Source organism: Rothia sp. SD9660Na, from assembly GCF_030064065.1.
Taxonomy (GTDB): Bacteria; Actinomycetota; Actinomycetes; order Actinomycetales; family Micrococcaceae; genus Rothia.
In genome coordinates this window covers 1777321-1892663 of sequence record NZ_CP125946.1, presented here as the reverse complement: position 1 = coordinate 1892663, position 115343 = coordinate 1777321, and the positions used below count along the sequence as shown (strand labels likewise).

General features: G+C 57.5%; 104 protein-coding genes, 2 tRNA genes and 1 riboswitch (2 of these 107 only partly in view). Of the genes, 68 read left to right on the top strand and 38 right to left on the bottom strand.

Features of this window, described 5'->3' with window-relative positions:
• The 11 genes in view from QM007_RS08885 to QM007_RS08835 are tightly spaced (at most 29 nt apart) and all read left to right on the top strand, a layout consistent with a single transcriptional unit that may run on beyond the window.
• Nucleotides 1-542: the 3' portion of an NAD-dependent epimerase/dehydratase family protein gene (locus QM007_RS08885; RefSeq protein WP_283489628.1), read on the top strand. The gene continues 472 nt to the left of window position 1, outside the view; the window shows 542 of its 1014 coding nt (coding positions 473-1014); its start codon lies off the left edge, out of view; the stop codon is at nt 540-542.
• Nucleotides 543-1547: a CgeB family protein gene (locus QM007_RS08880; RefSeq protein ID WP_283489627.1), complete on the top strand. Its 1005-nt coding sequence runs from the start codon at nt 543-545 to the stop codon at nt 1545-1547. It begins immediately after the preceding gene.
• Nucleotides 1538-2611, top strand: a complete 1074-nt coding sequence (locus QM007_RS08875; RefSeq protein WP_283489626.1) for an RNA-binding protein — start codon at nt 1538-1540, stop codon at nt 2609-2611. The genes QM007_RS08880 and QM007_RS08875 overlap by 10 nt, the downstream gene beginning before the upstream one ends.
• Nucleotides 2612-3331 (top strand): acylneuraminate cytidylyltransferase family protein, encoded by a 720-nt coding sequence (locus tag QM007_RS08870; RefSeq protein ID WP_283489625.1) that lies wholly within the window; start codon nt 2612-2614, stop codon nt 3329-3331.
• 9 nt (nt 3332-3340) lie between these two features.
• A complete protein-coding gene (locus QM007_RS08865; RefSeq protein ID WP_283489624.1) occupies nt 3341-5584 on the top strand; it encodes an N-acetylneuraminate synthase family protein in 2244 nt (747 codons plus the stop codon).
• A gap of 29 nt (nt 5585-5613) precedes the next feature.
• The gene (locus tag QM007_RS08860; protein ID WP_283489623.1) at nt 5614-6720 is read left to right on the top strand and encodes a glycosyltransferase; all 1107 of its coding nucleotides are present in this window, start codon (nt 5614-5616) and stop codon (nt 6718-6720) included.
• Nucleotides 6713-7918: an O-antigen ligase family protein gene (locus QM007_RS08855; protein WP_283489622.1), complete on the top strand. Its 1206-nt coding sequence runs from the start codon at nt 6713-6715 to the stop codon at nt 7916-7918. The genes QM007_RS08860 and QM007_RS08855 overlap by 8 nt, the downstream gene beginning before the upstream one ends.
• Before the next feature lie 21 nt (nt 7919-7939).
• Nucleotides 7940-8983, top strand: coding sequence for a glycosyltransferase family 4 protein (locus QM007_RS08850; protein WP_283489621.1), 1044 nt, complete (start codon nt 7940-7942; stop codon nt 8981-8983).
• 2 nt (nt 8984-8985) lie between these two features.
• Complete coding sequence (locus QM007_RS08845) at nt 8986-10074, top strand: acyltransferase family protein (protein WP_283489620.1); 1089 nt, start codon at nt 8986-8988, stop codon at nt 10072-10074.
• A 17-nt stretch (nt 10075-10091) separates the two neighbouring features.
• Nucleotides 10092-11042, top strand: a complete 951-nt coding sequence (locus tag QM007_RS08840) for a glycosyltransferase family 2 protein (RefSeq protein WP_283489619.1) — start codon at nt 10092-10094, stop codon at nt 11040-11042.
• 14 nt (nt 11043-11056) lie between these two features.
• On the top strand, nt 11057-12196 hold the full coding sequence (locus QM007_RS08835; RefSeq protein WP_283489618.1) for a glycosyltransferase: 1140 nt from the start codon (nt 11057-11059) through the stop codon (nt 12194-12196).
• A gap of 49 nt (nt 12197-12245) precedes the next feature.
• Here QM007_RS08835 and QM007_RS08830 read toward each other — a convergent pair whose 3' ends face one another.
• From QM007_RS08830 to rfbA, 4 genes are all read right to left on the bottom strand, one after another.
• Entirely contained in the window at nt 12246-12491 is a 246-nt protein-coding gene (locus tag QM007_RS08830) for a PqqD family protein (RefSeq protein ID WP_283489617.1), read from the bottom strand.
• A gap of 45 nt (nt 12492-12536) precedes the next feature.
• On the bottom strand, nt 12537-13427 hold the full coding sequence (locus QM007_RS08825; protein ID WP_283489616.1) for a nucleotidyltransferase family protein: 891 nt from the start codon (nt 13425-13427) through the stop codon (nt 12537-12539).
• A 106-nt stretch (nt 13428-13533) separates the two neighbouring features.
• A complete protein-coding gene (locus QM007_RS08820) occupies nt 13534-14949 on the bottom strand; it encodes a tyrosine-protein kinase domain-containing protein (RefSeq protein WP_283489615.1) in 1416 nt (471 codons plus the stop codon).
• Nucleotides 14950-15054: 105 nt separating this feature from the next.
• Nucleotides 15055-15915: a glucose-1-phosphate thymidylyltransferase RfbA gene (gene rfbA, locus QM007_RS08815; RefSeq protein ID WP_283489614.1), complete on the bottom strand. Its 861-nt coding sequence runs from the start codon at nt 15913-15915 to the stop codon at nt 15055-15057.
• A gap of 82 nt (nt 15916-15997) precedes the next feature.
• Here rfbA and rfbB point away from each other — a divergent pair, with 82 nt between their 5' ends.
• The 7 genes from rfbB to QM007_RS08780 all read left to right on the top strand — a co-directional run bounded on the left by rfbB (nt 15998) and on the right by QM007_RS08780 (nt 22612).
• Nucleotides 15998-16996, top strand: coding sequence for a dTDP-glucose 4,6-dehydratase (rfbB, locus tag QM007_RS08810; RefSeq protein WP_283489613.1), 999 nt, complete (start codon nt 15998-16000; stop codon nt 16994-16996).
• Nucleotides 16996-18408 carry a dTDP-4-dehydrorhamnose reductase gene (rfbD, locus tag QM007_RS08805; RefSeq protein WP_283489612.1) on the top strand — a complete coding sequence of 471 codons (1413 nt, stop codon included), beginning with the start codon at nt 16996-16998 and terminating at the stop codon, nt 18406-18408. The genes rfbB and rfbD overlap by 1 nt, the downstream gene beginning before the upstream one ends.
• A 253-nt stretch (nt 18409-18661) precedes the next feature.
• Nucleotides 18662-19285 (top strand): 50S ribosomal protein L25/general stress protein Ctc, encoded by a 624-nt coding sequence (locus QM007_RS08800; RefSeq protein WP_283489611.1) that lies wholly within the window; start codon nt 18662-18664, stop codon nt 19283-19285.
• A gap of 123 nt (nt 19286-19408) precedes the next feature.
• Nucleotides 19409-19993, top strand: coding sequence for an aminoacyl-tRNA hydrolase (gene pth / locus QM007_RS08795; protein WP_283489610.1), 585 nt, complete (start codon nt 19409-19411; stop codon nt 19991-19993).
• 126 nt (nt 19994-20119) lie between these two features.
• The gene (locus QM007_RS08790; protein ID WP_283489609.1) at nt 20120-21427 is read left to right on the top strand and encodes a SufS family cysteine desulfurase; all 1308 of its coding nucleotides are present in this window, start codon (nt 20120-20122) and stop codon (nt 21425-21427) included.
• 45 nt (nt 21428-21472) lie between these two features.
• Nucleotides 21473-21931, top strand: coding sequence for a Fe-S cluster assembly sulfur transfer protein SufU (gene sufU, locus QM007_RS08785; protein WP_283489608.1), 459 nt, complete (start codon nt 21473-21475; stop codon nt 21929-21931).
• A gap of 246 nt (nt 21932-22177) precedes the next feature.
• Nucleotides 22178-22612, top strand: coding sequence for an FAD synthase family protein (locus QM007_RS08780; RefSeq protein WP_283489607.1), 435 nt, complete (start codon nt 22178-22180; stop codon nt 22610-22612).
• A gap of 106 nt (nt 22613-22718) precedes the next feature.
• Here QM007_RS08780 and QM007_RS08775 read toward each other — a convergent pair whose 3' ends face one another.
• From QM007_RS08775 to QM007_RS08730, 10 genes are all read right to left on the bottom strand, one after another.
• Entirely contained in the window at nt 22719-23225 is a 507-nt protein-coding gene (locus QM007_RS08775) for a DUF2505 domain-containing protein (protein ID WP_283489606.1), read from the bottom strand.
• An 89-nt stretch (nt 23226-23314) separates the two neighbouring features.
• Nucleotides 23315-23911 carry a glycosyltransferase gene (locus QM007_RS08770; RefSeq protein ID WP_283489605.1) on the bottom strand — a complete coding sequence of 199 codons (597 nt, stop codon included), beginning with the start codon at nt 23909-23911 and terminating at the stop codon, nt 23315-23317.
• A 9-nt stretch (nt 23912-23920) separates the two neighbouring features.
• Nucleotides 23921-24370, bottom strand: coding sequence for a PssD/Cps14F family polysaccharide biosynthesis glycosyltransferase (gene pssD / locus QM007_RS08765; protein WP_283489604.1), 450 nt, complete (start codon nt 24368-24370; stop codon nt 23921-23923).
• A gap of 6 nt (nt 24371-24376) precedes the next feature.
• A complete protein-coding gene (locus QM007_RS08760; RefSeq protein ID WP_283489603.1) occupies nt 24377-25582 on the bottom strand; it encodes a YveK family protein in 1206 nt (401 codons plus the stop codon).
• Between the two features lie 29 nt (nt 25583-25611).
• The gene (locus QM007_RS08755; protein WP_283489602.1) at nt 25612-27138 is read right to left on the bottom strand and encodes a lipopolysaccharide biosynthesis protein; all 1527 of its coding nucleotides are present in this window, start codon (nt 27136-27138) and stop codon (nt 25612-25614) included.
• Entirely contained in the window at nt 27138-28424 is a 1287-nt protein-coding gene (locus tag QM007_RS08750) for an O-antigen ligase family protein (RefSeq protein ID WP_283489601.1), read from the bottom strand. The genes QM007_RS08755 and QM007_RS08750 overlap by 1 nt, the downstream gene beginning before the upstream one ends.
• A gap of 4 nt (nt 28425-28428) precedes the next feature.
• A complete protein-coding gene (locus QM007_RS08745; protein ID WP_283489600.1) occupies nt 28429-29340 on the bottom strand; it encodes a glycosyltransferase family 2 protein in 912 nt (303 codons plus the stop codon).
• Nucleotides 29340-30002, bottom strand: a complete 663-nt coding sequence (locus tag QM007_RS08740) for a CDP-alcohol phosphatidyltransferase family protein (RefSeq protein ID WP_283489599.1) — start codon at nt 30000-30002, stop codon at nt 29340-29342. The genes QM007_RS08745 and QM007_RS08740 overlap by 1 nt, the downstream gene beginning before the upstream one ends.
• 398 nt (nt 30003-30400) lie before the next feature.
• Nucleotides 30401-33517 carry a fibrinogen-like YCDxxxxGGGW domain-containing protein gene (locus QM007_RS08735; RefSeq protein WP_283489598.1) on the bottom strand — a complete coding sequence of 1039 codons (3117 nt, stop codon included), beginning with the start codon at nt 33515-33517 and terminating at the stop codon, nt 30401-30403.
• Between the two features lie 6 nt (nt 33518-33523).
• Nucleotides 33524-34279 (bottom strand): hypothetical protein, encoded by a 756-nt coding sequence (locus QM007_RS08730; RefSeq protein WP_283489597.1) that lies wholly within the window; start codon nt 34277-34279, stop codon nt 33524-33526.
• A gap of 350 nt (nt 34280-34629) precedes the next feature.
• On the opposite strand from QM007_RS08730, the gene mfd reads away from it, so the two are divergent.
• Nucleotides 34630-38274: a transcription-repair coupling factor gene (gene mfd, locus QM007_RS08725; RefSeq protein ID WP_283489596.1), complete on the top strand. Its 3645-nt coding sequence runs from the start codon at nt 34630-34632 to the stop codon at nt 38272-38274.
• Between the two features lie 76 nt (nt 38275-38350).
• Here mfd and QM007_RS08720 read toward each other — a convergent pair whose 3' ends face one another.
• The 4 genes from QM007_RS08720 to QM007_RS08705 all read right to left on the bottom strand — a co-directional run bounded on the left by QM007_RS08720 (nt 38351) and on the right by QM007_RS08705 (nt 42015).
• Entirely contained in the window at nt 38351-38677 is a 327-nt protein-coding gene (locus tag QM007_RS08720) for a hypothetical protein (protein WP_283489595.1), read from the bottom strand.
• An 87-nt stretch (nt 38678-38764) separates the two neighbouring features.
• Nucleotides 38765-39457, bottom strand: a complete 693-nt coding sequence (deoC, locus tag QM007_RS08715; RefSeq protein ID WP_283489594.1) for a deoxyribose-phosphate aldolase — start codon at nt 39455-39457, stop codon at nt 38765-38767.
• A gap of 29 nt (nt 39458-39486) precedes the next feature.
• Entirely contained in the window at nt 39487-41175 is a 1689-nt protein-coding gene (locus tag QM007_RS08710) for a phospho-sugar mutase (RefSeq protein ID WP_283489593.1), read from the bottom strand.
• Nucleotides 41176-41190: 15 nt separating this feature from the next.
• A complete protein-coding gene (locus tag QM007_RS08705; protein WP_423817347.1) occupies nt 41191-42015 on the bottom strand; it encodes a purine-nucleoside phosphorylase in 825 nt (274 codons plus the stop codon).
• Between the two features lie 81 nt (nt 42016-42096).
• On the opposite strand from QM007_RS08705, the gene QM007_RS08700 reads away from it, so the two are divergent.
• A complete protein-coding gene (locus QM007_RS08700) occupies nt 42097-43515 on the top strand; it encodes an NAD(P)H-quinone dehydrogenase (protein ID WP_283489592.1) in 1419 nt (472 codons plus the stop codon).
• 145 nt (nt 43516-43660) lie between these two features.
• Here the strand turns inward: QM007_RS08700 and QM007_RS08695 are convergent, their stop codons facing one another.
• The 3 genes from QM007_RS08695 to QM007_RS08685 form a co-directional block, all read right to left on the bottom strand.
• Nucleotides 43661-45055: an MFS transporter gene (locus tag QM007_RS08695; protein ID WP_283489591.1), complete on the bottom strand. Its 1395-nt coding sequence runs from the start codon at nt 45053-45055 to the stop codon at nt 43661-43663.
• A gap of 165 nt (nt 45056-45220) precedes the next feature.
• Complete coding sequence (locus QM007_RS08690; RefSeq protein ID WP_283489590.1) at nt 45221-47038, bottom strand: acetyl/propionyl/methylcrotonyl-CoA carboxylase subunit alpha; 1818 nt, start codon at nt 47036-47038, stop codon at nt 45221-45223.
• A gap of 101 nt (nt 47039-47139) precedes the next feature.
• On the bottom strand, nt 47140-47850 hold the full coding sequence (locus QM007_RS08685; protein ID WP_283489589.1) for a Maf family protein: 711 nt from the start codon (nt 47848-47850) through the stop codon (nt 47140-47142).
• A 560-nt stretch (nt 47851-48410) separates the two neighbouring features.
• Here QM007_RS08685 and QM007_RS08680 point away from each other — a divergent pair.
• The gene (locus QM007_RS08680) at nt 48411-48728 is read left to right on the top strand and encodes a hypothetical protein (protein ID WP_237198649.1); all 318 of its coding nucleotides are present in this window, start codon (nt 48411-48413) and stop codon (nt 48726-48728) included.
• Nucleotides 48729-48802: 74 nt separating this feature from the next.
• Here the strand turns inward: QM007_RS08680 and exaC are convergent, their stop codons facing one another.
• Nucleotides 48803-50326: an acetaldehyde dehydrogenase ExaC gene (gene exaC, locus QM007_RS08675; RefSeq protein WP_283489588.1), complete on the bottom strand. Its 1524-nt coding sequence runs from the start codon at nt 50324-50326 to the stop codon at nt 48803-48805.
• Between the two features lie 223 nt (nt 50327-50549).
• Between exaC and QM007_RS08670 the strand changes: the two genes are divergently transcribed.
• The gene (locus QM007_RS08670) at nt 50550-51953 is read left to right on the top strand and encodes a dicarboxylate/amino acid:cation symporter (protein ID WP_283489587.1); all 1404 of its coding nucleotides are present in this window, start codon (nt 50550-50552) and stop codon (nt 51951-51953) included.
• 81 nt (nt 51954-52034) lie between these two features.
• Here QM007_RS08670 and QM007_RS08665 read toward each other — a convergent pair whose 3' ends face one another.
• From QM007_RS08665 to QM007_RS08650, 4 genes are all read right to left on the bottom strand, one after another.
• Nucleotides 52035-53738, bottom strand: coding sequence for a DUF885 domain-containing protein (locus tag QM007_RS08665; RefSeq protein WP_283489586.1), 1704 nt, complete (start codon nt 53736-53738; stop codon nt 52035-52037).
• A 53-nt stretch (nt 53739-53791) separates the two neighbouring features.
• Nucleotides 53792-54106, bottom strand: coding sequence for an acyl-CoA carboxylase subunit epsilon (locus tag QM007_RS08660; protein ID WP_283489585.1), 315 nt, complete (start codon nt 54104-54106; stop codon nt 53792-53794).
• Nucleotides 54107-54120: 14 nt separating this feature from the next.
• Nucleotides 54121-55725 (bottom strand): acyl-CoA carboxylase subunit beta, encoded by a 1605-nt coding sequence (locus QM007_RS08655; protein ID WP_283489584.1) that lies wholly within the window; start codon nt 55723-55725, stop codon nt 54121-54123.
• 389 nt (nt 55726-56114) lie between these two features.
• Nucleotides 56115-56399 (bottom strand): YciI family protein, encoded by a 285-nt coding sequence (locus QM007_RS08650; protein WP_283489583.1) that lies wholly within the window; start codon nt 56397-56399, stop codon nt 56115-56117.
• Nucleotides 56400-56515: 116 nt separating this feature from the next.
• On the opposite strand from QM007_RS08650, the gene QM007_RS08645 reads away from it, so the two are divergent.
• The 9 genes from QM007_RS08645 to gatB all read left to right on the top strand — a co-directional run bounded on the left by QM007_RS08645 (nt 56516) and on the right by gatB (nt 67370).
• Nucleotides 56516-57364: a biotin--[acetyl-CoA-carboxylase] ligase gene (locus tag QM007_RS08645; protein ID WP_283489582.1), complete on the top strand. Its 849-nt coding sequence runs from the start codon at nt 56516-56518 to the stop codon at nt 57362-57364.
• A gap of 58 nt (nt 57365-57422) precedes the next feature.
• Nucleotides 57423-57917 carry a PH domain-containing protein gene (locus QM007_RS08640; protein WP_283489581.1) on the top strand — a complete coding sequence of 165 codons (495 nt, stop codon included), beginning with the start codon at nt 57423-57425 and terminating at the stop codon, nt 57915-57917.
• A 221-nt stretch (nt 57918-58138) separates the two neighbouring features.
• Nucleotides 58139-59266, top strand: a complete 1128-nt coding sequence (locus tag QM007_RS08635) for an adenylate/guanylate cyclase domain-containing protein (protein ID WP_283489580.1) — start codon at nt 58139-58141, stop codon at nt 59264-59266.
• Nucleotides 59263-60339: a PP2C family protein-serine/threonine phosphatase gene (locus QM007_RS08630; protein WP_349361471.1), complete on the top strand. Its 1077-nt coding sequence runs from the start codon at nt 59263-59265 to the stop codon at nt 60337-60339. The genes QM007_RS08635 and QM007_RS08630 overlap by 4 nt, the downstream gene beginning before the upstream one ends.
• A 100-nt stretch (nt 60340-60439) precedes the next feature.
• Entirely contained in the window at nt 60440-62596 is a 2157-nt protein-coding gene (ligA, locus tag QM007_RS08625; protein ID WP_283491022.1) for an NAD-dependent DNA ligase LigA, read from the top strand.
• Nucleotides 62597-63136: 540 nt separating this feature from the next.
• Nucleotides 63137-63811: a LysM peptidoglycan-binding domain-containing protein gene (locus QM007_RS08620; RefSeq protein ID WP_283489579.1), complete on the top strand. Its 675-nt coding sequence runs from the start codon at nt 63137-63139 to the stop codon at nt 63809-63811.
• Between the two features lie 157 nt (nt 63812-63968).
• On the top strand, nt 63969-64265 hold the full coding sequence (gene gatC, locus QM007_RS08615) for an Asp-tRNA(Asn)/Glu-tRNA(Gln) amidotransferase subunit GatC (protein ID WP_237197368.1): 297 nt from the start codon (nt 63969-63971) through the stop codon (nt 64263-64265).
• A gap of 9 nt (nt 64266-64274) precedes the next feature.
• The gene (gene gatA / locus QM007_RS08610) at nt 64275-65864 is read left to right on the top strand and encodes an Asp-tRNA(Asn)/Glu-tRNA(Gln) amidotransferase subunit GatA (protein WP_283489578.1); all 1590 of its coding nucleotides are present in this window, start codon (nt 64275-64277) and stop codon (nt 65862-65864) included.
• Nucleotides 65865-67370: an Asp-tRNA(Asn)/Glu-tRNA(Gln) amidotransferase subunit GatB gene (gene gatB, locus QM007_RS08605; RefSeq protein ID WP_283489577.1), complete on the top strand. Its 1506-nt coding sequence runs from the start codon at nt 65865-65867 to the stop codon at nt 67368-67370.
• Nucleotides 67371-67871: 501 nt separating this feature from the next.
• Here the strand turns inward: gatB and QM007_RS08600 are convergent.
• From QM007_RS08600 to QM007_RS08590, 3 genes are read right to left on the bottom strand one after another with little or no spacing between them, the layout of a single operon-like run.
• A complete protein-coding gene (locus QM007_RS08600; RefSeq protein ID WP_283489576.1) occupies nt 67872-68768 on the bottom strand; it encodes a hypothetical protein in 897 nt (298 codons plus the stop codon).
• Between the two features lies 1 nt (nt 68769).
• Nucleotides 68770-69810 (bottom strand): hypothetical protein, encoded by a 1041-nt coding sequence (locus QM007_RS08595; protein ID WP_283489575.1) that lies wholly within the window; start codon nt 69808-69810, stop codon nt 68770-68772.
• A gap of 8 nt (nt 69811-69818) precedes the next feature.
• Nucleotides 69819-72002 (bottom strand): S9 family peptidase, encoded by a 2184-nt coding sequence (locus QM007_RS08590; RefSeq protein ID WP_283489574.1) that lies wholly within the window; start codon nt 72000-72002, stop codon nt 69819-69821.
• Nucleotides 72003-72140: 138 nt separating this feature from the next.
• Nucleotides 72141-72258: riboswitch (SAM riboswitch) on the top strand.
• A gap of 121 nt (nt 72259-72379) precedes the next feature.
• Between QM007_RS08590 and QM007_RS08585 the strand changes: the two genes are divergently transcribed.
• Genes QM007_RS08585 through QM007_RS08575 form a run of 3 tightly spaced genes read left to right on the top strand, consistent with a single transcriptional unit; the run spans nt 72380 to nt 75685 of the window.
• Complete coding sequence (locus tag QM007_RS08585; RefSeq protein ID WP_283489573.1) at nt 72380-73726, top strand: O-acetylhomoserine aminocarboxypropyltransferase/cysteine synthase family protein; 1347 nt, start codon at nt 72380-72382, stop codon at nt 73724-73726.
• Between the two features lie 14 nt (nt 73727-73740).
• Nucleotides 73741-74967 (top strand): homoserine O-acetyltransferase MetX, encoded by a 1227-nt coding sequence (gene metX / locus QM007_RS08580; protein WP_283489572.1) that lies wholly within the window; start codon nt 73741-73743, stop codon nt 74965-74967.
• 31 nt (nt 74968-74998) lie between these two features.
• On the top strand, nt 74999-75685 hold the full coding sequence (locus QM007_RS08575) for an alpha/beta hydrolase (protein ID WP_283489571.1): 687 nt from the start codon (nt 74999-75001) through the stop codon (nt 75683-75685).
• A 23-nt stretch (nt 75686-75708) separates the two neighbouring features.
• Here QM007_RS08575 and QM007_RS08570 read toward each other — a convergent pair whose 3' ends face one another.
• Nucleotides 75709-75927 (bottom strand): RNA-binding S4 domain-containing protein, encoded by a 219-nt coding sequence (locus QM007_RS08570; protein ID WP_283489570.1) that lies wholly within the window; start codon nt 75925-75927, stop codon nt 75709-75711.
• Nucleotides 75928-76068: 141 nt separating this feature from the next.
• Between QM007_RS08570 and QM007_RS08565 the strand changes: the two genes are divergently transcribed.
• On the top strand, nt 76069-77451 hold the full coding sequence (locus QM007_RS08565; protein ID WP_237187289.1) for a glycine--tRNA ligase: 1383 nt from the start codon (nt 76069-76071) through the stop codon (nt 77449-77451).
• Between the two features lie 151 nt (nt 77452-77602).
• Here QM007_RS08565 and QM007_RS08560 read toward each other — a convergent pair whose 3' ends face one another.
• On the bottom strand, nt 77603-78223 hold the full coding sequence (locus QM007_RS08560) for a GNAT family N-acetyltransferase (protein ID WP_283489569.1): 621 nt from the start codon (nt 78221-78223) through the stop codon (nt 77603-77605).
• A gap of 197 nt (nt 78224-78420) precedes the next feature.
• Here QM007_RS08560 and QM007_RS08555 point away from each other — a divergent pair, with 197 nt between their 5' ends.
• Both QM007_RS08555 and QM007_RS08550 read left to right on the top strand, forming a co-directional pair.
• Nucleotides 78421-79395, top strand: coding sequence for a GNAT family N-acetyltransferase (locus QM007_RS08555; RefSeq protein WP_283489568.1), 975 nt, complete (start codon nt 78421-78423; stop codon nt 79393-79395).
• A gap of 6 nt (nt 79396-79401) precedes the next feature.
• Nucleotides 79402-79743, top strand: coding sequence for an MGMT family protein (locus tag QM007_RS08550; protein ID WP_283489567.1), 342 nt, complete (start codon nt 79402-79404; stop codon nt 79741-79743).
• Nucleotides 79744-80103: 360 nt separating this feature from the next.
• Here the strand turns inward: QM007_RS08550 and QM007_RS08545 are convergent, their stop codons facing one another.
• Nucleotides 80104-80643, bottom strand: a complete 540-nt coding sequence (locus QM007_RS08545; protein WP_283489566.1) for a hypothetical protein — start codon at nt 80641-80643, stop codon at nt 80104-80106.
• Nucleotides 80644-81030: 387 nt separating this feature from the next.
• Between QM007_RS08545 and QM007_RS08540 the strand changes: the two genes are divergently transcribed.
• The gene (locus QM007_RS08540) at nt 81031-81798 is read left to right on the top strand and encodes a DUF2382 domain-containing protein (protein ID WP_283489565.1); all 768 of its coding nucleotides are present in this window, start codon (nt 81031-81033) and stop codon (nt 81796-81798) included.
• 129 nt (nt 81799-81927) lie between these two features.
• The gene (gene dusB / locus QM007_RS08535; protein ID WP_283489564.1) at nt 81928-83124 is read left to right on the top strand and encodes a tRNA dihydrouridine synthase DusB; all 1197 of its coding nucleotides are present in this window, start codon (nt 81928-81930) and stop codon (nt 83122-83124) included.
• 22 nt (nt 83125-83146) lie between these two features.
• On the opposite strand, the gene QM007_RS08530 is transcribed toward dusB, so the two are convergent.
• Nucleotides 83147-83566: a hypothetical protein gene (locus QM007_RS08530; protein WP_283489563.1), complete on the bottom strand. Its 420-nt coding sequence runs from the start codon at nt 83564-83566 to the stop codon at nt 83147-83149.
• 255 nt (nt 83567-83821) lie between these two features.
• On the opposite strand from QM007_RS08530, the gene QM007_RS08525 reads away from it, so the two are divergent.
• From QM007_RS08525 to QM007_RS08470, 12 genes are all read left to right on the top strand, one after another.
• Nucleotides 83822-84862, top strand: a complete 1041-nt coding sequence (locus tag QM007_RS08525) for a YeeE/YedE family protein (protein ID WP_283489562.1) — start codon at nt 83822-83824, stop codon at nt 84860-84862.
• Between the two features lie 9 nt (nt 84863-84871).
• Nucleotides 84872-85099 carry a sulfurtransferase TusA family protein gene (locus tag QM007_RS08520; RefSeq protein WP_283489561.1) on the top strand — a complete coding sequence of 76 codons (228 nt, stop codon included), beginning with the start codon at nt 84872-84874 and terminating at the stop codon, nt 85097-85099.
• A 185-nt stretch (nt 85100-85284) separates the two neighbouring features.
• Entirely contained in the window at nt 85285-85527 is a 243-nt protein-coding gene (locus QM007_RS08515) for a DUF6176 family protein (RefSeq protein ID WP_283489560.1), read from the top strand.
• A gap of 192 nt (nt 85528-85719) precedes the next feature.
• Nucleotides 85720-85923, top strand: coding sequence for a GNAT family N-acetyltransferase (locus QM007_RS08510; RefSeq protein WP_283489559.1), 204 nt, complete (start codon nt 85720-85722; stop codon nt 85921-85923).
• A 48-nt stretch (nt 85924-85971) separates the two neighbouring features.
• Nucleotides 85972-87309, top strand: a complete 1338-nt coding sequence (locus QM007_RS08505; protein ID WP_283489558.1) for a deoxyguanosinetriphosphate triphosphohydrolase — start codon at nt 85972-85974, stop codon at nt 87307-87309.
• A gap of 43 nt (nt 87310-87352) precedes the next feature.
• Nucleotides 87353-89257, top strand: coding sequence for a DNA primase (gene dnaG / locus QM007_RS08500; RefSeq protein ID WP_283489557.1), 1905 nt, complete (start codon nt 87353-87355; stop codon nt 89255-89257).
• A gap of 96 nt (nt 89258-89353) precedes the next feature.
• Nucleotides 89354-89426: transfer RNA gene (locus QM007_RS08495), tRNA-Asn, on the top strand.
• A 181-nt stretch (nt 89427-89607) separates the two neighbouring features.
• Nucleotides 89608-90477: a phage holin family protein gene (locus QM007_RS08490; protein ID WP_283489556.1), complete on the top strand. Its 870-nt coding sequence runs from the start codon at nt 89608-89610 to the stop codon at nt 90475-90477.
• A 206-nt stretch (nt 90478-90683) separates the two neighbouring features.
• On the top strand, nt 90684-91892 hold the full coding sequence (locus QM007_RS08485) for a glycosyltransferase (protein ID WP_283489555.1): 1209 nt from the start codon (nt 90684-90686) through the stop codon (nt 91890-91892).
• A gap of 116 nt (nt 91893-92008) precedes the next feature.
• Complete coding sequence (locus QM007_RS08480) at nt 92009-92335, top strand: hypothetical protein (RefSeq protein WP_283489554.1); 327 nt, start codon at nt 92009-92011, stop codon at nt 92333-92335.
• A gap of 181 nt (nt 92336-92516) precedes the next feature.
• A complete protein-coding gene (locus QM007_RS08475) occupies nt 92517-93629 on the top strand; it encodes an LGFP repeat-containing protein (RefSeq protein WP_283489553.1) in 1113 nt (370 codons plus the stop codon).
• A 92-nt stretch (nt 93630-93721) separates the two neighbouring features.
• Nucleotides 93722-93795, top strand: a tRNA-Ile gene (locus QM007_RS08470).
• Here QM007_RS08470 and QM007_RS11180 read toward each other — a convergent pair.
• On the bottom strand, nt 93755-94150 hold the full coding sequence (locus QM007_RS11180; RefSeq protein WP_502949104.1) for a helix-turn-helix domain-containing protein: 396 nt from the start codon (nt 94148-94150) through the stop codon (nt 93755-93757). The genes QM007_RS08470 and QM007_RS11180 overlap by 41 nt on opposite strands.
• 113 nt (nt 94151-94263) lie before the next feature.
• Here QM007_RS11180 and QM007_RS08465 point away from each other — a divergent pair, with 113 nt between their 5' ends.
• Nucleotides 94264-94494 (top strand): helix-turn-helix domain-containing protein, encoded by a 231-nt coding sequence (locus QM007_RS08465; protein WP_283489552.1) that lies wholly within the window; start codon nt 94264-94266, stop codon nt 94492-94494.
• A 664-nt stretch (nt 94495-95158) separates the two neighbouring features.
• Here the strand turns inward: QM007_RS08465 and QM007_RS11175 are convergent.
• On the bottom strand, nt 95159-95365 hold the full coding sequence (locus QM007_RS11175; protein ID WP_502949054.1) for an integrase core domain-containing protein: 207 nt from the start codon (nt 95363-95365) through the stop codon (nt 95159-95161).
• Nucleotides 95362-95916 (bottom strand): IS3 family transposase, encoded by a 555-nt coding sequence (locus tag QM007_RS08460; protein WP_283489551.1) that lies wholly within the window; start codon nt 95914-95916, stop codon nt 95362-95364. Before QM007_RS08460 ends, QM007_RS11175 begins: the two co-directional genes overlap by 4 nt.
• Nucleotides 95917-95999: 83 nt before the next feature.
• Here QM007_RS08460 and QM007_RS08455 point away from each other — a divergent pair, with 83 nt between their 5' ends.
• Nucleotides 96000-97244: an IS256 family transposase gene (locus tag QM007_RS08455; protein WP_283489550.1), complete on the top strand. Its 1245-nt coding sequence runs from the start codon at nt 96000-96002 to the stop codon at nt 97242-97244.
• Nucleotides 97245-97257: 13 nt separating this feature from the next.
• Here QM007_RS08455 and QM007_RS08450 read toward each other — a convergent pair whose 3' ends face one another.
• Nucleotides 97258-97722, bottom strand: coding sequence for a transposase (locus QM007_RS08450; protein ID WP_283489549.1), 465 nt, complete (start codon nt 97720-97722; stop codon nt 97258-97260).
• A gap of 141 nt (nt 97723-97863) precedes the next feature.
• On the opposite strand from QM007_RS08450, the gene QM007_RS08445 reads away from it, so the two are divergent.
• The 3 genes from QM007_RS08445 to QM007_RS08435 all read left to right on the top strand — a co-directional run bounded on the left by QM007_RS08445 (nt 97864) and on the right by QM007_RS08435 (nt 103469).
• On the top strand, nt 97864-98727 hold the full coding sequence (locus tag QM007_RS08445) for an RNA polymerase sigma factor (RefSeq protein ID WP_283489548.1): 864 nt from the start codon (nt 97864-97866) through the stop codon (nt 98725-98727).
• 1518 nt (nt 98728-100245) lie between these two features.
• A complete protein-coding gene (locus tag QM007_RS08440) occupies nt 100246-101256 on the top strand; it encodes a hypothetical protein (RefSeq protein WP_283489547.1) in 1011 nt (336 codons plus the stop codon).
• A gap of 248 nt (nt 101257-101504) precedes the next feature.
• Nucleotides 101505-103469 carry a S8 family serine peptidase gene (locus QM007_RS08435; RefSeq protein ID WP_283489546.1) on the top strand — a complete coding sequence of 655 codons (1965 nt, stop codon included), beginning with the start codon at nt 101505-101507 and terminating at the stop codon, nt 103467-103469.
• On the opposite strand, the gene QM007_RS08430 is transcribed toward QM007_RS08435, so the two are convergent.
• Nucleotides 103466-103906: a M23 family metallopeptidase gene (locus QM007_RS08430; protein WP_283489545.1), complete on the bottom strand. Its 441-nt coding sequence runs from the start codon at nt 103904-103906 to the stop codon at nt 103466-103468. The genes QM007_RS08435 and QM007_RS08430 overlap by 4 nt on opposite strands.
• A 621-nt stretch (nt 103907-104527) precedes the next feature.
• Here QM007_RS08430 and rpsB point away from each other — a divergent pair.
• The 12 genes from rpsB to dxr all read left to right on the top strand — a co-directional run.
• Nucleotides 104528-105337, top strand: coding sequence for a 30S ribosomal protein S2 (gene rpsB / locus QM007_RS08425; protein WP_185173307.1), 810 nt, complete (start codon nt 104528-104530; stop codon nt 105335-105337).
• Between the two features lie 123 nt (nt 105338-105460).
• Entirely contained in the window at nt 105461-106291 is an 831-nt protein-coding gene (gene tsf, locus QM007_RS08420) for a translation elongation factor Ts (RefSeq protein WP_185173306.1), read from the top strand.
• A gap of 140 nt (nt 106292-106431) precedes the next feature.
• Complete coding sequence (gene pyrH, locus QM007_RS08415; protein WP_283489544.1) at nt 106432-107172, top strand: UMP kinase; 741 nt, start codon at nt 106432-106434, stop codon at nt 107170-107172.
• A 176-nt stretch (nt 107173-107348) separates the two neighbouring features.
• Nucleotides 107349-107906: a ribosome recycling factor gene (gene frr / locus QM007_RS08410; protein WP_283489543.1), complete on the top strand. Its 558-nt coding sequence runs from the start codon at nt 107349-107351 to the stop codon at nt 107904-107906.
• A gap of 6 nt (nt 107907-107912) precedes the next feature.
• The gene (locus QM007_RS08405) at nt 107913-108758 is read left to right on the top strand and encodes a phosphatidate cytidylyltransferase (protein WP_283489542.1); all 846 of its coding nucleotides are present in this window, start codon (nt 107913-107915) and stop codon (nt 108756-108758) included.
• Between the two features lie 31 nt (nt 108759-108789).
• Nucleotides 108790-109383: a DivIVA domain-containing protein gene (locus QM007_RS08400; RefSeq protein WP_283489541.1), complete on the top strand. Its 594-nt coding sequence runs from the start codon at nt 108790-108792 to the stop codon at nt 109381-109383.
• Nucleotides 109384-109510: 127 nt separating this feature from the next.
• A complete protein-coding gene (locus QM007_RS08395; protein WP_283489540.1) occupies nt 109511-109882 on the top strand; it encodes a DUF485 domain-containing protein in 372 nt (123 codons plus the stop codon).
• A gap of 12 nt (nt 109883-109894) precedes the next feature.
• Nucleotides 109895-111520, top strand: coding sequence for a monocarboxylic acid transporter (locus tag QM007_RS08390; RefSeq protein ID WP_283489539.1), 1626 nt, complete (start codon nt 109895-109897; stop codon nt 111518-111520).
• A 221-nt stretch (nt 111521-111741) separates the two neighbouring features.
• Nucleotides 111742-112005, top strand: coding sequence for a GlsB/YeaQ/YmgE family stress response membrane protein (locus QM007_RS08385; protein ID WP_185173300.1), 264 nt, complete (start codon nt 111742-111744; stop codon nt 112003-112005).
• Between the two features lie 181 nt (nt 112006-112186).
• The gene (locus QM007_RS08380; protein WP_283489538.1) at nt 112187-114025 is read left to right on the top strand and encodes an ABC transporter ATP-binding protein; all 1839 of its coding nucleotides are present in this window, start codon (nt 112187-112189) and stop codon (nt 114023-114025) included.
• An 87-nt stretch (nt 114026-114112) separates the two neighbouring features.
• Nucleotides 114113-114268, top strand: a complete 156-nt coding sequence (locus QM007_RS08375; protein WP_283489537.1) for a hypothetical protein — start codon at nt 114113-114115, stop codon at nt 114266-114268.
• A gap of 4 nt (nt 114269-114272) precedes the next feature.
• Nucleotides 114273-115343 carry the 5' portion of a 1-deoxy-D-xylulose-5-phosphate reductoisomerase gene (gene dxr, locus QM007_RS08370; protein WP_283489536.1) on the top strand. The gene runs 234 nt beyond the window's last position, so 1071 of the gene's 1305 nt are visible here — the first part of the coding sequence; its start codon is at nt 114273-114275; the stop codon falls past the right edge of the window.

The following is a 115343-nucleotide window of genomic DNA, read 5'->3' as shown; positions in this document are numbered from 1 at the left end:
CCCAGGGTAAAATACCTGCCATCATTATCCGACCTCAGAATGTTATTGGCCCAGGGCAAGCCTTACACAACCCCTATACCGGTGTGCTAGCAGCTTTCTTAGCGCGTCTGCGAGAAGGCAAAAATCTCTCTGTATATGGTGATGGTACTGCAACTCGCGATTTTATTCATGTGGAAGACGTCGCTGACTTCATTATTTGGGCCTTAAATAATCAGCCTGGGCTCGAGGAGTCTCCCCGCACCCTGAACCTCGGTTCTGGTGAACGAATTACTCTTGATCAGCTAGCTCAGTTCTCTATTGATGCAGTCCCTGGTGGCTCTGACGCTGTCATCGAGCACGTTGATATTAGACGTGCCGGGGATATTGATCATGCACTTGCAGATATGACTTATGCATATTCCCTGGGAGCTCCTCAAGCCCGCTGGAATGCTCGCGAGTCTATTGCAGATTTCATTGTTAAATCATGGGAAGTCCCCGGAGCTAAAAGCGAAACCTGGGATACAGCACTAGAAGAACTTACCGAGCGAGGACTGGCTGAATAGATGGCTCAGCCTAAAATTTTTCTCGTTTCTCCCGCTTTCCACGGGTACTGGAGGACTATTGAGCGTTCTCTGACCAAACGCGGCTATCAAGTTATTACCCATGTATACGATGCACCGGGTACTTTGCTTGAACGTCTCCGGAATAAAGCGTTGCACGATTTGCCCGAATACTTGCGCCCTGCTCGTTTCGAAAATTTGGTGACAGAGCAGGCCCTCACCCGCTTTCGGGAAGTGAACCCTGATATCGTCCTAGTAGTAAAGGGCGATCAATTGGGCTCTTCTTGGTGGGACGCTGTTAGCACTTCCGAGGTGCGTTTAGTGACCTGGATGTATGACGAATTCCGCAGGATGCGATATTCAGACAAGAATTTCGATCTTAACTTACTAGGTGAGATTGCTAGCTACAGCCCCGGGGACGTCGCTAATCTGACTGCTCGCGGTTATAAAGCAACAGAAGTTCCTTTAGCGTACGACACAGATATAGATATTATTCCAGTCCAGGGCAGTGAAATCACATTCGTTGGTGCCCGCTATCCTGGACGCGAAGCAATGCTTCTAGCTCTACATCAAGCTGGAGTTCCAGTTAAGGCATTCGGTAAACAGTGGTCACGCCACTGGTGGGATATGGCCCGCACACGTAATTTCAAGAATCCAGGTATTGCTTCAGGGCGGGACCTCGATCGACCTCATGCATACGGTGTTATGGCGGGATCGCCAGCAACGCTTAATATCCATGGAGATCAGGATGGATTTACAATGCGTACCTTTGAAGCTTCAGGCGTGGGTGGGTTGCAAATTGTTGACCGAGTTGAAGTTGAACGTTATTACGATCCAGGTAAAGAAGTGCTTGTCTACGGATCTGAAGAAGAACTAATTGAAGTTTGTCAGCGTATTTTTGCTGACCCTCAGTGGGCACATACAATTCGCGTGGCTGGACAGAAGCGTACTTTGTCTGAGCATACTTTTGATCAACGTGTTAAAATGCTGGAGGATCTGTGGACATAGAGAATAAATCTGGACTCTTATTTCCTGAAGATTTAAATCAGTGGTATGCCTGGCAGCGCTCTGCGAATCGTATAGGCAACGTCAAACATACAGTTAAACAAGTAGCTTCTTGGAGAAAACCTTCTCATATATCTGCTCCTCCGCGTATATTCTTTAGTAGCAGAGGCTCTAGACCCAGTCAATTGGTAGTGGCATTAGATAGTATCGGAGCAACCTCTCTCAAAGCGCTTATCGAACCTCTTGCTTACACTGATGTCGCAGCCACAGTCTTATCGCATAATGATATTACTCATCATCTTCCTGGTGAGAATTGGTGCGTCGAAGAACTTTTGCTTTCCGAAGCCATAAAACAGCTGAATCCTCAGGTCGTACTATCGGCTGGACATTACCTAGATTTAGGTTCGGCTACTTTCGAGCTTGCTCTCCGTATAGATGCTGACTATGTAGTGTCTCAGCACGGTCTTAACACGCCGTTTGCGCCCCCCCTGGCCCCTTCCGCTCATCTACTAGCTTTTAGTCAAGCAGATGCTGAATTCTGGATTTCAGGGCGTACAGATATTACCTATGATGTGGTTGGTTCCCAGCTTTTTTGGGAAGCAGCGCAGCTACCTGCTATGCAGGCTTCAGATGAGACTGCTCAACCTATTTTCTTAGGCCAAATGCACGGAGCTGAACTACCCCGTCATTCTTACGCCCAAGCAGGGTACACATTCTGTAAGGAGACGGGGGCCCGTTACCGACCTCACCCTAACGAAAAGGACAAACTGTCTGTACTTACCCATGCTTTATGGGACAAAATGGGTATAGAGATTGACCGAGGTCGCGAGCCCCTCAACACGCTGACCAACCCTGTAGTATCAATTTTTTCTACAGGAGTACTTGAAGCGGCAATTAGGGGAATCCCTGCTTGGGTTTATCATCCCAAGCCGCCTGCGTGGGTCAGAGAGTTTTGGGATAGGTATGGTCTTAGCCAGTGGGGCGAAGCCCCCACGCCTGCACCGACTGTGCCTTCAACACCTCCAGCAAAGGCAATCGCACAATACCTAGAGGAGAAACTTAAATAGATGCGCGTTCTATGCGTGATACCCGTTCGCGGCGGGTCCAAGGGAATCCCCCGAAAGAACCTCAAACCCATCGCTGGTAAGCCCCTCGTCGCCTGGACCATTGAGCAGGCCCTTGCCGCAAAGGCTGAGCTGGAAGGCGAGCACCTGGTTGACGTGCTGGTCTCAACCGATGACGCTGAGCTAGCTGATATTGCCCGCCAGCACGGGGCAGAGGTACCCTTCATGCGCCCGCCCCACCTGGCAGAAGACACCACCGCTACCGAACCGGTGATTGAGCACGCTATCGAGTTCTACACAGCTGCGGGCAAACGTCCGGACGCCGTCATGCTCCTGCAAGCGACCTCGCCCGTCCGCCTGCCCGGCACCCTGGCCCGCGCTATCCGCCAGTTCGCTGTCTCTGCATCGGATTCTATGGTGGGCGTTATCCCCATCGGCCCCTTTATCTGGGCTGCCACCGAGCCACCGACTGCCCAGTATGAGGTCATGGCTCGCCCTCGGCGTCAGGAACTCACCCGTGAGACTTTCCGCTACCGCGAAAACGGCTCCATGTATATTACCAAGACCGAGCTCTATGAAACTCTGCACAACCGATTGGGCGGCGAGATTGAGCTCTTCATGCTTGATGAGGTCGAAGGCGTAGACATTGACGCCCCCATCGACTTCTCCGTCGCAGAACACCAGCTACTCACCACACTCGCATCAGAAGAAAACGAAGGTTAAATAAATACCATGATTATCGAACGCAATATCACCCCGTACATCGTTTTCTCCGAGGATCCGGTGCTGACTGCCCTACAGAAGATTTCTGCTAACGGGCAGCGTATAATCTTCCTGGTCAACGAGTCAGGTGTGCTTAAGGGCTCCCTGTCAGACGGTGACTTCCGCCGCTGGCTGATTGCCAACCCCGCTGCCCCCCTTGAAACCAGTGCCCTTGAGGTGGCTAACCTGGGCGTCAAGACTGCCCCCATCGGTTCGGAACCGGCAGAGCTACAGGGCGAATTTGCCAAGGGTATCAGCCTTCTTCCCCTGGTGGACGAGCGAGGCCACCTGGTTGCTATCGCCATGGACGAGCAGAACGTGCTGCGTATTGGCCGCACCGAAATCACCGAAGACTCGCCCTCCTTCATCATCGCCGAAATCGGCAACAACCACCAGGGCGATGTTGACCTGGCAAAGCGCCTGGTGGACCTGGCTGTTGACACAGGTGCAGACGCTGTTAAGTTCCAGCTGCGCGACATGGACGCCCTCTACCGCCAGAAGGGCTCAAAGTCAGCCGGCGAAGACCTAGGTGTTCAGTACACCCTCGACCTACTCTCCCGCTTCTCCTTTACCGTGGATCAGATGTACGAGGTCTTTGACCATGTCAAGCAGCACGATATGGACATCATGTGCACCCCCTGGGACGGCCCCTCGGTCCAGGCTCTGGTCGACTACGGTATTCAGGGTCTCAAGGTTGCCTCAGCCGACCTGACTAACCACGAGCTACTGCGCGATATGGCCTCCCGCGGCCTGCCCATGCTGGTCTCTACCGGTATGAGCCGTGAAGAAGAAATCCGCGAGTCGGTTAACCTGCTGCGCTCCTTGGGTGCCTCCTACGCCCTGCTGCAGTGCCAGTCCACCTATCCCGCGCCCTTCAAGGACGTCAACCTGGCTTACATGGACCGCCTGGCTGAAATCGGTCAGAGTCTGGTGGGCTACTCAGGCCACGAACGCGGCTACCACGTGCCCATTGCGGCCGTTGCCCGCGGTGCCAAGATTATTGAAAAGCACTTCACCGTCGATAAGACCCTCGAAGGTAATGACCACACCGTCTCCCTGCTGCCTGACGAGTTCAAGGCTATGGTGCAGCAGATTCGTGAGGTAGAGGAATCTATCGGTACCTCAGCCCCCCGCGAGGTCTCCACCGGTGAGCTCATGAACCGTGTCAACCTTGCTAAGTCACTGGTTGCTACGCGCACCATTGCTAAGGGTGAAGTTGTGACCGAGGCGGACGTCGAGGTTAAGTCACCCGGCCGCGGTCTGCAGCCCAACTACCTGCCCCAGCTTCTGGGCCGCACCATGCAGCGTGAGGTTGAAGCCGGCACCTTCTTCTTCGAAGGGGATCTGAAGGACGACCTAGTGACCCGCCGCGACTTCACATTCGATCGCCCCTGGGGCCTGCCCGTCCGTTACCACGACTACAAGCCCCTGATTGAGGACGCCGAGCCTGACTTCCTGGAGTTCCACTTCTCCTACAAGGATCTTGAAGTCGACATCGATGAGGTCTTCGATCGTAAGCTCGACATGTCCTTCACCACCCACCTGCCCGACCTCTTCGCCGGTGACTTCCTGGTAGATCTGGCTTCTCGCGACCAGGAAACCTGGGAGCGCTCGATTGCAGAGGTCCAGCGCACCATCGACATTACCCGCGATTTGACCCGCTACTTCACCGTGGATGACGACCCGGTCATGGTCGTCACCATGGGTGGCTTCACCAAGGACGGCCACATCGCACCGTCCGCCCGCGCCGACAAGTATGAGCGTATCGGCGAGGCCCTGGCCAAGCTCGATACCTCAGGCGTGCGTATCGCGGCTCAGACCCTGCCTCCCTACCCCTGGCTCATGGGCGGTCAGCAGTACCACAACCTCTTCCTTGACCCCAAGGACACTGCTGACTTCTCAGACACCTACAACACCGCCCTCTGCCTGGACATCTCCCACACCATGCTGGCGGCCAACTTCCTCAAGATTCCTCTCTCCGAGGCCGTTGAGCTGCTGGCCCCCCGTTCCATCCACCTGCACCTGGTAGACGGCATCGGCGTGGACGGTGAAGGCGTACAGGTCGGTGAAGGCGACGTGGACTGGGCAGCCCTCGGCAAGCAGCTACGCGAACTGACCCCTAAGTCCTCTTTCATCCCCGAAATCTGGCAGGGTCACGTCAACAACGGCGAAGGCTTCTTCACCGCACTCGATAGGCTCGAAAAGTGGCTGTAAACTCGACTCCTCCGACTGTTCTACTGTGTATGCCGGTGCCTGACTTTGCAGGTGTGGCCCGGCATCTAGTAGATATTGCCCGTAATGGAATCCCCGGGTATAACCTGGTCTTTTTCTGCCCAGAAGGTGAGCTGTCAGAGCACCTAGTAAACATGGGTGTAGACGTACGAACCGGTGAATTTGGGCCTGACTTTGGTTTTAAGAAGTCATTCGTTGCTCTAGACCGTATTATTGGGGAAATCCAGCCTGCGATAGTTCATACTCATCTTGCGTATGCAGATGTTATTGCTGTTGCCGTAGTGAATGCTCGCAAAGCGCGGCACGTCGTGCAAGGTAAGGTTTGTGCACCCAAGCTTATTAGCACGGAACATGGAATCGCAGTTGACGATCTTGTGTACCACGAAACTGTACGTCAGCAGAAAATAATGGAATTAGTACACCGCGTACGTCTATGGTTTACTGATGGCAAAATTGCTGTTTCGCGTTTCAACTCTGTACAAATGGGTAAGAAGTGGGGCGCCAAAGATGTGACGGTGATTCCTAATGGTGTTGACTTAGATACTGTTGCTCAAAAGGTCGAGGAAAAGCGAGTACCAGGGGAGCCCGGCGTGTTACGGGTAGTGTCAATGGCACGGTTAGCTCCTGAGAAAAAAATTGATGTACTCATCGATGCCTTTGCACTGGTACTTGAAAAGGATTCCACCGCACAGCTTGAAATTGCTGGTAAGGGTGAATGCCTAGAAGATCTTAAAGAACAGGTTAAGCGACTAGGTATTGAATCGAACGTTTTCTTTTCAGGCTTCAATGACCCCTTTGAGGTCATGGGCCGCAATGACGTCCTAGTACAGCTCTCAATTGCCGAGAATAATTCTTATACCTTGTTGGAGGCGAAGGCTGGTGGACTTAAAGTACTTGCGACTGCTATGGGAGGAAACCCCGAGCAGCTAGCTCCTGCTGAGATGGTTCCTGCTTTAACCTCTGAAAACCGCCAGCAGATAGTAGAAGCAGCGGCTGATAAAATTCTTGGTTACCGTGAAAACCTGAGTGTAAGGGATACTTCCTTCTCATGGGATTCTACTTCCCAGATGACAAAAAACATTAGCCAAAAATATGGGGAGGTATTAGCGGATGGTTAGTACAACTCACCAACCAGCTGATTCTCTAGAAGAGAGAATTAACAGATTTCAGAAAAGTCTCTCTCGGGAAACCCAACTAACGGTTCAGGGGACTGGGTCACTTGTAGTTCTAGAATTTATCTTGGGTTCGCTGATGGTGACTGCTGGTGTAGCTGTTCCAGTTATTGTGTTTCCTCTTAATGTGGCTATTGCAGTTCTACTAATCGTTATAAGACTTACTAAAGCATCTGCATACGAAGTTCCTAAACTAGGTGTTTTCATCGCAGCATTCATGCTTGCGCTGAGTTTCGTAGTTTTATCATCTATCACGGTGGGAGTATCAACCTCAGAAGACGCTATGCGCCGAGCAAGTCGAATTTTAATTGTCTTGATGCTAGCGATTCTTATCGCAGATAAGAGAATCCATTTTAAGTCTCTTATACTCGGGCTCAGTTGTGGCATGTTGGTCAATGCAGCAGCATTTTATGCAGGGATAGCTCCGGATAACTACGGTGGAAATCTGACCGGCTGGTTGCACGATAAGAACGTGGCCGGGATGTATCATGGGATAATCCCATTGATATTATTTGGAATTTTCACTAAAAATTGGCAGAGAGTGATAATTTCACTATTTGCTTTGCCTCTACTATTTGAAACGGGTTCACGCACTAGTATGGGAGCCTTTATTATTGGCGTGCTTTGGATTCTATTTGCGCAAAAAGCTAACTTGGTGGTTAAAGTTGTATTAGGTTTTTTCTGCGGTTGGCTTTTCGAATGGATGCAGGCAAATTTTGCAGATAGTGAAGTGTTCGGAGATCGTACTGGTACAGACTGGTATCGAGATCTTATTGATACTATTGCTTGGGAAAAAACATCATCTGCTCCATGGAATGGGCTAGGCTTCGGGCAAGCAACGGTAATTCTGCCAAATGGCGAAGACATGTACTTCCATAATTCATATTGGACGCTATTTGTTGAAGGTGGCTGGCCATGGACTATTGCTATTTTGGGGATTACCTTTTTGGCAGTTTTTGTTTGGAAGCAGAAGGGCGAACAACAAACTTCAGAAAGGAACCTGACAGCAGAAGCTGCTACTGTTTTCCTTGCTGTATGTAGTTGGCGACTGGGAGAAGTAATGCTTACGATTCCCTGGGCATTCGCTGTCGGTTATGCTTTATCGCTTACTGCGATACCTAAAAAGGAAAGACTACCCAAGTAGAGGAGAAAGGAGGCAATGAAGATGAAGAATATTTTTATTGCCACTAATAACGGGGATATAGGCGGAGGAGAGGTAATGCTCCTCAACATTGCGCGTGCTCTTCGTGCTCTGGGTAAGTCTGTCACCATCGTGGGGCCTACATCTCCTAACGAACTTATCGAAGCCGCGAAGGATGAAGGATTCTCGACTGTTATCCTTCCAGCTCATAACCGTAAATCATACGTGGCTCAACTCCGCTTATGGCGCTACCGAAATAGACAAAATTTATTATGGTGCAATGGCCTAGTACCTGCTTTTGCAACAGCGGGGTTAGGCCCTCGTATCGTACACTTACACCAGTTACCGCAGCGGCTTCAAAAGTTCGCAGCAAAAATTTCTTCTCGAGGAGCTCTTGGCACCCTAGTTCCAAGCGAATTTATGTCAGAAAAAATATCTGGGACTATAGTCTTACCTAACTGGGTTTCGGAAGTTTCAACAACTCCGATGTCTCATAATAGAGACCCTCAAAACATTACTGTGGGTTTTCTTGGACGAGTTTCTGAGATCAAAGGTACGGACTTACTCGCGCAAGCGATTTATCATCTCAACCAGAGCCAAAATAATTTTAGATTCAAGCTTGTCATTGGGGGAGAAGCACGATTCGTGAGTGATGGAACCAGAGACAGAGTTACCGATTCTTTAGAGAAACTGGAAGACAATCTTGTAACCCTAGGATGGACTGAGCCCGCTGACTTTTTTGCTCAGGTAGATTGTGTCGCTATGCCTTCTCAATGGGATGAGCCTTTTGGACTAGTCGCTGCTGAAGCTATGAGTGCAAAGGTACCTCTTTTAGTTACTCGCTCAGGTGCGCTACCTTCTATAGTAGGAGAAGAATATCCCTGGATAGTTGAAAGAGGCAATGCCAAAGATATTGAGTGGGGGCTTCTCGACTTGGCACAAAATCTCACTTCTTCTTCTAATCGTCTTCAAAAAATTGTCACTGATAACTATTGGCGCTGGTATGAAAACTTCTCGCCAGAAGCTGGTAAAAATGGAGTTAAGAAAGTTCTAGAACAGCTAGTCTAACTATGTCATCCCACCGTCGAACAGAAACATCGCGAGTCTATTGGCTTGACGCCTTACGGGGGCTAGCTATTATTGCTGTCGTGATGGGCCATATTAATATCGGTCTGATGCAAGCTGGTCTAACTAATAAAGATCCAGAATTCTTTCGGGCTCTTCACACTTTACTTTATCTAGTGCATATGCCTCTTTTTGCTTTTCTTTTTGGGCTCAATATTCCATCTGCATGGGAAAAAAGGCAGAGCTGGGCATATGCAGGACTCCGCATTTGGCTATTTCTTTACCTGTACCTAGTATGGACGCTAATCCAGGGCAGTTTTGAGGTCTTTGGTGCTCGTTTTTCAAATGGGGAAACTAGCTGGTTTGATGTTTTAAACATTGTATATCCGTTAGCTCATCTTTGGTACCTTCCTTGGATGATAGTGATTTATACAACACTTATATTACTTAAACCTTGGCGCTCAGTTGCAAGGGCAATGAGCTCAATCTGTCTATTCTCAATCATTAGCTGGATTTCTTGGGGAGTAGACTATCCCGAATTTTATCGTAGAGGTATCGCCATCGCTATTTTTGCAGTGATAGGGGCTCTCATAGGAACAGAAAGAGTTAAAAACCTGGATTCAGTAAAATCCGCTTTGCTTCTTCCTTTGGCTTTAACTGTTTCTATAATTTTTGTAGTTCTGATTAGTGTTGCTAATCATCTTACTATTCCAACGTTATTGGATGCTGAAATTACCCTAGAGAGTAAAATTCTTGGCATGTTAGTAAGTTGCTTAGGGATTGTCTCTTTACTCCTTTGGGGGAATCTTCTTTCTCGAAGTGTCCGTATGAGTTTCCTTGAAGTTATAGGTACTTATTCTCTTCAAATTTATCTTATGCACTTATTGTTTACTCCTACTCTCAGAATTCTTTTGATGAAGGTAGGAGTTCAAGACCCCTGGATTATTGGAGCAGTAAGTCTTATTGGGGGGGTAGGGCTTCCCTTTATCTGTGCGACTGTATTTTATCGACAAACCAGTTGGATTTTTGATCTGCCGCGTGGAAAATCCTACCGCGCAAAACATAGCACAAAATATAATATTCATCAATTCTAGATTTAGAAGGTCTGATAATGAAACAATATCAGTATAAAGCTGCAGTTATTATTCCAACAAGAGGGGGCTCGGCTAAACTTCATTACCCGCTTGACTCTCTCTCTCAGCAAACTGAGAAAAACTTTCAAGTTATTGTAGTAGTCGATGGGGATATTGATAATTCTGCTAATATTGTTCAAGAATATATTGATTCTGGTAAGCTAAATATTGAACTCATTGTTTTTGAGGAGAATCAGGGAAGAGTTTCCGCTCTTAACGCTGGATATAATTCAGCTGATGCTGAGATTATTATCCGCTGTGACGATGATATTCAAGTTAAGTCCGATTACATTGCTCAGCATATCTCTTACCACGCGGGGGATAGAGAGGTTGGTGTAATGGGGCTTGTGCATAATAAATTCCCTAATACCCCTCATGCTCGCGCCTACGGCTATTACCGAGATAAAAAATTTCGTGAAGAGGCGTATACTGCATCAGCTGATCAAATCTGGCACTATTGGGCAGCCAACTGTTCTATGTCAGCTGCTACTTTTGCGAAAATTGGTGGATACGATCAACGTTATCGTAGGTATGGCTGGGAAGATGTTGACATGGGCTACATGCTGTATAAAGCAGGGATAGAACTTGTTCTCTCACCTGATCTAGAGGTCAACCATTTCATCGCAGCAACAACAACTGCTGGCCGAGCGCGCCGTGCTCTGCATTCTGGTGCTTCACGTCAAATATTTGTAGAAAAACATGGTCAAGGAGTAATTCCTGAACCTAATCCACAAGGAATATGGGGCATTTGTGTCCGCTTCCTAGCTTCTATGAGCACTGAGAAAACAACGCAATGGTTCGGTTCTACAATTGATTCTGTAGCTGATAAGCTACCTCAAAATATTGCAGAAAAATTTATGGCTCTCATAATCGAGAGTGCCAGTTTAGCAGGGATTAAATACCCTAACCGTGCAAAGGTCATTTTTTAATTCGGGGATATCTGATGAATCTATTCAATCGAATACTTGGAAATTTTAAAAAGCAAGAAAAAATACCAGAGATCGCTATTGCACATGATTATCTTACCCAACGAGGTGGTGCGGAACGTGTAGTCCTTGCCTTGCATCATGCTTTTCCAGAGGCAACGATTTATACTACTCTTTATGATCCGGAGAAGACCTATCCGGATTTTAAAAATTGTAAGGTAATCACGTCGCCACTTAATCGAATTTCGCTCTTTAGAAAAGACCACCGTCTTGCCCTGCCATTTCTTCCCCTTTTCTCAAGCTTTTTACGTCCTAAAGCGGATATCGTTATAGCTTCTTCCACGGGGTGGGCGCATGGTTTTAATCTACCGAAAAAAACTTTAGTTTATTGTCATTCCCCAGCTCGCTGGATTTATCTTACTGATCAGTATTTAGGAGATGCTGCTAACCCCTTGGTCTCAATAGCTCTCAGAATTTTGCGACCTTTTCTACTTTTTTGGGATCAGCGGGCCGCCGCAAAACAGCCTAATTATGTTGCAAATTCAACAACGATCAAGGACAGAATCCATAATGTTTATGGGAAAACAGTAGATATTATTTATCCCCCATTTTCGGTCAAAGAAGATGGTGAACATGCTAAAATAAAAGGTCTAGAAGAATTTATGGATCAGGGGTATTATTTGATTGTATCCCGATTATTGCCATATAAAAATATACAGCATGCGGTTAAAGCGTTTTCTGGGAGTAATAAGCAACTTCTAGTCATTGGGGCAGGGCCAATGAAAGAAGATCTTAAAGCCATAAGCGACTCAAATATTGCTTTTGCATCTCATATAAGCGATGCGCAGATGAGGTATGCGTATGCTAATTCTACAGCTTTACTGGCTATTTCTCACGAGGACTTTGGCATTACCCCTCTTGAAGGAGGATCCTTCGGCAAGCCAACTATTGCTCTAAAGGCCGGAGGATTTCTTGACACTATCGTTGAAGGATTGAACGGAACTTTTATTGAGGCACCGACAGCAGAGCTGATCCGTCAGGCTGTAGATAGGTTCACGCCCGAAGATTTTGATCCATTCGCTATTAAAGAGTACGTTCAAAAATTTTCAGAAGAGCGATTTATAGCTGAAATCAAGGGTAAAATTGAAGCTCTATAGGACTATTAATTTTTATTAGTCTCTTGACTATGTAATCGTAAATTGGAGATTAATCATTCATTTTCTCGATAAGTCCTTGATCTATGAGGGCTATGAGAAACGATGATATACTTTCCTCGATTATTTTTCTGCTTACATCGTATATTTCTGAAATTTCTGTGACTAGAGCTGTAAGGGATAGTGGGGTTTCAAGCAACTCCCAGATTATTAGGCCAACTCCATCTAAGGTATAGATTTGTGATTTTTCTACGTTAGCGACGTAAACAATTTCATTCTCGATCTCTACTGAACTCATGTCAGAGCTGTATAAGAAAGCAGTCGATGTGCTTCGTTGGTACATTTACTTCCCTTTTTTTCTCAGTGTTTTTGCCAATTCTTTGAAGCGGGTAAAAAATTTTTGTCGCACTTCTTGTCGAGTTGGCTGATGCCCAAGTTCCATAGCTAAATGATCTCGGTTTACTAGGAAAATATTAAAAATTGTTTTAATTTTTTGTTGTAAAGATGGTGCGCTTTTAATCCTGGCATACCATCGTGTAATGCTCGATGTTTCTTGTGAAGCTGTTTTCCAAAAAAGGTAGTCAGGATGCTTTGAATATTTGTCAATTGTTCCTGTAGCGGCGGCAAATGCTAAATCAGCTTCAATCTCTGCGACTCTTTTTTCTATTTCTTTCTTTTCCTCCCAGGAGAGTATCTCATTAAGATACTCTACATCTGGTTTATGCTTACTTGTAGATCTAGCAGCATGAACGTAAACAATAATACGGGAATCAGTAAGCGAGGTAGTTAAACACTCTGCATTTGCTATTGTTTTTATTCTGCGTTTTTCCCAAAGCCGGTTAAAAGCTTGTGTCGCATCCAAACCGATGCCGGGAAAAGCTCTATGGATATCTGCTAGGCCCCAAGTAGGATGATATATGGTCATGGCATGATGATAGTCTGATCCAGTTTCAAAAGTAGTAAGAATCTGCCACCCGGCGCTTACTGCGGATTCTACAAATTTCTCAACATGTTCCGGGCGTACCAATAGGTCAACATCTGAACTTGCTCTTGTCGTTGGGTATGTGTCAGTTCCATAGATATATCCTTTGATATGTAGGATATCGCTAGAAGATGCAGTCGCAAGATACTGCAGATGAGCATGACTTAGATGAATGCGTACATTTAACGGTAAATCGTTATATTGGTGATTTTGTTTTGATATTTGATGATCTGTTCCTGAGGGTTCTGTCATTGAAAGCTCGCTTGTATGTCGAATACGTGTTCTTTAGAAAATATTATAAAAGATGGGGAGGAACTATAAGCCCCTCCCCATTTCCCAGATTACCTATACCGGCAGACTATTTGTTAGCCTTTTTACGTTTTTTCTTTGGCTTGCCTTTTGACTTTTCCTCGTCAGAGCCGTAGTAGCTACTGTAGGCGTTGTTAGCGGCATAGGCGAACCCGTAGTAGGTATTACCAAGGCCGGTACGAGGAGCCCGGTTAATAACAATGCCTAGTAGATTAGCGCTAACTTTTCGCAGGTTGCTAGCTGCTTCAGCCAGGTTTTCCTTGCGGGTCTTACCTACGCTGCCAACTAGTACCACACCATCTACAGCAGTTGAGAGGAGGGCTGCATCGGTCACAGGTAGCACAGGCGGTACGTCCACAATTACAGTGAACTCTCCTGAAAGCTCTGCAATCAACTGACGCATCTTATCAGATCCGAGAAGTTCTGAAGGGTTAGGGGGGATGCGGCCTGCCGGCAGAATAAAGAGCTGGGTATCTTCAAACTGGCGGACTGCGTCTGCTAGTTCAACCTGGCCTGCAAGCACCTGGGTAAGGCCGATTTTAGAGTCGATTTTAAACTTTTTCGCGATGGTAGGGCGACGAAGGTCCGCATCGATAATAATGACAGGCTCACCTGCGTCAGCCAGAGCCCTAGCAATAGAGGTAGAAACTGTTGATTTACCTTCCCCAGGCTCAGCTGACGTAATGATAAGAGATTTAGGCGGGTTATCTACGTTGACGAAGCGCAGATTAGTGCGCATCTGTCGGATGGCTTCTTGCGAGATATGATCACTGTTGACGCGAAGAATGTTCTCTTCAGTGAGCTCTTCAGAAACAGGAAGAACCCCAAGAATACCTGCATCTGTAGCTTTAGTGGCGTCATCTCGTGTACGTAGTTTGGTGTCAACAGTCCGACGTAGAAGAATGACGGCTAATACTAGCACAAGACCAGCTGCAGCGCCTATGCCAACCAACTTAGTAGTGTCGGGGCTAACCGGAGTATTGCTGATAGTGCCGTCCTCAAGGGGAATAACTCGTATGGTGCTACTCCCCTCAAGGTTGTTGGCTACCTTTGCAACAGCTTCTAGAGAACTGTTGGCTAGCGCCTGAGCTGCTTGGGGTGTGTTCCCGGTCGCTGAAACACGAATCAGCGCTGAGTTTGCATCTACAGTTGCAGTCAGATTGCTCTGTACTTGAGAACGCGTAAGATTCAGTTCAGGGTTTGCGGCAACGATTTCATCGGCGACGGGGCCACTGTTAACAAAGGCTAGGTAAGCTGAGGCTTTTTCCTTGGCGGCAGCTGAGCCTGAGATAACATCCCCAATACCAGTACCGTCGCCGACTGTTACATAGCCTGTTGCTGTGGAAGCGTATATTTTGGGCTGTAAAAGAGAGTAGCCGAAGCCTAGTAATGCTCCGATTAAAAGCCCTGTTAAGAGGATTTTGAAGTTTACGCGCAACATGCGCACTACATCAAGTATGGTCATAGATTACCTAAGGTGTGAGTAAGAGGCGGGATAAATCTTTGTCAGAGTCTACCACTGAGGTAGGTATGCTCATATGGTTATGGCTACATTAACTGCCAGTAGGGTTTAAGCTATTAGGTTTAGCAGGTAGGCGCCGTAGCCACTTTTACGGAGGGGCTGCGCAAGTTCCTCAAGTCTCGCATTATCTATCCATCCCATCCGCCAACTGATTTCTTCTGGGGAACCAATGGAAAGCCCCTGACGGGCCTGGACTGTGCGGATAAAGTTTGTGGCATCGGCTAAAGAGTCGAAAGTGCCGGTATCTAGCCATGCCGTTCCTCGAGGAAGAACTTCTACTTGCAGTTTTCCCTGCTCGAGATAGACACGGTTAAGATCAGTGATTTCAAGCTCTCCACGAGCTGAAGGCTTAATATTTTTGGCATACTCCACTACATTGTTGTCGTAGAAGTAAAGACCGGGGATTGCGTAATCACTCTTAGGGACTGCAGGCTTTTCTTCGATGGAGAGAGCTTTGAAATTATCATCGAACTCTACTACGCCGTAGGCCGTGGGATCCGCAACTCGGTAGCCAAAAACCGCTGCTCCATCTACGTCATTATATTTACGGAGCTGGTTTCCAAGACCCGGGCCATAAAAAATATTATCGCCCAATACCAGAGCTGCTGAATCATTCCCGATGTGGTTCTCACCTAAGATAAAGGCCTGAGCTAGTCCGTCGGGGGAGGGCTGTACCTGGTAGCTGAAGTTAACTCCGAACTGTGATCCGTCACCAAGAAGGCGCTGGAACTGCTCCTGGTCCTGGGGAGTAGTAATGATTAGAATATCCTGAATCCCCGAGAGCATAAGCGTGGAGATAGGGTAGTAAATCATCGGTTTATCGTAAACCGGAGTGAGCTGTTTGCTGATGCCGAGTGTGATGGGGTGGAGGCGTGAGCCGGTGCCACCTGCTAGTAGAATTCCCTTCATACCCCCATTCTGGCATGAACACCACATTTTTAGGGGCTATCGGAAACCCAAAATAGGGTGATTTGCCACTACTGTTAAACCTATGGGAAATATTCTTGTTACCGGCGGCGCCGGCTTCATCGGTTCTAACTTCGTTCACTACCTGGTAAATAACACTGACCACAAGGTCGTGGTGCTCGATAAGATGACCTACGCTGCCAATGAAATGTCACTCGCCGGGCTGCCATCTGACCGTTTTGAACTGGTTAAGGGCGATATCGCCGATATGGATGTCGTTGACCCCTTGGTCGCGCAGGCGGACGCTGTCGTCCACTATGCAGCCGAATCACACAACGATAACTCGCTCAACGACCCCAGCCCCTTCATCCACACTAACCTTATTGGTACCTTTACCCTGCTTGAGGCTGTGCGTAAGTATAAGACCCGGTACCACCACATCTCAACAGATGAGGTGTTTGGTGACCTCGAGCTAGACGATCCCGCTAAGTTCACCGAAGCTACCCCCTACAACCCGTCCTCTCCCTACTCCTCCACCAAGGCAGGCTCTGACCTGCTGGTCCGTGCCTGGGTGCGCTCTTTCGGTATTGAGGCAACCATTTCTAACTGCTCTAATAACTACGGCCCCTACCAGCACATTGAGAAGTTCATTCCCCGCCAGATTACTAATATCCTGGCCGGCATTAAGCCCAAGCTCTATGGCGAGGGTCTGAATGTGCGCGACTGGATCCACGCTTCTGACCACTCTTCAGCAGTTCACACCATTCTGGAAAAGGGCAAAATCGGCGAAACTTACCTAATCGGTGCCGATGGCGAAGAAAACAACATCACCGTTCTGCGCACCATCTTGCGCCTGATGGGCCAGCCAGAGGACGCCTTCGAACACGTCGTAGACCGCCCCGGTCACGACCTGCGCTACGCCATCGACGGCACCCGTCTGCGTGAAGAGCTAGGCTGGGAACCCCAATTCACCAACTTCGAGGCAGGTCTGGCAGACACCATCGCCTGGTACACCAATAACCGAGCCTGGTGGGAGCCCCTCAAGGCAGAGGTCGAAGCTAAGTACGCAAAGGCAGGCCAGTAATGCCCAAAGAATTGGCCGTTCACACAACGGATATCCCCGGCCTACTTGTTATTGATATTCCCCAGCACGGTGATAACCGTGGTTGGTTCAAGGAAAACTGGCAGCGCGAGAAAATGGTTGCTGCGGGGCTACCTGACTTCGGCCCTGTACAGAACAACATTTCCTTCAATGCAACAGCAGGTACCACCCGTGGTATTCACGCTGAGCCCTGGGATAAGTATGTTTCTGTTGCTACCGGTCGTATTTTTGGTGCCTGGGTTGACCTGCGTGCCGGTGAATCCTTCGGTAAGACCGTCACTGTAGAGCTTGGCCCCGATACCGCTGTTTTTGTTCCCCGCGGAGTAGGTAATTCCTTCCAGACTCTGGAAGACAACACTGCCTACACCTACCTGGTGAATGACCACTGGTCAGCAGACGCCCAGGGGGAGTATTCCTTCCTCAACCTTGCTGATGAGACAGTAGCAATTGAGTGGCCGATTTCTCTGGATCAGGCAGAACTGTCTGAGAAGGACAAGAACCACCCCCGGCTTGCTGAGGTAGAGCCCCTTGCTCCTGCCCCCCTGCTGGTGGTTGGCGCTAACGGGCAGCTGGGGCGTGAGCTGGTCAAGCAGCTTGAAGCATCCGGTACCCCCTATATTGCTGCGACTCGTGCGGAACTTGATCTGGCGCGTCCTGATAGCTGGGCTTCTGCTTACCGCTGGCGTTCGCTGCGCGGCATCATCAATGCGGCAGCCTACACCGCGGTTGATCAGGCGGAGACTCCCGAAGGGCGCGCGGACGCCTGGGCCGCCAACGCAAGTGGCGTTGCGGCTTTGGCCAGGGTGGCGGACGAAGCCGGTATCCCGCTGGTACACGTTTCTACCGATTACGTTTTTGATGGTTCTTTGCCCTTAGGCGAAGAGTATGCAGAGGACGCCCCGCTGGCTCCCCTTGGCGTGTACGGCCAGTCGAAGGCTGCTGGCGAGATGGCTGTTCGGTCAGTACGCCGCCACTACGTTGTGCGTACCTCCTGGGTCATGGGCGACGGCAAGAACTTTATTGAAATTATGAAGTCTCTGGCTGAACGCGGAGTGAACCCCTCTGTCGTCAACGACCAATACGGTCGCCCCACCTTTACAGAGGACCTTGCCGGCGCAATCCTGCATCTGGTGGAAAAGAACTGTGAGTTCGGTACCTATCATGTCTCGAACACCGGTGAGGTCGTGACCTGGGCAGACCTAGCAAAAACTGTGTTTGAAGCTTCAGGGCATTCAGCAGAGCGGGTAACCCCGGTGTCTACAGCTGAGTATTTTGTGAAGGCCGAGGTTTTCTCGCCCCGACCGACCAATTCAGCTATGGACCTCTCGAAAATTATTGAGGCAGGCTTCACGCCGCGCAACCACCGCGAAGCGCTCGCGTCCTACTTCGCCTAATACCTCCCAACCAGCAGGGATGCTGTGGTCTACAACAACCGTGTGCCCCAGCGTCCTTGCTTGTTTTAAGCTACAAACTCCGCAATAATTGAGGGGTTGCGCTGAGCACAGCGCACAAGCCAAGGCAGTGGAATGCCGGTGGGGAACCCCGGTAGGTCCGGAACTGACGGTGGCTGGTTAGAAAGCGATTTCTGGCGCCAGTTCACTACACCACTTGGCGCATCGACAACTAACCACAGAAAGGATGGCCCTCATGTCAGAGACCATCAAGATTTCAGCAACCGTCCGCACCGACTTCGGCAAGGGCTACGCCCGCCGCATCCGCATGGCCGGCGATATCCCCGCCGTCATCTACGGCCACGGTGAAGAACCCAAGCACGTCGTACTGCCCGGCCACGCAACCACCCTGGCAGCCCGCGTCCCCAACGCTATCCTCGACCTCGACATCGAAGGTGACTCACACCTGGCCATGATCAAGGACATCCAGCGCCACCCCATCCGCCCCGAGCTGCAGCACATCGACCTGCTGACCGTTAAGCGCGGCGAACGCGTTGAAATCGAGGTTCCCGTACACGTTGAAGGCGAGCCCGCCGTTGGCGCCGTTGCAAACCAGGAAGAAACCGTCCTGCTCGTTGAGGCAGACGCCCTGAAGGCCCCCGAAGCTCTCGTTGTTAACATCGAAGGCCGCGATGCAGGCGCCCACGTTCACGCTTCCGACGTTGAACTGCCCGCCGACGTAACCCTCGTAGCAGATGCAGAACTGCTGGTTGTTAACATCTCAGAGCCCGAGGAACTCGACGTACCCGAGGTTGGCGAAGAAGGCGAGAACGCTCCCGAGGGCGCAGAAGCTGACGCGCAGGTAGACGAAGCTAAGTAAGCTCTATAGCTACCCCACCTCTATGTAAGGCCCGTACCGTAGTTAACGACGGTGCGGGCCTTCTTTACTCGATAGACTCTTTGTATGCTTACCGCATTCTTGCGCCGTAGGAAGGGCGAACATATGTCAGATGCATGGCTGATTGTAGGTCTGGGGAACCCCGGCCCCGAGTACGCTGCGACCCGTCACAATGTCGGTCAGATGGTGCTCGATGAACTGGCAGTAGTTGTGGGCGGCAACTTCAAAAAGCACAGCAAGGCCCGTGCCCAAGTTCTAGAAGGACGCCTGGGTGTGGGGGGTGCGAAAGTTGTGTTAGCTAAGCCCCTGACCTATATGAACGTATCGGGCGGGCCCGTCGCTGCCCTTGCTCAGTTCTACGGTATCGATCCTGAAAAAATCATCGTGGTGCATGATGAGCTCGACATCCCCTTTGATTCCATCAAACTGAAAATTGGTGGGGGAGAGGGCGGCCATAACGGTTTGCGCGATATTAGCAAGGCTCTGGCGACTAAGAACTACTACCGGGTGCGTACCGGTATCGGTCGGCCTCCGGGGCAGATGCAGACCGCCGATTTTGTGCTGAAGCCTTTTACAACCGCGGAGAAGAAAGATTTACCTTTCCTCATCTCTAATGCAGCCGATGCCACTGAGATGCTGATTAAAGAGGGCCTGCTGGCTACCCAGCAGCGCTACCACGCAGCCTCCTAAGACGGGTGAGGCTACTGGCTGGTGGGAATCCGTATAGCGTAGCCTAACTACCAATTCCGCCCGGCAGGGAATAGGCTAGAAAAACATGCCGTTATACCAGGCGTACCCAACGGAAAGGCAAAGACAGTGGCCAGCAGCTACCGCACTCCCGCCGGAGCAGAGCTCACCAACGAACTCGTCACCGAGCTACGCAAGGACTACCCCATCCTCAGCCGTGAGGTCAACGGCCACCCCCTGGCCTACCTCGACACCGGAGCCACCAGCCAAAACCCCCTCCAGGTACTCGACGCTGAACGTAACTACTACCTCGGCGCGAATTCAGCTGTCCACCGCGGCGCCCACACCCTCGCCGTCGACGCCACCGACGCCTTCGAGGACGCCCGCCGCACCGTCGCCTCCTTCGTCGGCGCCGCCGAGAACGAGCTGGTCTGGACCTCCAACGCCACCGAAGCCCTTAACCTGCTCACCTACTCCTTCGGCAATGCGTCCGCCGGAATCGGTGGGGACGCCGCCACCCGCTTTGCGCTGGGGGAGGGCGATGAAATTGTCACCACCGAGCAGGAACACCACGCCAACGTCATTCCCTGGCAAATCCTGGCAGCCCGAACCGGCGCAACCCTACGCTACATCCCGGTCACCGACCAGGGGCTCATTGACTACGAAGCTGCCGAGTCCATCGTTACCGACCGCACCCGCGTCCTCGCCTTTACCCACGTCTCCAACGTGGCAGGCTCCATCACCGACGTCGATTTCATGGTCTCACTCGCCAAGAAAGTTGGAGCTCTCACCGTGCTGGATGCCTGCCAGTCAGTGCCCCACATGCCCGTTGATGTAAAAAAACTCGGCGTGGACTTCGCAGCTTTCTCAGCCCACAAGATGCTCGCTCCCACCGGCATCGGAGCCCTCTACGGCCGCAACGAGCTGCTTGACGCTATGCCTCCCTTCCTCACCGGCGGCTCCATGATTACCAAGGTCACCATGACCGAAGCTGAATGGATGCCCGCCCCCATCAAATTTGAGGCAGGAACCCAGCGCGTCTCCCAGGCCGTAGCCTGGGCCGAAGCCATACGCTACCTCCAGCACCTGGGCATGAAACAGGTTCACGCCTGGGAATCCAAGCTCGGACAGCTACTTGCCGAAGGCGTGAGCTCAATCCCCGGCGTCCGCCTCATCGGCCCAGCAGCAGGTCAGCCCCGAGCCGGACTCACCTCGGTACACGTCGAAGGCGTGCACCCCCACGACGTCGGCCAGCTCCTCGACGAAAAGGGCATCGCCGTACGCGTAGGCCACCACTGTGCCCAGCCCCTGCACCGGGCTCTTGGCATCACCGCCTCAACCCGCGCCAGCGCCTACATCTACAACACCACCGACGACGTAGAACGCTTCATCGAAGAACTCGCTAAGGTGCGCCGCTACTTCGGCTACACCGACTAAAGATAAGCGCAACTAGCCACCCACCGTGAAAGAAGGACACCGACTATGAGCGGCCTCGAACAGCTCTATCAGCAAATCATTCTGGAACACTCCAAGCAACGCTCCGGCGAGGGCCTCATCGACCCCCCAGACGGAACCCGCGCCGCAACCAACCACCAGTACAACCCCACCTGTGGCGACGAAATCAATCTACGCGTCATCCTCAACGACGACGGGAACACCATCGACTCCATCTCCTGGGAAGGCGACGGCTGCTCCATCTCTATGGCCGCAGCCTCCGTACTCTCAGAAATGGCCCCCGGCATGAGCACCCAGGAATTCCAGAAGCTCGTCGACGACTTCCGCGAGATGCTCCGCTCCCGCGGCCAGATCGAACCCGACGAAGAAGTCCTCGGCGATGCCGCAGCCTTCGCCGGTGTCTCCAAGTTCGTAGCCCGCGTGAAATGCGCCATGCTCTCCTGGGTTGCAGCCGAAGAAGCCACCAAGGAAGCAGCAGCCGCCTAACTCAGCATGCAAGCCTAGTTCAGATCAAAGCCCCAGCTCAGCGCACAGAACCCACCCCAAAGCGTCCGCCCCTGTCGGGCTGTAGCGGGGTGGGTTTTGTTACCCCAACCACGCTCTGACCTGGGGTGTCCCCCAAAGCGCCCCCGGCTGCGTCCTTACCCTGCCCCGAACCTTAACGTAGGGTTAAAAGGCAAACACACCCGTACTCGCGCGCTCGCACCGCGCCCACACACACCTGGGGGACCCATGAACATCGGCTATGCTGCCGGCGCCTTCGACCTTTTCCACGTAGGCCACCTCAACATCCTGCGCCAAGCTAAAAAGAACTGCGACTACCTGATCGCCGGAGTGGTCTCCGACGAAATGCTAGAAATCACCAAGGGGCGTAAGCCCATCGTGCCCCTGGCTGAACGCATGGAAATCGTCTCCCACATCGACTTCGTAGACGAAGTCCGGGCCGAAACCGTGGTCGACAAGCTCGAAACCTGGGAGCAGGTTCGCTTCAATACCTTCTTCAAGGGGGATGACTGGAAGGGCACCCAGCGCGGCATCGACCTAGAAAACCGCTTCGCTGAGGTCGGCGTGCAGGTAGTCTATTTCCCCTACACCGCCCACACCTCCAGCACCAAGCTGCGGGCAGCCCTCGAAGCCCTCAACACCCCGGTAGCAGCTGCTGCGTAACTGCTTCCTGCTCTAGAGCGAAGCCCAGGCATAACGAAGGACGCCCAGCCCTCCTTCCCCTTCAAAGGGGAGCGGAAGGCGGGGCGTCCTTGGTATCTAGAGACTCTTAGTAGTTAGCCTTGATGTACTCTTCGGCGCTGGTGCCCAGGGCCGAGAAAACGCGGCCAATCTGGGGCTCAGCAGCAGCGGCAATCTTCTTACCAACCAGGGGAATGGAGCACTTGACCTCACCATCGACCTTAACCTCGGTGGTCTCACCGGCGGGGGTCAGGGTCTGGGTTGCGTTACCGGTGACGGGGATGCCCTTGACAGTGACCTCAGAAACTACGGTGCGGGAGCCGTCTGCTGCGGGAGCTGAGACACGGTCAACCTGAGAAACAGTTACACCGTTGGAGACGCCGGGGAGCTTCTTGGCCATATCGGGAATGCGGTCTGCGGGGATGGCACGCACGGTGGTGGCGGTGAAGGCACCGGCGGGGTCGCCATCAACAGAGAAGGACTCGAAGGAGATACGGACCTTTTCGCTGGCGAAGCGAGCGAAGTTCTCGTCGGCGAAGGCGCGGATGACGTCGTCGATAGAAGCGTTGATAGTGGTTGAACTCTGAACAGCCATGGGCTCTCTCTTTCAGGGGCAGTGATAAAGGTGTCGTGCCCTATTCTACGGGGTGTGCTTGAGGGCGCGAAAGCGCGGGGCAGCCTTGCTTACTGAGAGCGGAATCCGGCAATAATCTGGGCGGTTCGACGGAAGAAACCGCTGTTATAGGCTGTGCCCAGGGCCTCTAGCTCGGCTGAGAGGTTATCTGAGGCCTGGTCGCTACCGGGCACCCGGTAGGTGCCCCGGAGCGAACCGGGGTCGGCAAAGGCCGCGTCCAGCTTATTCCTCAGGTCTTCGGGGCTGGTCACAACGATAGCCTCACCGTGGGTCTCCATAACCCGGGAGAACTCGACCTGGTGGTTATCAACAACCTCGTCGAGCTCAGCCACACGCGGCACGGCCAGGGGAATAGCTCCGACCTCACGGGCATCGAGAATTGAGCCTGGACCACCCTGAACCAGCACTACCCTGGCGGCTCGATACAGCTCAAGCAGGTCAGCGCGTGGCATGCGCTCGACGGCGTCCGCATACTGGGGAGGAGCGGTGAATCCGTGCTGTACCAGGGCAGTAACCTCTGGCCGGTCGGCCAGGTAGGCATCAACCCACTGGATGAGCCGGTCAAAATGATGGTGGTCGGTACCTAGCGAGACAACCAGGTCGTAGGCCTTAGCCTGGGCGACGTCGGGGCACGGGGTTTCTCTCACGGCAACCTCCTAAAGGATATGGCCGATATTGACGGCTTCGGGGAAGGTTTTCTTCTGCTCATCCCACTGCACTACGAAGAGGTCGCTCATGGGGTAGCACATGCGGCCGGTGAGGGTGGGCATGGTGATACGGTCATAGGCCTCGATGAAAACGGTCTTGATGCCCAGCAACTTAGCAATGATAAAGAAGGGCACAGCGACCGCGGCTCCGGTGGAGACCACCGCATCAGGCCGCTCCTTGCGGAGCACCCGCCAGGCTACCCCGATATTGCGAATAGCGTTGGGAATATTGCGGGTGGTGGGGAAGTACACCCAGTAGGTGCGCTCGCCCTCTAGAGCAGCTTTGACTTCGGGCAGCTCGAAGGTGGCCCAGGCACGGTCGTGTTCTTTCCAGAATTTATCGAGGGCTATGAGCTGGGCCAGGTGCCCGCCAGCGCTTGCGGTGAGGAGTACTTTCATGGCTGCTTATTTCTGGGTGGGTGCGTCGAAGTAGACGGGGATGACCTGGGTGGAGTTGGCCGGGGTGAGCTCGTCGAAGAGTCGCTGGGCGCTCTTGACGGTGCTCTTTGAGGTAAAGGGCAGCAGCAGCACACGGGTATGGTCGGCGGCAAGCAGGACCTTTGAGGTCGAGGCGGACGCGGGGGCATCGATGATGACGGGGGAGTTCTGCTTGATGTGGTCCTTGAGGTTCTCAAGGCCCAGAGCGTTGAAGGTAGCGGCGTCAGCGATGCTGTAGTTGCTGTCGGTGAGGACGCTGGTGAGCAGGGAGGTCAGCGAGGCTGCTGTGCGGGGGGTGGGGGAGAAGATAGTGATTCCGCGTAGGTCTGCGTTCTTGAGGCGGCCGTCTGCTACGCCGATACGGCGCAACAGCTGGGTTGCTGATTCGGTTTCGGCGCCGCGGGCAATGATGGAGACAGGAGCCCCTGAGATTTCTGAGAGGCGCTCTGAGTAGCCCAGGGTGCGGTTGGTGCGGTCTACAACGTAGGCTGCGAAGATACCGATGAGCAGGCCCATGGCGCCGCCGATGAAGATGGTCTGGGCCAGGCTAAAGTTTGAGGGGGCGTCGGTCACCTGGGCCTCTGAAATGATGGTGCCGCTGTCGGTAGAAGTCGCTTCTAGGGTCAGAATTGCCTGGTCAACGAGGGCTTTATCCATACCGTTAGAGACAGCGTCGATGTTCTCTCGGGTCTCTTCCCGGCTGGCGCGTAGGGTGTCTGAGCGGTGGGCAAGGTAGGCGCGGGCAACGGTGTTGGCGATGTCAGCTGACTTCTGGGCGTCATCGGTGTTAACGATAATGTCGAGAATAGTGCTGTTGGAGTGACCGGCTGCGGTGACCTGGTCTTTGAGGTCGGCTACGTCCATACCCAGTTCGTCAGCTGCGGCCTGTAGAACCACCCGGGAGGATGCGATGGCTTCTTCGGTGTCCATGTCGATGGAGTTCAGAGCAGAACGTAGCCCGGTTGCTCCTGCACTGGGCTGGGTGACGTTAATGACGGCCTTGGACTCATAAGAGTGGGGCAGGGCTAGGCCGGCGACTGCACCCAGGGCAGCGAAGATGAGGGCGCTGATGAGGACAACGATTTTGTGGCGCAGGATGCGGCGGACGGCGGCCCCCAGCGAAATGGGGGTAGCCTGCTGGTCGTTGGCTCTGGCTCGTAAGGAGCGTTCCATGTGTGTTCCTTCCCTAGGAGTGTATAGGCCTAGCGGCGAAGTTTGCGAGTGATTGATACGACGAGAGTTTCAAGACCGACTGCTCGACGGAAACGGTAGATCAGGGCTAGATAGAGGGGGATAAGAAGCAGCGCATAGGCAGCTAAGGCTAGCAGACTTTGCCCCCATAGCAGGATGGTCAGCGCTGCCCCCACACCCGGTGTAAGGGCTGCAAGAGCCATAATTGGCAGGACCTCGGTGAGACGGGGGTGGATACCCAGCCTGCCGTAGACCTGGGCCGTAGCCAGGCCGCAGTCGGTGAGGACGGCTGCCGCCCAGGCTGTTGCTGCTCCGGCAAGCCCCCAGAGAGGAATGAGCATCAGGTTCAGCACAAGGGCTACCAGCAAAGCCGAAAGCTTGTTGTAGAGCTGCCATCGGGCGCGTCCGCTCATGAGCAGAACCGACTGCACCCCGCCAGCCGCCATCTGCACCAGCATCGCCGCCCCAATGATAAAGAAGAGCGGAGCGCCGGCTGTAAAGCCCTCACCGAAGAAACCCAGTAAGACCGGCCCAAAGGCGGCGAGAGTGATGAAGAAGGGCCAGCCGACAGCAACCAGAATACGGGTAGCCGAGACAAATATCTGGCGGGCCCGGAGCTGGTCGCAGGTAGCGATAGCCGCTGAGATATCGGGGCCAGTGATCACGCGGGCGGTGTGCTCCACCATGGCGCCCACCCGTACGCAGCGGTTGACCGCCCCGTAGACGCCGCTAGCAGCGGGCCCCAAGAAGAGACCGATGAGCAGCACATCAACCCACTCCAGTACCGCTTCGACCATAGCCGATACGCCGCGAGCCGAGCTAAAAGCCCAGAAAGAACGGGCCGACTCGGGAGCAGCCACAGCGGTAGGGGGCACCTGCTCAACTGCAAGGTGGCGAGCTGGGTAGCTGGGTACGTCATCCTGCTGGGGCATATATTTGCGTACCCAGAGCGCAGCCACCACAAAAACCACCAGAAGAGGCACAGCCCAGGCAAGCGCCAGGTAGGCAATAGCTCCAGAGAAGGCCACCGCCAGTAACACTGCACCGATACGCAGGGTCGGCAGCAGGGCCGACTGCAAGAATGTGAACTCAACCGTGTACCCCAGCCCGCGCAGGGCACCAAAACACAGGGTCATCCATGCTGCCACCACCATAAAGGGGGCCGATACGAGAACTGCGGCGCGGACGTCCGCCCCCAGATTCGGAGTCACAGCCGGTAGCGCACAGAGCAGGGCGGCTACAGACAGCACCAGGGCAATGACGGTTGCTGGGCCGAAGGCAAAGCGAAGGAGCTGGGGCAGGGTAGAGTAGCGCCCCACCGCACGCTGGGCGCTCATGGTGCGCACCAGACCTGTATCAGCTCCAAAAACGCAGAGAGAAGTGGCAATAGCAAAGAAAGCTATGACCTGGAAGAAGGCACCAGCGCCGGCCTCGCCCACCCCGTTAGAAACAATCAGGGTAGCCACGAAAGCCGCAGCTGAACCATACATTACGTAGAGGGAGGAGAAAGCCCCGCTCCGAGCAAGAGAACGAGCCATTACAGACCCTCCCCGTACATACGGGAGCGCATCATGAGCGCCACCGACAGCATCAGAACGGTCAGCTGGATCACGTCAAAAGAGTAGAAGAAAACAACGGCCAAAGCCGCAACAATCACCGAGTGTACCCACATACCGGTAATCGAAGCGATGTTCCAGGTGTTGATCAGAACCGAGAGCACATAGAGCAGGAAAAGACCCAAGCCCACGAAACCAAAGCAGAACATGAGCGCCCAGACCTGGCCCTGAGTACCCATCGACACGCCCACGCTATCGGCCATCTTCGAGGTACCGTAGCCCACCAGGGGAGAGCGCAGGGTGTATTCAAAGGTCAGCTCGTAGAGCGAAGCGCGACCACCGGTGGAATCAGAATACTCCTGGCGGCCCAAGATATCGCCCACAGCACCAGAAACCAGCAGGTAGGTCACCACACCAACGCCCAGCACCGCACCGATACCCAGCGCCCGCCAGTCACCCTTGAGTAGGAGTCGGAAGAGCACGTAGGCAAAAGCTGAGCCCAGGCCAATGAACATACCCCGGTTAGAGGTAGCCACAGCAGGCACCAGCGACAGGGCCACCGCAAAACCCAGCCCCAGCTGAATTTTCCTCGAGTGCACACCGGTCATCACCGCAAACACCACAGGGGTCAGCAGCGCATAGGCCAGGCCCCAAGAGTTAGCGTAGGGGAATGGCGCAGACGGGCGGATATAAGCCACCTCAGCACCCCAAGGCCACTGCACCTCGGCCATGGGCGGCAGCACGTAGTCCTTGACCAGCTCATTGTTAAGCAGGGCACCGGGCAGGATAAAACTCATCGGGGTCGGTAGACGGAAGTCAGGGAAAGCCAGGGCTAGGTAGCCCAGAATGACCACCGTAAACCAGATCGTCAGCAGACCACCCAACATCACGTGGTTAGGGATGCGCTCGCGGGCGTTGAAGAAGTAGAGGGTGTAGATACCCACGTTAAAGATGTTCATGTAGCGCTGGAACCAGCCCAGGAACTCTGAAGCGGTATCGATCGAGACGATACAGATGAGCCCCCAGAACATGAGAGCAAACCAGATCCACATGGTTGAGTGCACCAGCACATGGCGACGCATGACCATCAACACAATCATGCAGGCAGCAAGAATAGTGGGAGCGAACTGCATGAGACCCAAAGCCCAGACCAAGGGAAAGCCGTAGAGCAGGACCAGGATGGGCCAGGCCGGGAGGGGAGCCCCGGCGGTGGGGGCAACCGCGGTTAAAAACCGGTTGTGGCGGTGAGTGGGGGTAAGAAGGGCCATGAGGCTAGAGGCCTCGACCGGTCTTATTGACAGCAGCCAGCAGGGCAGAAGGGCTCACCAGGCCCAGGGCAACAGGGAGCGCTGCCCAGGCGCGTAGCTGGGCTGGGTCACGGCGCAGGGTAGCGTGCGCGTAAGCCAAGGCCAGCTTCTTGTTTCCCAGTGCAGCGTGAATAAAAGCGATCTGCCCTGAGATGCGGGCAAGACCCTTGGGATCGCTTTCAAACTCGGGGAACTTGCGCAGCAGGTAGGTAAGACCCGCAGCCATATTCTCCCACTTGCCGGCGAAGAAGGACGGACGGTCCCAGAGAATCAGTACTAGCGGCTTTTCAACCGAGTAGATGTCACCGAACTTGGTGGCACGCAGAAGCAGGTCGTAGTCTTCACCGTAGGCAGCCGGGAGGTCCTCGTCAACCAGCCCCACACGTCCTAGAAAATCTGAGCGGCGGTAGAGCATAGCCGAAGGGTGGATCTCGGTAATGCGGGAGCGGAGAAAATTTGTGAAGGTAGCTCGGGTCGGGGCCAGACGGTCGATGTCTTTACCGCCCGAACGCACACGTATACCCGAAGAAATCGCAACTGCCTGCGGGGCGCGCTGCCAGAGCTCTAGCTGGTCGGCCAGTTTGGTCGGCAGCCAGTAGTCGTCGTCATCGCAGAACCCCAGTATCTCGCCCGCAGCGGCCTCAATACCGGTGTTGCGGCCACCGGCTAGACCCTGGGGGCGGGCGTTGGGGATAGTGCGCAGAGAGCGATTTTCCGGGACGAGGACGTCGGCGAGCGGGTCAATCTCAACGTGGTCAAAGACCACCAGCACCTCAACCGGGCCGGTGTAGGTCTGCTCAAAAATTGCAGCTACCGCGGTACGCAGCAGCTCGGGGCGCTTACCGTTGGTCGCGATAATGACGGATACACTCTGCATTAGGCACCTGCCGGCTGAGCAAGAGTAAGGAACTTACGACGTATAGAGAGCAAGACAGTGGCCGCATTGGCCGCAAAAAGCAGGCCGTAGACCAGCACAAAGCCAAGCCCGGTACCCCAGAAAATAAAAATCCAGCAGAAGGTACCGGCGTCCATATGCAGGTTAACGAAAGAACGGAGGGTGCCCCCGGTAGCCGGGGCAGCGGTACCCCGATTATTGCGCAGCTGCTCTGCCAGAATCTGGCTCATAAAATGCCCGGTGACCAGCACCGTAAAAGCAAGAGGGAGCCACCAGAGCTGCCAGCCGGTGAAAGGAAAAGCCGCAGGGTACTTGATAAAGCCCACCAGAACGGTCAAATGCATAGCGGGGGTGCGCATAGCATCAACCACATGGTCGAGCCACTCGCCGGCAGGGGAAGAGGCTCCGGTAACGCGGGCTACCTGGCCGTCTGCCGAATCCAGGGCATAGCCCAAGGCAAAGAGCAGAGCCACGCCCAGGCCCAGCAAGGGCGTAGGCGGGAAGAAAATCAGCAGGAGCATGCCCAGCACAGAAACACTGGCGCTCAGCGCTGTCACCCCGTTGGGGCCCAGCCCAACCTTGACCGCAGCAGCGGCAAAAACGCGAGCAATACGGCGGTTGACCCAGCGGGTATAGGCAGGCACTCCAGCCCCAGACTTCTGGGCAGAGTTCAGCTGTGTCAGTGTTTCCCTAAACCCGCGAGGGGGCAAAGTGCGAGTGCTCGTCATAAACCCTAGTTAATCCTTGAAATACGTGTGTGCAACCGGCAAGTCCCGGCAGAGTAAGCGCTACCTCAACGTGCGATGAAAGAGGCAGTCTCAGCGGGGCGGTAAGTCCGGGTATTTAATTTTAGGTGAACGGGTGAGCTAGTTACAGGTGAAAACCAGCCCACAAAACTATGACCTTCAATATGTTCCTGCCCCCAACCGGCCTACCGAAATAGGGCAGGCGGGCCCCGGCATCCGCCCTACTGCCCCGTTAAACACCTGTGGCCCGCGCGCAAGAGGCACGGGCCACAGCTATTTATGGGCAGCTAGCAGTCTTACTTGGTGCGCAGAACTGCTTCCATATCAAAGGTAGCGCTCTCAGAACGGCGGTAAGAGTGAACCTCAACAGCGATCACATTCTTACCCTGGTTCAGCTGGCTAGCAGGAACAACCACGGTAATCGGGGTTGCCTTCGCCAGGGAGTAGGTTACTGCCTTCCGCGCCGGGGTATTGGGCGCCGCGTTCGCCATCAGGTTGGTGCGGTTCACCTCGCGACCGTTGACGTAGATAGCCATACCGTCATCTGCGTAGGTGGTCAGAACCAGCTCCTGGTTAGCCTGCGGAGTCAGCTGCAGTTCCTTACGCAGGAACATCGACATGGGCTGATCGTAGTAGGCGAACTGAATGCGGGTTGCCAGGGAGAACTCGCCCCAACCGATTGAGGTCGGTGCAATGTACCACTGGCGGGCGGTGTTGTAGGCGTAGTTGGTGTTGCGCCAGGTCTTGTCGTACTCATTGGTGAGTACGAAAGCAACGTCCCAGTTATCGCCCGAGGCAACAACCTTCTGGTCAGCAGGCTTGACCGGCTCGACCGGGGCCACCGGCTCAGCAGGCGCGGGGTTCTCTTCTACAACTGGCGGAGCAGGCTCTTCGGTAATTTCCTCAATGGGCTTGACGCTCTCGGCAGCGGTAGCCGTGGGCTCAGCGGACGGCGCTGCGGTAGTAGGTTCAGCGGTCGGCTCAGCGGGAGCTTCAGTGGTGGGCTCCGCCGTGGGCTCAGCGGACGGCTCTACCGGTGCCTCGGTCGTAGGATCTACAGTGGGCTCCGGGCTGGGAGCGGGCTTAGCGGCTACAGCTACAGGAGTAGAGGCTGAGACGTTACCGGCAGCATCTGCCACGCGAACGAAGTAGCGGGCGTCCTCAGTAGTAGGCAGCTTGTAGCTGGTGTCTGAGGTCGAGGCAACAACGCGGTCGTCGCGCAGGATCTGGTAGGTCACACCGCGTTCAGAAACACCGGTCCAGGTAAGGGTATCGGTGGTTCCATCGGTGGTCACAGCCAGGTTAGAGGCGGTAGCCGGTGCTGTTGAGTCAGCAGGGGCATAGCGGGCGAAGCCAACAGTTTGCTGTACCCCGTTGTAACCCTGAGAGCGGGTAATATCGCCACCGACCCAGAGAGTGCCAGTGGAGTCGGTGAAGGAGGCCCAGATGCCATGGCCGCGCTGGCCTTGCAGGCTGGGGTTGAACTGGGGCAGGATCTCACCGGTCTGGGCATCAAAAGCCGCGATCAGGCGGATGGTGTTCACACCGTTATAGGTAGGGGCGTCCCAGGGAATATCGTGGGTGGTGGCACCGTAGTAAATCCAGTCCCCACAGTGGCAGGCAGCGTAGAGCACGCCGTTGTCCATGGACAAATCCTGGAAGTCGCCGCCGCTCTTGGTGATAGCGGTGGTCAGGCGGTTCTTCAGGTTGGCCTTGTCGTACTGGGCTACCAGGTGTTCTGCACCGGCGGTCCAGACGGTCGCACCGGCGTCCTGCACATCAAACTGGAAGCCGTCACGGGGGTTAGGGTTAGAAGCACGGTGGGACAGGGTCCACTCCCACTGCTGCGCCAGGGCACCATCGGTGGTGTTCAGGTAGGCCAGCTTCCAAGAGCGCTGGTCGTTGACGGTAGAGAAGTAACCGGCCAGGGCAACACCCTGGTCGCTTGCAGCAATACCGTTGACGGTGCCGTTGGTGGTGGGGCGCCAGGACCAGTCCACCGAGTTGTCGTTCAGACGGAAGCGGGCTACGTTCTTTGAGTAGGCGTAAGTATCAGAGGTGGCACCCTTAACGTGGGTGAAGTTACCGCCGATGTAAACGTAGTTGCCCTGCACATCAATGGACTTGACGAAGGAGACACCGCTGGCGTTGCGGTTCACGACATCCCAGCCCAGGGAAGTGTCGGTTGCGCCGGTGGCGGGATCAAGAATGACGAAGCCATTGGAGGGCTGCCCATTGACGCGGGTGAACTCGCCACCTACAGCCAGCTTGCCGTTGGGTAGGGGGGAGATTGCCTTGACCTGACCGTTGAGCTGGGGGGTGAAGGTTCGCACCAGCTCACCGGTGTTGACGTTGTAGCCTGCGATGAACTTTTGCTGGACCTTCTCACCGGTAGTGGCATGCTCAACGTAGGCGAAGTCGCCGCCGGTGAAGACAGTATCGCCCAACTGGTTAATGGCCTGCACACGGGTGTTGAGTTCACTGGTGGAGCCGGTGCCACTGTTAGGGCTGGTGCGCCAGGTAACACGGGATGAGAAGCTAGCGGGCAGGGCGCGTTCGGTGGACGCTGCGGTGCCGCTATCTGCGATATCGGTCAGGTTTAGGTCTGCCTGGGTAATCTTGGGGCGCACAAAGACCTGGGTGAAGGGGATAGCGTAACCTACCAGACGGGGGGACCACAGGTAGGAGGTTGCGGTATCGGTGCCCTTGATAAAGCGGCCGTAGGCGAAGCCGATCTTCCAGGACTGGTTACTACGCCCGTAGAAGTTATTAGCGTAGTAGTAGTCGTTATTGTTGGAGATACGGTTGACCGAGGTCGCGTAGCTCCGGTCAGCACCCAGTGCGGGGTCGTTATCGTAGCGGATGTTTTCCCAGGGGTGGTAGGCCGAGAGGGTCCAGGACCAGTTTTCGGTCTTGGTGCGCTTGGCATACATATTCTGCCAGGTGGTGCCGGCGGCGTTACCTGCGCGGTAGAAGCGCACGCCGTCCTCAAGGTCCTGCACCTTAGTGTCGCCCAGCAGGGCATCCACGGTGGTCGAGGGGAGCTGGACGGGGGAGAAAGCGTCCGTACCGTCGGGGTTGGTTGCTAGCTCGCGGGGGTCGCCCTTACCGGCGTAGTCCTCGCTCCAGCCTTCACGGCCGCGGCCAATCATGACCCAGCCGCCACCGTTGGTTTCCTGATCGCAGTAGAACTGGGCGGGGGCGTCCATCTCGTCGGTCCAGAGCCAGTAGGCGCCAGACTTTGACTCGGGGTCGTTCTGCTTGATTTCCCAGCAGGAGGCTGCTGCGGTTTCGCTGGTGAGACCGTTGGCTACGTACTCGTTGGTGGCGATAGCGCCGGGGATGACGGAGACGCCAACGCCCAGGGCGACTGCGCCAACGGCGATCTTAGTTAATAGTGAGGGTTTCTTCATGTGTGTTTAGCAATCTGCGTTATTGGGGAAGTCATGGGAAGCAATTTTCCATGCCCCGTTTTCTTCTACCAGAGTGAAAATGTTGAGTGAGCGGGTGAACTGCGGTGCGCTGACGGTATTACCGTTGGCATCGAGTACCTTGACCTGGGAGGAGTCCAGGCATACTTCTAGAATTTTGGCGGGCTGCCCCATGTAGTCGCCATCGGCGATGCGGGAGGTGCCGACTACGGTGGAGGTTCCCTCTACATGCCAGCCAGCGAGCGCGTATTCGGTGGCTGTGGCGAGGTACTGGTCAAGGGCCGTGCCGGTGGCCGCTGCTTCAAGCTGTGAGGTGGTTTCGGTTGATACGTAGCTTTCGACGGCATTTTCGGTGGCCTGGACGTTTTCGGTGTCGCCGGTTATCTCCTCTGAGGTATCTTCTGCTGTGGTGGATGTACTTGCCGGCTCGATACCCGCAAGGGCTCCCTGGACGTCGCTGTAGAGCTGTTCTGTGGTCTGAACTTCTTCGGTGTCTACGGCGGCTTCGCTGGCCTGGGCTAGAGCTTCGGAGCCTGCGAAGTTTTCGGTGAGGGTCTCACCGGCGCTATTGGTGCTTGCTGCTGCGCTAGCTGAGCTGGATGCGCCGCTGGAACTGGCGTTTCCGCTGTCTGATGAACCGCAGGCCGCCAGGGCCAGGGTCGTGCTGGCACACAGGGCAAGGACGCCGGTGCGCAGGCTGGGTGCGCGCAGGGCAGAAGAGAGGGGTGTCCCTAATCGTTTCATTAAGTCCCTAAGAGTTGTGGTGCGTGGGTTGGGGCCAAGTCTCTTGGTTCTCCGTGCGAAGGGAGTGGGGTTCTACCAGAGGGCTTTGCCGGTCATCTCATACTACCGGTTGGGTCTCGGCTGGGTTAATAGCTCTAGAGTGAAATTACCGGGTTACTCGGTAGTAACTTATGGGGACAAGAATAGTTTTGTTCAAAAATAGTATTGGTGTTTATCACACCTGTATTAGTGGTTATTTTATGCGTATTATTTCAGCCCCTCATGTTCCTGCCAGCCATGAAGCTACGGGGCTATAGGGCCTATGGGATAATAGAGCCTGCACCAGTCGGCCTTACCCCAGGGGAGCGAAGATGTCACTGAGCGGCCTTGCCCAAGCCCTCACCCATGAGCCCAGCTATACCGCAATCACCACCCAGGCAGGTACAGACCCCAAAACCCGCCTCGATGAATTTCTGATTGGCTCTCCTGACGGGGCCAGGCCCTTTCTTCTTGCCGGCATAGCCCAGCAGCTTGCCGCCCAGAACGAGCCGACCCCGCCCGTCCTACTGACTGTCACCGCCACCGACCGCGAAGCTGAAGACACCGTCACCGCCCTAGAGGCGGTACTAGAGCCCGGGCAGGCCCAGCTCTTCCCAGCCTGGGAAACCCTGCCTCATGAGCGTCTCTCCCCGCGAAGCGATACCGTGGGCCAACGCCTAGCGGTCTTGCGTGCCCTTGCTGAGGGGGGCGCGTCCGCCCCTCGCATTGTGGTGGCCCCCATCCGCTCGGTGCTGCAGCCCCTGGTTGCAGGTCTCGAAAAAATGCAGCCGGTGACCCTGCGGGTGGGCGAAGAACAAGACTTTGATGCGCTGATTAAATCTCTTGCATTGGCCGCCTATTCCCGTGTTGACCTGGTGTCTAAGCGCGGAGAATTTGCCGTGCGCGGCGGCATTATCGATATTTTCTCACCGACCGCAGCCCACCCCGCCCGTATCGAATTCTTTGGGGACGAGGTCGAGAATATCCGCTGGTTCTCGGTCGCTGACCAGCGCACCCTGCCCGGTAAAGACCACCCTACCGAGTTACTCGCCCCTCCCTGCCGTGAACTGCTGATTACTCCCAGCGTGATGAGCCGGGCAGCCAGGCTCAAGGGCTCCTTCCCGGGTGCTGCCGCCATGCTCGAAAAAATTGCCGGCGGTATCTACGTTGAAGGCATGGAGTCCCTCATCCCCCTGCTGGTCGACGATATGGTGACTCTGCTGGATCACCTGCCCCCGGGGTCCCTGCCCCTCATTATCGAGCCGGAAAAGGTACGCTCCCGCGCAACCGACCTGGTTGCTACCAACGAGGAGTTCCTGTTAGCTGCCTGGGATTCTGTCACCGACTCTACGGACGCCCCCATTGACCTGGGCGCCAACGGCCCCGACGGGCTGAGCGCCGGTAGCTTCCGCACCATCGCCGCCCTGCGAGAAACCGCCCTCGCGAAGGGCTTTGGCTGGTGGGCTATGACGGCCCTGGGCGTTGACGATGCCATCGATGACGGGATTGACTCGGTCCAGCTAGCTGCCCGCGCCCCCCACACCTACTCGGGCAACGTGACCGAGCTTCTGACCGAAGTTGGGAAAAAGGTAAAGGGCGGGTGGCGGATTACCGTGGTGACCGACGGGCCGGGCCCGCTCACCCGCCTGCTTGACCTTTTCCAGGAAGCTGAGATACCGGCGTCCCGCGTGGACAGCCTGACGAACCTACCTGAGCCGGGCATCATCGAGATGACGACCGCCTCTATGGGGCGCGGTTTCATGATAGACAGCGAAAAGCTGGGTCTGCTGACCGAGGCAGATATTCTGGGCCGCACCAGCCCCTACGCCACCCGCGACCTACGCAGCGGCAAGCTCCCGGTACGCCGCCGTAAGAACGCGGTTGACCCCATGAGCCTGTCAGCCGGTGACTACGTGGTACACGAGCAACACGGTATCGGCCAGTTCGTTGAACTGATTCAGCGCCCTATCGCCGGGGCCACCGTGACTCCGGGACAACCCAAGCCCATGAAGGAATATTTGGTACTGGAATACGCCCCCTCGAAGCGGGGCGGGCCCAAGGACCGTCTCTTCGTGCCCTCCGACCAGCTCGACCAGGTCTCAAACTATGTGGGCGGCGACGCCCCGGTGCTCTCAAAAATGGGTGGCTCCGACTGGGCTAAGACCAAGTCAAAGGCCCGCAAAGCTGTTAAGGAAATTGCAGCTGACCTGATTAAACTCTACTCAGCCCGCCAGGCCTCCCGCGGCCACGCCTTCGGCCCAGACACCCCCTGGCAGCGGGAACTAGAAGAAGCCTTCCCCTATAACGAAACCCCCGACCAGCTCTCGGCTATCAACGAGGTCAAGGCCGATATGGAGAAGGAAATCCCCATGGACCGCCTCATTTCGGGCGATGTGGGCTACGGCAAGACCGAAATCGCTGTGCGTGCTGCCTTCAAGGCTGTGCAGGACGGCAAACAGGTGGCCGTCCTCGTCCCCACCACCCTGCTGGCCCAGCAGCATTACGAGACCTTCACCGAGCGTTTCTCGGGCTTCCCGGTCTCCATCAAGGTGCTCTCTCGCTTCCAGAAGGCCAAGGAATCGGCTGAAATTGCTGAGGGTATTAAGAACGGGTCGGTCGACGTGGTCGTCGGTACCCACCGCATTCTCTCTGAGTCGGTGGACTGGAAGGACCTGGGCCTAGTCATTATCGACGAGGAACAACGTTTCGGCGTAGAACACAAGGAAAAGCTCAAGACCATGCGCACCAACGTGGACGTGCTGGCTATGAGCGCTACCCCCATCCCGCGAACCCTGGAGATGTCCCTGACAGGCATCCGCGAGACGTCCACCCTGGCCACCCCGCCCGAGGAACGCCACCCCGTCCTCACCTTCGTCGGCCCCCGCACCGACAAGCAAATCACCGCCGCAATCCGCCGCGAGCTCATGCGCGAGGGCCAGGTCTTCGTGGTCCACAACCGGGTTTCTAGCATTGAAGAGACCGCCAACGAGATCCAAAAGCTGGTCCCCGAGGCCCGCATTGCCGTGGCCCACGGGCGCATGAGCGAATCCCGCCTGGAAAAAATTATCGTGGACTTCTGGGAACGCAAGTTCGATGTGCTGGTCTCGACCACCATCGTCGAAACCGGCCTGGATATCTCGAACGCCAACACCCTAATCGTGGATCAGGCCCAGAATTACGGTCTGTCCCAGCTCCACCAGCTGCGCGGACGTGTGGGGCGCGGCCGCGAGCGCGCCTACGCCTACTTCCTTTACCCGGCTGAGAAGGTGCTGACCGAGGTCGCCCACGAGCGTCTGAAAGCGGTGGCGACCCACAACGAGCTGGGCGCCGGTATGCGCCTGGCCATGAAGGACCTGGAAATTCGCGGCGCCGGTAACCTGCTGGGCGGTGAACAGTCGGGCCATATCGCCGGTGTTGGTTTTGACCTCTACCTGCGCCTGGTGGGGGAGGCTGTGGCTAACTTCCAGCACGGAGAGAAGGAAGAAGCTCCAGCCGAAATTAAGGTGGATCTGCCGGTCAACGCCCATATGCCACATGACTACGTGAGTTCAGAGCGCCTGCGCCTGTCAGCCTACCGGCAAATCGCCCAGGCCCAGACGGCAGAGGAGCTAGCGGAGGCTCGTGAAGAACTAGTAGACCGGTACGGTGCCCCGCCCGCTCCGGTGGAGAATCTCTTTAAGATTGCGGCTCTTCGCCAGCGCGCTCGCGCCGTGGGCCTGAGCGAAATTGTGGCTATGGGACCCAAAGTACGCTTTTTCCCGGTCAATGACCTGCCGGAGTCCCGGCAGATGCGTCTTGAGCGCATGTACCCGGGCGCCCAGTACCGCCAGATCCCGGGTACCGAGAACTGGCAGATTCTGGTGCCCCGCCCCAAGACGTCCGCAGTTGGGGGTAAAGACCTGGTCGATGATGCCATCGTGGAGTGGACCGAGCAGTTCATCCATGCCATCTTCGAGGCGGGTGTCGCCGGTTCATAAAGCGGTAGGCAGAAATAAGGGGCGGCTCCACCTGAACAGGTGGAGCCGCCCCTTGCTATAAGCAGCGTGCGTTTCTTTACTTGAGGTAAAGGTCTGCGCCGCCGACGTGCTGCTTCTCGTTAGTCTTTGAAGGTAGGAACCACAGGGGGATGATGAAGGTGACGCCGTAGAGCAGAACAGCTACGGTCCACCAGCCCCAGCCGCCCTCGGGGTACATGCCCAGGGTGTAGAGGCAGCCCAGCAGGAGCACGAAGCAGAGAACGAAGAGGGCGATGTTTGAGCCCAGTTCCTTGGTGCCTGAGTACTGGGGGGTGCCGCTGCGGGCAGGGGCGCCGGATTCCATCCCGAAGGATTCAACGTTGGAGCGCTTCTCAGCCTCTGACTTGTCAGTGGTCTTAGACATGGGGAAGTCCTTTTCGTGTGTGTACTTTATTACTCAGTATAGGTGCTATAACGGTGGTTCGCACCATATGACAGAGACAAACCTGGCTTAGTAGCCGCCCTCTGCTGCGTCACCGGCGCCGATGATGGCGATGCCCTTAGACGCACCGATGCGGGTGGCGCCGGCTTCGATCATGGCGAGGGCTTCGTCTCGGGTGCGGACGCCGCCGGAGGCCTTCACTCCAATATCGGGGCCGACGGTGGCCCGCATTAGGGCGATGTCTTCTACGGTTGCACCGGAGGACGAGTAGCCGGTGGAGGTCTTGACGAAGTCAGCCCCGGCTTCAACAGAGGCCTGGCAGGCCAGAACCTTCTGGTCGTCGGTCAGCTCGGAGGTCTCAATGATGACCTTGAGCAGGGCGCCACCGGCGTGGGTAGCCTCGGCGACGGCCTTGATATCTGCCACCAGGGCGTCCTTCTTGTTGGCGCGGGCATCGGCGATATTGATGACCATATCAACTTCGCGGGCACCGGCTTCAACGGCGGTCTTGGCTTCAAAAGCCTTGACCTCGGTGGCGCTGGCGCCGAAGGGGAAGCCTACGACCACGCAGGGGACGGCGGGAGAGCCTGCCAGCTCTTCGGCCAGCACGGGGGCCCAGACGGGGTTGGCGCAGACAGAGGCGAAGCCGTACTGCTTGGCTTCTGCGCAGAGGCGGCGGACGTCCTCTTCTGAGGCAGAAGGGGCCAGGATAGTGTGGTCAATCATGGCAGCCAGTTCAGCTGCTGAAAGTTCGAGAGTCATAGTGTTCTTCCTTGAAATCTTGGTTCTATTTAGAGGCCCAGGGCCGCTGTCATATCTGCCTTGAGCAGGGCCAGCTTGGTGCTAGTAACCTGGCGGGCGTCGGCTACTGAACCGCTGATCGGTACTACTACTTCGAGGTAGCACTTGAGCTTGGGCTCGGTGCCGGAGGGGCGCACAATCACGCGGGTGGAGTCTTCGGTGTAGTAGCGCATACCGTCGGTGGGCGGCAGGGTTTCAGTGCCCTCGGTGAGGTCTTCAACCGACACCACGGGGGATTCGGCGAGCTCTGCGGGCGGGTTAGCGCGCAGGCGCTTCATCATCGTCGGAATCTGAGCCAGGTCGTCGACGCGAACGGAGAGCTGGTCGGTGGCATAGAGGCCGTGCTCGGTGGCAATTTCGTCGAGGAGCGCAGGGAAGGAGGAACCGGCGTCCTTAAGCTCCTGGGCGTAGTCCGCCATGACCAGGGCAGCTGAGATGCCGTCCTTATCGCGCACCTGGGCGTGGTCTACGCAGTAGCCCAGGGCTTCTTCGTAGCCAAAAGTCAGGTTATCGACGCGGGCAATCCACTTGAAACCGGTCAGAGTTTCGTAGTGGGCTACTCCCGCGGCCTTGGCGATGGCCCCTGCCAGGCGGGAGGAGACAATTGAGTTAGCGAAAGTGGCCTCTGCGGGGTCGCTGACGGACGCCAGCACCCGGGTAGCCAGGATCGCTCCGGCTTCGTCGCCGCGCAGCATCGCCCAGGCACCGTCTCGCTTGACGGCGAAAGCCGCGCGGTCGGCGTCCGGGTCGTTGGCGATAATCAGGTCGGCATCAACCTTATCGGCCAGGTCCATGGCAAGGTCCAGGGCACCGGGCTCTTCGGGGTTGGGGAAGGCCACGGTGGAGAACTTGGGATCGGGCTCAGCCTGCTCGGGCACCAGAGTGACGTTAGTGAAACCTGCCTGACGTAGCACAGCCTCAGCGGTCTTACCGCCCACCCCGTGCATGGGGGTCAGCACGATTTTGAGGTCTCGTTCCTTCTGCTCGACCAGGGGAGTGACGCGAGCGATGTAGTCGGTAGCCACGCTCTCGGGCAGTACCGTCCAGCCGTCAGCGGCCAGTACCGGGGTTTCAACAGCGGCGATAGCGGCTGCGATATCCCCGTCGTAGGGAGGAATGATCTGGGCGCCGCGGGCACCGGGTTCAACGGCTGCTCCGCCCAGGTAGACCTTGTAGCCGTTGTCGTTAGGCGGGTTGTGGGAGGCAGTGACCATGACGCCAATTTCAGCCCCGTATTCGCGGGTGGCCCAGGCGGTCACAGGAGTGGGTAGAGCCGAGGGCATGAGGTGAACCTCAATGCCGGCAGCGGTGAAGATTGCGGCGGTGTCGAGGGCGAAGACGTCCGAATTCTTGCGGGCGTCAAAACCCACCACGGCAGAAATCTTCTTCCAGCCCTCGGCGGACGCGCGCGCGGTGGCGTAGTCTGCCAGGCCCTGGGCGGCTCGCTGAACGACGACGCGGTTCATGCGCATGGGGCCAGCGCCCAGCTCGGCGCGCAGACCTGCGGTTCCGAACTGTAGGGTGCCAGAGAAGCGGTCGGCCAGATCAGCGGTTGCGGCCGCATCTCCTGCCTCAACCTGGGCAATGATGCCCTCAAGCTGGGCCTTGGTTTCAGCGTCGGGGTCGATAGCGGCCCAGGCACGGGCCTGCTCAAGGAGCTGCTGAGTATCGATTGACATAGTCTTTCCTTGTCCTTAGAGAGCCGCGATGATGTCTGCGAGCAGGCGGGAAATGCGGGGGCCAGCGGCTTCACCGGCCTCAATGACCTCTGCGTGAGAGAGGGGGGTTTCCTGGATACCGGCGGCCAGGTTGGTGACCAGCGAGATGCCGAAGACCTCAAGACCTGCTGCGCGGGCGGCGATGGCTTCAAGAGCGGTAGACATGCCCACCAGGTCAGCACCCAGTACACCTGCCATCTTGACCTCGGCGGGGGTCTCGTAGTGGGGGCCGGGGAACTGCATATAAACGCCCTCCTGCAGGGAGGGGTCAATGCCGCGGGCAATCTCGCGGATGCGCGGGGAGTACAGGTCGGTCAGGTCAACGAAGTGGGCACCGGTCAGCGGGGAGGCTGAGGTAAAGTTCAGGTGGTCAGAGATCAGGACGGGCTCCCCGGCTGAGTAGGCGGGGTTGAGGCCGCCACAGCCGTTGGTGAGAATCATGGTCTCAGCGCCTGCGGCAGCTGCGGTGCGTACACCGTGGACGACAGCATCAACGCCGCGGCCCTCGTAGAAATGGGTGCGGGAGCCAATCACCAGGGCTCGCTTGCCACTTTCGGTCAGAATCGAGGTCAGGGTGCCGGGGTGACCCACCACAGCGGCCTTGTGAAAGCCAGGTACCTCATCAGCTGAGAGAACATGGGTGGCTTCGCCAATGAGTGAGGCGGCTTCGCCCCAGCCTGAACCCAGCGTCAGCGCCAGGTCATGCTTCTCGACGCCGGTTTTCTCGGCAATGAAGTCCGCAGCCTCACGGGCACGAACCAGTGCCGGGTGGTTGGGATCAGCGGTGGAAACAGCAGAAATATTTGAATCATTCAACACCCTTCTACGGTACCAAACCTGCCCAGAGTTGAGCGTTCATGCGATGTACGACACAATGAAAGGGTGACTCTCAAAACAGACTACGCATCACACAAGATTGTTATTCTCGGTGGCGGCCCTGGCGGCTATGAGGCTGCTCTTGTTGCCGCTAGCCACGGCGCCGATGTCACTATCATCGAAGATAAGGGCATGGGTGGCTCGGCCGTCCTCACTGACGTCGTCCCCTCTAAGACCTTGATAGCTAGCGCGGACGCCCGCAACCGCTTCGGCAAGGCCCAGGAGCTTGCTATCTCGGTGGGGGACGATGACGCAGCCCCGCCCATCTCAGTTGACCTAGCCAAGGTTAACAAGCGCCTAATTGACTTAGCCCACCAGCAGTCCCACGACATCAAACGCACCCTGGAACGCAGTGGCGTGAAGGTGATTGACGGTCGAGGCAAGTTAGTAGACCGCCACACTGTGGAAGTTACCGATTCGACCGGCCTTACCTATGACCTGACCACCGAGTTCATTATTCTGGCGGTGGGTACCCACCCCCGCGAGCTGCCCACCGCTCAGCCTGATGGCAAACGCATTCTCAACTGGACCCAGCTCTACTCCCTGGAAGAACTTCCTGAAGACCTCATTGTGGTTGGCTCGGGCGTTACCGGCGCAGAGTTCGCCTCAGCCTATAACGGGCTAGGTTCTCGGGTTACCCTGATTTCCTCCCGTGACCGGGTGCTACCCGGTGAGGATGAGGACGCCGCGACCGTCCTTGAAAATGTTTTTGAACGCCGCGGTGTGCGCGTTATGCCCCGCTCTCGCGCAGAGGCAGCCTGCTACAACGAAGCCGGCGACGGTGTCATCGTCACCCTGGGCGACGGACGCAAGGTTGCAGGCTCTCACGTGCTGATTGCTGTTGGTTCGATTCCCAACACCGAAAACCTGGGTCTTGAGGACGCCGGGGTGGAGGTCAGCGAATCGGGGCACATTAACGTGGACCGAGTTTCTCGCACCAGCATCCCCAACATTTATGCGGCCGGTGACTGTACCGGGGTTTACCCGCTGGCCTCCGTGGCCGCGATGCAGGGCCGCGTTGCCGTTTCGCACATGCTGGGCGATATCGTCAAGCCCCTGCGCACCCACCAGGTCGCCGCAAATATCTTTACGGCTCCTGAAATTGCAACCGTCGGCGTGAGCCAGAGCGAAATTGAGTCGGGAAAGTACCAGGCAGATATGGTCATGCTGCCCCTGGCGACCAACCCCCGCGCCAAGATGATGGCGGTGGAGGATGGCTTCATCAAAATCTTTGCCCGCAAGCACTCGGGAACCGTCATCGGCGGTGTGGTGGTAGGCCCCCGCGCCTCAGAACTCATCTTCCCGCTCTCGCTAGCAGTCGATAAGAAACTGCACGTGGACGATATTGCCGAAACCTTCACGGTCTACCCCTCGCTGACCGGCTCTATCTCAGAAGCCGCGCGGCAGTTGCACACTATGCAGTAGTAGATGAAAAAGGGGGAGGGGTAGCGCCCGCTCTTGCCGACTAACCTTCTCGCTGGCTCGCAAGCTCGCAAGCGATTCATGCCAGCCCCAGCCAGTCGGCTCCGAACGGGCGCTACCCCTCCCTTTGTGTCGTTAAAGCTCTACCCTACTTAGTGCGGACCATAGTGGTCAGATCCACATCGCGGGTCTCATGGGTGATAGCCATGAAGATCAGGGTCAACAGACCTGCACCGGCCAGGTAGAGGCCAACCGCGCCCACACCGCCGTTGGCGTTCAGCCACACCGCGGCGTAGGGGGTCAGTGCTGCACCGAGGATGGACGCAACGTTGTAGCTGATGCCCGAAGCGGTGTAGCGGACGTTGGTGGGGAAGAGCTCGGGTAGGTAGGCGCTCATGGAGCCGAAGGTCAGGCCCATGAGGGTCATACCGATGGCCATGAAGAGGACGATGCGGCCGGTGTTGGCGTCCTCACCGGTGCCTACAAGGGATGGGTCCATGAGGAAGCCGAAGGAGAGGCCGAAGATGATGATGGCGCCGGTGATGACGAGCTGGGAGGAGCGGCGTCCGTACTTGTCAGCTAACCAGCCGGAGACCGGGACCATGGCTGCAAAGAAGAGAATGGTGATGAGCTGGATGACCAGGAATTCGCGGTAGGCGATGCCCAGACCGCCTTTTTCTACCTTGCCGATGCCGAAGGACAGAATCCAGGCAGTCATGAGGTAGAAGAGCACATAGGTGGCCAGCATGATGAAGGTGCCCTGGATCATGGGCCACCAGGCGACCCTGAAGGCCTCGGCCAGGGGAGTCTTGACCTTCTCGTCCTTTTCGAGGGCCTGCTTAAAGACCGGGGTTTCTTCCAGCTTGAAGCGGACGTAGAGGCCAACGGCGACCATGATGATGGAGGCGATGAAGGGGATGCGCCAGCCCCAGACCAGGAAGTTGTGGTCGATGGTGTCGCCGGCGGCCAGTGAGGTGAAGCCCATGGTGACGGTCAGAAGCAACATGAAGCCGTTGGCCAGGATGAAGCCGAATGGGGCACCCAGCTGGGGCCACATGGCGGCGCGGGCACGCTTTCCTTCTTCAGCGTATTCGGTAGCCAGCAGGGCAGCGCCTGACCATTCGCCGCCCAGGCCTAGACCCTGGCAGAAGCGCAGGATGGTCAGCATGGCCGGTGCCCACAGGCCGATTTGGTAGTAGGTGGGGAGCAGGCCGATGAGGAAGGTGGCGATACCCATGGTCAGGAGCGCGCCGACCAGGGTTGCCTTGCGGCCTACCTTATCGCCGAAGTGGCCAAAGACGATGGAGCCGATAGGGCGGGCGATGAAGGCTGCGCCGAAGGTCGCCATGGAGGCGAGGAGCTTGGCGGTGTCGTCCTCGCCGGTGAAGAAGAGGGCGGGGAAGACGGCCACGGCGGCGGTGGCGTAGATGTAGAAGTCGTAGAACTCGATGGTGGTGCCGATGAGCGACGCCATGATGACGCGGCTGCGGGGCACGGTCTGCTCGGTGGCAGAGGATGCTGGGGTGGCGGTTGTGGTGCTCACAGGATCTCTCTGAGGGTGTGTGGAATGTGCTGAACAGTTTTACTCTAAAACCGGCGTCCTGTATGTGAAACTTAGATTCCACTATGTGAGTATAGGGGCGTGGGGTAAAGATATAGCCCCTCTGCCTGGTGGCAAAGGGACCTCTCTGAGCTTGTATACGTAGGTTTACTTGATGGTGGCGATAATAGCCCCGGCAGAGACGGTATCGCCTGCCTTGAGCTTCAGCCCAGTGACCTTACCGGCCTTGTGGGCGGTGATGGGCTGCTCCATCTTCATAGCTTCTAGCACCACAATCAGGTCGCCTTCAGCTACCTTGGCACCGTCCTTGACCGCTACCTTGACGATAGTGCCCTGCATGGGGCTGGTGAGCTCGTTGCTGTTGGCAGAGCCGGACGCCCCGCCGCGGCTTGAGCGGGACTTGCGGGCCTTCGAAGCGGCAGCAGGCTTGGCTGAGGTGCCACCAATAGCGGGCAAGACAACTTCCATGCGCTTGCCGTTGACCTCAACAGTGATTTTCTGCCGTTCCTCGTCAGCCTCAGACAGGGTGAGGGCACCGTCGTAGGCGGGCAAGGTGTTCTTAAATTCGGTTTCAATCCAGCGGGTGTGAACGGCGAAATCACCGCCGGGGGCAGGAGCGAAGGCAGGCTCATCGAGCACCGCGCGGTGGAAATTGGCAACGGTGGGCATACCCTCGATGACCAGCTCACCCAGGGCGCGGCGGGCCCGCTGCAGAGCCTGCTCGCGGGTGGCGCCGGTGACAATGAGCTTGGCAATCATAGAGTCAAAGTTGCCGCTGACGGTATCACCGGCAACCACGCCGGAGTCCCAGCGGACGCCCGGGCCGGTGGGTATAACCAGCTTCTCGATGGTGCCGGGGGAGGGCATGAAGCTGCGGCCGGCGTCCTCACCGTTAATGCGGAACTCGAAGGAGTGGCCGCGCACCTCGGGGTCGGTGGCTTCGATGGTCTCACCGCGGGCGATGCGGAACTGCTCGCGCACCAGGTCAATTCCGGTGACCTCTTCGGATACCGGGTGCTCCACCTGTAGTCGGGTATTGACCTCAAGGAAGGAGATGGTGCCATCGGTGCCCACCAGGAATTCGCAGGTGCCAGCACCCTGATAGCCGGCCTCGCGCAAGATAGCCTTGGAGGCCTCGTAGAGGCGCTCGTTCTGCTCTTTGGTCAGATAGGGGGCAGGGGCTTCTTCTACCAGCTTCTGGTTACGGCGCTGCAGGGAGCAGTCGCGGGTGGATACCACCACAACGTTGCCGTGGGCATCGGCCAGGCACTGGGTTTCCACGTGGCGGGGCGAGTCGAGGAAGCGCTCGATGAAGCACTCGCCACGACCAAAGGCAGCAATAGCCTCACGGACGGCTGATTCGTAAAGCTCGCCGATGCCTTCACGCTCACGGGCGACCTTGATGCCGCGTCCACCGCCACCGAAGGCTGCCTTGATGGCAACGGGCAAGCCGTACTCGTCCGCAAAAGCTTCAACCTCTGCTGCGCTCTTGACCGGGTCTTTGGTGCCGGGCACCAGCGGGGCGCTGACCTTCTCAGCGATATGGCGGGCAGCTACCTTGTCGCCCAGGCGGTTGATAGATTCAGGTGAGGGACCAATCCAGGTAAGCCCGGCGTCGATGACCTGCTGGGCGAACTGGGCATTCTCAGAGAGGAAGCCATAACCGGGGTGTACGGCATCAGCACCGGAACGCTTGGCAACCTCAAGCAGCTTATCCATGACCAGGTAAGACTCGGCAGCAGTGGTGCCACCTAGCGCGTAGGACTCATCGGCTAACAGTACGTGCTGGGCCTCGCGGTCGGGGTCTGCGTAGACAGCGACGGTTGCTAGCCCCTCGTCCTGGGCAGCACGAATAACGCGAACAGCAATTTCACCGCGGTTGGCAATCAGTACCTTGCTGACGGGGCCGGTGTGGCGACCCTTCACCGGGGTAAAGGCCTGGGCCAGGTCGTTATGTGCAGTCACTGTAAAAGCTCCTCGGGTTGATGCGCCGTGCTGTTGCTGGCTATGACGCATTATGAGCAGGCGCCGGGTGGTGGCGCCTCACAAAAGTCGTATCTTGAAATTTATCGCGAATTTTTCCAAATGTCGCTGATTGAAACACCAAAATTAGCCAGCATTGCGCGTAGGGCATGCACCGAAAGCCCCACCACGGTGTGGTATTCGCCCTCAATTCCCTTAATGAAGGCCGCACCGAAACCGTCAATGGTGAAGGACCCAGCCACCCACAGGGGTTCGCCGGTGGCCACGTAGCGCTGGGCTTCTTCGTCGCTGAAGGTATCGAAGTGGACGGTTGCCGTGCGCAGCTCGCTAGCCTCGGGGTATGTGTCGCTGCTCTGGTGAGGGGGAACAGCGCGGGTATCAACCAGCCAGTGGCCCGTGTGGAGCTGCCCGCTGCGTCCGCTCATCGCGGTAATACGGTCCAGGGCCTTCTCGGCGCTACCGGGCTTGCCGTAGGCAAGGCCATCGAGCTCAAAGACAGAGTCGCAGCCCAGCACCAGGGCTCCTGCTGCCTCGGGCAAGGCGGCAACCGCCTGCGCTTTTGCCTTGGCCAGCAGCTGGGCAGTCTGCGCCGGGGTAATATCGCCCAGCCCTGCCTCATAGGCGGCCTGCTGGGCTTCGCGCAGGGCAGCGTCCTCATCGACATCGCTGACAATAACGGTGAAGCGGACGCCGGCGTCCTCCAGGAGCTTTTTGCGGGCAGGGGATGAGGAGGCAAGGACGAGCCGCACTGGCTGTTCGCCCGCCAGGGCTGCGGTTTCAGTAGGGTTCTGCATGGGTAACAGTCTAGTGGTTGGAGCAGTCACAGTTGGCGGGTGGCAGGTGTAGGCTCAACTAGATACTCTTTAGATAGGCTTTTGCTGGCCGACGTTGCTGTCTTAGGCCAGAGAAAAAGACATGAAAGATTAATCCGTGACTGATTCTGATATCCGGCTCTGTTCTCTTAAAGAGGTTAGTGACATGGTGGGGCGTCTGCTGGCTCAGGTGCAGATGCTGGGTTGGGCTCAAGAGGCTGTTGTCTTGCGGTAAATCGATGCCCAGCCTACTAGAGGCCCGGCAGGGCGTAGCTGGTATGGATTTGATATGGCAGCTGAAATATCTGAAGATGCTGAAACCATTGCCAACAATCATGAGTCAGTAGCAATGACCCTGAAGAGGAAGTAGTTATGGACTTACACAATAATGTTGTGGGGCGAGAAATCGGTCGGCGTGTTAGTACTGAGGATGATGCTAAACAGAGGTGTCAGGACGCAGTGACTTCTGGTGAGCTGCAAGTGATAGGTGAGGTAAACCTAGACTCGAATTCCTTTTCTGACAGAAAGAAGGCAGCATCGTTATGAATCTTGTAAAGAATCATAAACTCTTTTTTCTCTCCTTCTGTTTTTGGCTATTTTTGATGGCTTTTGAATACTTCGTCCGTTTTACTGCTGGGATAGCTTGCCATACTTCAAATGAGTATATTCAAGGCGAAGCCTACTGGGGGTTTTTCCCTGTAATTGGAACTCGTTGTGTATGGGATAGCCTGCCTGATGGGGTGAGTGCTTATTCTGGTCCTGGCCTTACAACGGTGGCTGCTCCGGTGATTCTGTGTGCGTGGTTGTTAGAGGCTTGGTTGCAGGGGCGGAAGAAGAAAGAAGCTTATTCCAAAGGGTAGATGGAGCAGGCTCACAGCGAGCGTGAGCCTGCGGAACCCCTTATGGATAAGCCTCAACCTATCAGGGGCAGGTTTTAGAAGAGCCCCATCGGCCTATCTGAGTAGCTGACCAGCATGTTCTTGGTCTGCTGGTAGTGGGCCAGCATCATCAGGTGGGTCTCGCGGCCGATACCTGACTTCTTATAGCCACCGAAAGCGGCATGAGCCGGGTAGTTGTGGTAGTTGTTGATCCACACGCGGCCAGCCTGAATGGTGCGGCCTGCCCGGTAGGCGGTGTTCTGATCACGAGTCCAGACGCCCGCGCCCAGGCCGTAGTCGGTGTCATTAGCAATACGCATCGCCTCATCAAAATCAGTGAAAGAGGTAGTAGCCAAAACGGGGCCAAAAATCTCTTCCTGGAAGATACGCATGTCGTTGCTACCGGCAAAAACTGTCGGCTGAATGTACCAGCCGTCCGCCAGGTCGCCGCCCAGCTCGCAGGCCTCACCGCCGACGAGAACGTCCGCGCCCTCGTCCTTACCAATCTTCAGATAGCCGGTAATCTTGTCCCACTGCTCCTTGGACGCCTGGGCGCCCACCATGGTTTCGGTATCCAGCGGGTTGCCCTGCTTCATAGCCTTCACTCGCTCAACGCCGGCCTCCAGGAAGGAGTCGTGAATGGGCTTCTGAATCAGTGCACGGGAGGGGCAGGTGCAGACCTCGCCCTGGTTCAGACCGAAGGAGGCAAAGCCTTCTAGTGCCTTGTCGTAGAAGGAATCCTTCTCAGCGGCAACATCGGCAAAGAAGACGTTGGGGGACTTGCCGCCCAGCTCCAGAGTGACCGGGATGATGTTGTCAGCTGCAGCCTTCATGATGATGGAGCCGGTGGTGGTCTCGCCGGTAAAGGCAATCTTGCGGATGCGCTTGCTGCCAGAGAGGGCGGCGCCTGCCTCGGGGCCAAAACCGTTCACAATGTTCAGTACGCCGGCGGGAAGCGCATCCTTCCACAGGTCAACCAGGTAGAGCACTGAAACCGGGGTCTGCTCGGCGGGCTTGAGCACGATGGTGTTGCCTGCTGCCAGGGCTGGGGCGATCTTCCAGATGGCCATGAGAATGGGGAAGTTCCAGGGGATAATCTGCCCCACCACGCCCAGAGGCTCGTGGAAATGGTAGGCTACAGTGTTCTCGTCAATCTCTGACAGGCGGCCTTCCTGGGTGCGAATAGCGGACGCGAAGTAGCGCAGGTGGTCAACGCCCAGCGGGATGTCTGCGGCTAGGGTCTCGCGTACAGGCTTACCGTTCTCCCAGGTCTCAGCCACGGCGATGGATTCCAGATTATCTTCCATAATTTGGGCCAGCTTGAGCAGTAGGTTGGCGCGCTCGGTGGGGGAGGTCTTGCCCCAGGTCTCAAATGCCTTCCAGGCTGCGTCAATAGCCTTGTCGATATCAGCTGCGGTACCGCGGGCTACTTCTGCAAAGGGCTTGCCGTTGACCGGGGAGATATCTTCAAAATACTGGCCCTCGGCCGGGGCTACCCATTCCCCTCCGATGAAGTGGTCGTAGCGGGACTTGAAGGTGGTGATGGAATCTGCTGAGCCGGGTGCGGCGTAAACAGTCATTGTCTCTCCTTTGAGTTGTGTTTGACTACGGGGTAGGCAGCCAGGGCCTACCTGTTCACAAAAAGCACATAAAAGTAACTTGAATCACAGTTTAGTGGTGGGTTGTGCAAAAGTGAAGAGCACTACGCGAAAAAACCCTGTCGGTCTGTGACCCACAGCAAAATATGTCCTAGCTTTACATCCCGATTCACAAGCCCCAGAGCCAGGCGTACAGTGTTGAGACATGTCAAACCACACCACAGCAGCCGCTACCCGCAAGAGACTTCCTGCCTGGGCTACGTCCTTCGGCAATCAAATTATCGCCGCCCTTATTCTGGGCGTGATCTTGGGCCTGATAGCCACCAACCTCGGCGGCGACGCCACCGAGAACCCCAACTGGCTCATGACCACCCTCTCTACTATTGGCTCCTCCTACGTCACCTTGCTCAAAGCGGCGGTTGTACCCCTGATCTTTACCGCCGTGGTCTCGTCCATCGCCAACCTGGCTGAGGTAACGAACGCGGCCCGCCTGGCTACCAAGACCCTGCTCTGGTTCGCCTACACCGCCCTCATCGCTGTGGTGATCGGCCTGGTGCTCGGGCTCGTCACCCAGCCCGGTGCAAATACCGGCCTAGCCTCTCCCGAAACCTACGAAGGACGCACTGGCTCCTGGCTGGGCTTCCTCACCGGCCTGATTCCCGCCAACTTCCTGGGCCTGGGTGTGAACATCTCAACCTCCGGTGAAACCGTCACCGGCTCAGCTAGCTTCAATGTGCTCCAGATCCTTGTGATTTCAGTAGCTGTGGGTATCGCGGCCCTCAAGACCGGCCCCGCAGCCAAGCCCTTCCTTGACTTCAATAAGAGCGCCCTGGCCATTATTCAGACCGTCCTCTGGTGGATCATCCGTCTGGCTCCGCTGGGTACCATCGGCCTGATTGGACGCGCCGTCTACGCCTACGGCTGGACCTCCATGGGCTCCCTGGCCCGCTTCGTGATTGTGCTCTATCTCGGCCTGGCCCTGGTACTTTTCGTGGTTTACCCCGCCATTGCCCGCGCCAATGGCCTGTCGGTCAAGCAGTTCTTCTCGGGCGTCTGGCCTGCCGTGCAGATGGGCTTTGTCTCCCGCTCATCCATGGGAACTATGCCCCTGACCCAGTCTGTAGCTGAGCGTAACTTTGGTGTACCTCGCGCCTACGCCTCCTTTGCGGTGCCCCTGGGCTCCACCACTAAGATGGACGGCTGCGCCGCGGTCTACCCCGCGTTGGCAGCACTGTTTGTGGCCCAGTTCTACGGCATCGACCTGAACTTTACCCACTACCTGCTCATCATCATGGTCTCGGTGCTAGGCTCCACCGCTACTGCCGGAACCACCGGTGCAACGGTCATGCTCACCCTCACCCTCTCCACCCTGGGCCTGCCCCTCGACGGCGTTGGCCTGCTGCTGGCTATCGACCCCATCATCGACATGGGCCGTACTGCCGTCAACGTCGCAGGCCAGGCCCTGGTAGCCCTGATTGTCGCCAAGCGCGAGGGTATTCTCAACGAGGAGCTCTACAACGCTCCCCGTACCGAGGGCGGGTTTGTAGCTGAGGACGTCTACGCCCGCCTAGGTGAGGCACCGCAGGTACCTGCCACGGCAGCGTCCTAACACTCCGCTACCACATAGCAGAGGGCGGGCCCTGCACACCGGTCGGTGTACAGGGCCCGCCCCCTTGTTCTCTTGCTCAGGCTAAACAGCTAGTGCCCGGCGCAGGGTATCAAGCCCGACTGAGCCCAGTTTGAGCGCCCGGGTGTGGAAGTCGCGGTCAGAGACTCCGGCGGCACGGGCGTCCTCACGCAGCTGCAACCAAACTCGCTCACCCACCTTGTAGGAGGGGGCCTGACCCGGCCAGCCCAGGTAGCGCAGGAACTCGAAGCGGCGCTGACCCTCAGAGATATCGAGGTTGGCTTCCAGGAACTTATAGCCCTTCTCTGCGTCCCAGATGCCCGGCTCGATACCCAGCTCAGTGACCCAGCGTTCGGGGATCTCAAAGCCGCAGTGCAGGCCGATGTCGAAGACCACGCGGGCAGCGCGCAGGCGCTGGGCATCGAGCATACCCATGCGGTCGCCGGGGTCAGAGAGGTAGCCCAGCTCGTCCATGAGACGCTCAGCATACAGAGCCCAACCCTCGCCGTGGCCCGAAACCCACACAGCGTTAGCCCGCCACTGGTTCAGAGCCTCGGCCATAGCGGTGGCGTAGGCAACCTGCAGGTGGTGGCCGGGCACACCCTCGTGGTAGACGGTTGAGGTCTCTCGCCAGGTGCCAAAGGTATCTTCACCTTCGGGCACCGACCACCACATACGACCGGCACGCTCAAAGTCGGCGGACGGGCCAGTGTAGTAGATACCGCCCTCCTGGGTGGGGGCAATCATGCACTCGAGCTTGCGCAGGGGGCCTTCGATGGTGAAGTGCTCTTGGGCTAGGTAGTCAACGGCGGCGTCGGACAGCTTCTGCATCCAGGCCTGGAGCTCATCGGTGCCGTTGAGGGTGCGTTTGGGGTCAGCATCGAGCAGGGCCTTTGCCTCGTCAATGGTGGCACCGGGCTTGATGGCTTCGGCAACCTCCTGCTGGGCTGCGATAATCCGGCCCAGTTCCTCGATACCCCAGGCGTAGGTCTCCTCCAGATCGAGGGTGGTGCCTACAAACTGACGGGAGTAAAGGGAGTAGCGCTCGCGGCCCACAGCATCTGCCTCGGGTGCGTCGGGGCGCAGGGTGTCTTTGAGGTAGGTAAGAAGTTCGCGGTAGCCTTCCTTGGCGGACGCCGCCCCCTGGGTAGCACGGTCGGCCTGCTCGGGGGCAGCTTCGGCTACCTCGCTTGCCAGAGCGTCGAAGAAACCGCCCTCTGCAACGTAGGTGGCTACCTGCTCGATAACGATATCGACCTGACGAACCGCTGCCACCTTACCTGAGATGCGGGCGGCTTCTAGGGTCTCGATATAACCGCGAACCGCCTCTGCGACATTACCCAGGCGGCCAGCAATGTGCCCCCAATCTTCGGCAGTTTCGCGGTTCATCAGGTCAAAGATAGCTCGGATGCCCTGAACAGGGGATGCGATGTTGTTGAGTTCCCAGTCGCCCAAGCCAGCTTGGTGAAGTTCAAGTTTCAGCCCCAGCCGTTCGCGCATAGCATCGATGGTGACCCGGTCGATATCATCAGCCGGTTCAACGGACTCAAGAGCTTCTAAGGTTGCACGGGCTAGGTCGATCTCGGCCTGGGTGCCGGCGGGGGAGTAGTCGGGGTACTCGGTTTCCCGCCCCTTGCGGCCCTCGATAGTGGCCGCTGCCGGGTCTAGTTCCAGGGTCTTCTCGTAGTAGTCGTTGGCAATACGGTCGACCTTGGTCTGGGTGCGGTCGGCCTTAAAAATTTCGGGTAAATCTGGGTGTAGTGTCATACACCCCATTCTAGATTACTGTGACCCAGAAAACAGGGAGCTGAGTGGGGGAACTACTGGGGGCGGGCCCGCTTCCAGGAGCCTGGCCCTGGGCGCAGTCGCATACCTAGGCGCTGGGTGTGGTTGAGGCGGCGCTGCCATATTTCCAGCGCGGTCTCCTGCTGGGAGTCGGCCTGGGCCTGCAGAGCCACCACGACGCTGGTCAGCGCAGCCAGCTCTTCTTCGGTGGGGTTACCCCGCACTACTGAAAACGCGGGGGTGGGTGCCTGCTGTTCACCGGCGTCCTGCCCCCGGTCTTCTGCATGGGCGGACGCCGGTGCCGGCTTCTTGCCGAAGCCCAGCAGGGATAGCGGATTGGGAGTTGCCATGTTCTACCTACCCCTTACAGCGGAATGTTGCCGTGCTTTTTAGCGGGGGAGGCTGCGCGCTTATCGCGCAGGGCCCGCAGAGAAGAAATGATGCGCACGCGAGTCTCGGAAGGGGCGATGACTTCGTCGATGTAGCCCAGCTCAGCAGCCTGGTAGGGGTTGAGTAGCTCCTCTTCGTACTTAGCAATGAGTTCAGCGCGTTTGGCCTCAACATCGCCACCTTCTTCGGCCACAGCGGCCAGTTCGCGGCGGTAGAGAATATTGACCGCGCCCTGGGCCCCCATCACGCCGATCTGGGCGGTGGGCCAAGCCAGGTTGATATCGGCTCCCAGTTTCTTCGAGCCCATCACGATGTAGGCCCCGCCATAGGCCTTACGGGTAATCACGGTAACCAGCGGAACGGTCGCCTCAGCATAAGCGTAGAGCAGTTTAGCGCCGCGGCGGATAATGCCGTTGAACTCCTGGTCGGTGCCGGGCAGGAAGCCGGGCACATCAACAAAGGTCAGAATCGGAATGTTGAAGGCATCGCAGTTACGCACGAAGCGGGCGGCCTTTTCAGAGGCGTTGATGTCGAGGGTGCCAGCGAACTGCATGGGCTGGTTGGCCACAATACCCACGGTCTTACCCTCAATCCGGGCATAACCAATCATCACGTTGGGGGCATAGAGGGCCTGCATCTCAAAGAAATGGCCATCGTCAACCACCGACTCAATCACAGCCCGCATATCGTAGGGCTGGTTAGCTGAATCGGGAATCAGTAGGTCAAGGTCAAGATCATCAACGGCAACCTCGGGGTCCTGGTCGTGATCCAGGGGGAAGGTCTCGGTGAGGTTATTGGAGGGCAGGAACTCAACGAGCTCGCGGACGAAATCAAAGGCGTCCTCTTCGTCCTCAGCCAAGTAGGTCGACGTACCCGTCACCGCATTGTGCTGGCGGGCACCGCCCAGGGTCTCCATATCGACCTCTTCACCGGTCACGGTCTTGATGACGTCGGGGCCGGTAATAAACATGTGGCTGGTCTTATCGACCATCACGATGTAATCAGTCAGGGCGGGGGAGTAGGCCGCACCACCGGCGCAGGGGCCCATAATCACCGAAATCTGCGGAATCACGCCCGAGGCTCGTACATTCATGCGGAAGATATCGGCAAACATAGCCAGCGAAGCAACGCCCTCCTGAATACGGGCGCCACCACCGTCATTAATGCCGATAATGGGGCAGCCATTCTTGAGAGCGAACTTCTGTACCTTCACAATCTTCTCACCATTGACCTGCGAGAGCGAACCACCGTAGACAGTGAAATCCTGGGAATAAACCGCAACCAGGCGGCCATCGATGGTGCCGTACCCTGAGACCAGCCCATCGCCCAGAGGCTTCTTCTTCTCCATACCAAAGGCCGTGGTGCGGTGTTTAGCCAGGGCATCGAACTCCACGAAGGACCCCTCATCAAGTAGCATCTCGATGCGCTCGCGGGCGGTCTGCTTGCCACGTTCGTGCTGGCGGTCGACGGGGCCCTGACCGGTGGGGGCAAGGGTCTGCTCGCGGCGAGCGTAGAAGTCAGCGATTTTACCGGCGGTAGTGGTCAAATCGTGGGCAACGGTGGTGGGGTTCTCGCTCATGCTGTGCCTGCCTCGTGCGCTGTGGGTCAATGGTGTGGGGTGACCTGGGATAAGGGTCATTCTTTTCAACTATAGATCTGCCGCCCCGCCCCAACCAAGTATTCTTGGGATTTTTGAGCGATTTTTCTAAATAAGGGTGTTTCGGGGGAGCTGGAGCAGGCTCACGCTCGCTGTCGACCCTCTCGCTGGTTCGCTAGCTGGCTCGCAAGCTCGCCAGATTCGCACCGAGATTTATTTTCCTCGCGCGCTCGGAATCTCGGTGCTCATCACCGACGATTCACGCCCCGCCTTGCGGCGGATTCTGTTCGCTCTTGTGTGCTGACGCACCCGCTCACTCCATCGAGCCAACAGCGTCGCTGTGAGCCTGCTTCAGCTCTAGTGCTTCTTGCTTACTTGCCGACCTTGCCAATCACAGCGTTCCATTCGCGCGCGGTGTAGCCGGTGAGTACGCCGCCGGTGCTCATGGGGTCAGCCGCAATAATGCGGTCGAGGTCGTTGCGGTCTTCGGCAACGAAGATGAGCAGGGCGCCTGCGGGGTCGCCGTCGAGGAAGGCGCCGGCTGCGTGCAGCTTGCCTTCTTCGTGGAGCTGGGCCAGGTATTCGCGGTGGGCGGGGCGGTGCTCAGCCTGCAGGTCGGCGGGGCCGTAGGAGTACTGCACAGCGTAGACGGTCATGGTAGAACCTTTCGTAGGGGTTAGACAGTTCCAGTATTGCACCGCTAGGCCGATCAGCCTGAGTGCGACCCCGTAGAATAGCGGTCAAAACTTAGTATGTGAGATAAGGAGTGTGCATGGGGCACCTTCAGGCTGACCTGGTTGATGTGAGCGGGTTTGAGCGGGTAGAGCTTCTGCCTTCGGTGGGATCAACCAATGAGTATGCCCGGCAGATTTTGGTGGGGGATGCCCTGGTGCGCCGCAGTTATGGGGAGCTCTCGCTGGTCTCCACCACAGACCAGAACGCGGGGAAAGGACGCCTGGATAGGGTCTGGGTGGCCCCGGCTGGGGCCGCTTTGGCAACCAGCTTTATCGTGCGTCCTCACGTTAACCCGGCCAACAGGGTTGCGCCTGACCACTATCACTGGTTTACCTCTTTAGCTGCCTTGGCTGCCTGCAATGTTTTTGAGCAGCTCTCAGGGCTGCACCCTACTATTAAGTGGCCTAACGACGTGCTGCTGGGTAACCGTAAGGCCTGCGGTATTTTGGCACAGCTCGTGATTGAGCCGGAGGGGCAGATTTCGGTTGTGGTGGGTATTGGGCTCAACCTGAACCTGGCGCGGGAAGATTTGCCCGTCCCTACCGCTACCAGCGCCCTACTAGAATCTGGGCAGCCGGTTGACTTGAACCGGGCGCTGACGGTCTTAGCTACCAGCTTCGCCCGCTACTACGGAGATTTCGCCGCTGCCGGGTTCGATGCAGATGCCTCTGCCAGCGAATCCTCATTGCTGACCCGTCTGCGGCAGCGGATGAGCACCCTGGGTACAACCTTAACTATTCACCTACCCGGGGATGAGACCTTTAGGGGTACCGGGGTTGAATTAACCGTAGAAGGGGAGCTGGTTGTCCGCTCCGATAGCGGCGAGGAGCGAAGCTTCACCGTGGGGGACGTGGTGCACGTGCGCCCCCAGGGGTACGGGCGCTAGCCGCCCATCCCGGAAAATATCGGGGAATCTTCAGGAAGCATCGATAGACTCACCAGTGATGAAACTACGAGGCGACCTCTACCCCGCAGAACACACCCTTGCCGCAACGCGCGCCCACGGGGTGTTGTTGGCGCGCCCTCTGACCTACTTTTTTCTTGCTATGACGGCCTGGAGCTTCGCCTCTGCCCTGGGGGTTGGTGCCCCTGTCTGGCGCTACCTGGCCCTGGCTCTTGCGCTGTGGCTGGTCTGGTTGGGCGTGCGAGGGGTGGCGCGCTGGGTGAACACCAGCTATCTGCTCACTAATGGCCGACTGGTGATTAGGTGGGGCTGGGGCCCCGGTCAGGACGTCAGTGTTCCGCTCGCTGAAATTGAAGGGGTGAGTGTGGGGCACCGGCGCCTGATGGGGCTAACCAATGCTGCTGCCCTGACTGTGCATGCCCGCGGGGTGCAGCACGTGCTGCGGGCCGTGCCCGACCCTGAACGTTTTAGTCGGGAGATTCAAGAGACCCAGCGAGCTCTGTTGAGCGGGTCTACCTCCCGCTACCGAGTGTAAACCCGCAATATCTGTCTGATAACCCTAAACAGGTTGTTTGGGTTCGAAAAAAGGTGACGGCGGGCATAGAATAGGCGATGGCGCTTAGCGGGTGGTGAACATTCCGTAGCCTGGCTCACAGCAACTGGGTATTCTTGAAGTAGGTAACTACTCGCCGTGCCAGCCCTAGACCTTACTACCTCTAGAACCACGCAGCACTAACCAAGAGAAGGAAGACTCCAGTGGAGAAGTCAGCCCCCGGTAGCGACCCCGCCAAACAGGCCGGAACCGCACCCAGCCGGAGCAGGCACCACCATAACCGCGTGCAAAGCCAGCTCTACCGTAGCGACGAAGCCCGACAGGGCGTGCTGGAACTTGAACGCGCTCTTCTGGGGGAAAACCGCAGCATGAAACGCGGTGAGGTGGCCGACGAAGCCGGGGTGCCCCTGCTCACCGCCCGTAAAATCTGGCGCTCCCTGGGGCTACCCAAACTCACCGACGACGACGCCTACTTTACCCACGCCGACAGCAAGGCCCTGACCACGGTTACCTCCCTTATTAAAGAGGGCAAACTTACCGAAGAAGCTGCTCTGTCCCTCACCCGCTCTGTGGGGCAGATGATGGACCGCATGGTGGTCTGGCAGATCGAGGCCCTGGTAGAAGATATGGTCATCAATGGCGGCCTGACCGATACCGAAGCCCGTGGCAAGCTTCTGAGCCTCCTCCCGCGCCTCATTGAAGACCTAGAAGACATCACCGTTTACGGCTACCGCCGCATGCTCAACTCGGCTATCTTGCGCCTGGCCCTGCGCGACGAAGAGGACGGCACCGACCTAGCAGACAACGACCTGCCCCTAGCCCGCGGCGTAGGTTTTGTTGACCTGGTCTCCTACACCTCACTCTCACGCGAAATGAACGAGCGCAACTTGGCCCGCCTGGTCAAGAACTTTGAGCAGCGCTGCGCCGAAGTCATTGCGGTAGGTGGCGGGCGCATTATTAAAACGGTAGGGGATGAGGTCATGTACCTGGTCGAATCCCCCGAAGACGGTGCCCGTATTGCCCTGACCCTCTCAAAACTTATCAGCGAAGACCCCCAGCTCCCCGAAGCTCGCGTATCCTTCGTCTGGGGCAGGGTGCTACCGCGTCTGGGTGACATCTACGGCCCCACCGTCAACCTGGCCTCCCGCTTGGTCGCGCTGACCGAACCCGGGGTCGTCCTCACTGACGCCTCCACCGCTGAAGCCCTAGAAGACGACAAGCGTTTTGTGCTCATCCCTCAAGGCGTGCGCAACGTGCGCGGCTTTGGCAACGTTAGGCCCGTGGCAATTACCCCGGGCATCGGTAATGAACTGGAGATCGATTTCGAATGACCACCGCCCCCAACCTCACTATCTACGCGGGCAAGTCAACCGACGTAGGCCAGTACCGCGACAACAACGAAGACTCCATGGTCGTTGCAGGCACTCTCTGCGTGGTTGCCGACGGCATGGGTGGGCACGAAAAGGGCGAAGTTGCCTCGCGCCTGTGCACCCGCACCCTGGCCTACGCCCAGATGTTCACCCGCCCCGGTGGCATGACCGAAGAAGAAGAGGCAGCTTTCCGGCAGGAGGTTGCCAGCGAAGCGCTCGGTGATGAACCGGGCGGACGCCGCCTGCGCAAGCGCCGCAAAGAAACCTCCGCCCTCAACCGCCAGATCCTCAAAACCCTCGATAAGATCAAGGAAATCATTGGTGAAGCCGATGAGGCCATCAAAAACGCCCTTGATCTACGAGCAGGAACAACCGTTACCGGTGCCTGGCTCACCCACATCGGGGAGCAGCAGATGTGGTTTATCTTCAACGTGGGCGACTCCCGCACCTACCGCCTAGTTCGGGCCGAAGAAGCCCAGGCCGAAGAGGCCCTCTCTATCTCTAACGGGCCGGTTGAGGGCCTAGAGCTGGAACAGATTACCGTAGATCACTCTGAGGTGCAGTACCTGGTCGACACCGGACAGATTACCGCTATGGAAGCTCTGACCCACCCCCGCCGCAACGTCATTACCCGAGCCCTGGGTACCGGTAACTACTGGGAACCCGACTTCTGGGTTATCCCCGCCCGCGAGGGCGACCGCCTGATGATGTGCTCCGACGGTCTTTCTGGCGAACTCTCCCACAACTACATGGCCAGGGTACTTGCTACCGTCGAGCACCCCCAGGATGCGGCGGACGTGCTCCAGATGGCTGCCCTGCGCGCAGGCGGACGGGACAACATCACCGTAATCGTGGCAGACGCTATAACCGTAGAGGACGCCGAAGCCCGTGCCGCCGAGCTCAAAGCCCTGACTGAGACCGACGCCCACGAGATTGTGGCCAACATTGACGGCTACGACTACCCCCACACCTCCACCACCGAAGAAGAACAGTTCCACTCTGAAAAAGAACTGCACCGGGGTATCAACGGCTAAAGTTCAGCCGGGGAGGTTATAGGGCAAAATAGATAGGGTGAGTGAAAACAAAGACCTTCCCGGTGTAGAAGAAGAAACCGTCCACGGCGTTGATCGCGACCTGGTCGAAGGCCAGGGCGTAGCTGCTGATATCAAGGAGCGCTACGCCCAGCTCGTTGATCAAGTTCGGGCCGCCCGCCAGAGCTACTACGTCAAGGACGCCCCCACCATCTCGGATGCCGAGTACGATGCTCTCTACCGTGAGCTCGAAAAGCTAGAAGCCCAGCACCCCGAACTGGTTGCTAACGACTCACCCACTCAGGAAGTCGGCGGCGAAGCCTCAGCAGCCTTTGCCCCCGTTACCCACCTGGCCCGCATGTACTCACTGGAAGACGTCTTCTCCCTCGAAGAGCTCGGTGCCTGGCTAGACCGCGCCGAAACCAACGCCCAAGAGATGACGGGCGCTCGCCCCACCTGGCTCACCGAACTCAAGATTGACGGCCTGGCGGTCAACCTGCTCTACCGCAAGGGCAAGCTGGTACGCGCCGCCACCCGTGGCGACGGAACCACCGGCGAAGACGTGACCCACAACGTCCTGACCATCGCCTCAATCCCTACCCAGCTCGCCGGTAGCAACCACCCCGAAGAAATCGAAATTCGCGGTGAAGTCTTTATCTCATCGGCTGACTTCAAGGCCCTCAACGAGCAGATGGTTGAACAGGGTAAGGCCCCCTTCGCCAACCCGCGAAATGCGGCAGCAGGCTCCCTGCGTCAGAAGGACGCCGCCCTGACCGCCGAGCGCCCCCTGAGTATGTTTGTGCACGGTATCGGCTCTCGCACCGGCCTGGATATCAACACCCAGTTCGAAACCTACACTCAACTTCAGGAGTGGGGTCTGCCCGTCAGCCCCTACTCCCAGCTGCTTACTAGCCGCTCAGAAATTCTTGAATTCATTGCAACCTACGGCGAAAAACGCCACTCCCTGGTACATGAAATCGACGGCATCGTTATTAAGGTCAATGATTTTTCCACCCAGGAGCGCCTGGGCTACACCTCCCGCGTGCCCCGCTGGGCCGTGGCCTACAAGTACCCGCCCGAAGAGGTCAACACTAAGCTGCTCGATATCCGGGTGGGGGTTGGCCGTACCGGCCGCGTAACCCCCTTCGGCGTGATGGAGCCGGTTAAGGTGGCTGGCTCAACGGTTGAAATGGCGACCCTGCACAATCAGGATGTAGTCAAGGCCAAGGGCGTGCTCGTCGGCGATACCGTGGTACTGCGCAAGGCAGGGGACGTCATCCCCGAGATTGTGGGGCCCGTGGTGGCCCTGCGCGATGGCAGCGAACGGGAATTCGTGATGCCCACCGACTGCCCCTCCTGCGGTCAGCCCCTGGCGCCCGCTAAGGACGGCGACGTAGACATCCGCTGCCTCAATGCCCGCTCCTGCCCCGCCCAGCTCACCGAGCGCGTTAACCATCTGGCCGGGCGCGGTGCTTTCGATATCGAGGCTCTAGGCTATGAGGCTGCTAAGGCCCTGACCAACCCGGCTGCCCCTGAACAGGCCCCGCTTATTTCTGAAGCCTTCCTCTTTGATCTCACCGCTGAGGACCTGGCCGATGTGCGCATCGAGCGCGAGAAAAAGGTCAAGGGGGAGCCCACCGGCAAAACTGAGCTGGTTCCCTACTTCTATACGCGGGGTACCGCGAAGAAGCCGAGTGCCCCTACCCGCAATACCGAAAAGCTCTTTGAGCAGCTAGATAAGGCAAAGAGCCAACCCCTGTGGCGGGTGCTGGTTGCCCTCTCTATTCGGCACGTGGGGCCCACCGCGGCTAGGGCCTTAGCGACCGAGTTCGGGTCGATGGACGCAATTCGTGAAGCTAGCGAGGAGCGCCTGGCAGGTGTTGACGGAGTGGGCTCCATCATTGCTAGCTCCCTCAAGGAATGGTTTGCTGAAGACTGGCACCGCGAAATCGTGGATCGCTGGGCAGCAGCCGGCGTGCGGATGGAGGACGAACGTGATGCCTCAATTGAACGCACTCTTGAAGGCCTCACCATCGTGGTGACTGGAACCCTGGCTCGTTTTACCCGCGATAGCGCGAAAGAAGCCATTATTGTGCGCGGTGGAAAGGCCTCGGGGTCGGTGTCGAAGAAGACCAGCTATCTGGTGGCAGGTGAATCCGCTGGTTCTAAGCTCGATAAAGCTGAACAGCTGGGTGTGATGGTGCTGGATGAAGAAGGTTTTGAGGCGCTTTTGGCACAGGGGCCGGAGGCCCTTACCTAGCGGCTAGGTCACAGGCAGGTCACAGGATTTTTTGATTCTGTGACCTAAATGTGACCTATACCCCTGTTCGCCACGGGGTGAGTGGTAGAAAATTTAAGAAATTTTTAAGGGCCTAGCAACCTGACTTAAAAACAGACAAGCTCCTGCCAGGTGAGTAGTGTGTGACTCTCTTAACCCGCAGAAATATGCGCTTTGCCCCGGTGTTAAGGGTGATACAAGCTTGTCTTTAAAACCTGCTGCCCTCTAGGGTGATGGGGGTCTCTGTGACAGGCGTGGTGAGTGTTCTGTCTCAAAAATGGGTTGGCAAAGCCGAAATCGTTACGTTATCGTTATCAACGAATCAAAAAACGACCGTCGAACCAAAGGTACGACGGTCTATAGCTCACAGTGGAAGCTGTGGGCGCATGCTGGGCTCTACCGCACACCTGATGCCGTCTACAGGGTAAAGCCTCAAATAATCCACTCAACGATTACGGGTAGACGGCAATGCAATGACGCCCAGGGATGGGAAGAGCGTAAGGTGGCCTCACGGAGCATTTCATGACTTCCAACATTCGTCGTTCAGCAGCAGTACTTGCAATCGGTGGCGCAGCAGCAGCAAGTCTGGCCGCTACCCCCGCAGCCAACGCCGCTCCCCTCGAAGCTTGGGAAGCTCTCGCACAGTGCGAGTCAGGTGGCAACTGGTCCATCAACACCGGCAACGGCTACTACGGTGGCCTGCAGTTCTCACTGTCCTCATGGGCAGCCGCAGGCGGCACCGGCAACCCCGCAGCTGCTTCAAAGGCAGAGCAGATCCGCGTTGCTGAAAACCTCCTTCAGATGCAGGGCTGGGGCGCATGGCCTTCATGCTCCGCTCGTCTGAACCTCTACGCTTACGGCACCAGCAGCGCACCCGCAGCTGTAGCTGTAGCTGAAACCCCCGCAGCAACCACCACTGTTGCCCCCCAGGCAACCCAGGTAACTGAAGTTGCAGCAGCTCCTGTTGTTGTGGAAGCCCCCGCTGTCGAAGCTGCACCTGCACCCGCAGCAGAGGTTGTTGCCGAAGCAGCACCTGCAGCTAACACCTACACCGTCAAGGCTGGCGACACCCTGTCAGAAATTGCTTACGCTCACGGCTTCAACGGCTGGGACGAAGTACTGGCAGCTAACGCTGACCTGATTCAGGACGCTGACCTGATTGAAATCGGTTGGGTTCTGACCATCCCCGCTAAGTAAGACCTCTTAGGCACTGAGACTTTTAGCGGACTCTGATCTCACACCATCGTCCCCTCACCTGCACAGGTGAGGGGACGATTCTTTTTTAAATCGTGTTATGCCCGCTGGCGGGCTAAGATAGAGACTGAAAACCTATGTCTAACTCGTGGAAGTGATTATGTCTGCTATTACGAGTGAGCAGGTGGCACACCTTGCCATGCTGGCTCATATCGAGATGACTGATGAAGAGCTGGCTGCTATGGCCGCTGAGCTCGACGTCATCGTAGAATCCGTCAAGTCAGTCTCAGACGCCGTCTCAGACGATATCCCGGCAACCAGCCACCCCATCCCGCTCAAGAACGTCTTCCGCGAAGACGTGGTGGGTGAGACCCTGACCGCTGAAGAAGCTCTCTCGGGTGCCCCTGACGCCGAAGACGGCAAGTTCAAGGTTCCGGCAATTTTGGACGAAGACTAAGGAGCGGGCATGAACGACATCATCAAACTTTCTGCAGCAGAACTTGCTGACAAGCTGGCCGCAGGGGAACTGACTTCTGTTGAAGCAACCCAGGCCTACATCGACCACATCATCGCCACCGACGGTGAACCCCTAGACGCAGAAAACCGCGCAGCCGGCAAGAGCGGCCTCAATGCCTTCCTGCACCTCAACGCTGAAGAGGCCCTGGAAGTTGCTGCCGCCGTGGATGCAGACCGTGCCGCCGGCAAAGAACTACCTGCCCTAGCAGGCGTCCCCATCGCCGTTAAAGACCTCATTGTCACCAAGGGCCAGCCCACCACCGCAGCTTCCCGTATGCTCGAGGGCTGGATGAGCCCCTACGACGGCACCGTCACCCAGAAGATCCGCGAAGCTCGTATGCCCATCCTGGGTAAGACCAACCTCGACGAGTTCGCCATGGGCTCCACCACCGAGCACTCAGCTTTCGGTGTTACCCGCAACCCCTGGGCCCTAGACCGTATTCCCGGTGGCTCCGGCGGTGGCTCCGCTGTAGCAGTAGCTGCCTTCCAGGCCCCCCTGGCCCTGGGCACCGATACCGGTGGCTCCATTCGTCAGCCTGCAGCCGTCACCGGCTCGGTTGGCGTCAAGCCCACCTACGGCTCGGTCTCCCGCTATGGCGTCATCGCCATGGCCTCATCCCTGGACCAGGTCGGCCCCTGCGCCCGCACCGTCCTCGATACCGCCCTGCTGCACGAGGTCATTGGTGGTCACGACCCCAAGGACTCCACCTCCCTGAATGAGCCCGTCCCCGCCTACGCGGCCGCCGCCCGCGCCGGTGCCGCTGAAGGTGGCCTCAAGGGCCTGCGCGTCGGCGTTATCAAGGAACTGACCGGCGAGGGTTTCCAGCTCGGCGTTATGGCCCGCTTCAATGAGTCTCTGGAGCTGCTCAAGGAAGCTGGCGCAGAAATCGTTGAGGTCTCCCTGCCCTCCGTCAAGGAAGCAATCGGGGCTTACTACCTGATTATGTCCTCCGAGGTCTCATCCAACCTGGCCAAGTACGACGGCGTCCGCTTCGGTCTGCGTAAGCTGCCTGAAGAAGGCAATGTCACCATCGAACGTGTCATGGCAGCTTCCCGTGCCGCAGGTTTCGGCTCAGAAGCCAAGCGCCGCATCATCCTGGGTACCTACGCCCTGTCCGCTGGCTATTACGATGCCTACTACGGCTCAGCCCAGAAGGTGCGCACCCTGATTCAGCGCGACTACGCCAAGGCATTTGAGGTTGCAGACGTGCTGATTAGCCCCACCGCTCCCACCACCGCCTACAAGCTAGGGGAGAAGACCAAGGGCGACCCCATGGCCATGTACAAGGGAGATATCGCCACCGTACCCACCAACCTGGCCGGTGTGCCCTCCCTGTCCCTTCCCGGTGGCCTGGCAGATGAGGACGGGCTGCCCGTCGGTATCCAGTTCACCGCACCTGCCCACGAGGATGCCCGCCTCTACCGCGCCGGTGCTGGCCTGGAAGCCCTGCTGACCGCTAAGTGGGGTGGCTACCTGCACGAGCAGCTGCCCGATACCGCCGCCCTGATTCGTGACTTTGACTTCGAGGGAGCTAAGTAAATGTCTGACGAAATCCTGTCGTTTGAAGAAGCCATGGAGAAGTACGACCCCGTACTTGGCTTCGAGGTTCACGTAGAACTCAACACTAAGACCAAGATGTTCGACGCCGCCCCCAACGAATTCGGCGATACCCCGAATACCAACATCACCCCCGTCTCGTTGGGCCTGCCCGGTGTGCTGCCGGTGGTCAACGGCAAGGCTGTTGAATCCGCTATCAAGCTGGGCTTGGCACTGGGCTGCGAGATCGCACCCATTAGCCACTTTGCACGCAAGAACTACTTTTACCCCGATACCCCCAAGAACTTCCAGACCTCCCAGTATGATGAGCCCATCGCCGCTAATGGGTCCCTGGACGTTGAGCTGGAGGACGGCACCGTCTTCACCATCGACATCGAGCGTGCCCACATGGAAGAAGACGCTGGCAAGCTGACCCACAAGGGCGGCACCGCTGGCCGTATTCAGGGCGCAGACTTCTCCCTGGTCGACTACAACCGCGCCGGTGTTCCCCTGATTGAAATTGTTACCCGCCCCATCGTGGGTGCGGGCGACAAGGCTCCTGAACTGGCCCGCGCCTACGTGGCTGCGATTCGCGAAATCGTCAAGAACCTGGGTATCTCCGACGCCCGCATGGAGCGCGGTAACGTCCGCTGCGACGCCAACGTCTCGCTCATGCCCAAGGGTTCCACCGAGTTCGGTACCCGCTCAGAAACCAAGAACGTCAACTCCCTGCGTTCGGTTGAGCGTGCGGTGCGCTACGAGATTCAGCGTCACGCGGCCGTCCTCGAAGCAGGCGAAAAGGTTGTTCAGGAAACCCGCCACTGGCACGAAGACACCCGCGAGACCACCAGTGGCCGCCCCAAGTCTGATGCCGACGACTACCGTTACTTCCCCGAGCCTGACCTGGTTCCGGTTGTCACCGACGAAGAGTGGATTGAGCGCCTACGCGCCGAGCTGCCCGAGCCTCCCGCCGAGCGCCGCCGCCGCCTCAAAGCCGACTGGGGCTTCTCGGACGAAGAGTTCCGCGACGTGGTCAACGCCGGTGCTATGGACGCCATCGAAGAGACCGTCGCCGCCGGTGCTCCCGCCTCAGTTGCTCGTAAGTGGTGGATGGGCGAGATTGCCCGTATCGCCAAGGAGCGCGAGGTTGAGCTGACCGAAACCGGTGCAACCGCCGCTACTATCGTTGAGCTCAACCAGCTGATTGAGGGTAAGAAGATTAACGATAAGATTGCCCGCCAGGTACTCGGCTTCGTAATCGAGGGTGAGGGCAGCCCGGCTGAGATTGTTGAGAAGCGCGGCCTGGCCGTCGTCTCTGATGACTCGGCCCTGACCGCTGCTATCGACGAGGCTCTGGCCGCTATGCCCGATGTTGCCGATAAGATCCGCGCCGGTAAGGTGCAGGCCGCTGGCGCCGTGGTCGGCCAGGTTATGAAGGCTACCCGCGGTCAGGCAGATGCCGGACGCGTGCGCGAGCTGATTCTCGAAAAGCTGGGTGTTGAGGGCTAAACCCCTTCTCTGGTCAATCTACTGACCGGGCGTTCTCCCCTGTGGGCGAGGGCGCCCGGTTTTTCTTGCCCTGGAGGAGAAAGGGCACAAAGAAGGCGCCCGCTCTGGGAAAGAGGGGCGCCTTATTACTTTGCACCGCGGATAGGGTTCTGGGGTAAAGAGCTCTACCAGGTGAACGGTCGGCGTGCTAGGGAAAACTAACCGACCGCTAGGTTAGGTAGCAAAAATCGCACTAAAGCTACCTAGTGTCTCGATTTAACACGGTGAGAGACCCTCACACTAGTACAGAGGGGGGAAACTAGGAGCGAAAAACATGCACCAGGGGCGGGATGTTCTTTTCAGAAGCTCTGAGTCTCGAACACCGGTTAGATTATCGAGTGTAAGGAAAGATGGTTACCACATCCACCAAACCTTACACGTTTAGGTTATGTTCTCCCACGTCTCGCTTATATCGCAGTTTTACGGTGGGGGCGAAAATTTTTTTTGGTTGAAACTATTGGTCTAGGGAGCGGGCGCCCAGGTAAGGGCCAGCGTGGTGTCTTTTAGGCTGGGGTAGAAGTGGGAGAGGTAGTCGGTGACGGTGTCAGCACAGGTGGTGATGATGGGGGAGGCACCAGCGGACGTCTGCTCGGTGAAGCTTACAGCTAGGGGGCTGCCTGCTGCGGTGAGTTTGATGGCTGCGGAGTAGCTGCGGTGGGTGAAGGGCAAAAGGAGCTGGTAGCTGCCGTCCGCCTGGGGCTGGACGGTGCCGCGGATGCTGAAACGCAGCATGAAGGTTTGCAGGGGCTGAATGAAGGTAGCGGGGGTGAACACCCATTCCTGGTCTTCGTCGACGCGTGATACCGAAAAGTTCTGGTCAACGCAGGTAAGTTCCTGCCCCTGGGGTAGGGCAAAGACGAAGGCCGAGCAGCCTGATTCGAGGCTGAGCAGGGTGTAGGTGGCGTTGAGGGTAAAGGTACCGGGAGCAGCCGGGTCAAGCTGAATGTCGAGGTAGCAGCTTGAGGTGAGCACCTGGGGGCTGGTGCGGAGGAACTGGACGGTTTCTGAGTCGTCGAAACCTTGAGTGGCTGCCTTGTGGAGGGCTTTTTGGGTGCGCTCGTCGAAGCCGAAGGTTTCGCTGAACAGGTCGATGGTTTCGCTGCTGATGTGTTCACCGGTGATGGCGCGACGAACCCGGTCTTTGTACTTGTGGGGCGGGATTTCTAGGCCGTAGACGGTGTGCTGGTGGGCGCTGATGGCGCGGGCGATAGCCCTGATAGAGAAGGGGTTGGCTTCGCCCAGTTTTTCGTGGTGGATGTAGCGTTCCCAGGTGTCGCGCACATAGGGTTCCAAGAGCTCTGAGCGGAGCAGGGCGCTGACCAGGTGGGTGGTTGATGCTGAGCTGGGTGTAGTGGGCATGCTATGAGTTGGGGTCGGCGGGGGTGAGGCGGGAGAGCCAGGCGGGGCCATCCCCGTGGTAGTGGCGGACAGCTCCATCATGGTCTGATTCCCAAAAGTAGGCGAAGACAGTGTCTTCGGCGATGGGGAAGCTCATAGAGTAGCGCAGCTGAGCGGGAAGCTCTATCACTTCGAGCAGGTTTTCATCGCGCATGGCTTGGGACCAGATTTTCTGGTGCATATTGGTGGGCGGGGCATCGAAGGTAAGGGCCATGCTGGTGTTGAAGCGGGCTGGCGTAAAAGGCCCTAGAGAAGCGTAGTTGAACTTCTCTCGTTTACGGAGCATGGGTTCAATATTGAGGTCGATCCGGTAGCGGATCTGGTGTACCTGGCCGTAGCGAATAGGGTAGGGCGTCCTAATAGCTAGCTGCCACATGGTGTTGTCCGGGTGGTGGATGTGGGCACGTTCGTGCTCGTTCATGGAGACCAGCTCGCCGCCCTCAAGCAGGGTGACGGTAGAATCCGTGGACTCGAAGCGGGGGGAGATGAGGGTGAGCTCATCTACCTCAGAGCAGATAATCTCGGTGACGATGATGTGGCGCATGAACCCGAAACGGTCGACGTGGCCGTCCATCAGAGTGGAGAGGGAGGTGTAGTTGCGGGTGTCGATGGTGCTTTCGGCGCTGGTGAGGGTCTCTGCCCGCTGGGCAAGCTTTCGGCTGAGGCTGTGGGCTGAGAGGGCCCGCTGCAGTTCTCTGGCTTCGGCTGCGGTGAACTCGAAGGCTGTGATGAACATGTGGGCGGTGGCGTCCGAAATTGCTTCGCCGTTCAGGGCGCGCGAGACCCTGTCTTTGATGGTTGCTGGGTCGATGTCCTGGTTCAGGTAGTCAGAAAGCTCGTAGGCGATGAAGGTGGCTACGGCTCGTTGGTTGATGGAGTTACCCCGGCGTCTTTGCACGTGCCGCATCCACTTTTCCCGGTAGGGCGGCTTATTCAGCAGGGAGAGTAGGATTTCGTGGGGGACGCGCGGGGTGAGATCTACTAGATCAGTGGACGTTGGCATCGGCGGGTTTACTCCGTGACGCTAGTGGCACCCAGGTGGGTGAGCAGGAAGGAGTAGTCCCAGGCGATTTCGCGCCAGGCGGTGTAGCGGCCTGAGCCGCCGCCGTGGCCGCCGTCCATCTCAATTTTGAGCAGGGGAGTGGGGGAGGCCGGGTCGATGGTTTCGCGCAGGGCTGCTACCCACTTAGCCGGTTCGACGTAGAAGACGCGGGTGTCGTTGAGGGAAGTAACCGCTGCGATGGCAGGGTATTTCACGGGGCGGATGTTCTCGTAGGGGGTATAGGACTTCATGTAGTCGTAGACCTCCTTGTCGGTGATGGGGTTGCCCCATTCTTCCCATTCCAGGGCCGAGAGCGGCAGGTTAGGGTCAAGAATGGTGGTCAGGGCATCCACGAAGGGTACCTGGGCCAGGCAGGCTGCGTACTTTTCGGGGGCCATGTTGACGACGGCACCCATGAGCAGGCCGCCGGCTGATCCACCCATAATGCCGATACGAGCAGCGTCCACCCAGGCCTGGGAGGCGAGGAAGTCGGTGGCGTCGATGAAGTCGGTGAAGGTGTTTTTCTTAGCCAGCTTCTTGCCCTCGGTGTACCAGGCACGGCCCATTTCGCCGCCACCGCGGATGTGGGCAACGACGAAGATGACGCCGCGGTCCAGCACGCTCAGGCGGGCGGTGGAGAAATAGGGGTCCATGGAGGATTCATAGGACCCGTAGCCGTACTGAATCAGGGGGTTTTTCTGGGTCTTATCGAGGTCGGCGCGGTGCATGACAGAGAGCGGAATCATGGCTCCGTCGGCAGCCGGTGCCCACATACGGTAGGCGGTGTAGTTCTCGGGCTCGTAACCGATCACGGGGGTGCGGCGGCGCAGCACCAGATCGTCGGTATCGGGGAAGTATTCGTAGACGCTGCTGGGGGTGAGGTAGGAGGTGTAGTTCAGGCGGATGACCGGGGACATGATATTCACACCCGAGAAAGCCGAGGTGTAGAGCTCTTCGGTAAAGCCGCCGGGCTCATAGAGGTCAATGCCCTGGGGGTGGGCTGCGGCAACCTGCTCCGCAAGAGCGGTACGCGGGGCAACGAATACCTTAACGGTGGTGTTCTCACGGGCCATGAGCACCAGATGGTTGCGGGAGAACTTCACGGACTCAAGGCGGACGTCCTCGCGGTGGGGCACCAGGGGAATCCAGCTGGCCTTGAAATCGGCAAAGGGCACGTACTCTTCCCGCAGGGGAGCCAGTACGATTTCACCGTTGGGGGCCTCGTGGTTATGGCCGATGACCAGATAGCCGGTGCCCTCCACGTCGATGATATCGGTGGAGTACTCGATACCGGCGTTCCGCTTCATAATGAGGGTGGGCTCTAGCTGGCCCAGCTCGTGGATATTGATAATGCGGGTCTCTGAGTACTCAGAGTTGGATGAGGTAATGACTACGTGGGTACGGGAGGACGACATGCCAGCACCCAACCAGAGGCCGTTATCGTCCTCGCGGTAGAGGGCAAAATCTTCAGAGGCGCTGGTGCCAATGGCGTGGGCACGCACTTCGTAGGGGCGCCAGGACTCATCGGCCACCGAATAAATCAGGTGCTTGGCTCCAGAGGCAAAGAAGGCCCCTGCAAAGACGTCCTCAATTTTCTCTTCCAGAATCTCTCCGGTATCGAGGTTCTTGAAGTACTGGGTGTAGCGCTCATCGCCTGAATCGTCCACACCGAAGGTCAGCAAGGAACCGTCGCGGGTGACCTGGAAGGATCCCAGGGAGAAAAAGGCCATATCGCGGGCAAATTCGTTGCAGTCCAGCACCACCTGCTCACCGTCGAGCGGTTCACCGGGACGGACGACCGGCGGCTGGTAGCGCTCTTCAACGCTACCCTCGGTCAGGGCAGGGACGCGGCACATGACCGGGTACTGCTCACCGGCAACCGTGCGATTAAAGTACCACCAGGCCCCGCGGCGCGAGGGCACAGACATATCGGTGAGCTGGGTACGGCCCTTAATCTCTTCAAAAATAGCGTCCCGAAGGGGCTGTTGATCTTCTGTGACCGCCTCGGTAAAGGCGTTCTCAGCGCGTAGATGCTCTAGAACCTCGGCGCTTTCCTTATCGCGCAACCACTCGTAGTGATCAACAAAAGTATCACCGTGATGGGTGCGCGCAAGGGGCACGCGCTTGGCAAGAGGAGGAGTCAGAGACATCATCAGCCCTTTCGTAAAAACTCGCTTCCCACCATTCTAAATGACGCTCACAGAACGTAACGTACGCAATACAAGGACACATGCTGAAACTTTAGAGCCCTTTCTTGACGCTCCCCGGGTGAGCCAGCCAGACTAGAAACAGGTCAAGAGAACCAGCGCTAAGCCCCAGCTCGCTGGTCGGCAACCCTCCACTCGCGGTGGGGTGCCCTGGGTGAAGACCGGGCGTACCCACCGAGAACCAGGTACGCAAGCGCGGGACCGATGTGCCTCTATCTTCTGCGAGGGCATCAGATTCTTTTCCTCCTGACCCGGGCGGAAGATACGGCATGCGGCCCGTTTCAACTGAACACTGAAACAACGATCTCCCTAGGAGTAACCGCATGACCACCGAGAACACCGTTCCCACCCCCTCCAACCCCACCGGCTGGAAGTTCGAAACCCAGCAGATTCACGCTGGCCAGGAACCTGACCCGGCAACCGGCGCTCGCGCCCTGCCCATCTACCAGACCACGTCCTTTGTCTTCAAGGACTCCGCCCAGGCAGCAGGCCGCTTCGCCCTCTCAGAGCTGGGCCCCATCTACTCCCGTATCAACAACCCCACCCAGGAAGCCGTTGAAAACCGTATCGCTGCCCTCGAAGGTGGCGTCGGGGCCCTGTTGCTCGCCAGCGGCCAGGCAGCCTCAACCTTCGCAATCCTGAACATCGCCGGGGCCGGGGACCACATCGTTGCCTCCCCTTCCCTCTACGGCGGCAGCTTCAACCTGCTCAAGTACACCCTCAAGAACCTCGGCATCGAAACCACCTTCGTTGACGACCCTGCCGACCCCGAGTCCTGGCGAGCAGCAGCCCGCGAGAACACCAAGGCCTTCTACGCAGAAACCCTGCCCAACCCTCGCGGCGATGTGCTTGATATTGAGGCTGTTTCGACCGTGGCCCACGAGGTTGGGGTGCCGCTCATCGTCGATAACACCATTGCCACCCCCTACCTGCTCAACCCCATCAAGTATGGCGCTGACGTGGTCATCCACTCAGCCACCAAGTACCTGGGCGGCCACGGCACCTCGGTCGGCGGCGTTATCGTCGACTCCGGTAACTTCGACTATGGCGCCTACCCCGAGAAGTACCCCCTCTTCAACCAGCCCGACGAAAGCTACCACGGCCTGGTCTATGCCCGCGATCTCGGTGCAGATGGGGCTTTTGGGGTCAACCTCTCCTACATCCTTAAAGCCCGGGTCTCTCTGCTGCGCGACCTCGGCTCATCCATCTCACCGACCAACGCCTTCAATATTGCCATCGGTCTTGAGACCCTCTCCCTGCGCGTCGAGCGCCACGTAGAGAATGCCCTCAAGGTTGCCCAGTTCCTCAAGGACCATCCCCAGGTCGAATCTGTCACCTACTCCGGCCTGCCTGATTCCCCCTACTACGACCTGGCCCAAAAGTACCTGCCCAAGGGGGCTGGCGCCGTCCTCGGCTTCACCCTCAAGGACGCCGACGCCGCAACCGCCCAGAAGTTCGTGGACTCCCTCTCCTTGCACTCCCTGCTGGTCAATATTGGCGATGTGCGTTCACTTGCTGTCCACCCGGCCTCCACCACCCACAGCCAGTCCACCACCGAAGAGCTTGAAGCCATCGGTATCAGCCCAGCCTTCATCCGCCTCTCGGTAGGGATCGAGCACATCGATGACATTCTCGCCGACCTCGACCTCGGCTTTGCCGCTATCCGCTAAGGAAAGGTAGCTCAATGACGACAGCACGTCCCGCTGACAGTGCCCCCCATCGCACCGACGGCGTCCTCACCCACGCCTCTATCGGTGACCTGACCCTCGAATCAGGGGTAGTACTACCCGACATCACCATCGGGTACGAAACCTGGGGCACCCTCAACGAGGCGGGCGACAACGCCATCCTGATCCTGCACGCCCTGACCGGCGACACCCACGTCTCGGCAGGGCGAGTAGGGGCGGACGCCAGTGAGCAGGACCGCGAAGCCGCTGAAGCCGCCGGCTGGTGGCCCACCGCAGTTGGCCCCGGCCGCGTCATCGACACCGACAAATACTTCGTCATCTCACCCAATATACTCGGTGGCTGCTACGGCTCCACCGGCCCCGCCTCACCAGCCCCCGCCAGCATCGACCCCGACCGTAGGCCCTGGGGATCCTGCTTCCCCCTGGTTACCATCCGCGACGGCGTCCACGCCGAAAAGCGCCTACTCGACCAGCTGGGCGTCACCTCCCTCCACCACGTTATCGGTGGCTCCCTGGGAGGCGCCCGCGCCGCAGAATGGGCCGTCACCTACCCCGACCTCGTCCGCTCCTGCGCCGTCATCGCCTCCGGCCCCGCAGCTACCGCCGAACAGATCGCCTGGGGCCACATGCAAAACCTGGCCATCCGGCAGGATCCAGCCTTCGCAGGCGGCGACTACTACCCCGGCCGCGGCCCCGTCACCGGCCTGGCTCTGGCCCGCCGCATCGCCCACACCACCTACCGCTCAGCTGCCGAACTTCACTTCCGCTTCGGCCGTGACGCCCAGGACGGCCACAAGGTCCTGCACCCTATCAGCGCTGAACGCGGCCGCTACCAGGTTGAAAACTACCTGGACCACCACGGCACCAAACTTACCAACCGCTTCGACGCTAACTCCTACCTGGCTATCAACGAAGCCCTGCTCTCCCACGACCTCGGGCGGGGCCGCGGCGGTCTTGAAAAGGCACTGGCCCGCACCGTCTGCAATTGGACCATCGCCTACGTGGACTCCGACCGACTCTTCTTCCCCTCCGACTCCCAGATCCTCGCAGCAGCCCTACCCAACCCCGTAGAACCTGCCGTGATTCATTCACCTTGCGGCCACGACGGCTTCCTCATCGAACACCACCAGCTCGAACGCATACTTGCCACCAGCATCGAAACCCGGGACGCCGCCGACGAAGCACAACCGCGGGGGCGCAAACACCTATGGTCAGTGGTCTAAAGTCGGCTCAGCCGGTGGTAAGTTGGGGGTTATGAACCAGTACCTTGTTGAATATTCCAAGGCAGAACCTTTTCGCCGGGGCACCCACCTGGTCGTCCTCCTACACGGCTATGGCTCCCACGAGCGTGACCTGCTGGGGCTCACTCCCTACCTGCCCAGCGAGAAGGTGACCTACGCGTCCGTCCGCGCGCCCCAGCCCGTTGGCTACCAGCTACCGGCCGATGCCGACTCCGCCTACGTTGAAGGCCCCGCCATGGGTTACCAGTGGTGGCCCCTCAACCAGCAGCTTGAAACCGTAGGCTTCACCGCAATCGAACTAGCCGTGGACTACCTGCTGGGCTGGCTCGAACCCATCGCCGCCGACTACAACAGCGTGACCCTGCTGGGCTTCTCCCAGGGCATGGCCCTTGCCACCTCGGTAGCCCGTACCCGCCCCGATCTCATCAAGGCTGTGGTAGGGCTCTCCGGCTACGCCGTGGCCGGTGGGGAACACTACTTCAAGGACGCCCAGCTAGCTGACGAGCCCCTGCCCCTCTTCTGGGGGAGCGACGAAGCTGACCCCGTCATCACCGCCGACAAAATCTCTTTTACCCGCGAATGGGTAGCCGGGCACACCGCTCTCACCGCCCAGACCTACCCCAACATCGGGCACGGAGTCGCCGCCGCAGAACTCACCCACGTCACGGACTTTCTCAAAGAGAAGGTACTGTCTGCTTAACCCAGGCAGTAAGAGCAGTTAGCTTACTCGGTCTCCACCTGCACCGTCAGACCGTTCAGCTCCACAGTGTCGCCAGCGTGTAGCTGACGCCCGCGCTGCTCACAAATATCACCGTTCACCTTCACCAGGCCGTCCTGAATCACCTCACGGGCATGCACCCCGTTCTCCACTAGATTAGCCAGCTTCAAAAACTGGCCCAGGCGAATCATCTCATCACGAATAAAAACAGACTCAATACTCATACCCACCACTCTACCCGCGCCCGCACCCAGGCACCCAGGTGCGGTAGGCTTAAAGACGTGTGCGCCACCCGGCCCACTTTCTTTTTTACATCCAAGCACGCCGCAACCGGTGGCGCAGGCTCATAGGAGAAACCAAAAACTATGGCACCGAAGTCCAAACTCGACAACGTTATTTCACTGGCCAAGCGCCGCGGATTCGTCTTCCAGGCAGGTGAAATCTACGGAGGATCCCGCTCAGCATGGGACTACGGCCCGCTCGGTGCCGAACTCAAAGAAAACATCCGCCAGCAGTGGTGGCAAACCTTCGTACGCGGCCGCGAAGACATGGTCGGCCTCGACTCCTCCATCATCCTGCCCAAGGCAGTCTGGGAAGCCTCAGGCCACGTCGCAACCTTCACCGACCCCCTCGTTGAATGCCTCTCCTGCCACTCCCGCCACCGCCAGGACCACCTGATTGAAGCCTTCGAAGCCAAGAAGGGCCGTGCCCCCGAAAACGGCATGGGCGACATCGTCTGCCCCAAGTGCGGCACCAAGGGCCAGTGGACCGAACCCCAAAACTTCTCCGGCCTCATGAAGACCTACCTGGGCCCCGTTGACAACGAAGAGGGCCTGCACTACATGCGCCCCGAAACTGCCCAGGGCATCTTCGTCAACTTCAACAACGTCGTCACCGCCGCCCGCAAGCGTCCGCCCTTCGGCATCGGCCAAATCGGCAAGGCCTTCCGCAACGAAATCACCCCCGGCAACTTCATCTTCCGAACCCGCGAGTTCGAACAGATGGAAATCGAATACTTCGTGCACCCCGACGACGCCCCCAAGTACTACGACCAGTGGATCGAAGACTGCTGGAACTGGTTCGTAGACCTCGGCATCAACCCCGACAACATGCGCAAATTCGACGTACCCGAAGACGACCGCGCCCACTACTCCGCAGGCACCATGGACCTCGAATACCGCTTCGGCTTTACCGGCTCAGAGTGGGGCGAACTCATGGGCGTCGCCAACCGCACCAACTACGACCTCGGCGTGCACAACGAACACTCCAACGCCAAGCTCGAATACTTCGACCAGGGCACCGGCGAACGCTACGTGCCCTACGTCATCGAGCCCTCTTTCGGCCTGACCCGTTCCATGATGGCCTTCCTCGTCGACTCCTACGTCGAAGATGAAGCCCCCAACACCAAGGGCGGCGTTGACAAGCGCACCGTGCTCAAGCTCGACCCGCGCCTGGCCCCCGTCAAGGCAGCCGTTCTGCCCCTCTCTAAGAAGGAAGACCTCGTCCCCACCGCCAAGAACCTGGCCGACGAGCTCCGCCGCAACTGGAACATTGACTACGACGATGCCGGCGCCATCGGCCGCCGCTACCGCCGCCAGGACGAAATCGGCACCCCCTTCTGCATCACCGTCGACTTCGACACCCTCGAAGACCAGGCCGTTACCATCCGCGAACGCGACACCATGACTCAGGAACGCGTCTCACTCGACCAGGTCACCGCCTACCTGGCAGCTAAGCTGACTAAGTAGGTATCTATAGGTACATAAAAGGACGGACGCGCGTTCGCCTGCTGACCCTCTTGGGGCTCGCGCTGGGGCGCTCACCCCAATTCACGCCAGCCCCGAGCCAGCAGGCTCTCCGCACGTCCGTCCTTTTCTTATACCTCCAGCACCTTCGGCGCTAGATTTCTACCCGCTTCAAGTCCAGCGTCAGGTGGCCCGATACCGAGCGGGCGGCCTCCCAGTCACTGCGCAGGACCGACTTAATCACTGCATCGTGGTACTCGCCGTCAATTAGGAAAGCCTCGCGGCGGCGTCCTTCGGGCACAAAACCGCAGGAGGTATAGACGTGCTTGGCTCGCTCGTTGAAGTCCAGCACCTCTAGCTCAATGCGGTGCAGATCTAGCTTCTCAAAGGCGTAATCGACCATGAGCTTGGTGGCCTCTGTACCATAGCCCTTGTTCTGGCCTGCCTGACCAATGGCGATACGGTAGTTGACTGACCCGTTGTCGGGGTCGTACTCGTTGAAGGCTACCTCGCCCACATACTTCTGCTGGTCGAGCGCAAAAATAGCCAGGTCAAGGCGGTTCTTCTTCTCGTTACGGCGGGAGTACCACTCGCGGGTCTTAGCCTCATTGAAGGGGTGGGTTTCCGTTGAGCGGGAGTGCACGGTGCCGGTCTTAACCAGTACCTCCGGCTCCTGCAAAATCTCAATCATGGCGTCGATGGCTTCAGCATCAAAGGGGCGTAGCTCAATGCGGGAACCGGTCAGAGTGGGCTTGTGGGCAAGGCGAGAAGTCATAACACCACGCTAAATAATCGAGTCAAACAAACTTTAAGCCCTTAAAGTCTAGCCGGTAACGGGCCGGTGAAATCAAGATGCTACTTGCCCGGTTCACGCTCAGCATGCAGGCTTTCTGCCGCACGGACGCCCGCAGGTAGGGTAGGGGCGCTAAAGTAGATGGGTACACCCCGGACGGCTACCCGAAAGGCACCACCATGAGCACCGCCAAGAATACCTATACCCTGCGCCCCTGGCGCGAGGGCGACACCCTAGCCCTGCTCGAATACTGGCACGATGCCGAAAACCGGCAGGTAGCCGCCTTCCGCTCGTCCTTCGGGCCCGATTCCACCACCCGCTTCTCCCGCACCCTCATCGCCGAGCACCAGGGCGTTCCTGTAGCCGCAGGTATCGTTTACGAGACCGACCTGCACCCTAATCGCCTGTGGGCCTACATCGAAGTAGCCCCCGAGCACCGCCGCGCAGGCCTGGGCAGCCTGCTCCTAGAGGCTCTGAAGGACGCCGCTGCCTCATCTTCTCGCGGCGTTTCGGCTTTCCGCGCCACCGTGGAGCCAGAATCTACCGGCCTAAACTTCGCCTTAGCCCGTGGTTTCACGGCGGCCCAGCGCTCGCGTATGGTGCGCATTGAAGCTGGGGCGGTGCCGTCTGTGCCCCTGCGCCAGGACGAATCTGAACGTATCACCCAGGCCATCGAAGATCTAGCCACTGGGTCTGTCGAACTTACCCAGCGCTTCTGGGAGTTCTACCGGGCCGTGCACACCTGGGATGAACCTGCCAATCTCCCTATAGGCCGCATTAACCGTCTCTTCCTCTCCGACGAAGCCGAGGCTCTGGGCGCTGTGGTGCTGCGCGATGACGTACTTCGTGCCCAAGCGAACGGGAAGAAGGGCGACATCATCGCCTTTGCCGTGAGCTACCGCCCTATCGAGGTAGACGCCGGCCAGATGCCCGTCTCTGAAGATGACGCCACCGAAATCACCATCGGCTACCGGGTGGGTCACCCTGGCGCCCGCGAAGCTATTATGCAGCTGCTTTCGGTGCTGACCGGCTCCTACGCTGTGCAGATTGAGGTCGATGACTCCATGGAAGATTTGGCTGTGCTGATTGACCAGCTGGTGAAGATGGGGGCTGCTACCGTGACCAGCGAGTCCCTGGTACTGGTTGACGGTTAAAGGCCCGTGGACGATACACGGGTAGAGAGAATCTTACGGGTGGCCGAGTGCGTGCCTGCCGGGCGGGTCGCTACCTACGGTGATGTCGGTGCGGTCGCCGGTGAATCGCCCCGGCTGGTCGGGCGCACCCTCGCACTTTGGGGGTCGAGCGTGCCCTGGTGGCGTGTCTGCAACGCCCGCGGTGAGATACCGGGGCACCTAGAGCAGGCCTACGCTCATTGGCAGGACGAGGGCACCCCGCTGCGGGCGGACGGGCGAGTCGCTCTGAAAGCTGCCCGTATAGGCGCGGACGCCCTCGCCCGCCTCTCTGCCCCGCGCCTGGCTGAGCTAGGGGAGGGGCAGGCTTAGAGGGGCTAGACGCCGATGTCGCGGGCTCTACGCCTCCGAGCCGAAGCCTCTCGTGTACTACTGTTTGAACCGATGTACCCGATCAGCGGCCAGATTGCAGCGTTCTGAGCTTGCATATCCCAAAAGATATTGAGAATCGCCCAGAGAATCCAGGTAATAGTAAGCGCCCAGGCAAAGAGTCCCGGTCGCCATACCATAGTGCGGCTGCCCTTAGGGCGCAGGAACCACTGAGTGAGCACCGTACCAACCCCCACTAGGCCAATCGCCCACAAGGTTATAGCTAGTTCTCGGCTGAGGTACCAGGTGATAAAACCGTGTAGGCCCCATAGTCCCACCATAATGAGGGGCGCATAGATGCTGTTACCAGGGGAGGGGTGTCGAATCGTCATTGAAGATTACCAATCCTGTTACTTTGCGAGCTGAGTTGAAAGAGAGTTGGCCGACCGGCTCACCAGCCTCGTGGCGCAGCCGGTAGGTGAGGGTAAAACCGGAGCCTGCCTGTTCAACCACCGTTTTCTTGACCTCGATAAAGGGGCCGCTTGCCTCAAGCACCTGCTGCCAGGTTTTCAGAATCTTGCGTTTAGACAGTAACCGGGCGGTCGTGTAGGTCATGTGGCTGTGTACATGCTCGATGTCACTGTGAGCTAGGGCGGCAAAGAGAGCTTCGGTAATCTGCTCCAGTTCCACCTGAATCTGCGAGAGCGAGCGAGCGTTATAGACGGTCTCGGAAAAGCGCTGGGCGGCAGCCTGCTTGGTCACGCCAATCGCCGAGCCGATAAGCTGCCAGGTCGCACCGCCTGCGCGGGCTGCCTGCACGGCGTCCTCAAGTGCGCGGGTGGCCTGGGTGACCTGCTCATTGGCGGTGCGGACGGCTGTAATACGCGGGTCGTCGGACTGCATAGGACCTCCTCAACTATGTTTCGTCAATGAGTATTGACTTATCACAAGTATCGGGAAAAAGTGTGGGGCTGTCAAGAGGCTTTGACGATTCTCGGGTGCGACCGAGGTGGTGCACTCTTTGAGGAATGTGTGTATAAGATATTTATTTTAAAACTAACCCCTGTTATCCTCTTGTTTTATCTGTCAAGAATGACATGACTAGTCAGGGCGTTTTTAGTCTCAGAGCGAAATATTGCCTTTTTCTTAAAAAGTTCGCTGAGTAGTTGCTCAGCCTGCTGAAAGTATGTAAGGTTATTACCAGTTGCTCAGCCTACTGATAGCACTCATCGGGAGAGCTCGGCTGGTGCAACACCTCGTACTGAGAGTCGCAAAGAAAGGCAATAGCTCATGGCTACCAACGAAACCATCGAAACCCTGCGCAACAGCACCGTATTCGGCGCCGACGGTGAAAAAATTGGCAAGGTAGGCGAGCTCTACCTCGATGCCCAGACCGGCGAACCCACCTTCGTCACCGTCAACACCGGTTTCTTCGGCACCAACGAATCCTTCATCCCCGTGGACAAGGCTCGCTACGCAGGCGAAGAAATCCACGTTCCCTACACCAAGGAATTTGTCAAGGACGCCCCCAGCATCGCAGAAGACGGCGAACTCTCACCCGCTGAAGAGCAGCGCCTCTACGAGTACTACTCACTCACCGCAGGTACCGCAACCACCGGTGTAGCTAACACCGAGCGTCCTGCCGCCGATGCCCACGCAGCTCAGGCCACCGCAACTGCCGAGAACGGCGACGTCGTTGCCCACGAAGAGCGCCTGAATGTTGGCACCGCCACCAGCGCAACCCAGACCGGTCAGGTCCGCCTGCGCAAGGTCGTCCGCACCGAAACCGAAACCGTTGAGGTGCCCGTCCGCAAGGAAGAAATCGTTGTTGAGCGCACCAACCTCAAGGACGGCGAAGTCGTAGAAAACTACGACTTCGACTCCGCAGAGGCACAGGCAGACGTTACCGTCACCGCCCACGAAGAGCGACCCGTTGTCTCCACCGAAACCGTAGCCACCGAGCGCGTCTCAGTTGGCAAGGAAGTACGCACCGACACCGAGCGCGTCTCAGCAGACGTCCGCAAGGAAGAAATCGTTGTAGAAGGCGACAACAAGTAAGCCTCACTCTAAGCCTCTAGCGCTGAACCACAGCCTCATGAAGGGCCCCGGGAATGAACCACCCGGGGCCCTCTTGTGTTGCTCTAGCTAACAGCGCCCCCGCAGGGTTTGTGCCAGAATTGGAAGGTTATGACAGAAGAGACTTTAGAGACCGGCCAGACCCCGGCCCGCGCCAAGCAACTAAAATTGCCTCCCCTGCACCTGGGTAAGCACACCATTAACACCCCCGTGGTGCTGGCGCCCATGGCTGGCGTTACTAACAAGGCCTTCCGCCGGCTCTGCCGCGACTACGGTGGCGGGCTGTACGTGACCGAGATGGTCACAGCGCGCTCACTGGTGGAGCGCAACCCCGAGTCCCTGCGCATTATTGACCATGACGGCGACGAAAAGATCCGCTCCATTCAGATTTACGGGGTGGACGCCGTCAACGTGGGTAAGGCAATCCGCATGGTGGTCGAAGAAGACCGCGCCGACCACATCGACCTGAACTTCGGCTGCCCCGTGCCCAAGGTAACCAAGCTGGGTGGCGGCTCAGCCCTGCCCTGGAAGACCGACCTCTTTACCGCTATTGTCCAGACCGCCGTCCGTGAGGCTTCTCGCGGGGATGTGCCCCTGACCATCAAAATGCGTAAGGGCATAGACGAGGATCACCTGACCTACCTGGAATCAGCCAAAATCGCCCGCGATGCCGGGGTTGCAGCTATCGCCCTGCACGGCCGCACCGCCGCCCAGCACTACTCAGGTAAGGCTGACTGGGACTCCATTGCCCGCCTGCGCGAAGCTATCCCCGACGTGCCAATTCTGGGTAACGGCGATATTTTCTCGGCCGAGGACGCCATCGCTATGGTCGAGCAGACCGGGGTGGACGGCATTGTGGTTGGCCGCGGCTGCCAGGGCCGCCCCTGGCTCTTTGGCGACCTTCAGAACGCCTTTGAGGGCTCGGAAGAGCGCCACCGCCCCTCTGTTTCTGAGGTGGCGGATATGATTTATCGCCACGCGGAACTTTTAGTTGAGACTTTTGGGGATGAGACCCGCGGCCTGCGCGAGATCCGCAAGCACGTAGCCTGGTACTTCCACGGCTACCCGGTGGGCGGCAAACTGCGCGCCAAGATGTCTACCGTACCTACCCTGGAAGCCTTCCGTGAGTACCTGGCCGAACTGGATCACTCTATCGGCTACCCCGGTGCCGCTGTTGAGGGCCCTCGCGGCCGAGCTGGCAACCCCAAGAAGCCCCACCTACCCGATGGCTGGCTGAACTCCCGCGTCCTAGGGGACGCTGAGCGCCTGGGCCTGGTGGATGCCGAGCTGGATATCAGCGGCGGCTAGGGGAGCGGACGCCTGGGCCCGCTTAATCCATGTCGGGCGGCGGTGGGTCGGTGGGAGTTTTGCCCTTCCACAGGTTCATGTCCCACATGATGGAGAAGGAGCTCACCATGTGGAGGCTATGAAAGACGGCTCCGCACTCTTCACCGTAGATGTCGCTGGCTGGGTCTGACGCGGCGATAGCCCGCACCGCCGTGATATTGAGGCAGATGACGACGATAAGCAGGAGAAGCCCGAGTATCCACTCGTAGACGAGCAGGCTAGCGGTCGCCATAGTGAGAAGGAGCGTCGCCCAGCCTTTGAGAGTGTTGCCCAGAAAGAACTCGTGGGTGCCCAGATAACCCTGCCAGCAAGCCATCTGGTAGGCCCTGGATTTGGTGCGAATCAGCCTTTCATACCGAAAATGCTCCAGGTCACCATAGTTGGGTACGTACTTCTCGCTCATAGAAGACGACTGTACCTTCCCGTAGGGAGCGCAAACCATAGGTTACATTAAGTGCTTACCAGAATCGCGCAGTGTCCATGCCGTGTGTGGTCACTGCGCGATTCTTGTAGACGGTGGAATAGGACCTAAGGCGCGCCGCCTGTCTTACCCTCACGATAGACAAGAGGCAAGCGCGTATTGCGAACTGTTGCCTTAGGTTTCCCCATATGAATGCAATATTTACTTGCTCTCATAGCTATACCTAGCATGGTGTACATGCTTATTTCAGGTCTCTTTGTTGGTGCCGTGTTGGGCTTCGTACTTCAACGTGGCCGCTTCTGCGTCGCCGGTGCTTTTCGTGATGTTTGGGTTGCTAAAAATACCTGGTGGCTTGGAGCCCTTTTCGTAGCTATTAGCGTCCAAGCTATAGGACTAGCTCTTTTTAACAGTACGGGCTACCTGCCTACCGAAACCGTCGCCAGCGCCTTCGCTCCATTTGCTACTGTAGTGGGCGGGTTTATTTTCGGGGTCGGTATGCTCCTTGCTGGAGGGTGTGCCACAGGAACCTACTATCGTGCAGGTGAGGGCTTAGTGGGTTCTTGGTTTGCCCTCATCTTCTACGCTCTCTTTGCCGCTATTTTCAAGTTCGGGCCCCTGGGGCAAAGTACAAAAACTGTACAGTCCTGGGGCGTTACCGAGAACGCGACAATTTATCAGAGTCTGGGTATCTCTCCCTGGGTACTCGTAGGTATTTTGGCTCTCATCACGGGCATCTGGGTCTACCGTAATCTCACCCGGCCTAAACTGCCCGTCGCTACTCTGCCTGCCGAAAAGACCGGTTTAGCTCACATCCTTTTTGAAAAAGCCTGGAACCCTTACATCACAGGCGCTATCATCGGCCTCATCGCTCTTATTGCCTGGCCCTTGAGCTGGGCAACCGGACGTCAATGGGGTCTAGGTATTACTGGCCCCAGCGCTAACCTCACTGCTTTTCTGACAACGGGTGACACCGGCTATGTTGACTGGGGCCTTTTCCTAGTGCTGGGGATTCTCCTGGGCTCCTTCATCGCAGCCAAGGCTAGTGGAGAGTTTAAAATTCGTGTACCGAGCGCTGACATCATCGTGAAGTCGATCCTCGGTGGCGCATTGATGGGGTGGGGTGCTGCATGGGCCGGAGGTTGCACCATCGGTAACGGCCTGGTCGAAACATCTATGTTCTCATGGCAGGGTTGGGTAGCCTTCGTCGCTATGCTGCTGGGTGCTGGCCTTGCTGCAAGAATCTTTATCGTCAATCGTTTTCAACTTGTTAAATCCTAAGGAGTCACTATGGCACAGCGAATCCTCGAAACAGATGGTCTGATTTGCCCTTTCCCCGTCCAAGAAGCCAAAGCAGCCATGACTGAGCTTAGCTCCGGCGACGAACTGGTTATTAACTTTGACTGTACCCAGGGCACTGAAGCAATTCCGAGGTGGGCAGCTGAGAACGGTTACGGAACGAAAAACTTTGTTAAACGTGGCCCTGCTGAGTGGAGTATCACGGTCATCAAGGCATAACTGAGCTGATCTAGTTCTAGGCAGGCGTAAATCTGTGGTTAGGAAGCTCTTATCAAACGGTTCATGAAATCTCCTCGTAGGTAACTGAAAGCTTCATAGGCGTGTTCTTTGCGCACGCATATGAAGCTTTCGCTTACCTACAGCCGTGGGGCAGAGGCGCTTAGTCTACCTAAGAGCCTGAGCACATGTACATTGAGACAATTTTTGCTGAAACAATTGATGGCGTCGATTACCTGTACTGGTATTCAGTGCGTGGGGAGGCCGGCTTGGAACAGAAGGTCACTGAGTCTGAGCACTGGTTGGACGAGAAACACGTTGAGTACTGGCGCGAATGTATTGACCCTACGTACCCACCCCAAGATCTGTTGCCGCGCGTGCACATGCTGCCTGACCGCGTCCTTGCTTCCATGAAACCTCTGCCCCAATAAACACAGTGCTGACTAGAATCGCGTAGTGTCCACGCTCGACGTGGGTCCTGCGCGATTTTTATAGACACTGAGTTCGCGGTGCGGGACAGGACGGAGTGAGGGCGGACGCGGCGCCCACCTTCCCCTTACGTGTGAGGCAGGCGGACGCGGGGCACACGCCCCAGCCTGGGCATACCCTCTAGACTTAAAGGCATGACCACCCACGCCCTGAGCCCTGAAACCCCGGCCGATACCGCAGAAATTCGCGACCTGCTCCTGGCTGCCTTTGAGACCAGCCACGAGGCCGACCTGGTCGATGCCCTGCAACTCATCAACCTCACCCCCGACTACCCGCCTGTCTCAGGCGAGGTCACCTGGCCCGCCGAATACGGTCTTGACCAGGGGGATGACCTTTAAACTAGAACAACAGGCCTAGATTGAACCGGTAGAGAAAAGACGAGATACATGAGCAGCACCTTCACCCCCGAACAGGCCCCCACCCCCGGCTATAGCGCAGCGGACGCCGAACGCTGGGTTCCTGAACACCATAAGTTTGTCTATCGCTCACCCTTTGAACGCGATCGGGCCCGCGTGCTGCACTCGTCCGCCCTGCGCCGTCTCGGAGCTAAAACCCAGGTAGTTGACCCCGACACCGACGATTTTGTGCGCACCCGCCTGACGCATTCCCTTGAAGTTGCCCAGATTGGCCGCGAGCTGGGGCGCATGTTGGGCTGCGACCCCGATGTTGTCGATACGGCCTGTCTCTCCCACGACCTTGGACACCCGCCCTTTGGGCACAACGGTGAAACCGCCCTCGACCGGCTAGCGGCGGACGCCGGTGGTTTTGAGGGTAACGCCCAAACCCTGCGCCTGCTCACCCGCCTTGAACCCAAGGTAATTAGGCACGACGGCGGTTCTGCCGGGCTAAACCTGACCCGAGCGTCCTTGGACGCAACCTGCAAGTACCCCTGGACCCGCTCCCAGGCCCCCGTCCGCACCGACGGCAAACCCAACCGCAAATTTGGTGTCTATGCCGACGACCTACCGGTCTTCGAATGGCTCCGTGCCGGGGCCGCTGAAGCCGGGGCTACTCCCACCCAAAAATGCTTAGAGGCCCAGGTTATGGACCTCGCCGACGACATCTCCTACTCGGTGCACGATGTGGAGGACGCCGTCTTCGGTGGGCACGTGCAGCTTGATGACCTGAAAAAGGCGGACGCCCGCCAGCAGGTTTTCGACAAAACCCGGCTCTGGTACCTGCCCGGGGTTGAGGACGCCATCCTCGACAAAGCACTAACCCGCTTAGAGAACCTCAACCGCTGGGTGCCGAATATGACGGGGACCCGCTCGTCCATGGCGGCTTTCAAGGCCCTTACTTCTAAACTCATTGGGCGTTTTGCTGCCAGCGCCATGCTGGCAACCCGCGACGTCTACGGGGACGAACCGCTCACCCGCTACCAGGCCCAGCTGGTGGTGCCCGAAGAAACCGAGCACGAAATCGCCGTGCTCAAGGGCATCGCTACCGCTTTTGTCATGGCTCCTCGCGACGCAGCAGCCGCCCAGGCAACCGACGGGAACCAACAGGAAATCCTCGAATTTCTAGTCCACGCCCTCTTCGATAACCCCGGCTACCTTGACCCGGTTTTTGCCGCCGACCTGCAAGAACTTGGCCGTAACGATGACGCCGCCCGCCTGCGCTTGGTCATTGACCAGGTCGCCTGCCTGACCGACCGCTCCGCGGTCGCCCTCTTCAAACGAATCACAGGAACCCACTGGGCGGTTGGCGACAAACCGCTGTGGTAAGCCAAAATCCGCCGGCTTGACGGCCCAGACTAAAATTGAACCCGTGGCAGGCTTAATCAAACGAGAAGACATTGACGAGGTGCGCTCACGCACCGACATCCGCGAAATCATCGAAGGGTATGTAACCCTCAAATCCGCCGGTATCGGCTCTTTCAAGGGCCTCTGCCCCTTCCACGATGAACGCACCCCGAGCTTCCACGTGCGCCCCCAGATGGGCACCTACCACTGCTTCGGCTGCGGCGAATCGGGCGATGTGATCAGTTTCCTCATGGAAATGGACCACACCTCCTTCACCGAAACCGTCGAAAAACTCGCCGCCCGCATCGGTTACGAACTGCACTATGAGCAGGGTAGCGGCATGAGCCGCGAAGAGGTAGGACGCCGCCAGCGCCTGCTCGATGCCCACAAGATTGCAGCGGAGTTCTTCCAAAAAAATCTCTACACCCCCGCCGCCGTGGAAGCTCAGAAGTTCTTAGGTGCCCGTGGCTTTGACCCGACTGCCACCCAAAAATTTGGGGTTGGCTTTGCCCCGCGTGGCTGGGATAACCTGCTCAAGTACCTCATGAACAAGGGATTCACCACCGAGGAGCTACGCGAGACCGGCATGTTCTCAGAAGGCCAGCGCGGCCTCTACGACCGCTTCCGTGGCCGCATTATCTGGCCCATTCGCAACATCACCGGCGAAACCATCGGCTTCGGCGCCCGCCGCCTCTTCGACGACGACCAGGGCCCCAAGTACCTCAACACCCCCGAGACCGCCCTCTATAAAAAATCGCAGGTGCTCTACGGGCTAGATTTGGCCAAACGCCCTATCGCCAAGAAGAAGCAGATTGTGGTCGTCGAGGGATACACCGACGTCATGGCAGCCCAACTCGCCGGCATCGACACCGCCGTGGCCACCTGCGGCACCGCCTTTGGCACCGACCACATCAAAATAGTGCGCCGCCTCATCTCCGACGACGGCACCGGCGGCGAAGTCATCTTCACCTTCGACGGCGACGCCGCCGGCCAAAAAGCCGCCCTGGCTGCCTTCTCAGAAGACCAGCGCTTCGTCGCCCAAACCTTCGTGGCCGTCGCAAAAGATGGCATGGACCCCTGCGACCTGCGCCTAGCACGCGGGGACGCCGCCGTGCGCTCCCTCATTGCCTCCCGGCGTCCGCTCTTCGAATTCGCTATCGACGCCACCCTTGCCAACTACGACCTCGGCACCCTTGAGGGGCGCGTGCGCGGCATGCGCGCCATCGCGCCCATCATCGCCGGAATCAAGGACGCCGCCCTGCGCCCAGCCTACGTACGGCAGGTTTCAGGGCAGTTAGGGTTAGACGCCGCCGAAGTGCAGCGAGCCGTCAGCGCAGCGGCAGCTAATCCGCAGGCCTCCGCTAGCCAACGAGCCGAAGCAGCAGAAGCAGAACGCGCCGCCCGAATCGCAGCAGAAGAAGCCCCCACCCCTGTAGAAGACCCCTACGAGCTACCCGACCTACGCGACCCCGCAGCCCGCACCGAGCGTGAAGCACTCGAAATCGTGCTGCAATACCCCCAGTACCTCTCCCTCGAACAGTGGCAGGAGCTAGCCACCGTGCACTACCGCTACCGGGCCCACAGTGGCATCGCCCAGGGCATCATTGGGGCAGCCTCCACCATCGCCCCTGAGCCCGGAGCCACCTGGGTCAACACCGTTCGCGCCCACGCCCCCGAACCCGTCCACGCGCTCATCGCAGAACTCACCGTCGCCCCCATCCCTGCCCGCACCGACGACCAACTGGTGCGCTACTCACAAGACATACTCAACCGCCTCTTCGAACAAGAAATCACCCGACAAAAATCAGACCTACTCATGCAGCTCCAACGCCTCTCGCCCCAGAACGACGCCCAAGCCTACCGGGAGATTCAACAGCAACTCCTCACCCTCGAACTCCGCCGCCGCAGCAAAATGCAAGGCCAAGACTAAGATGTGATGTAGTTAACTCAATATCGATTTGCGTAGGGTAAAAAGCCCGTGTAGAGTTATTACTCGTTGCAGCGATGGAAACACCGCAAACAACATTCCCCCGTAGCTCAATTGGCAGAGCATTCGACTGTTAATCGAAGGGTTACTGGTTCGAGTCCAGTCGGGGGAGCGGCAATAAAGGCCCAGCTTCGGCTGGGCTTTTTTGTTCCCCAGAATTATTGCCTGAGCTTCTCCCGATAAACGCGCCACATTCCAGGGCGCAGTCGCCACAAGCCCCTAAAAGCCGGTAAACTTACTATTTGGTACACGTAATACGCAAGCACGCTTATCGACACAGAGAGAGGTGGCACATGACCACTCCTAACGACCTGAACGGCTCACGCCGAGCCCAGGGTCTGCGCGCTGGCTTCAACAACATCAAAGCTAGCGTTACGAACGTGGCTGACGCAGGCAAGGTGCTCACCAACCTAGCCCCTAAGCAGCTCAAAGACGAAATCCAGATCGCCAAGATTGAGGTCAAAGAAAAGGGTATCGCCCTGGGTAAGGGCGCTGCGGTTGCCGCAGTAGCCCTGGTCTTCGCCCTCTTTATGGCTATCGCTCTGGTTATCTTGGCCTACGTTGGTCTGGCCTCCATCATGCCTAACTGGGCGGCAGCTCTGGTTCTGTTCGTCCTCTTTCTGCTCCTTGCCGGCATCGCCGGTTTTGTCGGTTTCAAGATGATCAAGGCCCAGCTGCCCTTAAAGCCTGAATCAGCTATCTTTGGTCTGCTCTACGACCTGGGCGTGCTGAAGGAAGGCTCCGCCATGACCTCCAAGCGCCTCAAGCGCGAGCAGGCTGAGAAGGCAGAAGCCAAGAAGGCCGAGCAGAAGGCAGAGGAGAAGAAGGCCGGCGGCGAGCAGCAGGCACACGCTACCCCCGCCCCCAGCAAGGAACAGCTCCTGCAACGCACCAAGCAGCGCCGCGAGCACCTCAAGACCCTGCGCGACGATATCGAGACCTACTCCCGCGACGTACAGGCTGGTGCCCAGGGCCTGGTGCAGAACGCCAAGACCTCCGCAAAGAGCGCTCCTGCTACCGCCGTTGACGGTGGTAAGAAGCTGGCCGCAAACGCCTCGAACCCCGAGACCCTGCAGGCTCACTGGAAGTCCTTCGCAACCCTGGCAGCTTCCCTGGGAGCCTTCTTCGTCTTCCTCGGCAAGCTCATTAGCCGCCGCAAGTAAGACCCGCCTTGCCTCGGAAGAGGCGGCACAGGCGTCCTTGCGCTCACGCCCGCCCCGGCATCTCTTGCCGGGGCGGGCTTTTTACTGTCCAGAGAAAGAACGGACGCCCGGGGCAGGTGAGCTCCGCTGTGCGGCTGATGCGCGGGCCCCAAAAACCCGGTAAGGTCAGTGGGGTACCGAACGAAGAGATCTCGAAAGGGCCCTGCATGGCTGATAAGCCTTTGACCGTCCTCATTGGCGCCGATACTTACCCGCCCGATATCAATGGGGCCGCTCAGTTCTCATCCCGTCTCGCCCATGCTCTAGCCGAGCGCGGCCACACCGTACATGTGATGGCACCCAAGCAGGAAAAAGGCGTCACCAGTCGTCACACGGTAGATGGCATCATTGAGTACCGCATGCGCTCGCACAAGGTAATTACCCACCCCTACATGCGCCTGAACTTCCCCTGGGAAATTTACGCCGAGGCAGACCGCCTGGTGCAAGAGATCCAGCCCGATGTGATTCATATTCAGTGCCATTACATCATTGGTCGGGTACTGGCCCGTGTCGGCGCTAAACGCGGGGTACGAGTTATTGCGACCAACCATGTAATGCCCGAAAATATTACCCCCTTCTTACCGTTCGGTAAGGCTGGTAATGAACTGGTGGTTAAGGCTTCGTGGTTTGATATGCGCTGGGTTCTCAACCGGGCTGCCGTGGTGACTACTCCCACCCAAATTGGTGCCGATGCTATGGAAAGCGCCGGTAAGTTCCGCCGCCCGGTGATGCCGGTGTCTAACGGTATTCAAAGCTCCGATTATGAACTTGCCCCGGGCGAAGTAGTCGAGAAAGCTGCCGATGAATTGAGAATTTTCTTTGCCGGGCGCCTGGCCGTTGAGAAGAATATCGATGTGCTCATTGAGGGCTTTTCGCTTCTTCCTGCTGAGCTAAAGCAGAAGACTGTGCTTGAGATTGCTGGAACCGGCGAGATTCTTTCTGATTTGCAGGCCAAGGCCGCAGAATGCGGTGTGGCTGACCGAGTGCGTTTCTTGGGGTACGTGTCAGATGAAGAACTTCGCGCGGGCTACCTGCGCGCCGACGTGTTCTGCCAACCCGGTACGGCTGAGCTTCAGTCGCTCGTGACCCTAGAGGCTATGAGTGCCTCAAAGCCGGTGGTGTTAGCTAACGCCCTGGCCCTGCCGCACCTGGTTGATTCGGGGAAGAACGGTTACCTTTTTACACCGGGCGATACCGTTGAGCTGGCTGCTCGGCTAGCTGATATCTTGAGCTTGCCCGAGGACGAGCGGAAGGCTATGGGGGAGTGCTCCCACCAAATGGTAGCCCGCCATGCCGCCGAAAAGACCTGGGAGACTTTTGAATCGCTGTACGTGTCGGACGACCTATATCAAGAGTTTCTTGATGGTAGGTGCTAGGTTTATCGAAGAAGCCTAGAAACACCATCTACACACTACTAGAGGTAACCAATTTGTTCTCTCTCTCTCTCTCTCTCTCTCTCTCTCGTCTTAAGAAAGTAACGACCACCGTTGTAATGACTGGTTTGGCTGTAAGCGCTTTAAGCCTTGCACCGGTATCAGAAGCCCAGGCTGTGACTACGAATCGGAATTTTGCTACCTTTTCTGCTTATGGTGCAAGTTCTCAGTACCATGTCTACGCCAATAATATTGACTGGTCCCGACCTGTAGGTGTGGTGTTCTATCTCGATGGTGACTACTGGACGCCTGACCAATCCAAAGTTTATTTCCCTAACAATGCAGATTTAACTGCGATGGCTCGGGTAGCTAATCAGCGGAACATGGTCTTTGTTCCTGTTATCTCACCCGATAAGGATGCCTCTGGCGACGGCATTACCTGGTGACTGGTTCCGTGCTTTCGCCCAGAATTTTATTCAGTCAGCCGGTATCGACCGTTCCAACGTCTGGACTATCGGTTATTCGGGCGGTGCAGAAATCACCGGTTTTGAACTATTAGCGGACCGACAAGATTCATGGCGTAGCGGTGGCTGATCCATCATGGTTGGTGGTGGCAATAGCAACGGCATGCAAACTTGGCCTTCATCCGCTGCAAAGAACTTTTCGCTTCGCTGGTATGTAGGTGAGTTGGATGGCAAAGGCGTTACCTGGCCATCAACCTGGTCAGCTTTAGGCGCTGCTCAGGACGGGTATCGCGTGTATAAATCAGCTGGCTTCAATAATGCACAGCTCACAATTTTGCCAGGTACTACCCACTACAACTATAACTTCGCATCCATTCTTGATAACGCTCTTCCCCAGCGTTCTGTGAGTTCTCCATACGCTCTCGTAGGTGCTATTGGTAGTTACTATTGGGCCAATGGTGCTAGCGGTAAGTTCGGCGAGCCAACGACCAACGAATTTAGTCTGCGCGACGGTGGAGTAGGTCAGGCTTTCGCAAAAAACTACACCATTTACTGGGCCCCTCGGACCGGGGCATCCCCTGTTTACTTCTCAGGTGGTATTGGTGCAAGGTACCGAGCCGGTGGCTACGAGAACGGGTACGGGTATCCGGTTTTTGCTGAGACTGCTATCACCGGTGGTGCGATGCAGAAGTTTGCGCTTGCTGATGGTCGTCGCTTCGCTTTCTACTGGACTCCCGAGCACGGCCGCACCCACATCGTCTGGGAAGCTGGTGGTATCGGTGGCCGTTTTACTCGTGAGGGTGGCACTGGCACCTACGGTTTCCCCAGCGAGGACGAGACTGCCTACGCTTACGGGGCACGTCAGACCTTCCGCCTCAATGGGAAAGAAACTCGCTTCTACTGGTCACCTACTACCGGGACACGGGCGATGAATGGAAAGGGCGCTATCTTTAGCCGCTGGGTAGATTTAGGGCATGCAGCCGCTCTGGGCTTCCCACTCACTGATGAAGAGGCTATTCCTGGCGGTGCTCAGCAGGTGTTCAGGGCGCAGAACGGCTGGGAGACCAGGCTGATTTGGTCACCGGCAACAGGTACGCACAAGGTTGCTGCTAACGGAGCGCTTTACTGGTACTGGGTCAACAACGGCTATACATCATCGCTGGGTTTCCCCACAACAGATGAGACTGCTCAGGCAGATGGTAGTGTAACCCTGAAGTTCTCTAGCGGCGCCGAGCTGAAGTGGACCCAGAGCGGAGGCGTAGAACGGGTTCGCTAGGGCTCGTACGAACCGTGACTGCTGTTTTGGTCTCTGCCTGACTTTTCGGTATTCTTAGAGGCAGTATCAAGCTCTCTAGAGCCTGGTGCTGTGGGGCCTTAGCTCAGCTGGTTAGAGCAGGGGACTCATAATCCCTTGGTCGCGGGTTCAAGCCCCGCAGGCCCTACCCCAGCTAACACTGGTTCAGCGTTAGCAACCATTTGATAAGTCGTCCCGTTCGGAATGAATCCGATCGGGGCGACTTTTTTCTTGCCCTTTTCATCTTCAAAGTAAGAAGGTGAAGGCACTCGTGAATTAATCAGGGCTGAGCCTAGAAGTTCGTCAAGTGATAGCCCCAGAGTTCCAGCAACTATTAGCAGGTCGTCGACAGAGAAGTTGCTACGGCCGTTGAGTTTGTCTGAAAGAGCGGCAGGGCTAATGCCCATCGCGAAAGCTAGCTTTCGCTGGTTCATGTCCTGTCGGCCGATGGCTGCCTTGACTTCGCGGGAGATCAGTTGATTGCTGGTGATTATGTTGGTCATATCCCCAACTATACTCAGATAATCCCATGATTCCAACAGGATGTGCGGAAAAAATATGAAAAATCCGAATCTTAGTGCTTGCATGATACGAAAAAACCGAATATATTTAAGTCATGACTTATTCTGAACAGATTGCTGCCAATGTCAGCGCCGAAGTAGCTCGCGCAGGCCTTACACAAAAAGCGGTCGCCAGTCTACTCGGTCTTTCAACCGCATCAACCAGCGACCGCTTCAACAACCGCACACGCTTTGACCCAGATGAGCTTATGCTACTTGCTAATCACCTGGGCATTGACGTTGAAATTTTCTATAAAGTTCAAGCGCGCCAAGCGCAACCAGCATAGTCAGGAACCGACCGGCTCACTAGCGAATCTCTACGGGTTCGACTGGCGAAAACCATCATCCTCATAAAGCTGGCTTAGTTGCTCCGCGCTAAGGGGGCGTATGGTGACGCCACCATCTGAAAAATTTGAATCCCCGTAATGGTAACCCTCAGTGGGTGCGAGAGAAGACTCCAATGGCTCTTCGCAGTCAGAGGCCGATTTCTCTTCCTTGTGGTCGGAGGCTCGTATGGGGAATTTGGATCCTACGAGGTTGCCTAACCAGGCACCAAGAATACCCAGCCATGAAAACAGTTTCTGACAAAGCAGAACAGTAAGAAACAGTAGCCACTCAAAGAGGAAACACAGACAAGCTAACCAGAAAATAATGGACATTCCCCTTCTCCAGCGCCAATAGGCACTGAAGTGTTCAGGGGGAAAGGAGTCCAGAATTTTGGAAACGCACAAAGTCTTTCTCTGATGATGGGGGCCATATGCAATAGATGCATCTACCAAGATGCTCGTTCCCGCTGGTGGCCACTGATGATGAAACCAGGCGTCCTGTTTCCGTTTACCTCCCAGAACTGTGACAAAACATTTTTGGCCTGTTCTAGCAGCTTGGTAAGCCTGTCGAATCTGAATGATTTTCAGCTTGTGTGCTGATATGTACTGGCTTTAGTTCCGACAATTATAAGACCACCAAAGCACCATCAACCACCTCCTGCGGAGTCCTAAACCCAAGACCCTGATGCAACCGACCAGCATTCCACCAAGCAACCCAAGACGCAGTCTCAACCTCCAACTGACCAACTGAAACAAAAAGGCGATTCCTCACCAGCTCAGCCTTATAAGCACCATTCACACTCTCAGCCAAAGCATTATCATACGAAATCACCAGTAGAACCGACTGATAACTGCACTCCTAGTTCTTTCAAACCAGCAGTGTAATCCTGCGCAATATACTGCGAACCACGCATCCGTTTGATGCACAATCTGCCTTAGATCAGAGCCACCCTTCTTCGCTTCAAAAAGCGCCTGCTTCAACGCCGTCAAAGGCATCCCCAGAGTATGCATGGTCGAAGAAACACCCCAACCCACAACCTTCCGGGAAAACACATCAGTAATGAAGGCCATATAGCAGAAACCTGAATAGGTTCTGACATAGGTAAAATCTGCAACCCAAAGGCGGTTAGGCGCATCAGCGGTAAAGTTACGCTGAACCAAATCAGGACGGTCATCAATCACTGTGGCCGCTCTGGTGGTCATAGGCTTACGACCCCGATGAGCACCAGCAACACCGGCTATTTTCATGAGTCGGTAGGTCTGATCCCGACCAATATCCCAGCCGGCACGCCTCATGGCGTGCCACATCTTGCGCACACCATACACGCCATAATTCTCTTCATGGATTTTCACCAGTTCAGGAATCAGAAGTTGGTCCTTCAAAGTACGTGCTGCAGGAACACGAGCCGGGACTGTCAGGAAAACGGTGTACCCCCCCCCCAACCCCAACAGGAGAAAATAACACCATGACAACAGAACACCAACTCGCCCAAAACCTCATCACCCAAGCCAAAGAACAAGGCCTAGACCTCAGCAGCGACACCCTACTCAAAACCCTCACCCAAGACATCATCCAAGCTGCCCTCGACGAAGAACTCACCGACCACCTCGGCTACCCCAAACACGCCGAAAACCCCAACCAGACAAGCCAAAACACCAGAAACGGCTACCGCACCAAAAGAATCCTCACCGACACCGTCGGCCCCATCGACATCAAAGTCCCCCGCGACCGCGACGGCTCCTTCGAACCGACCATCGTGCCCAAACGAGCCCGTCGACTCAAAAACGTCGATGAAATCATCCTCTCCCTGGCCGCCAAAGGACTCACCTACGGTGACATCGCAGCCCACTTCGAGCAAATCTATGGGGCCAGCATCAGTAAAGACACCATCAGCCGTATCACCACAACGGTCCTTGACCAGATGAATGAATGGGCCGCCAGGCCCCTAGAAACGGTCTACCTGGCTGTGTTTATCGATGCAATCTACCTGAAAGTCCGCGAAGGGCAGGTAAGCAACCGCCCCTTCTACGTGGCTATGGGAGTCAACGTCGAAGGCGCTAGGGATGTGTTAGGAATCTGGGCAGGCCCTGAAGGGGCAGGCGAATCAGCCAAATTCTGGCTACAGATCCTGACCGAGCTGAAGAACCGTGGCACCGCTGATATCTTCTACCTGGTCTGTGATGGGCTCACCGGCCTGCCTGAGGCCGTGAATGCGGTCTATGAACGCACGATTGTGCAAAACTGCGTCATTCACATGATCCGCAATTCCATGCATTACGCCCCCAGGCAGCACTGGGAGGCGATTTGCCGGGATTTGAAGCCGGTCTATCAGGCGGTGACCGAGCAGGCTGCGCAGGCGGCTTTGGAGGCCTTTGGGCAGAAGTGGGATGAGAAGTACCCGGCTATTAGTGCTTTGTGGTGGCGTCGCTGGGAGGAATTTATTCCTTTTTTGTCGTATGAGATGGAGGTTCGTCGGGTGTTGTATTCGACGAATGCGATTGAGTCTTTGAATGCTAGGTTGCGGCGTTCTGCCAGGTCGCGTGGGCATTTTGTGTCTGAGGAGTCAGCTTTGAAGTTTATGTATTTGACGGTTCGGTCTTTGGATCCTTCAGGTGCTGGTGCCCGGCGGTGGATGACTCGGTGGAAGCCGGCATTGAATGCTTTTGCTATTGTTTTTGGTGATCGGTTGCCGCAGGTGGCTGGTCGCTAGATTTGTTGTGGGTTTACACCGTTAATCTGACAGTCCCCACGAGCCTTAGCGGCGAGGTAGCCGCGTGAGGTGATGAAACCACCAGCGAGGTTTTCTTGTAGTGCGGTGCAGATGTTCTCAACCCCGAAACGATTCCTATACCTATCGATATAGCGGATCGTGATCGGGCTGGACGGTCGAGTTCTGCCGCGAAAAAAGCTGATGCTGTTCGTAGAATCTCGTTGGTTCGCTTGAGCTCGGCGTTTTCTTTGCGCAGGCGTCGGTTTTCGGCTGCCATATCAGTGGTGGTGCCGGGGGTGTTACCAGCATCGATTTCGGCTTGTTTGTGCCATTTTCGTAAGGTTTCAGGGCCGATGCCGAGGCGTTCTCCGATGTTTCGGCAGGCGGTGTAGATGCCTGTGTCGGGGTTGTTTTCGAGGTGATCGGCCAGTAGGCGTAGGGCTCTTGTTTTGAGTTCTTGGGGGTATTTGGTGGGCATGGGTGAAGTTCCTTATCTTCCACAGTTTGCCTTGCATCTTAACCTAGCCCAATAGTCCTTAACGGTTCGCGCCCTGCCCCATCACTCACCCGCACCAGCAGAGCACTACCACCGAAAACATCAACCCCAAAGAGAACAACCATGACACATACACAAACCGGCGCCGCCCGCGCCTGGACACCCCAAATGCTCGAAGACTGGCAGAACACCATCTACCTCATCCGAGCCCGCCTCACCAGCGCCTGCCCCGCCCACGACGCCCACGACGTCCACCAAAACACCTGGCTAGCAGCACACCAGCGCCTTGACTCCTACGACCCCACCAAAGGCCCCTTTGGCCCCTGGATCCGAGCTGTAGCAATCACAGAAGTCAAAACCTACCAGCGCAAAAAACTCACCGAAGCCCAGCACGATGACACCTACAGCCACCTAGCCACTATCGGCATCAGCGAAACCCTCTCCCTGATTGAACAAGACATCGCTAGCGCCATCATCGAAGAAGATGGCAACTACGCTCGCCTGCACCACATCATGGGCATCCTCGCGGCAATCATGGAAAACCCCGCCCACCTAGAGCGCACCCTGAAAATCGTTCTAGCCTTTGACGGCAACGTAGCTGCCGCCTCCAGGGCTCTGGGTATCGCCCCAAAGACCCTGCGGGATAATCAGGCCAACACTGTGCGCTTGGCCCAGGTTATCCACCGGGCCCTGGATGCTCATGAACGGCTAGCCGCCCAGGGTGGCACTGAGGGCGTTACCGTTGAAGATTTGCTCGACTGCCTGCCGGGCAAGGAGGCTAACCTGCCTGCTGGCTTTAGCGTGCTGGTCTCAATGATAGCTACCGGAACAGACCTCAACGCCTCTGCGGTGGCCGCGCTTGGTGAGCAGCTAGGCATCTCCCACTCGCTGAGTCGGGACTACTACAACCAGACTCTCAAGATGCTGTCGGTGGCCAAAATGGTGATTGGTAGGGGTCTAGAGATTCATAAACCTAATTATGTGTAACAGAAGCTCGTGTTTCTGCGGATACGCTTTGGCGGTTTAGCTGTGCTGGCCATAATTGGGTTATGGTGATGGCGGCTCTCGTAGTTGGTTCTTCAGCAAGCTGCTAAAACGGATTCCCTGGCATCTTAGACTATGAATCTGATGGGTGAGTGGGGTCTAAGTGTGCAGGATGTTAAGAGTGTAATGTACAAGGAAACCATATCGTTTCATGTGATGTGAAATGATATGGTTTCCTTGTTGAATAGTGGGGGAATGCTAGTCCTTGTTCCTGCCGATGTTCTTCTGTAGATATTCGAACCAGCCAAAAAAATTGAGTGCTAGTACGCAGGGTATTACATAGAGCAAGAGCCCTGTCCAGGAAAAGGTTATGTTCTCAGTGCTGTTTCTGACCAAGAGGTCTATGTTGAACTGGAGTCGTAGGAAGTAGATGAAAAGTCCTAGTGCTAGCCCAAAAATGTTCAATGGAACAAGGTGTTTCCAGAGGGTATCTTTCGAACGGGCTGTATTGCTCATTTATACCCTCAGATCCTTGCAAGCGTTGACGATAGCCGTGTAGCCTATGACACGTCCAAGGAGAAAACCCATCTCTTTGCCCCACCTTTCTGTAACTAGGTCTTGCAGATTTTGCTGGCCTCGGTTATTGAGGATTTCGCTCATTCCTTGAGCAAACTCGGTAACTCCACCTATCACTTCGATGGCGCTCCAAACCACTCCGATAGCTGTACCTCGCTTTACAAGCGTTGTAACAACAGCCTTTGCACAAGCGCTAGCGGCTCCAATGTCAATGTTGGGTGTAGTTGCCCCCCCCGAGCTAACAAGGGAGAAATGGAAGCTAGCAGGGCATCTTGAACGGCTGGGTAATCATAGGGTAATTCTTTGAGGTGGTTTGGCAGATTGTGGTATGCATTGACAACTTTTTGAAGTTCAATGGCAAGTTCGGTTGCGTCAGCATCTAGCCCCTTTGCTTGGGCTTCAGCTCGTATTTCCGAAAGTGGTCTGTAGGGTAGGTTGGCAGGTGTTGACTGCTGCGTTGTTTCATTGGTGCTAACTGAAGCGGGTTGTGGGTGGTGCGTCGTTGCGTGTGCTGTGGGAATTAGGCCCGCCATAAGGGTTAGGCTGGTTGTGGTGACTAGGAAGGTGCGGGTCAGCTTTGAAAGCATGATCACTCCAACGGGTTGTAGGTACAGGACTTCGTTGTGATGTACGTCTTAATTAATATCAAGTAAGTGAACTGGAAGCAAGGCTGCTTATTGAAGTTGTTGCAGAAAAATGACTTTATTTCTTTCATGCAATATCACTTCGTCGCGGGTTCAAGCCCCGCAGGCCCTACTATGCACGCCTTGCCTTTCTGTTTTCAGAAAGGCAAGGCGTTTTTTATCCCCACTCCAGGGTGTGGGCGACACGCCCCGTTCACCGGGTATTCGCACACAATTCCCACACTCTTACCTGGCGGGTGCTACATTTGCTGAGGAAAGTTTCACTTTCAATCACTCGCATCTCATCTACATCAGAGGAATTATGTCTTTTTCCCTCAAGCGCGCCACTGCGCCCGTCCTTGTTACCGGTCTGCTGGCTAGCTCCCTGCTCGTTGCTGGTACTACCAGTGCTCAGGCAACCACAAGCACCACCCAGTTCGCGACCTACACCTCAGAAGCTGGTGTGAGCTCCAACTACCACGTCTACGCAGAGAACATCGACTGGGACCAGCCCGTAGGCGTTGTCTTCTACCTCGACGGGGACTACTGGTTCACCAACCAGTCCAAGGCTCATTCACCTAATAACTCACAGCTGCTCGGTATGGCCGAGGTGGCGAATGAGCGCAACATGATTTTCGTGCCCGTGATCTCGCCCGATAAGGACGCAAGCGGTAACGGCATCACCTGGTGGCAGTCTATGGACGCCAACGGCGATTGGTTCCGCTCTTTTGCTAGCTCCTTTATTGCTGAAGCAGGCCTGGATTCCTCCAACGTCTGGACCATCGGTCACTCCGGTGGCGCTGAAATCACGGGTTTCGAGCTGCTGGCTGACAGCCAGGACGCCTGGCGCACCGGCGGCGGCTCCGTGATGGTCGGTGGCGGTAACAGCAACGGCATGCAGACCCTGCCCTCAGAGACCGCCCAGGACTTCTCCTTGCAGTGGTACATCGGTTCTGAGGACGGCGTGGGCGCGACCTGGCCTGTTGCCTGGTCAGCCTATGGCGCGGCAGAAAACGGCTACAACGTCTACTTAGCTGCCGGTTTCAACAACGTAGACTTCACCGTGCTACCTGGCATCCAGCACCACAACTACGACTTCCCCGTGATTCTGGAAGAGGCCCTCGACAAGGTTGAGCCCAAGCTGATCGGTGGCATCAGCGCTTATTACTACGCCCACGGCGGCGCTGAGACTTTTGGCGAGCCGGTAGCTAACGAATACAACGTTGAAGGCGGTGCTCAGCAGCTCTTCCGTGCTGCGGGCGGCACTGAAACCCTGCTGGTCTGGTCAGCCGAGACCGGAATTGTTACTCCGGTAGCGTACGAGCGCTCATAGCGGAGGCACCCTGCCGTTCCCCTCATATCGTATGCTGTGTAGTAACACACATATTTGAGGGAGTAACCGTGGCACGTTCGCCGTTTTTTCAGTCCGTTGCAGGCACCTGTTCGCTGGTGCTCGCAACGGGCTTTTTATTGGTATCTGTTCCAACCGTAGCGCAGGCCGCGCCGCCGGAGGGTACCGCGGGGGAAACCGTACTTCAAGGGCCATCGAACGGAGGTCCATCCGCAGGTGCCGCAGGCGAGATGACCACCCACTACCAGCCTAAAGCAGAGCCAGATACAGACCGTCTGGTCGTGAAATTTAAGGACGGGGTAGACAGCCAAGAACAGGCCCAGATTCTGAATGAGGTCGCTGACGCCACTGCGGCTGTAGACACCGCAGAAGTCTCTCACGAAACGGTTGAGCAGGCCCAGGTTGTAGACGTTCAGCAGATGATGACTCCGGATGAACAGGCGCAGGTCGTTGAGCTTCTCGAAGAGCAACCTGATGTTGAATATGCTGAACACGATCTCATCATCACAACCGGTCAGGCAGCTATTCCCCGTAATCCTCCTAGCGACCCTTACTTTGCTAGTCATCAGTGGAATATGCGAGCTATCGACGCGCCCGGTGCCTGGCGATACGCTACCGGCGAGGGCATCATCATCGGTATCGCTGATACCGGGCAGACCTGGCACCCCGAACTAGCTGCAAAGACTTTACCCGGCTATGACTTTGTCTCGGCTGATCAGAGCCGGGACGGCAACGGCTGGGACTCTAACCCCAATGATGAGGGCGACTGGGGCCCGCAGGTTCCCCGTTCTATGTGGCACGGAACTCACGTAGCTGGTATCGCTGCCGCCGCAACCGATAACGGGTCAGGAGTAGCCGGTGTAGCCCCTAATGCGCGAATCCAGCATTCCCGCATTATGGGTGTTAACGGCCGGGCCTACACCTCTGACCAGGCCGCCGGTATTGCCTGGAGCGCCGGTGTGCCCGTCCCCGGTGCTCCTGCCAACCCCACACCAGCTCACGTCGTTAACTACTCCGAAGGCTTTTACTCGGCAACCTGCCCCAAAGTATTGCAGGACGCCATCAATGCAGCTCACGCACGGAACGTCCCGGTCGTTGCGGCAGCAGGTAACTTCGGGGCAAATGCGGTCGGTACCTCACCGGCTAACTGCCTGGGAGCTATCGTGGTCGGTGCAACCGCTAACGGCAATGTGATGACAGGTTACTCCAACTGGGGGCCTATGCTTGATGTGCTGGCCCCTGGCGGTGCGATTGGATCAGATGTCTGGTCAACTGTGAATACCGGTGCCTACACTCAGGCGGGGCCCGGGTACGGACCGCTCAATGGCACCTCAATGGCTGCCCCTCACGTGAGCGGCATTATCGCTATGATGAAGGAACGCAACCCGAACCTGACCGTAGAGCAGATTCGCACCATTCTTAAGGACACCGGATCAAACGTAAACGGGTACCGTTTTGTTAACGCTCCTCGTGCAGTTTCAGCTGTTGCAGATACCCGCGGTTTCCCGCTGATTGGTGCTATCGGAGCCTACTACTACGCCCACGGGGCAGCCGCTACTTTTGGAACGCCGACGAGGGCTGAATTTCCCCTGCGCGATGGAGGAGCGGGGCAGAACTTCTCACGTAATTTCACGATCTACTGGACTGCCCGCACCGGGGCCTACCCCGTGAACTTCTCGGGAGGTATCGGGGCTAGATACCGAGCCGGTGGCTATGAGAACGGGTATGGGTACCCGGTTTTTGCTGAGACTGCTATCACCAGTGGTGCGATGCAAAAGTTTGCCCTTGCTGACGGGCGTCGATTTGCCTTCTACTGGACCCCTCGGCACCATCGAACCCACGTGGTGTGGGAAGCCGGTGCTATTGGCGGACGATTTACAGCAGCAGGTGGAATTGCACGCTATGGCTTCCCCGATACCGATGAGCAAGCTGTTCCTGGCGGTGGTGCTCAGCAGCGCTTCACGACGCCTTCAGATGCAGGCACCTTGTTCGTATGGTCACCTACCACGGGCACTAAGACTCTGGTGGCAGACGGTGGAATCTACTGGTACTGGGTCAATAACGGCTATACATCATCGCTGGGTTTCCCCACTACCGATGAGGTTTCTCATCCCGATGGATCAGTGACGGTGAGCTTCACCAAGGGCGCGGTTGTGCGGTGGACCGCCGAAGGTGGGGTGAAACGGGTCCGCTAGGCCGCAAAATCATCGCCAATAGGTAGCAGCACGCTAGGGCCTTCAAGCCCTAGCAGGAGCAGGGGGTTCGTGTAATCGAGTCCCTTGCGCGCTGTGTCAGAGCTCGGGGCAGGTTCCCTCACACCCCAATGCAGGCAAAAGCTCGGGGCACAGTGCTGAATTTCAGAATCTAGCTGGGCGATGGCGTCCCCGGCCTGCACCCGGCTACCTACCGGTAGGGGATCAGAAATCGGTTCAAAGGACGACCGCCGCCCGTCCGGGTGCTCAAGGGTGAGCACCTGCCGATCCACCACGGTGCCGGCAAAAACTACCTCGCCCTCATAAGGGGCAAGGACGCTTCCACCTGGCCCCAGAGCCAGGTCAACCCCGCGGTGCCCGGCCGACCAGCGGGCAGACGGTTTCTCAAAACCCCGGACCACGGTAAGCTGCCCCTCCACCGGGGTCTGCCAGGGTGGCGTCCGCCCCGCAAGCGCTAGCGGGGGTGTTGCCCCTACTAAAAGCAGGGCGCAGCAACAAACCACCAGAAACCTCACAAGCTTTCTAGAGAGCGATAGAAGAAAAGACACGACAAAAACCTTTCAGTCGGTGCCCGCCCCTTACCCTAGGTGGCGCCAACCGTAGGTTGCTTCCATCTTTACCACTGGAAACCTGCCACCACAAGAGTTAAAATCCCGGTGATTAAAGCCCAATAATGCGGTATAGTTGTTGATTGCAGTTTGCCCCTGCGCTCTGCCCAAAAACGGGGAGAGCTAGGGCAAGGGGAATCCCTTTACATAGAGACCCCTCCTGAGTAAATCGTTCACGCGAGCTTCACCCGGGATCTGACGTCGCGTAACGTGAAGCAACTAGCCTCTAGTTGATAAGGAACTTTCGGTCCGGCACCGGCCGGTGAAGGTCTGAGACAGCTTCGTCACTCCAACGAAAAAGTCTGAGCGTTACCAGGGGAGCGGGCCTTATGCCCATATGCTTCACATGTAAACCGATAACTACTATGCGCGGAGCGGAGCTAGCCTGGAATCAGGGGCCCGCCCGGCACCCCTAATACATAAGGAGACGACATGCCCGTCGTAACTATGCGCCAGCTTCTCGATTCAGGTGTCCACTTCGGTCACCAGACCCGCCGCTGGAACCCCAAGATGAAGCGCTTCATCCTCACCGAGCGCAACGGCATCTACATCATCGACCTGCAGCAGTCACTGGCCTTCATCGACCAGGCTTACGAAGCTGTTAAGGCAACCGTTGCTCACGGCGGCACCGTTCTGTTCGTTGGTACCAAGAAGCAGGCTCAGGAAGCCATTGCTGAGCAGGCTACCCGCGTGAACATGCCCTACGTTAACCACCGCTGGCTCGGTGGTATGCTCACCAACTTCGCCACCGTTTCAAAGCGTATCGAGCGCATGAAGGAACTTGAGCAGATCGACTTCGACGATGTTGCAGGCTCACAGTTCACCAAGAAGGAACTGCTGCTTCTGCGTCGCGAGCACGAGAAGCTCGAGAAGACCCTCGGTGGTATCCGTAACCTCACCAAGGCTCCCTCACTGATCTGGGTTGTTGACACCAAGAAGGAACACCTGGCTGTTGACGAAGCTCAGAAGCTCGGCATCCCCGTAGTTGCTATCCTCGACACCAACTGCGACCCCGACGAGGTTTCCTTCCCCATCCCCGGCAACGACGACGCAATCCGCTCCGTCAACCTGCTCACCCGCGTCATCGCGGACGCAGTTGCTGAAGGCCTGCTGGAACGCGAAAATAAGAAGGCTGGCAAGTCAGCTAACGCTTCTGAAGAGCCCATGGCTGAATGGGAGCGCGAACTGCTCGAGCAGCACGAAGCTGCTAAGGCAGAAGCACCCGCTGAAGAAGCTAAGTAAAGCCTCATAAGAGAAACGGCACCCGCCCACATTCGGTGGGTGCCGTTCTCACCTCTTCTGCCGAAGATACCGGCAGGAACCCAATAGATTTCCCTAATCTGTTCAAAATATAAGGAGTTCACCATGGCGAACTACACCGCAGCCGACATCAAGGCTCTGCGCGAAAAGACCGGCGCAGGCATGCTCGACGTCAAGAAGGCCCTCGACGAGGCCAACGGCGACCAGCAGAAGGCAATGGAAATCATCCGCGTTAAGGGCCTCAAGGGCGTCACCAAGCGCGAAGGCCGTGCAACCGCAGAAGGCCTCGTTGCTGCCCGCGTAGAAAACGGCGTTGGCTTCATGATCGAAGTTAACTCAGAAACTGACTTCGTTGCTAAGTCCGAGCCCTTCATCAAGTTCGGTAACGACGTTCTCGAAGCAGCAGTTGCCGCTAACGCTTCCACCCTGGAAGAACTCAAGGCAGCTTCTTACGAAGGTAAGACCGTTGACGAGCTCACCACCGAAGCAGGCGCCCTGCTCGGCGAAAAGATCGTTGTTCGCCGCGTAGCTCGCGTTGAGGGCGAGAACGTTGCTGTTTACCTGCACAAGACCTCCAAGGACCTGCCCGCACAGGTTGGCGTTCTGCTTGCAGTAGCTGGCGAGAACACCGAGGAAGTTGCTCACGACGTAGCCGTTCACATCGCTGCAATGAGCCCCAAGTACCTCAACTCAGACTCCATCTCGGCTGAGGACATTGAGGCCGAGAAGCGCGTTGCTGAAGAAACCGCACGCGGCGAAGGCAAGCCCGAGCAGATCATTCCCAAGATTGTTGAAGGTAAGCTCAAGGCTTTCTACAAGGAAAACACCCTGCTCGACCAGGACTTCGCTAAGGACTCCTCAAAGTCTGTAGCAGCAGTTCTCGAGGAGAACGGTGCAACCGCAACCGCTTTCGAGCGTTTCCGCGTCGGCGCCTAATACTCGTCAGGTGTGATTGAGCACCAAAAAAGCTCATAGCTCAGGGGAGCCCCGCACAGGGGCTCCCCTTTGCCGTATGCTAGAAACAAAGCGCGCAAGGGATGCCGCAAAAAATTTTGACCTTTTTCAGGAGGGCCACCATGGCAGAGTCAACCCGAACCATCCACCGCGACGATACCGGCCGCCGCCGCGTCCTACTCAAGCTCTCCGGCGAGGTCTTCGGCGGCGGTGAAGTTGGTATCTCCACCGAGGTCGTCCGTGGCATCGCAGAACAGATTGCATCAACCATCGGTCGGGTCGAAGTCGCAGTCGTCGTTGGTGGCGGCAACTTCTTCCGCGGCGCAGAACTGTCTGAAGCCGGCATGGACCGTTCGCGCGCCGATAACATCGGCATGCTCGGTACCGTCATGAACTCCCTAGCCCTGCAGGACTTCCTCGAACAGGCCGGTATCGACACCCGCGTCCAGTCAGCCATCTCCATGCAGCAGGTCGCTGAAAACTACATCCCCCGCCGCGCTATCCGCCACATGCAAAAAGACCGCGTCGTCATCTTCGGTGCCGGTGCAGGTCTGCCCTACTTCTCCACCGATACCGTCTCTGCCCAGCGTGCCCTCGAAATCCACGCTGACGAGGTCCTCGTCGCCAAGAACGGCGTGGACGGCATCTACACCGCCGATCCCAACAAGGACCCCAACGCCGAGCGCCTCTACAAGCTTACCTACGACGAGGCCCTGAAGCGCAACATCCGCGTCATGGACCAGACCGCCTTCTCCCTCTGCAAGGACAACAACGTGACCATGCGTGTCTTCGGTATGCAGGGAGATGGAAACGTGGCTCGCGCCATCCTCGGCGAAGAAATCGGCACCTTGGTCACTGCCTAAACGCCTCGGATGATTCCGTGCCCTCTTGCGTGCTCGCTCGCTCGCACCCGGGCACTTCATTCGGCGAAGAAATCGGCACCCTAGTGACTGCCTAAAGGCCCCAAGACCACTAGACTAGATAGAGACTACCTATACAGCGCCCATTGACGGGCACAACCCTAAAGGACTAACAACAGATGGTTGAAGAAACCCTGCTCGAAGCCGGCGAAAAGATGGACAAGTCCGTCGAGGCCCTCAAGAACGAATTTGCCTCAATCCGCACCGGACGCGCCAACCCCACCCTCTTCGCAAACCTCACCGCAGACTACTACGGTGCCCCTACCCCCCTGCAGCAACTGGCGTCCTTCCAGACCCCCGAAGCTCGCACAGTCCTAATCACCCCCTACGACAAGAGCGCCCTGGGTGCCATCGAAAAGGCGATCCGCGACTCAGACCTCGGTGCTAACCCTGCCAACGACGGCAACGTCGTACGCGTCGTTATGCCCGAAATGACCGAAGAGCGCCGCAAGGAATACATCAAGATGGCCGGCCACAAGGCCGAAGAAGGCCGTGTTGCTGTACGCAACACCCGCCGCCACGCCAAGACCGCTCTCGACAAGCTGGTTAAGGACGGCGAAATCGGCGAGGACGAGGGCACACGCGGCGAAAAGGAACTCGACGCCCTGACCAAGAAGCACATCGACACCGTTGATGCGCTGCTGAAGTCCAAGGAAGCAGAACTGCTCGAGGTCTAAAACCGCATGACTGTTCACTCTCAAGAACAGCAGCCCCAGGCCTCTAAAGCCGGCAGGAACCTACCCGCCGCCATCACCGTCGGCCTTGTGCTGGGCGTGTTGCTGGCGGTGGGTTTGTTTTTTGTTCCCCTCATCCTTGTGCTCCTAGCAGCAGCAGCTGTTTCTGTGGGCACCTGGGAGGTCTGCCACGGGCTCAACCAGAAACGCGGCATGGGAATCCCCGTTATCCCTGCCGTTGCCACCGCATTCGTCATGCCGTTTACCGCCTATTATGGGGGTGGTTCCTGGCTGATTTTTACGGTGGTCGCCTCAATCCTGGTGCTGATTGGCTGGCGCATCGTGGGGGAGCGCGACGGCATGATTATGTCGATTATGGGATCCATCTTCGTGATGTCCTGGGTGCCCTTCATGATTTCCCTGGCCCTATTGCTCTACCGCGAAGATTCAGGTCCGGGTAAGGTGCTCATGATTCTGCTCATGGCTATCGGCAACGATACCTGGGGTTACATCTCTGGCGTCAAATGGGGTAAGACCCCCATGGCCCCCAAGATTTCGCCCAAGAAAACCTGGGAGGGGTTTGCCGGGTCGATGGTGGGCTCGATTATCGTGGGCATTATCTGTTCCCTCTTCATCGGCGACCCCTGGTGGTACGGCCTGGTTGTAGCTATCTTCCTGGTAGTCGCCTCAACGGCAGGTGACTTGGGGGAGTCCATGGTCAAGCGCGAAATCGGCATCAAAGACATGTCGAATATCCTGCCTGGCCACGGTGGAGTGATGGACCGCTTAGATTCCATCGTCTTTGCTATTGCTATCGGCTACGTGATTTTCTCGGTGCTCTCAGCTCTCTTCTAGAGGCGGGCGCTACCAGATATTTGGAGGCTCAATGAAACATCAGGCTGAATCGTCCGGTGAGTTTCGCCGGGTTGGCTCTCGCGAAGAGGGCTACTCGGTAGCTGCCGTGGACTCCTTCTTCACCCGTCTGGCTGACGACTATGAGTTAATGCTCTCAGGCGCTGAGCTGGGTGCGGACGTGCACACCTCACGCACAGTGCGCGAGGCGGTTTTTGAGCCAGAGAAGGGCGGCTACGCTCCAGATGACGTGGACGCGGCTCTCGATAAGGTCGAAGACCGCTTCTGCGAGCTGGAACGCCACCTGTACGTACAGCGCTACGGGCAGGGGACCTGGGACCAGGCAGTGCAGGAATTGCGGGAACTGCTGCTTGGCCGCCTAGAGCGCCCGGCCGGGCAGCGCTTCCGCAGACCTGCCAAGAAGCTGACCAAGGGCTACTTCACTAAGGAAGTTGATGCTCTTTGCGATCGTCTCCTTGCCCACCTTGAGGGGGCGGACGTCCTCGCCCCCGCCGATGTCAGGTCGGCTGCTTTTAGCCCGGCAACGGGGGATCTCTGCTACGAGGAAACCCAGGTTGATGCTTTCTTGGATCGAGCAATCGAGTACCTCAACGATACGGCCCAGTAAGCGAAGAAAAGCTGAATTGTGCGGACCACTTGAAATATTTCAGGTGGTCCGCACTTTTTAGTCCAGATACTTGTATGTAATGCAGATAACAGGCTAATGTGTTTTCAGTTACACAAAGGAGGTAGTGATGGCACGCACATCACCAGAGTCTCACCAGCCCGTTATCGACGCTGAGCATGTCGACTTCCGGGCCGCTCAGAAGAGTGGTGAGTTTAAAGAGCTTCGCGCAACCCACAGGTCCTTCGTTTTTCCCATGACTGTGGCGTTCTTGGTTTGGTACCTGCTGTATGTGATTCTGGCGGTGTATGCCCCCGGTTTCATGGCAACCAAGGTGCTGGGTAACGTCAATATCGGCATTATTTTTGGTCTTTTGCAGTTCGTTACCACCTTCACCATCACTGGCTGGTACGTGGCTTTTGCCAATAAGAAGCTTGATCCGCGCGCGAGCAGCCTTCGCGCTGACATTGAAGCAGGGCACTACGCCCACAAGACTCACTAAGGGGTGAATCTCATGACGTCAACAGGAACTCTGCTGGCTGCAGAAGCTAGCACTCAGACCGTGGGCACCCCCTGGGTAAACATGGCAGTATTCGGTGCCTTCGTGCTGGCTACCATGGTGGTGGTGCTTCGCGCCTCTAAGAACAACAAAACCGCAGCTGACTACTATGCCGGTGGCCGCTCCTTTAGCGGTACCCAGAACGGTCTGGCTATCGCGGGTGACTACCTCTCAGCGGCCTCCTTCCTCGGCATCGTGGGCGCTATTGCCCTGCAGGGGTATGACGGCTTCCTCTACTCCATCGGCTTCCTGGTTGCCTGGCTGGTAGCCCTGCTGCTGGTGGCTGAGCCCCTGCGCAATACCGGTAAGTTCACCATGGCAGATGTGCTCTCCTTCCGCCTGCGCCAGCGCCCCGTCCGAATCGCCGCCTGTATCTCAACCCTGGCTGTTACCCTCTTCTACCTGCTGGCCCAGATGGCCGGTGCAGGTGCCCTGGTTTCCCTGCTGATGGGTATTAGCTCCAAAGCTGGCCAGTCGCTGGTCATCATCATCGTGGGCGTACTCATGATTGTTTACGTTCTGATTGGCGGTATGAAGGGCACCACCTGGGTGCAGATTATCAAGGCTGTTCTGTTGGTCTCTGGTGTTGCCATTATGACCGTCTGGATTCTGGCAATCTACGGTTTCAACTTCTCCGCAATGCTCGGTGCTGCGGTTGAAACCTCCGGTGGTAACGAGAAGATTCTTGAGCCCGGCCTCAAGTACGGCCTGAATGACCTGACCAAGCTGGACTTCATCTCCCTGTCTCTGGCTCTGGTCTTCGGTGCAGCTGGCCTGCCCCACGTGCTCATGCGTTTCTACACCGTTCCTACCGCTAAGGAGGCCCGTAAGTCGGTGGTCTGGGCGATCGTGCTGATCGGCCTCTTCTACCTCTTTACCCTGGTGCTCGGCTTCGGCGCAGCAGCCCTGGTGGGTGCGGACGCCATCAAGGCAGCTCCCGGCGGCGTCAACTCGGCAGCCCCCCTGCTGGCCTTTGAACTGGGTGGCTCCCTACTAATGGGTGTTATCGCGGCGGTTGCTTTCGCAACCATCCTGGCCGTGGTTGCGGGTCTGGCGATTACCGCGTCCGCCTCCTTTGCCCACGATATCTACACCAATGTTATCTGCAAGGGTAATGCTGACCCGGCCAAGGAAATCCGCGTAGCAAAAACCACTGTGGTCGTGATTGGTCTGTTGTCTATTGCAGGTGGTATCGGCGCCCAGGGGCAGAACGTAGCCTCCCTGGTGGCCCTGGCCTTCGCAGTAGCTGCCTCAGCTAACCTGCCCACCATCGTCTATTCCCTCTTCTGGAAGGGCTTCAAGACCCGAGGCGCCCTCTGGTCTATGTACGGTGGCCTGAGTATCTCCGTCATCCTCATCATCTTCTCCCCGGTCATATCCGGTGCTGAGACCTCTATGATTCCCGGTGCTGACTTCGCCTGGTTCCCCCTGGCTAACCCCGGTATCGTAGCGATTCCCGCAGCCTTCCTGCTGGGTTTCTTGGGCTCACTCGGTGGCGATAAGGAAGATGAAATCAAGCAGGCTGAGATGGAAGTTCGATCCCTCACCGGCGTTGGTGCCGAAGGAGCTATCGACCACTAAGGTTTGGTGAGTTTACACTCGCTGCAAACCCCCATCGCCGCCAATCCGTAACGAGGTTGGCTGGTGGTGGGGGTTTCTGTGTGGGGTCGAGGGTGTAACGCGGGGAAGTAGTAAGCCAGCACACTTGTAGCTTGCTTAGCTTTATCTTGGACTTTGATATAAACTAGAAGTACGCTGAACAATTCGGGCTCACCCCCGTAACTCTATGAAAGAAGGAAAACATGTCAATTTTCGGTTGGATCGTTCTTGGTCTCATTGCTGGTGCCCTCGCAAAGCTGATTATGCCCGGTAAGCAGGGCGGTGGCATCCTGGTCACCATGGTGCTCGGTATCGTAGGTGCGCTTCTCGGTGGCTTTATCGGTAGCTTCATCCCCGGCCTGTCAGACGGCATCCAGAGCTTCAGCATCGGCACCCTCTTCACCGCCGTTGTAGGCTCACTGCTGGTCCTCTGGATTTACGGTGCCATCACCAAGAACAAGGCCTAAGCCCTAGTAGCTTACCCCTAAGCACCCAAGCCCCGGCGGGCGTCCTCGCACCAAAGCAGGCGCCCACCGGGGCTTTGTGCTACCCGCGTGGGCAAAAGAACACCGCCCCCTCAACCAGGTGGGCGGACACCGGCGGTAGGGTAGTGGGGCACCACAAGAACACCGGCAGGTAGGGACCTTCATGAAAAGCATCGCCAGAATTGTTAGAGCCACAAAAGAGCTATGGCCCTACTTCGTAGGAATCATCATCTGTGCGGTACTCACCAGCGCAACCTCCCTGTTGGCCCCCTTCATTATTTCGGGGGCAACCGATGCTGTCGTGGGGCACCTGAACGGTTCAGCCCCCACCACCGGCACAGCCATCGCCTGGTTCGCGGTTGCCTACCTGGCAGCCCAGCTGGTGAGCGTGCTGACCACCAACATCGGCGGTTATATCGGTGATGTGATGAGCCAGCGCATGCGCACCATCCTGTCGGTGCGCTACTACGAGAAGCTACTCTCGTTGCCGCTGTCTTACTTCGACACTGAGCTCACCGGCACCATCATCGCCCGGCTCAACCGCTCTATCACCGAAGTCACCAACTTCGTCAAAACCATGAGCAACACCTTTATCTCCCTGGTGCTCACTACTGTCTCGGTGATTGTGATTAGCTCTATCTACTACTGGCCCCTGGGGCTGCTGCTCATTATCATCTTCCCGGTCTACTTCTGGCTCACCAGCAAAACCAGCGAAAAATGGCAGGTCTGGGAAGGCGAGAAGAACGAGAACATCGACATTGCATCCGGCCGCTTTGCCGAGGTTATCGGGCAGATTCGCGTGGTCAAGTCCTTCGGCCGCGAGCGCCGAGAGCTCACTGATTTCGGTGGTCGTTTCGAAAAGACCATCGGGCTCACCCGCGCCCAGTCTAAGTTCTGGCACTCCATGGACGTTGCCCGTCTCTCCTTCCTCAACCTCATCTTCTTTGCCCTCTACCTGCTGATTTTCCTGCGCACCCTGGCAGGCGACTTCACTATCGGTGACATGGTGCTGCTCATTCAGTTGTTGGCCATGGCGGTAGCCCCTATCAATTCACTCTCCTGGATTGTGGATACCGCCCAGCGCGCTATCGCCGGTTCTAAGGACTACTTCGAGGTCATGGAACGGCAATCGGACGCCCGCGCCCTAGCCATTACCGCCGGGGCTGCCGGGGAGCGTCCGGATTCCGCTACTAAAGCTGCTGCCACCAGCCTCACCGCTGAACCCGGGGCCGAACTCGTCCGCTTTGAGGGCGTAACCTTCGGCTACGAGGGCGAAGCAGATGTGCTGCACGGGATTGATCTGGCGGTGAAGCGTGGTGAGCGTATTGCCTTTGTGGGGGAGTCCGGCGGGGGCAAGTCAACCCTCATGGCCCTGCTTGAGGGCCTGTATGATCCGCGCGAGGGCCGGGTACTGGTTGACGGCATGGATATTGCCAGCAGCGACCTGGCGCAGGTGCGCTCGCTGATTGGCATGGTCTTCCAGGACGCCTCGCTCTTCTCGGGCACCATTGCTGAGAACATTGCCTACGGCTGGCCCGACGCTACCCGGGAGCAGATTATCGAGGCTGCTACTAAGGCGAACGCCCACGATTTCATCTCGAAGTTTGCTGACGGCTACAAGTCGCTCATCGGCGAGCGCGGCCTGAAGCTCTCGGGCGGCCAGAAGCAGCGTATCGCTATTGCCCGGGCCATGCTCAAGGACGCCCCGATTCTGATTCTGGATGAGGCTACCAGTGCCCTGGACACCAAGGCCGAGCGGGCGGTGCAGAAGGGTCTGGAAGAACTGATGGAGGGTCGCACCTCACTGATCATTGCCCACCGTCTTTCGACCATCGCAACGGTAGACCGTATCGTCACCCTCAAGGAAGGGCGTATTGATGAGGTGGGCAGCCCGGCCGAGCTGGCGGCCTCCGGCGGTATCTATGCCGAATTGCTGGGCCTGCAGAACAGCGGCGGTAAGGCGAGTAAGAAGAAGCTACAGAGCTTCGACATCGTTGGTTAGGTAGGTACCATCTAAGTAAGAAATGACCACCAACTAGATGGGTTTTTCTCACTCAGATGGTACCTACCGGGGTGTAAAACTTAAGGTATGAAGAAAACTACCCTCACCACCTTAGCCGGTGGGCTGGCCCTTGCCACCGCCGGTCACCTTGCTTTATGGGGCTACCGCTACCTGATAACCTCCCCCTCTCGTCGCTCCTGGACCATCTTGCTAGGACCTGCCCGCCACCTCACCAGAAAATAGAATCATGCGATTTGGCTCAACTCAGCGCTTCGGCGTCTCCCGCGATCAACTGACCGACCAGCTAGCAGACTTCCTGCACGGCGGGCGGACGGTCACTCTGCTCGGCTCTACCGGGTCTATCGGCACCCAGGGGGTGCAGGTCATCGACCACCTCAACTCCCTGGCAGGAACCTCCACAGGCAGCGACGACGCTCCCGTGCGCGTCACTGCCCTCTCAGCCGGCTCCCGCTCCCTACCCCTGTTGGCAGAGCAGGCCGCCCGCCTGCGTCCGCACCTGGTCGCCACCAGCGGCACCGAAGCGGACGCCGCCACCCTGCGCTCGCTGCTGGCTGAGCTGGCACCGGGCTACAGCCCCCAGATTGAGTGGGGGGCGGACGCCGCAACCGCCGCAGCCCGTACCGGGGCGGACGTCGTCCTCAACGGCATCACCGGCTCTATCGGCCTGGAACCCACCCTGGCTGCCCTGCACGCCGGTTCCCAGGTGGCCCTGGCGAACAAGGAATCGCTGATTGCCGGTGGTGAGCTAGTCAAGGCTGCCGTGGACGCTTCGCCTCTGGACCAGCCCATGATCCCGGTGGATTCTGAGCATTCTGCTCTGGCTCAGGCCCTGGCCTCGGGCACCGACCGGGAGATCGACCGGCTGGTGCTGACCGCCTCGGGTGGGCCCTTTAGGGGTATGACCTACGAGCAGCTGCGGGAGGTCACCCCGGCGCAGGCTCTGGCCCACCCCACCTGGGACATGGGGCTTGTGGTGACCACCAACTCGGCTTCTATGGTCAATAAGGCTCTGGAGGTGCTGGAAGCCCACCACCTCTTCGGCATTGACCTGGACCGTATTGACGTGACGGTTCACCGCCAGTCGGTGGTGCATTCTATGGTGCAGTTTGTGGACGGCTCGACCCTGGCTCAGGCGTCCCCGCCCACCATGCTGCTGCCCATTGCCTTAGGGCTGACCTGGCCCCACCGTATTCCGGGTATCGCGCAGCCCTGCGACTGGTCGCAGGCTACCGAGTGGACTTTTGAGCCCCTGGATAATAAGGCTTTCCCCGCGGTGGAGATGATTAAGCGGGCGGGC

Excerpts from the sequence above, each read along its gene's own strand:
- QM007_RS08880 (WP_283489627.1), top strand. The coding sequence starts at position 543 with ATGGCTCAGCCTAAAATTTTTCTCGTTTCTCCCGCTTTCCACGGGTAC.
- QM007_RS08870 (WP_283489625.1), top strand. The coding sequence starts at position 2,612 with ATGCGCGTTCTATGCGTGATACCCGTTCGCGGCGGGTCCAAGGGAATC.
- QM007_RS08865 (WP_283489624.1), top strand. The coding sequence starts at position 3,341 with ATGATTATCGAACGCAATATCACCCCGTACATCGTTTTCTCCGAGGAT.
- QM007_RS08860 (WP_283489623.1), top strand. The coding sequence starts at position 5,614 with ATGCCGGTGCCTGACTTTGCAGGTGTGGCCCGGCATCTAGTAGATATT.
- QM007_RS08855 (WP_283489622.1), top strand. The coding sequence starts at position 6,713 with ATGGTTAGTACAACTCACCAACCAGCTGATTCTCTAGAAGAGAGAATT.
- QM007_RS08850 (WP_283489621.1), top strand. The coding sequence starts at position 7,940 with ATGAAGAATATTTTTATTGCCACTAATAACGGGGATATAGGCGGAGGA.
- QM007_RS08845 (WP_283489620.1), top strand. The coding sequence starts at position 8,986 with ATGTCATCCCACCGTCGAACAGAAACATCGCGAGTCTATTGGCTTGAC.
- QM007_RS08840 (WP_283489619.1), top strand. The coding sequence starts at position 10,092 with ATGAAACAATATCAGTATAAAGCTGCAGTTATTATTCCAACAAGAGGG.
- QM007_RS08835 (WP_283489618.1), top strand. The coding sequence starts at position 11,057 with ATGAATCTATTCAATCGAATACTTGGAAATTTTAAAAAGCAAGAAAAA.
- QM007_RS08830 (WP_283489617.1), bottom strand. The coding sequence starts at position 12,491 with ATGAGTTCAGTAGAGATCGAGAATGAAATTGTTTACGTCGCTAACGTA.
- QM007_RS08825 (WP_283489616.1), bottom strand. The coding sequence starts at position 13,427 with ATGACAGAACCCTCAGGAACAGATCATCAAATATCAAAACAAAATCAC.
- QM007_RS08820 (WP_283489615.1), bottom strand. The coding sequence starts at position 14,949 with ATGACCATACTTGATGTAGTGCGCATGTTGCGCGTAAACTTCAAAATC.
- rfbA (WP_283489614.1), bottom strand. The coding sequence starts at position 15,915 with ATGAAGGGAATTCTACTAGCAGGTGGCACCGGCTCACGCCTCCACCCC.
- rfbB (WP_283489613.1), top strand. The coding sequence starts at position 15,998 with ATGGGAAATATTCTTGTTACCGGCGGCGCCGGCTTCATCGGTTCTAAC.
- rfbD (WP_283489612.1), top strand. The coding sequence starts at position 16,996 with ATGCCCAAAGAATTGGCCGTTCACACAACGGATATCCCCGGCCTACTT.
- QM007_RS08800 (WP_283489611.1), top strand. The coding sequence starts at position 18,662 with ATGTCAGAGACCATCAAGATTTCAGCAACCGTCCGCACCGACTTCGGC.
- pth (WP_283489610.1), top strand. The coding sequence starts at position 19,409 with ATGTCAGATGCATGGCTGATTGTAGGTCTGGGGAACCCCGGCCCCGAG.
- sufU (WP_283489608.1), top strand. The coding sequence starts at position 21,473 with ATGAGCGGCCTCGAACAGCTCTATCAGCAAATCATTCTGGAACACTCC.
- QM007_RS08780 (WP_283489607.1), top strand. The coding sequence starts at position 22,178 with ATGAACATCGGCTATGCTGCCGGCGCCTTCGACCTTTTCCACGTAGGC.
- QM007_RS08775 (WP_283489606.1), bottom strand. The coding sequence starts at position 23,225 with ATGGCTGTTCAGAGTTCAACCACTATCAACGCTTCTATCGACGACGTC.
- pssD (WP_283489604.1), bottom strand. The coding sequence starts at position 24,370 with ATGAAAGTACTCCTCACCGCAAGCGCTGGCGGGCACCTGGCCCAGCTC.
- QM007_RS08760 (WP_283489603.1), bottom strand. The coding sequence starts at position 25,582 with ATGGAACGCTCCTTACGAGCCAGAGCCAACGACCAGCAGGCTACCCCC.
- QM007_RS08755 (WP_283489602.1), bottom strand. The coding sequence starts at position 27,138 with ATGGCTCGTTCTCTTGCTCGGAGCGGGGCTTTCTCCTCCCTCTACGTA.
- QM007_RS08750 (WP_283489601.1), bottom strand. The coding sequence starts at position 28,424 with ATGGCCCTTCTTACCCCCACTCACCGCCACAACCGGTTTTTAACCGCG.
- QM007_RS08745 (WP_283489600.1), bottom strand. The coding sequence starts at position 29,340 with ATGCAGAGTGTATCCGTCATTATCGCGACCAACGGTAAGCGCCCCGAG.
- QM007_RS08735 (WP_283489598.1), bottom strand. The coding sequence starts at position 33,517 with ATGAAGAAACCCTCACTATTAACTAAGATCGCCGTTGGCGCAGTCGCC.
- QM007_RS08730 (WP_283489597.1), bottom strand. The coding sequence starts at position 34,279 with ATGAAACGATTAGGGACACCCCTCTCTTCTGCCCTGCGCGCACCCAGC.
- mfd (WP_283489596.1), top strand. The coding sequence starts at position 34,630 with ATGTCACTGAGCGGCCTTGCCCAAGCCCTCACCCATGAGCCCAGCTAT.
- QM007_RS08720 (WP_283489595.1), bottom strand. The coding sequence starts at position 38,677 with ATGTCTAAGACCACTGACAAGTCAGAGGCTGAGAAGCGCTCCAACGTT.
- deoC (WP_283489594.1), bottom strand. The coding sequence starts at position 39,457 with ATGACTCTCGAACTTTCAGCAGCTGAACTGGCTGCCATGATTGACCAC.
- QM007_RS08710 (WP_283489593.1), bottom strand. The coding sequence starts at position 41,175 with ATGTCAATCGATACTCAGCAGCTCCTTGAGCAGGCCCGTGCCTGGGCC.
- QM007_RS08685 (WP_283489589.1), bottom strand. The coding sequence starts at position 47,850 with ATGCAGAACCCTACTGAAACCGCAGCCCTGGCGGGCGAACAGCCAGTG.
- QM007_RS08680 (WP_237198649.1), top strand. The coding sequence starts at position 48,411 with ATGAATCTTGTAAAGAATCATAAACTCTTTTTTCTCTCCTTCTGTTTT.
- exaC (WP_283489588.1), bottom strand. The coding sequence starts at position 50,326 with ATGACTGTTTACGCCGCACCCGGCTCAGCAGATTCCATCACCACCTTC.
- QM007_RS08670 (WP_283489587.1), top strand. The coding sequence starts at position 50,550 with ATGTCAAACCACACCACAGCAGCCGCTACCCGCAAGAGACTTCCTGCC.
- QM007_RS08665 (WP_283489586.1), bottom strand. The coding sequence starts at position 53,738 with ATGACACTACACCCAGATTTACCCGAAATTTTTAAGGCCGACCGCACC.
- QM007_RS08660 (WP_283489585.1), bottom strand. The coding sequence starts at position 54,106 with ATGGCAACTCCCAATCCGCTATCCCTGCTGGGCTTCGGCAAGAAGCCG.
- QM007_RS08655 (WP_283489584.1), bottom strand. The coding sequence starts at position 55,725 with ATGAGCGAGAACCCCACCACCGTTGCCCACGATTTGACCACTACCGCC.
- QM007_RS08650 (WP_283489583.1), bottom strand. The coding sequence starts at position 56,399 with ATGACCGTCTACGCTGTGCAGTACTCCTACGGCCCCGCCGACCTGCAG.
- QM007_RS08645 (WP_283489582.1), top strand. The coding sequence starts at position 56,516 with ATGGGGCACCTTCAGGCTGACCTGGTTGATGTGAGCGGGTTTGAGCGG.
- QM007_RS08640 (WP_283489581.1), top strand. The coding sequence starts at position 57,423 with ATGAAACTACGAGGCGACCTCTACCCCGCAGAACACACCCTTGCCGCA.
- QM007_RS08630 (WP_349361471.1), top strand. The coding sequence starts at position 59,263 with ATGACCACCGCCCCCAACCTCACTATCTACGCGGGCAAGTCAACCGAC.
- QM007_RS08620 (WP_283489579.1), top strand. The coding sequence starts at position 63,137 with ATGACTTCCAACATTCGTCGTTCAGCAGCAGTACTTGCAATCGGTGGC.
- gatC (WP_237197368.1), top strand. The coding sequence starts at position 63,969 with ATGTCTGCTATTACGAGTGAGCAGGTGGCACACCTTGCCATGCTGGCT.
- gatA (WP_283489578.1), top strand. The coding sequence starts at position 64,275 with ATGAACGACATCATCAAACTTTCTGCAGCAGAACTTGCTGACAAGCTG.
- gatB (WP_283489577.1), top strand. The coding sequence starts at position 65,865 with ATGTCTGACGAAATCCTGTCGTTTGAAGAAGCCATGGAGAAGTACGAC.
- QM007_RS08600 (WP_283489576.1), bottom strand. The coding sequence starts at position 68,768 with ATGCCCACTACACCCAGCTCAGCATCAACCACCCACCTGGTCAGCGCC.
- QM007_RS08595 (WP_283489575.1), bottom strand. The coding sequence starts at position 69,810 with ATGCCAACGTCCACTGATCTAGTAGATCTCACCCCGCGCGTCCCCCAC.
- QM007_RS08590 (WP_283489574.1), bottom strand. The coding sequence starts at position 72,002 with ATGATGTCTCTGACTCCTCCTCTTGCCAAGCGCGTGCCCCTTGCGCGC.
- QM007_RS08585 (WP_283489573.1), top strand. The coding sequence starts at position 72,380 with ATGACCACCGAGAACACCGTTCCCACCCCCTCCAACCCCACCGGCTGG.
- metX (WP_283489572.1), top strand. The coding sequence starts at position 73,741 with ATGACGACAGCACGTCCCGCTGACAGTGCCCCCCATCGCACCGACGGC.
- QM007_RS08575 (WP_283489571.1), top strand. The coding sequence starts at position 74,999 with ATGAACCAGTACCTTGTTGAATATTCCAAGGCAGAACCTTTTCGCCGG.
- QM007_RS08570 (WP_283489570.1), bottom strand. The coding sequence starts at position 75,927 with ATGAGTATTGAGTCTGTTTTTATTCGTGATGAGATGATTCGCCTGGGC.
- QM007_RS08565 (WP_237187289.1), top strand. The coding sequence starts at position 76,069 with ATGGCACCGAAGTCCAAACTCGACAACGTTATTTCACTGGCCAAGCGC.
- QM007_RS08560 (WP_283489569.1), bottom strand. The coding sequence starts at position 78,223 with ATGACTTCTCGCCTTGCCCACAAGCCCACTCTGACCGGTTCCCGCATT.
- QM007_RS08555 (WP_283489568.1), top strand. The coding sequence starts at position 78,421 with ATGAGCACCGCCAAGAATACCTATACCCTGCGCCCCTGGCGCGAGGGC.
- QM007_RS08545 (WP_283489566.1), bottom strand. The coding sequence starts at position 80,643 with ATGCAGTCCGACGACCCGCGTATTACAGCCGTCCGCACCGCCAATGAG.
- QM007_RS08540 (WP_283489565.1), top strand. The coding sequence starts at position 81,031 with ATGGCTACCAACGAAACCATCGAAACCCTGCGCAACAGCACCGTATTC.
- dusB (WP_283489564.1), top strand. The coding sequence starts at position 81,928 with ATGACAGAAGAGACTTTAGAGACCGGCCAGACCCCGGCCCGCGCCAAG.
- QM007_RS08530 (WP_283489563.1), bottom strand. The coding sequence starts at position 83,566 with ATGAGCGAGAAGTACGTACCCAACTATGGTGACCTGGAGCATTTTCGG.
- QM007_RS08525 (WP_283489562.1), top strand. The coding sequence starts at position 83,822 with ATGCTTATTTCAGGTCTCTTTGTTGGTGCCGTGTTGGGCTTCGTACTT.
- QM007_RS08520 (WP_283489561.1), top strand. The coding sequence starts at position 84,872 with ATGGCACAGCGAATCCTCGAAACAGATGGTCTGATTTGCCCTTTCCCC.
- QM007_RS08515 (WP_283489560.1), top strand. The coding sequence starts at position 85,285 with ATGTACATTGAGACAATTTTTGCTGAAACAATTGATGGCGTCGATTAC.
- QM007_RS08510 (WP_283489559.1), top strand. The coding sequence starts at position 85,720 with ATGACCACCCACGCCCTGAGCCCTGAAACCCCGGCCGATACCGCAGAA.
- QM007_RS08505 (WP_283489558.1), top strand. The coding sequence starts at position 85,972 with ATGAGCAGCACCTTCACCCCCGAACAGGCCCCCACCCCCGGCTATAGC.
- QM007_RS08490 (WP_283489556.1), top strand. The coding sequence starts at position 89,608 with ATGACCACTCCTAACGACCTGAACGGCTCACGCCGAGCCCAGGGTCTG.
- QM007_RS08485 (WP_283489555.1), top strand. The coding sequence starts at position 90,684 with ATGGCTGATAAGCCTTTGACCGTCCTCATTGGCGCCGATACTTACCCG.
- QM007_RS08480 (WP_283489554.1), top strand. The coding sequence starts at position 92,009 with ATGACTGGTTTGGCTGTAAGCGCTTTAAGCCTTGCACCGGTATCAGAA.
- QM007_RS08475 (WP_283489553.1), top strand. The coding sequence starts at position 92,517 with ATGCAAACTTGGCCTTCATCCGCTGCAAAGAACTTTTCGCTTCGCTGG.
- QM007_RS11180 (WP_502949104.1), bottom strand. The coding sequence starts at position 94,150 with ATGACCAACATAATCACCAGCAATCAACTGATCTCCCGCGAAGTCAAG.
- QM007_RS08465 (WP_283489552.1), top strand. The coding sequence starts at position 94,264 with ATGACTTATTCTGAACAGATTGCTGCCAATGTCAGCGCCGAAGTAGCT.
- QM007_RS08455 (WP_283489550.1), top strand. The coding sequence starts at position 96,000 with ATGACAACAGAACACCAACTCGCCCAAAACCTCATCACCCAAGCCAAA.
- QM007_RS08450 (WP_283489549.1), bottom strand. The coding sequence starts at position 97,722 with ATGCCCACCAAATACCCCCAAGAACTCAAAACAAGAGCCCTACGCCTA.
- QM007_RS08445 (WP_283489548.1), top strand. The coding sequence starts at position 97,864 with ATGACACATACACAAACCGGCGCCGCCCGCGCCTGGACACCCCAAATG.
- QM007_RS08440 (WP_283489547.1), top strand. The coding sequence starts at position 100,246 with ATGTCTTTTTCCCTCAAGCGCGCCACTGCGCCCGTCCTTGTTACCGGT.
- QM007_RS08435 (WP_283489546.1), top strand. The coding sequence starts at position 101,505 with ATGACCACCCACTACCAGCCTAAAGCAGAGCCAGATACAGACCGTCTG.
- rpsB (WP_185173307.1), top strand. The coding sequence starts at position 104,528 with ATGCCCGTCGTAACTATGCGCCAGCTTCTCGATTCAGGTGTCCACTTC.
- tsf (WP_185173306.1), top strand. The coding sequence starts at position 105,461 with ATGGCGAACTACACCGCAGCCGACATCAAGGCTCTGCGCGAAAAGACC.
- pyrH (WP_283489544.1), top strand. The coding sequence starts at position 106,432 with ATGGCAGAGTCAACCCGAACCATCCACCGCGACGATACCGGCCGCCGC.
- frr (WP_283489543.1), top strand. The coding sequence starts at position 107,349 with ATGGTTGAAGAAACCCTGCTCGAAGCCGGCGAAAAGATGGACAAGTCC.
- QM007_RS08405 (WP_283489542.1), top strand. The coding sequence starts at position 107,913 with ATGACTGTTCACTCTCAAGAACAGCAGCCCCAGGCCTCTAAAGCCGGC.
- QM007_RS08400 (WP_283489541.1), top strand. The coding sequence starts at position 108,790 with ATGAAACATCAGGCTGAATCGTCCGGTGAGTTTCGCCGGGTTGGCTCT.
- QM007_RS08395 (WP_283489540.1), top strand. The coding sequence starts at position 109,511 with ATGGCACGCACATCACCAGAGTCTCACCAGCCCGTTATCGACGCTGAG.
- QM007_RS08390 (WP_283489539.1), top strand. The coding sequence starts at position 109,895 with ATGACGTCAACAGGAACTCTGCTGGCTGCAGAAGCTAGCACTCAGACC.
- QM007_RS08385 (WP_185173300.1), top strand. The coding sequence starts at position 111,742 with ATGTCAATTTTCGGTTGGATCGTTCTTGGTCTCATTGCTGGTGCCCTC.
- QM007_RS08380 (WP_283489538.1), top strand. The coding sequence starts at position 112,187 with ATGAAAAGCATCGCCAGAATTGTTAGAGCCACAAAAGAGCTATGGCCC.
- QM007_RS08375 (WP_283489537.1), top strand. The coding sequence starts at position 114,113 with ATGAAGAAAACTACCCTCACCACCTTAGCCGGTGGGCTGGCCCTTGCC.